The 115,343-nt window shown below is 38.8% G+C and carries 119 protein-coding genes, 1 tRNA gene and 1 pseudogene (2 of these 121 only partly in view); 76 read left to right on the forward strand and 45 right to left on the reverse strand.

The genetic code is table 11. From position 1 onward, the window contains the following. From CEY16_RS13725 to CEY16_RS13735, 3 genes are all read right to left on the reverse strand, one after another. A protein-coding gene (locus CEY16_RS13725) for a LysM peptidoglycan-binding domain-containing protein (protein ID WP_238378864.1) crosses the window boundary here: on the reverse strand, positions 1-728 show its 5' portion. The gene continues 154 nt to the left of window position 1, outside the view; only the first 728 of its 882 coding nucleotides appear in the window; it begins with the start codon at positions 726-728; its stop codon lies off the left edge, out of view. Then, complete coding sequence (locus CEY16_RS13730; protein WP_101332617.1) at positions 725-1,243, reverse strand: DinB family protein; 519 nt, start codon at positions 1,241-1,243, stop codon at positions 725-727. Before CEY16_RS13730 ends, CEY16_RS13725 begins: the two co-directional genes overlap by 4 nt. 163 nt (positions 1,244-1,406) lie before the next feature. Beyond that, positions 1,407-2,810: a sodium/glutamate symporter gene (locus tag CEY16_RS13735; RefSeq protein WP_101332618.1), complete on the reverse strand. Its 1,404-nt coding sequence runs from the start codon at positions 2,808-2,810 to the stop codon at positions 1,407-1,409. 256 nt (positions 2,811-3,066) lie between these two features. Between CEY16_RS13735 and CEY16_RS13740 the strand changes: the two genes are divergently transcribed. Then, positions 3,067-3,798, forward strand: a complete 732-nt coding sequence (locus CEY16_RS13740; RefSeq protein ID WP_101332619.1) for a MerR family transcriptional regulator — start codon at positions 3,067-3,069, stop codon at positions 3,796-3,798. A 51-nt stretch (positions 3,799-3,849) separates the two neighbouring features. On the opposite strand, the gene CEY16_RS13745 is transcribed toward CEY16_RS13740, so the two are convergent. From CEY16_RS13745 to CEY16_RS13755, 3 genes are all read right to left on the reverse strand, one after another. Next, positions 3,850-4,548 carry an L-2-amino-thiazoline-4-carboxylic acid hydrolase gene (locus CEY16_RS13745; RefSeq protein ID WP_101332620.1) on the reverse strand — a complete coding sequence of 233 codons (699 nt, stop codon included), beginning with the start codon at positions 4,546-4,548 and terminating at the stop codon, positions 3,850-3,852. Positions 4,549-4,570: 22 nt separating this feature from the next. Then, the gene (locus CEY16_RS13750; protein ID WP_101332621.1) at positions 4,571-4,972 is read right to left on the reverse strand and encodes a secondary thiamine-phosphate synthase enzyme YjbQ; all 402 of its coding nucleotides are present in this window, start codon (positions 4,970-4,972) and stop codon (positions 4,571-4,573) included. Between the two features lie 80 nt (positions 4,973-5,052). Next, positions 5,053-5,634, reverse strand: a complete 582-nt coding sequence (locus CEY16_RS13755; protein ID WP_101332622.1) for a GNAT family N-acetyltransferase — start codon at positions 5,632-5,634, stop codon at positions 5,053-5,055. 158 nt (positions 5,635-5,792) lie between these two features. Between CEY16_RS13755 and CEY16_RS13760 the strand changes: the two genes are divergently transcribed. Continuing rightward, positions 5,793-6,194: a hypothetical protein gene (locus CEY16_RS13760; RefSeq protein ID WP_101332623.1), complete on the forward strand. Its 402-nt coding sequence runs from the start codon at positions 5,793-5,795 to the stop codon at positions 6,192-6,194. A gap of 2 nt (positions 6,195-6,196) precedes the next feature. Here CEY16_RS13760 and CEY16_RS13765 read toward each other — a convergent pair whose 3' ends face one another. Beyond that, entirely contained in the window at positions 6,197-7,018 is an 822-nt protein-coding gene (locus CEY16_RS13765) for a hypothetical protein (protein WP_101332624.1), read from the reverse strand. Between the two features lie 170 nt (positions 7,019-7,188). Between CEY16_RS13765 and CEY16_RS13770 the strand changes: the two genes are divergently transcribed. Beyond that, the gene (locus CEY16_RS13770; RefSeq protein ID WP_101332625.1) at positions 7,189-8,655 is read left to right on the forward strand and encodes an amidase family protein; all 1,467 of its coding nucleotides are present in this window, start codon (positions 7,189-7,191) and stop codon (positions 8,653-8,655) included. Between the two features lie 37 nt (positions 8,656-8,692). Here the strand turns inward: CEY16_RS13770 and CEY16_RS13775 are convergent, their stop codons facing one another. Beyond that, complete coding sequence (locus CEY16_RS13775) at positions 8,693-9,082, reverse strand: SLAP domain-containing protein (protein WP_101332626.1); 390 nt, start codon at positions 9,080-9,082, stop codon at positions 8,693-8,695. Between the two features lie 94 nt (positions 9,083-9,176). Between CEY16_RS13775 and CEY16_RS13780 the strand changes: the two genes are divergently transcribed. Then, positions 9,177-10,295: an NAD(P)/FAD-dependent oxidoreductase gene (locus tag CEY16_RS13780; protein WP_101332627.1), complete on the forward strand. Its 1,119-nt coding sequence runs from the start codon at positions 9,177-9,179 to the stop codon at positions 10,293-10,295. 409 nt (positions 10,296-10,704) lie between these two features. Here CEY16_RS13780 and CEY16_RS15475 read toward each other — a convergent pair. The 3 genes and pseudogenes from CEY16_RS15475 to CEY16_RS13795 form a co-directional block, all read right to left on the reverse strand. After that, positions 10,705-11,070 (reverse strand): annotated as a pseudogene (locus CEY16_RS15475) (CAP domain-containing protein); the annotation flags it as partial. A 207-nt stretch (positions 11,071-11,277) separates the two neighbouring features. Next, positions 11,278-11,922, reverse strand: a complete 645-nt coding sequence (locus tag CEY16_RS13790) for a hypothetical protein (RefSeq protein WP_101332629.1) — start codon at positions 11,920-11,922, stop codon at positions 11,278-11,280. A gap of 138 nt (positions 11,923-12,060) precedes the next feature. Next, positions 12,061-14,103 (reverse strand): catalase, encoded by a 2,043-nt coding sequence (locus CEY16_RS13795; protein WP_101332630.1) that lies wholly within the window; start codon positions 14,101-14,103, stop codon positions 12,061-12,063. 207 nt (positions 14,104-14,310) lie between these two features. Here CEY16_RS13795 and desA point away from each other — a divergent pair, with 207 nt between their 5' ends. The 3 genes from desA (at position 14,311) to CEY16_RS13810 (ending at position 17,181) form a co-directional block, all read left to right on the forward strand. Continuing rightward, entirely contained in the window at positions 14,311-15,354 is a 1,044-nt protein-coding gene (desA, locus tag CEY16_RS13800) for a Delta(5) desaturase DesA (protein ID WP_101332631.1), read from the forward strand. Between the two features lie 82 nt (positions 15,355-15,436). Next, on the forward strand, positions 15,437-16,585 hold the full coding sequence (locus CEY16_RS13805; protein WP_338015934.1) for a sensor histidine kinase: 1,149 nt from the start codon (positions 15,437-15,439) through the stop codon (positions 16,583-16,585). Continuing rightward, the gene (locus CEY16_RS13810; RefSeq protein ID WP_101332632.1) at positions 16,582-17,181 is read left to right on the forward strand and encodes a response regulator transcription factor; all 600 of its coding nucleotides are present in this window, start codon (positions 16,582-16,584) and stop codon (positions 17,179-17,181) included. Before CEY16_RS13805 ends, CEY16_RS13810 begins: the two co-directional genes overlap by 4 nt. A 230-nt stretch (positions 17,182-17,411) precedes the next feature. Here the strand turns inward: CEY16_RS13810 and CEY16_RS13815 are convergent, their stop codons facing one another. Then, positions 17,412-17,735 (reverse strand): winged helix-turn-helix transcriptional regulator, encoded by a 324-nt coding sequence (locus CEY16_RS13815; protein WP_202908642.1) that lies wholly within the window; start codon positions 17,733-17,735, stop codon positions 17,412-17,414. 113 nt (positions 17,736-17,848) lie between these two features. Here CEY16_RS13815 and CEY16_RS13820 point away from each other — a divergent pair, with 113 nt between their 5' ends. After that, complete coding sequence (locus CEY16_RS13820; RefSeq protein ID WP_101332633.1) at positions 17,849-18,676, forward strand: STAS domain-containing protein; 828 nt, start codon at positions 17,849-17,851, stop codon at positions 18,674-18,676. Positions 18,677-18,835: 159 nt separating this feature from the next. Beyond that, positions 18,836-19,687 (forward strand): CAP domain-containing protein, encoded by an 852-nt coding sequence (locus CEY16_RS13825; protein ID WP_238378865.1) that lies wholly within the window; start codon positions 18,836-18,838, stop codon positions 19,685-19,687. 395 nt (positions 19,688-20,082) lie between these two features. Here the strand turns inward: CEY16_RS13825 and CEY16_RS13830 are convergent, their stop codons facing one another. Further along, a complete protein-coding gene (locus CEY16_RS13830; RefSeq protein WP_101332634.1) occupies positions 20,083-20,664 on the reverse strand; it encodes a histidine phosphatase family protein in 582 nt (193 codons plus the stop codon). Between the two features lie 242 nt (positions 20,665-20,906). Here CEY16_RS13830 and CEY16_RS15295 point away from each other — a divergent pair, with 242 nt between their 5' ends. Further along, on the forward strand, positions 20,907-21,452 hold the full coding sequence (locus CEY16_RS15295) for a transporter (protein ID WP_101332635.1): 546 nt from the start codon (positions 20,907-20,909) through the stop codon (positions 21,450-21,452). Between the two features lie 388 nt (positions 21,453-21,840). Here CEY16_RS15295 and CEY16_RS13840 read toward each other — a convergent pair whose 3' ends face one another. Together CEY16_RS13840 and CEY16_RS13845 are read right to left on the reverse strand one after the other, a co-directional pair. Beyond that, on the reverse strand, positions 21,841-22,188 hold the full coding sequence (locus CEY16_RS13840) for a YflT domain-containing protein (protein WP_101332636.1): 348 nt from the start codon (positions 22,186-22,188) through the stop codon (positions 21,841-21,843). A 98-nt stretch (positions 22,189-22,286) separates the two neighbouring features. Then, positions 22,287-23,858: an FAD-dependent oxidoreductase gene (locus CEY16_RS13845; RefSeq protein ID WP_101332637.1), complete on the reverse strand. Its 1,572-nt coding sequence runs from the start codon at positions 23,856-23,858 to the stop codon at positions 22,287-22,289. A gap of 247 nt (positions 23,859-24,105) precedes the next feature. On the opposite strand from CEY16_RS13845, the gene CEY16_RS13850 reads away from it, so the two are divergent. Together CEY16_RS13850 and CEY16_RS13855 are read left to right on the forward strand one after the other, a co-directional pair. Further along, positions 24,106-25,767, forward strand: coding sequence for a sensor domain-containing protein (locus CEY16_RS13850; protein WP_101332638.1), 1,662 nt, complete (start codon positions 24,106-24,108; stop codon positions 25,765-25,767). Between the two features lie 716 nt (positions 25,768-26,483). Continuing rightward, complete coding sequence (locus CEY16_RS13855) at positions 26,484-27,098, forward strand: YczE/YyaS/YitT family protein (protein ID WP_238378866.1); 615 nt, start codon at positions 26,484-26,486, stop codon at positions 27,096-27,098. Between the two features lie 37 nt (positions 27,099-27,135). Here CEY16_RS13855 and CEY16_RS13860 read toward each other — a convergent pair whose 3' ends face one another. Then, on the reverse strand, positions 27,136-28,674 hold the full coding sequence (locus tag CEY16_RS13860; protein WP_101332639.1) for a potassium/proton antiporter: 1,539 nt from the start codon (positions 28,672-28,674) through the stop codon (positions 27,136-27,138). A gap of 147 nt (positions 28,675-28,821) precedes the next feature. Here CEY16_RS13860 and CEY16_RS13865 point away from each other — a divergent pair, with 147 nt between their 5' ends. The 13 genes from CEY16_RS13865 (at position 28,822) to CEY16_RS13925 (ending at position 45,555) form a co-directional block, all read left to right on the forward strand. Then, positions 28,822-32,046, forward strand: coding sequence for an AfsR/SARP family transcriptional regulator (locus CEY16_RS13865; protein WP_101332640.1), 3,225 nt, complete (start codon positions 28,822-28,824; stop codon positions 32,044-32,046). A gap of 190 nt (positions 32,047-32,236) precedes the next feature. Next, positions 32,237-33,514, forward strand: a complete 1,278-nt coding sequence (locus CEY16_RS13870) for a substrate-binding domain-containing protein (RefSeq protein WP_101332641.1) — start codon at positions 32,237-32,239, stop codon at positions 33,512-33,514. Positions 33,515-33,589: 75 nt separating this feature from the next. Beyond that, positions 33,590-34,375 carry an ABC transporter ATP-binding protein gene (locus CEY16_RS13875; RefSeq protein ID WP_101332642.1) on the forward strand — a complete coding sequence of 262 codons (786 nt, stop codon included), beginning with the start codon at positions 33,590-33,592 and terminating at the stop codon, positions 34,373-34,375. Beyond that, entirely contained in the window at positions 34,341-35,051 is a 711-nt protein-coding gene (locus tag CEY16_RS13880; RefSeq protein WP_101332643.1) for an ABC transporter ATP-binding protein, read from the forward strand. The genes CEY16_RS13875 and CEY16_RS13880 overlap by 35 nt, the downstream gene beginning before the upstream one ends. Before the next feature lie 12 nt (positions 35,052-35,063). Beyond that, complete coding sequence (locus tag CEY16_RS13885) at positions 35,064-35,936, forward strand: branched-chain amino acid ABC transporter permease (RefSeq protein ID WP_101332644.1); 873 nt, start codon at positions 35,064-35,066, stop codon at positions 35,934-35,936. After that, complete coding sequence (locus CEY16_RS13890; protein WP_420795538.1) at positions 35,933-36,952, forward strand: branched-chain amino acid ABC transporter permease; 1,020 nt, start codon at positions 35,933-35,935, stop codon at positions 36,950-36,952. The genes CEY16_RS13885 and CEY16_RS13890 overlap by 4 nt, the downstream gene beginning before the upstream one ends. Before the next feature lie 11 nt (positions 36,953-36,963). Then, a complete protein-coding gene (locus CEY16_RS13895) occupies positions 36,964-37,974 on the forward strand; it encodes a 3-oxoacyl-ACP synthase (protein WP_101332645.1) in 1,011 nt (336 codons plus the stop codon). Between the two features lie 22 nt (positions 37,975-37,996). Continuing rightward, a complete protein-coding gene (phaZ, locus tag CEY16_RS13900; protein ID WP_101332646.1) occupies positions 37,997-38,893 on the forward strand; it encodes an intracellular short-chain-length polyhydroxyalkanoate depolymerase in 897 nt (298 codons plus the stop codon). A gap of 17 nt (positions 38,894-38,910) precedes the next feature. Further along, on the forward strand, positions 38,911-39,654 hold the full coding sequence (gene fabG, locus CEY16_RS13905; RefSeq protein ID WP_101332647.1) for a 3-oxoacyl-ACP reductase FabG: 744 nt from the start codon (positions 38,911-38,913) through the stop codon (positions 39,652-39,654). 138 nt (positions 39,655-39,792) lie between these two features. Next, positions 39,793-41,292 carry a class I adenylate-forming enzyme family protein gene (locus CEY16_RS13910; RefSeq protein ID WP_101332648.1) on the forward strand — a complete coding sequence of 500 codons (1,500 nt, stop codon included), beginning with the start codon at positions 39,793-39,795 and terminating at the stop codon, positions 41,290-41,292. 747 nt (positions 41,293-42,039) lie between these two features. Beyond that, positions 42,040-43,407, forward strand: a complete 1,368-nt coding sequence (locus CEY16_RS13915; RefSeq protein WP_162297949.1) for a reverse transcriptase/maturase family protein — start codon at positions 42,040-42,042, stop codon at positions 43,405-43,407. Positions 43,408-43,420: 13 nt separating this feature from the next. After that, positions 43,421-44,038, forward strand: coding sequence for an SLATT domain-containing protein (locus CEY16_RS13920; protein WP_101332650.1), 618 nt, complete (start codon positions 43,421-43,423; stop codon positions 44,036-44,038). Positions 44,039-44,688: 650 nt separating this feature from the next. Next, positions 44,689-45,555: a DUF4238 domain-containing protein gene (locus tag CEY16_RS13925; RefSeq protein WP_101332651.1), complete on the forward strand. Its 867-nt coding sequence runs from the start codon at positions 44,689-44,691 to the stop codon at positions 45,553-45,555. A 37-nt stretch (positions 45,556-45,592) separates the two neighbouring features. On the opposite strand, the gene CEY16_RS13930 is transcribed toward CEY16_RS13925, so the two are convergent. Then, a complete protein-coding gene (locus CEY16_RS13930) occupies positions 45,593-45,829 on the reverse strand; it encodes a hypothetical protein (protein ID WP_101332652.1) in 237 nt (78 codons plus the stop codon). A 194-nt stretch (positions 45,830-46,023) separates the two neighbouring features. On the opposite strand from CEY16_RS13930, the gene CEY16_RS13935 reads away from it, so the two are divergent. After that, a tRNA-Ala gene (locus CEY16_RS13935) sits at positions 46,024-46,096 on the forward strand. 226 nt (positions 46,097-46,322) lie between these two features. Here CEY16_RS13935 and CEY16_RS13940 read toward each other — a convergent pair. Then, the gene (locus CEY16_RS13940) at positions 46,323-46,763 is read right to left on the reverse strand and encodes a cell wall hydrolase (RefSeq protein ID WP_101332653.1); all 441 of its coding nucleotides are present in this window, start codon (positions 46,761-46,763) and stop codon (positions 46,323-46,325) included. 142 nt (positions 46,764-46,905) lie between these two features. Here CEY16_RS13940 and CEY16_RS13945 point away from each other — a divergent pair, with 142 nt between their 5' ends. Together CEY16_RS13945 and CEY16_RS13950 are read left to right on the forward strand one after the other, a co-directional pair. After that, complete coding sequence (locus CEY16_RS13945) at positions 46,906-47,232, forward strand: ArsR/SmtB family transcription factor (protein WP_101332654.1); 327 nt, start codon at positions 46,906-46,908, stop codon at positions 47,230-47,232. Positions 47,233-47,315: 83 nt separating this feature from the next. Beyond that, positions 47,316-47,837, forward strand: a complete 522-nt coding sequence (locus tag CEY16_RS13950; RefSeq protein WP_101332655.1) for an SRPBCC domain-containing protein — start codon at positions 47,316-47,318, stop codon at positions 47,835-47,837. 99 nt (positions 47,838-47,936) lie between these two features. On the opposite strand, the gene CEY16_RS13955 is transcribed toward CEY16_RS13950, so the two are convergent. Together CEY16_RS13955 and CEY16_RS13960 are read right to left on the reverse strand one after the other, a co-directional pair. Beyond that, complete coding sequence (locus tag CEY16_RS13955; protein WP_101332746.1) at positions 47,937-49,055, reverse strand: S8 family peptidase; 1,119 nt, start codon at positions 49,053-49,055, stop codon at positions 47,937-47,939. A gap of 442 nt (positions 49,056-49,497) precedes the next feature. Beyond that, positions 49,498-50,616, reverse strand: coding sequence for a S8 family peptidase (locus CEY16_RS13960; protein WP_101332656.1), 1,119 nt, complete (start codon positions 50,614-50,616; stop codon positions 49,498-49,500). Between the two features lie 328 nt (positions 50,617-50,944). Between CEY16_RS13960 and CEY16_RS13965 the strand changes: the two genes are divergently transcribed. Both CEY16_RS13965 and CEY16_RS15535 read left to right on the forward strand, forming a co-directional pair. Next, positions 50,945-51,832 carry a helix-turn-helix domain-containing protein gene (locus CEY16_RS13965; protein ID WP_101332657.1) on the forward strand — a complete coding sequence of 296 codons (888 nt, stop codon included), beginning with the start codon at positions 50,945-50,947 and terminating at the stop codon, positions 51,830-51,832. A 13-nt stretch (positions 51,833-51,845) separates the two neighbouring features. Beyond that, positions 51,846-51,977, forward strand: coding sequence for a hypothetical protein (locus tag CEY16_RS15535; RefSeq protein ID WP_274379945.1), 132 nt, complete (start codon positions 51,846-51,848; stop codon positions 51,975-51,977). Positions 51,978-52,109: 132 nt separating this feature from the next. On the opposite strand, the gene CEY16_RS13970 is transcribed toward CEY16_RS15535, so the two are convergent. Next, positions 52,110-52,361 carry a hypothetical protein gene (locus tag CEY16_RS13970; RefSeq protein ID WP_101332658.1) on the reverse strand — a complete coding sequence of 84 codons (252 nt, stop codon included), beginning with the start codon at positions 52,359-52,361 and terminating at the stop codon, positions 52,110-52,112. 388 nt (positions 52,362-52,749) lie between these two features. On the opposite strand from CEY16_RS13970, the gene CEY16_RS13975 reads away from it, so the two are divergent. From CEY16_RS13975 to CEY16_RS13990, 3 genes are all read left to right on the forward strand, one after another. Continuing rightward, positions 52,750-55,965: an alpha/beta fold hydrolase gene (locus CEY16_RS13975; protein ID WP_162297950.1), complete on the forward strand. Its 3,216-nt coding sequence runs from the start codon at positions 52,750-52,752 to the stop codon at positions 55,963-55,965. 558 nt (positions 55,966-56,523) lie between these two features. Next, complete coding sequence (locus CEY16_RS13985) at positions 56,524-58,062, forward strand: BCCT family transporter (protein ID WP_101332661.1); 1,539 nt, start codon at positions 56,524-56,526, stop codon at positions 58,060-58,062. Positions 58,063-58,247: 185 nt separating this feature from the next. Beyond that, the gene (locus CEY16_RS13990) at positions 58,248-58,871 is read left to right on the forward strand and encodes a hypothetical protein (protein ID WP_101332662.1); all 624 of its coding nucleotides are present in this window, start codon (positions 58,248-58,250) and stop codon (positions 58,869-58,871) included. Positions 58,872-58,948: 77 nt separating this feature from the next. On the opposite strand, the gene CEY16_RS13995 is transcribed toward CEY16_RS13990, so the two are convergent. Next, complete coding sequence (locus tag CEY16_RS13995; protein WP_101332663.1) at positions 58,949-59,587, reverse strand: hypothetical protein; 639 nt, start codon at positions 59,585-59,587, stop codon at positions 58,949-58,951. A gap of 192 nt (positions 59,588-59,779) precedes the next feature. Between CEY16_RS13995 and CEY16_RS14000 the strand changes: the two genes are divergently transcribed. After that, the gene (locus CEY16_RS14000; RefSeq protein WP_101332664.1) at positions 59,780-60,760 is read left to right on the forward strand and encodes an ABC transporter ATP-binding protein; all 981 of its coding nucleotides are present in this window, start codon (positions 59,780-59,782) and stop codon (positions 60,758-60,760) included. After that, positions 60,738-61,511: an ABC transporter permease gene (locus CEY16_RS14005; RefSeq protein ID WP_101332665.1), complete on the forward strand. Its 774-nt coding sequence runs from the start codon at positions 60,738-60,740 to the stop codon at positions 61,509-61,511. The genes CEY16_RS14000 and CEY16_RS14005 overlap by 23 nt, the downstream gene beginning before the upstream one ends. Before the next feature lie 77 nt (positions 61,512-61,588). On the opposite strand, the gene CEY16_RS14010 is transcribed toward CEY16_RS14005, so the two are convergent. Next, the gene (locus tag CEY16_RS14010) at positions 61,589-62,089 is read right to left on the reverse strand and encodes a hypothetical protein (protein ID WP_101332666.1); all 501 of its coding nucleotides are present in this window, start codon (positions 62,087-62,089) and stop codon (positions 61,589-61,591) included. 107 nt (positions 62,090-62,196) lie between these two features. Here CEY16_RS14010 and CEY16_RS14015 point away from each other — a divergent pair, with 107 nt between their 5' ends. Continuing rightward, a complete protein-coding gene (locus CEY16_RS14015) occupies positions 62,197-63,117 on the forward strand; it encodes a DMT family transporter (RefSeq protein ID WP_101332667.1) in 921 nt (306 codons plus the stop codon). Positions 63,118-63,330: 213 nt separating this feature from the next. On the opposite strand, the gene mreBH is transcribed toward CEY16_RS14015, so the two are convergent. Continuing rightward, positions 63,331-64,338, reverse strand: a complete 1,008-nt coding sequence (mreBH, locus tag CEY16_RS14020; protein WP_101332668.1) for a rod-share determining protein MreBH — start codon at positions 64,336-64,338, stop codon at positions 63,331-63,333. A 139-nt stretch (positions 64,339-64,477) separates the two neighbouring features. Continuing rightward, positions 64,478-64,609 (reverse strand): DUF2639 domain-containing protein, encoded by a 132-nt coding sequence (locus CEY16_RS14025; RefSeq protein WP_101332669.1) that lies wholly within the window; start codon positions 64,607-64,609, stop codon positions 64,478-64,480. Positions 64,610-64,764: 155 nt separating this feature from the next. Between CEY16_RS14025 and CEY16_RS14030 the strand changes: the two genes are divergently transcribed. Together CEY16_RS14030 and CEY16_RS14035 are read left to right on the forward strand one after the other, a co-directional pair. Continuing rightward, positions 64,765-65,502, forward strand: coding sequence for a YkgJ family cysteine cluster protein (locus tag CEY16_RS14030; protein ID WP_162297951.1), 738 nt, complete (start codon positions 64,765-64,767; stop codon positions 65,500-65,502). A gap of 245 nt (positions 65,503-65,747) precedes the next feature. Then, the gene (locus tag CEY16_RS14035) at positions 65,748-66,578 is read left to right on the forward strand and encodes a DUF368 domain-containing protein (protein ID WP_162297952.1); all 831 of its coding nucleotides are present in this window, start codon (positions 65,748-65,750) and stop codon (positions 66,576-66,578) included. A gap of 116 nt (positions 66,579-66,694) precedes the next feature. On the opposite strand, the gene CEY16_RS14040 is transcribed toward CEY16_RS14035, so the two are convergent. From CEY16_RS14040 to CEY16_RS14050, 3 genes are all read right to left on the reverse strand, one after another. Then, positions 66,695-67,693, reverse strand: coding sequence for a class I SAM-dependent methyltransferase (locus CEY16_RS14040; RefSeq protein ID WP_162297953.1), 999 nt, complete (start codon positions 67,691-67,693; stop codon positions 66,695-66,697). Beyond that, positions 67,680-69,008 (reverse strand): FAD-dependent oxidoreductase, encoded by a 1,329-nt coding sequence (locus CEY16_RS14045; RefSeq protein WP_101332673.1) that lies wholly within the window; start codon positions 69,006-69,008, stop codon positions 67,680-67,682. The genes CEY16_RS14040 and CEY16_RS14045 overlap by 14 nt, the downstream gene beginning before the upstream one ends. Positions 69,009-69,175: 167 nt before the next feature. Further along, positions 69,176-70,000, reverse strand: a complete 825-nt coding sequence (locus CEY16_RS14050) for an HAD family hydrolase (RefSeq protein ID WP_101332674.1) — start codon at positions 69,998-70,000, stop codon at positions 69,176-69,178. Positions 70,001-70,146: 146 nt separating this feature from the next. Between CEY16_RS14050 and CEY16_RS14055 the strand changes: the two genes are divergently transcribed. Further along, positions 70,147-70,875 (forward strand): lysophospholipid acyltransferase family protein, encoded by a 729-nt coding sequence (locus CEY16_RS14055; RefSeq protein ID WP_101332675.1) that lies wholly within the window; start codon positions 70,147-70,149, stop codon positions 70,873-70,875. Positions 70,876-70,880: 5 nt separating this feature from the next. Next, the gene (locus tag CEY16_RS14060) at positions 70,881-71,552 is read left to right on the forward strand and encodes an SOS response-associated peptidase (protein ID WP_101332676.1); all 672 of its coding nucleotides are present in this window, start codon (positions 70,881-70,883) and stop codon (positions 71,550-71,552) included. A gap of 218 nt (positions 71,553-71,770) precedes the next feature. Here the strand turns inward: CEY16_RS14060 and CEY16_RS14065 are convergent, their stop codons facing one another. Next, positions 71,771-73,138, reverse strand: coding sequence for an alanine/glycine:cation symporter family protein (locus CEY16_RS14065; protein ID WP_101332677.1), 1,368 nt, complete (start codon positions 73,136-73,138; stop codon positions 71,771-71,773). Positions 73,139-73,407: 269 nt separating this feature from the next. Here CEY16_RS14065 and CEY16_RS14070 point away from each other — a divergent pair, with 269 nt between their 5' ends. Genes CEY16_RS14070 through CEY16_RS14080 form a run of 3 tightly spaced genes read left to right on the forward strand, consistent with a single transcriptional unit; the run spans position 73,408 to position 75,073 of the window. Continuing rightward, positions 73,408-73,878 (forward strand): low molecular weight protein-tyrosine-phosphatase, encoded by a 471-nt coding sequence (locus CEY16_RS14070; protein ID WP_101332678.1) that lies wholly within the window; start codon positions 73,408-73,410, stop codon positions 73,876-73,878. Between the two features lie 15 nt (positions 73,879-73,893). Then, entirely contained in the window at positions 73,894-74,211 is a 318-nt protein-coding gene (locus CEY16_RS14075; protein ID WP_101332679.1) for a YtxH domain-containing protein, read from the forward strand. 28 nt (positions 74,212-74,239) lie between these two features. Further along, positions 74,240-75,073, forward strand: a complete 834-nt coding sequence (locus CEY16_RS14080; protein ID WP_101332680.1) for a YihY/virulence factor BrkB family protein — start codon at positions 74,240-74,242, stop codon at positions 75,071-75,073. Positions 75,074-75,100: 27 nt separating this feature from the next. On the opposite strand, the gene CEY16_RS14085 is transcribed toward CEY16_RS14080, so the two are convergent. Beyond that, positions 75,101-76,261, reverse strand: a complete 1,161-nt coding sequence (locus CEY16_RS14085; RefSeq protein WP_101332681.1) for an MFS transporter — start codon at positions 76,259-76,261, stop codon at positions 75,101-75,103. 120 nt (positions 76,262-76,381) lie between these two features. Between CEY16_RS14085 and CEY16_RS14090 the strand changes: the two genes are divergently transcribed. From CEY16_RS14090 to CEY16_RS14105, 5 genes are all read left to right on the forward strand, one after another. Next, the gene (locus CEY16_RS14090) at positions 76,382-76,768 is read left to right on the forward strand and encodes an OsmC family protein (protein ID WP_101332682.1); all 387 of its coding nucleotides are present in this window, start codon (positions 76,382-76,384) and stop codon (positions 76,766-76,768) included. An 8-nt stretch (positions 76,769-76,776) separates the two neighbouring features. Beyond that, complete coding sequence (locus tag CEY16_RS15355; protein ID WP_202908643.1) at positions 76,777-76,929, forward strand: SE1561 family protein; 153 nt, start codon at positions 76,777-76,779, stop codon at positions 76,927-76,929. Positions 76,930-77,039: 110 nt separating this feature from the next. Next, entirely contained in the window at positions 77,040-78,353 is a 1,314-nt protein-coding gene (locus CEY16_RS14095) for a Na+/H+ antiporter family protein (protein WP_101332683.1), read from the forward strand. Positions 78,354-78,569: 216 nt separating this feature from the next. Further along, positions 78,570-79,349, forward strand: coding sequence for a delta-lactam-biosynthetic de-N-acetylase (gene pdaA, locus CEY16_RS14100; RefSeq protein ID WP_101332684.1), 780 nt, complete (start codon positions 78,570-78,572; stop codon positions 79,347-79,349). A gap of 102 nt (positions 79,350-79,451) precedes the next feature. Beyond that, positions 79,452-80,321, forward strand: a complete 870-nt coding sequence (locus tag CEY16_RS14105) for a DNA-3-methyladenine glycosylase family protein (protein WP_101332685.1) — start codon at positions 79,452-79,454, stop codon at positions 80,319-80,321. A 150-nt stretch (positions 80,322-80,471) separates the two neighbouring features. Here CEY16_RS14105 and CEY16_RS14110 read toward each other — a convergent pair whose 3' ends face one another. Genes CEY16_RS14110 through CEY16_RS14125 form a run of 4 tightly spaced genes read right to left on the reverse strand, consistent with a single transcriptional unit; the run spans position 80,472 to position 82,929 of the window. Further along, the gene (locus CEY16_RS14110; protein WP_101332686.1) at positions 80,472-80,729 is read right to left on the reverse strand and encodes a hypothetical protein; all 258 of its coding nucleotides are present in this window, start codon (positions 80,727-80,729) and stop codon (positions 80,472-80,474) included. Positions 80,730-80,782: 53 nt separating this feature from the next. Beyond that, positions 80,783-82,009, reverse strand: coding sequence for a hypothetical protein (locus CEY16_RS14115; protein ID WP_101332687.1), 1,227 nt, complete (start codon positions 82,007-82,009; stop codon positions 80,783-80,785). Beyond that, the gene (locus tag CEY16_RS14120) at positions 81,999-82,505 is read right to left on the reverse strand and encodes a PulJ/GspJ family protein (protein ID WP_101332688.1); all 507 of its coding nucleotides are present in this window, start codon (positions 82,503-82,505) and stop codon (positions 81,999-82,001) included. Before CEY16_RS14120 ends, CEY16_RS14115 begins: the two co-directional genes overlap by 11 nt. Continuing rightward, a complete protein-coding gene (locus CEY16_RS14125) occupies positions 82,495-82,929 on the reverse strand; it encodes a type IV pilus modification PilV family protein (RefSeq protein WP_101332689.1) in 435 nt (144 codons plus the stop codon). The genes CEY16_RS14120 and CEY16_RS14125 overlap by 11 nt, the downstream gene beginning before the upstream one ends. A gap of 133 nt (positions 82,930-83,062) precedes the next feature. On the opposite strand from CEY16_RS14125, the gene CEY16_RS14130 reads away from it, so the two are divergent. The 7 genes from CEY16_RS14130 to pilO all read left to right on the forward strand — a co-directional run bounded on the left by CEY16_RS14130 (position 83,063) and on the right by pilO (position 89,266). Beyond that, positions 83,063-84,721, forward strand: a complete 1,659-nt coding sequence (locus tag CEY16_RS14130) for a GspE/PulE family protein (protein WP_101332690.1) — start codon at positions 83,063-83,065, stop codon at positions 84,719-84,721. A gap of 33 nt (positions 84,722-84,754) precedes the next feature. Further along, complete coding sequence (locus CEY16_RS14135; RefSeq protein ID WP_101332691.1) at positions 84,755-85,963, forward strand: type II secretion system F family protein; 1,209 nt, start codon at positions 84,755-84,757, stop codon at positions 85,961-85,963. Between the two features lie 12 nt (positions 85,964-85,975). Then, complete coding sequence (locus tag CEY16_RS14140; RefSeq protein WP_101332692.1) at positions 85,976-86,374, forward strand: prepilin-type N-terminal cleavage/methylation domain-containing protein; 399 nt, start codon at positions 85,976-85,978, stop codon at positions 86,372-86,374. A 67-nt stretch (positions 86,375-86,441) separates the two neighbouring features. Beyond that, a complete protein-coding gene (locus tag CEY16_RS14145) occupies positions 86,442-87,203 on the forward strand; it encodes a prepilin peptidase (protein ID WP_101332693.1) in 762 nt (253 codons plus the stop codon). Positions 87,204-87,221: 18 nt separating this feature from the next. Continuing rightward, on the forward strand, positions 87,222-88,184 hold the full coding sequence (gene pilM, locus CEY16_RS14150) for a type IV pilus biogenesis protein PilM (protein ID WP_101332694.1): 963 nt from the start codon (positions 87,222-87,224) through the stop codon (positions 88,182-88,184). Beyond that, on the forward strand, positions 88,185-88,727 hold the full coding sequence (locus CEY16_RS14155) for a PilN domain-containing protein (RefSeq protein ID WP_101332695.1): 543 nt from the start codon (positions 88,185-88,187) through the stop codon (positions 88,725-88,727). It begins immediately after the preceding gene. Beyond that, positions 88,724-89,266, forward strand: coding sequence for a type 4a pilus biogenesis protein PilO (gene pilO / locus CEY16_RS14160; RefSeq protein ID WP_101332696.1), 543 nt, complete (start codon positions 88,724-88,726; stop codon positions 89,264-89,266). The genes CEY16_RS14155 and pilO overlap by 4 nt, the downstream gene beginning before the upstream one ends. A gap of 51 nt (positions 89,267-89,317) precedes the next feature. On the opposite strand, the gene CEY16_RS14165 is transcribed toward pilO, so the two are convergent. Genes CEY16_RS14165 through CEY16_RS14175 form a run of 3 tightly spaced genes read right to left on the reverse strand, consistent with a single transcriptional unit; the run spans position 89,318 to position 91,190 of the window. Continuing rightward, complete coding sequence (locus CEY16_RS14165) at positions 89,318-90,091, reverse strand: ABC transporter permease (RefSeq protein ID WP_101332697.1); 774 nt, start codon at positions 90,089-90,091, stop codon at positions 89,318-89,320. Next, positions 90,091-90,999, reverse strand: a complete 909-nt coding sequence (locus tag CEY16_RS14170; RefSeq protein ID WP_101332698.1) for an ABC transporter ATP-binding protein — start codon at positions 90,997-90,999, stop codon at positions 90,091-90,093. Before CEY16_RS14170 ends, CEY16_RS14165 begins: the two co-directional genes overlap by 1 nt. A gap of 2 nt (positions 91,000-91,001) precedes the next feature. After that, the gene (locus CEY16_RS14175; protein WP_101332699.1) at positions 91,002-91,190 is read right to left on the reverse strand and encodes a PLDc N-terminal domain-containing protein; all 189 of its coding nucleotides are present in this window, start codon (positions 91,188-91,190) and stop codon (positions 91,002-91,004) included. A 317-nt stretch (positions 91,191-91,507) separates the two neighbouring features. Here CEY16_RS14175 and CEY16_RS14180 point away from each other — a divergent pair, with 317 nt between their 5' ends. Next, positions 91,508-91,885, forward strand: a complete 378-nt coding sequence (locus tag CEY16_RS14180; RefSeq protein ID WP_101332700.1) for a hypothetical protein — start codon at positions 91,508-91,510, stop codon at positions 91,883-91,885. A gap of 197 nt (positions 91,886-92,082) precedes the next feature. On the opposite strand, the gene CEY16_RS14185 is transcribed toward CEY16_RS14180, so the two are convergent. Both CEY16_RS14185 and CEY16_RS14190 read right to left on the reverse strand, forming a co-directional pair. Further along, the gene (locus CEY16_RS14185) at positions 92,083-92,634 is read right to left on the reverse strand and encodes a GNAT family N-acetyltransferase (protein ID WP_101332701.1); all 552 of its coding nucleotides are present in this window, start codon (positions 92,632-92,634) and stop codon (positions 92,083-92,085) included. A 219-nt stretch (positions 92,635-92,853) separates the two neighbouring features. Further along, entirely contained in the window at positions 92,854-93,765 is a 912-nt protein-coding gene (locus CEY16_RS14190; protein WP_101332702.1) for a TIGR01777 family oxidoreductase, read from the reverse strand. Positions 93,766-93,824: 59 nt separating this feature from the next. On the opposite strand from CEY16_RS14190, the gene recX reads away from it, so the two are divergent. The 3 genes from recX (at position 93,825) to CEY16_RS14205 (ending at position 95,468) form a co-directional block, all read left to right on the forward strand. Further along, positions 93,825-94,640, forward strand: a complete 816-nt coding sequence (recX, locus tag CEY16_RS14195) for a recombination regulator RecX (RefSeq protein WP_101332703.1) — start codon at positions 93,825-93,827, stop codon at positions 94,638-94,640. Positions 94,641-94,803: 163 nt separating this feature from the next. Beyond that, positions 94,804-95,073 carry a hypothetical protein gene (locus CEY16_RS14200; RefSeq protein ID WP_143484634.1) on the forward strand — a complete coding sequence of 90 codons (270 nt, stop codon included), beginning with the start codon at positions 94,804-94,806 and terminating at the stop codon, positions 95,071-95,073. A gap of 2 nt (positions 95,074-95,075) precedes the next feature. Next, on the forward strand, positions 95,076-95,468 hold the full coding sequence (locus CEY16_RS14205; RefSeq protein ID WP_101332705.1) for a hypothetical protein: 393 nt from the start codon (positions 95,076-95,078) through the stop codon (positions 95,466-95,468). A gap of 180 nt (positions 95,469-95,648) precedes the next feature. On the opposite strand, the gene CEY16_RS14210 is transcribed toward CEY16_RS14205, so the two are convergent. Beyond that, positions 95,649-96,059 (reverse strand): hypothetical protein, encoded by a 411-nt coding sequence (locus CEY16_RS14210; RefSeq protein ID WP_101332706.1) that lies wholly within the window; start codon positions 96,057-96,059, stop codon positions 95,649-95,651. Positions 96,060-96,083: 24 nt separating this feature from the next. Beyond that, complete coding sequence (locus tag CEY16_RS14215) at positions 96,084-96,734, reverse strand: SDR family NAD(P)-dependent oxidoreductase (protein WP_101332707.1); 651 nt, start codon at positions 96,732-96,734, stop codon at positions 96,084-96,086. A 94-nt stretch (positions 96,735-96,828) separates the two neighbouring features. On the opposite strand from CEY16_RS14215, the gene CEY16_RS14220 reads away from it, so the two are divergent. Next, positions 96,829-97,164, forward strand: a complete 336-nt coding sequence (locus tag CEY16_RS14220) for a YfhH family protein (protein WP_202908644.1) — start codon at positions 96,829-96,831, stop codon at positions 97,162-97,164. A gap of 27 nt (positions 97,165-97,191) precedes the next feature. Here the strand turns inward: CEY16_RS14220 and CEY16_RS14225 are convergent, their stop codons facing one another. Then, positions 97,192-98,178 (reverse strand): metal-dependent hydrolase, encoded by a 987-nt coding sequence (locus CEY16_RS14225; RefSeq protein WP_101332709.1) that lies wholly within the window; start codon positions 98,176-98,178, stop codon positions 97,192-97,194. A gap of 49 nt (positions 98,179-98,227) precedes the next feature. Between CEY16_RS14225 and mutY the strand changes: the two genes are divergently transcribed. The 9 genes from mutY to CEY16_RS14270 all read left to right on the forward strand — a co-directional run bounded on the left by mutY (position 98,228) and on the right by CEY16_RS14270 (position 107,457). Next, on the forward strand, positions 98,228-99,325 hold the full coding sequence (gene mutY, locus CEY16_RS14230) for an A/G-specific adenine glycosylase (RefSeq protein WP_101332710.1): 1,098 nt from the start codon (positions 98,228-98,230) through the stop codon (positions 99,323-99,325). A 76-nt stretch (positions 99,326-99,401) separates the two neighbouring features. Further along, positions 99,402-99,605: a gamma-type small acid-soluble spore protein gene (locus CEY16_RS14235; RefSeq protein ID WP_101332711.1), complete on the forward strand. Its 204-nt coding sequence runs from the start codon at positions 99,402-99,404 to the stop codon at positions 99,603-99,605. Between the two features lie 176 nt (positions 99,606-99,781). Beyond that, the gene (gene ntdP, locus CEY16_RS14240) at positions 99,782-100,321 is read left to right on the forward strand and encodes a nucleoside tri-diphosphate phosphatase (protein ID WP_101332712.1); all 540 of its coding nucleotides are present in this window, start codon (positions 99,782-99,784) and stop codon (positions 100,319-100,321) included. A gap of 156 nt (positions 100,322-100,477) precedes the next feature. Then, a complete protein-coding gene (locus tag CEY16_RS14245) occupies positions 100,478-102,259 on the forward strand; it encodes an ABC transporter ATP-binding protein (protein ID WP_101332713.1) in 1,782 nt (593 codons plus the stop codon). Between the two features lie 110 nt (positions 102,260-102,369). Then, positions 102,370-102,984: a YczE/YyaS/YitT family protein gene (locus CEY16_RS14250; protein WP_101332747.1), complete on the forward strand. Its 615-nt coding sequence runs from the start codon at positions 102,370-102,372 to the stop codon at positions 102,982-102,984. Between the two features lie 295 nt (positions 102,985-103,279). Then, positions 103,280-103,900 (forward strand): metal-dependent hydrolase, encoded by a 621-nt coding sequence (locus CEY16_RS14255; protein ID WP_101332714.1) that lies wholly within the window; start codon positions 103,280-103,282, stop codon positions 103,898-103,900. 194 nt (positions 103,901-104,094) lie between these two features. Further along, entirely contained in the window at positions 104,095-105,048 is a 954-nt protein-coding gene (locus CEY16_RS14260) for an AAA family ATPase (protein ID WP_202908645.1), read from the forward strand. Next, positions 105,045-106,244, forward strand: a complete 1,200-nt coding sequence (locus CEY16_RS14265) for a DUF58 domain-containing protein (RefSeq protein ID WP_101332715.1) — start codon at positions 105,045-105,047, stop codon at positions 106,242-106,244. The genes CEY16_RS14260 and CEY16_RS14265 overlap by 4 nt, the downstream gene beginning before the upstream one ends. Then, positions 106,237-107,457 (forward strand): hypothetical protein, encoded by a 1,221-nt coding sequence (locus CEY16_RS14270; RefSeq protein WP_101332716.1) that lies wholly within the window; start codon positions 106,237-106,239, stop codon positions 107,455-107,457. Before CEY16_RS14265 ends, CEY16_RS14270 begins: the two co-directional genes overlap by 8 nt. 175 nt (positions 107,458-107,632) lie before the next feature. On the opposite strand, the gene CEY16_RS14275 is transcribed toward CEY16_RS14270, so the two are convergent. Next, positions 107,633-108,673, reverse strand: a complete 1,041-nt coding sequence (locus CEY16_RS14275; protein ID WP_101332717.1) for an FUSC family protein — start codon at positions 108,671-108,673, stop codon at positions 107,633-107,635. Between the two features lie 336 nt (positions 108,674-109,009). Next, positions 109,010-110,305, reverse strand: a complete 1,296-nt coding sequence (locus CEY16_RS14280) for a glutamate-1-semialdehyde 2,1-aminomutase (RefSeq protein WP_101332718.1) — start codon at positions 110,303-110,305, stop codon at positions 109,010-109,012. A 102-nt stretch (positions 110,306-110,407) separates the two neighbouring features. Between CEY16_RS14280 and CEY16_RS14285 the strand changes: the two genes are divergently transcribed. The 5 genes from CEY16_RS14285 to perR all read left to right on the forward strand — a co-directional run bounded on the left by CEY16_RS14285 (position 110,408) and on the right by perR (position 113,481). Then, on the forward strand, positions 110,408-110,794 hold the full coding sequence (locus CEY16_RS14285; RefSeq protein WP_101332719.1) for a potassium channel family protein: 387 nt from the start codon (positions 110,408-110,410) through the stop codon (positions 110,792-110,794). Positions 110,795-110,861: 67 nt separating this feature from the next. Beyond that, the gene (gene bcp / locus CEY16_RS14290; protein ID WP_101332720.1) at positions 110,862-111,332 is read left to right on the forward strand and encodes a thioredoxin-dependent thiol peroxidase; all 471 of its coding nucleotides are present in this window, start codon (positions 110,862-110,864) and stop codon (positions 111,330-111,332) included. A gap of 61 nt (positions 111,333-111,393) precedes the next feature. Beyond that, positions 111,394-112,344, forward strand: a complete 951-nt coding sequence (locus CEY16_RS14295; protein ID WP_101332721.1) for a D-2-hydroxyacid dehydrogenase — start codon at positions 111,394-111,396, stop codon at positions 112,342-112,344. A 2-nt stretch (positions 112,345-112,346) separates the two neighbouring features. Next, positions 112,347-112,910, forward strand: coding sequence for a cob(I)yrinic acid a,c-diamide adenosyltransferase (locus CEY16_RS14300; RefSeq protein WP_101332722.1), 564 nt, complete (start codon positions 112,347-112,349; stop codon positions 112,908-112,910). A gap of 127 nt (positions 112,911-113,037) precedes the next feature. Then, positions 113,038-113,481 (forward strand): peroxide-responsive transcriptional repressor PerR, encoded by a 444-nt coding sequence (perR, locus tag CEY16_RS14305; protein ID WP_101332723.1) that lies wholly within the window; start codon positions 113,038-113,040, stop codon positions 113,479-113,481. Between the two features lie 198 nt (positions 113,482-113,679). Here perR and CEY16_RS14310 read toward each other — a convergent pair whose 3' ends face one another. Continuing rightward, complete coding sequence (locus CEY16_RS14310; protein ID WP_101332724.1) at positions 113,680-114,057, reverse strand: YgzB family protein; 378 nt, start codon at positions 114,055-114,057, stop codon at positions 113,680-113,682. A 124-nt stretch (positions 114,058-114,181) separates the two neighbouring features. Between CEY16_RS14310 and CEY16_RS14315 the strand changes: the two genes are divergently transcribed. Next, positions 114,182-115,051, forward strand: coding sequence for a nucleotidyltransferase-like protein (locus tag CEY16_RS14315; protein WP_101332725.1), 870 nt, complete (start codon positions 114,182-114,184; stop codon positions 115,049-115,051). A gap of 72 nt (positions 115,052-115,123) precedes the next feature. Beyond that, positions 115,124-115,343, forward strand: the beginning of a protein-coding gene (locus CEY16_RS14320; protein WP_101332726.1) for a serpin family protein. 998 nt of this gene lie beyond the right edge of the window; only the first 220 of its 1,218 coding nucleotides appear in the window; it begins with the start codon at positions 115,124-115,126; its stop codon lies beyond the right edge, outside the window.

Below are 115,343 nucleotides of genomic sequence, written 5' to 3' on the forward strand. Positions count from 1 at the left end.
TCTGCTGTTGTGAAAGTTTCTTCAATAATTTCATTCTGATTAAAATCAAGAAGGCGGTACAAAACATTTGCTTCAAATGCACGAGCATAACCCTCTAATATAGAACCATCGGAAACAGAACTTCCTGGGAGTGGCTGTGTCACAATAATATTTCGTGATGAGGGGAGAGGGATAATCATTTGTGTTCCAGGATAAATAAGATCTGGTGAAATGGCTGGACGATTGGCATTGGCTCGTAGGATTTCTTCAATAGAAGCCCCAGTTCTAGTTGAGATTCCACTTAATGTATCGCCTGACTCGATTTCATAAATATAGGCTGGTAGTAAGAGTTGTTGATTAGGGAATATATAGTTTGGATTCTGTATGGAGTAGTTTGTTCCAATTAGCAGGTCAGGATGCGCTGAAAAGCGGAAGGCAATCGATCCAACAGTGTCGCCATTTTGAACGACGTATAATGTGTTTGAAAGGTTAGAAATAATCTTAGGAACAATCAAAACCTGCCCAGGGAATATGAGATAGGGATCAGTGAAGGGTGGATAAATTCCATTCGCTTCAACTATAGCTTCAACATCACTTTCGTAGCGATTGGCTATCTGGTATAAGGTGTCACCACCCTGGACAGTGTGAAGAATATGGGTTCCAGGTGGAATCGGCATGATGAAATCACTCCTTTTTTGTACATCATTGATTAATATGACGAGTGCTGGAGTGATATGCATATTTGTCATCTTTCCCTTAATCTTCTTTTGAGTAATCTAATTTGGCCACGGTGGTTGATTTCATCTTCCATGACATGAAACCATAAATAATAGTTGTTATAAGCAATGCCGTTATGCCAAGTATTTTCTTTATACAACCATTCATCATCAAGTTTTTTAAAGGTTGAAAGTGTAGTTTTTCTTACGTTCTCTAGAGTTTTGATGTATTCTTCAACTTGTTGACTTTTAATTTTGTGTCTAGCTGTTTCTCCTAGTTCTAATGCAGTTTTCCAATCTTTTAGCTCCGCTTCTGTTAAATCTCTTCGTTCAAAAGAAATCACCTGATGAACAGCTTCTATAGCTGCAATATGTTTAAGAATAGCTCCGATTGTGTTTCCGTTGTCATGAATCAGTCTGTCGAGCTCTTCCAATCTAAGATCTTTGATCTCTGAGAGTGTTACTTCCCTTGTGTGAGTGAGCATGGAAATTAGTTCGCCTATCTTCTCACTATAGTTTTCCACGGGTTTTATTCTATAATTAATCATGAAATCCCTCCTGAGGCTAGACTATCAGCTATAAGAAATAATATAAGACTGATATTTTTCTGGGAAACTTGGTATAATGAAATTGAGCAACAAAATAAATTACATAAAAAAACGTTGGAGAGCCATTTCAAATGACTTTCCAACGTTTTTTATTTCTTCATTGTTATTCCTTCTTTTTCCCGAAGTAAAGTAAACCTACTAATAGTCCAATGATGAGCATGACTGTTGCAAACCCAAGGAATGGAAGTGGTCCATATTCGTATATGAGTGGTACGGATAATGCGGTCACTAGTCCACCACCCAGGAATGGCTCGAACACTAGCTGTTTGTAACCGAAACCTTCGAATGCTGGGGATTCTGTTTCAGGGTCCGCCACTCTCATCAATAATAGACCAGTAGCTGTAATACCCATTGATTGACCGAAATCACCGATTGCACGTTCTAACCAGTAAGTGGGGATCATCCTTGGTGCTAGAACGAAGAAACCAAGGACGTTCCAAGCAATACCTGCACCAGCTAATAATAAGAACGGCACGAGATAATCACCGATGACGTCTAATGAAACGGTTGCGATTGCAGCTAAGATTAATACATCGAGTGAAAAACCTTGGATACGGCTGATCATACGTCGATCTATCACTTCTGTGTTATCGATTTTCGTGAAGAACAGCTGTACCAATATACCACCGATCATTGCTAGTGGGAATAGAGGTACATAGGTCATCAAGTCTGAACCGATGATCGTTGCTTCTGCAAATATGAATAACTCTAGTAAAACATAACCGACAAGAATGGCGGCACTTATAATAGCAATGTGGAGCGACAGTGGCTCGATCGACTCTGGACGAACGGTCATTTTTGCAGCTGGTTCACGGTTTTCGAATTCAACAATACCAGCTCTCTTAATTTTAGACTGTTCTTTGACGTCCTTGATGATTTCTGTTTTATTTTTCTTAACGCCCCAGTTGATAAAGGCGATACCAATAAGTACACCGGAAAGTATACCAACTGTAGCTAGTCCAATGGCCAAGTCATAAGCTTCAGCAAAATCCATTTCTTCAAATGTACCTTGAAGACCTGCTGCTGTACCATGACCACCTTCAAAACCAACTTCAATCAGTGCACCAGCCATCGGCGGCATTCCGAAAAATGGCCCGAGTACAAATAAAGCTAACAATATACCAACAACGTATTGTCCCCAACCTAGACTCCAACCGAAAGCTAATTGAGGACCACCAATATGCCAAATCTTTTTGAGCCCAGGCAAAATGGTTCCTAAAAATAGTGTTGCAAAGACAACGTTAATCAATAGGCCGGGTAAAGCCGCCCAGACCTCTGTCATTTCTTGAGTCATCACACCGTTTGACCAAAATGAATCTTCACCGGTGATGGGCGTCATTATTTTTCCTAATACCTGCGGACCTAATAGTAGTGCTAAGAAACCCGCAATAACTGAGGAAGGTAAGAACAAAGCTTGTAACCATTTGACTCTTACTCTAATCCATTTACCAATTAATAAAAATAATCCTAAATATAATAGAGCGAAACCTATCTGATCGGGTGTCATGATACCCCTCCTGCACAAAATGATTTTATAACATTTTGTTCCACCAAATAACTGTAATTAAACTCGGTGAGGGGATAACGTGACAAAAGTCTTGATGGGATCTTATGGAAAAATATCTACCACCATGACTTTTTCAACGCCTTCATTTCCACTTATTACAAATTGGTCTATCATTATATGTAGAAAGAAAAAACGATTATTTTGTTGACTCTGACGTTACGTCATACCTTACTGTATAAATGGAAGGGGTGAGAATATGAAGGTGAATGAAGTTTCCAAAGTCAGTGGTGTCAGTGTGCGCACGCTGCATCATTATGATGAGATAGGCTTACTGAAGCCAGAAAAATCCGCGGGCTCTGGCTATCGAAACTATTCGGATCAAGATCTATCTACCCTTCAGCAAATTTTGTTTTTTCGAGAGCTTGATTTCCCATTGAAAAAAATCAAGGAGATTATCAATCGTCCGGACTATGATCAATTGGAAGCACTCGAAATGCATCGTGAACTATTGAGGAAGAAACGTGAGAAACTGGACGCGATGTTAGAAACGATCAATGAAACGATTGAAAAAGAAAAAGGAGGTGTAACGATGTCGAATGATGAGAAGTTCAAAGGATTCGATTTCAGTCATAACCCTTATGAACATGAGGCGAGAAAACGTTGGGGCGATGAAGCGGTTGATGAAGCGAGAAAGAACGCGATGAAAATGTCTAAAGAGCATCAAGAAGAAATGAATGAGATATACAGGAAGTTAGCGGCTATCCGGCATGAAAATCCTAAGTCAGAACAGGCACAAGCCGCTATAAGAAAATGGTACGATTATTTGAATGCCCATTTTACGACTTATTCACCTGACGCTTTTCAAGGTTTAGGTATGATGTATGTCCAGGATGAAAGGTTTACAAAGAATATCGATCAGTTTGGGGATGGGCTCGCAGTCTTCATGAGTGAAGCAATGTATGAATATGGGGAACAATTGAAAAAATAATCAAAGCCAGACTTTGTGAGAAATTCCATCTTCACAGGGTCTGGCTTTTAATTACTCATCTAATTTAAATCTGAAGTGGCAATTGCCTTCTCTCAATACATATTGATCATGCTCGACTTCAAAATCTGGATTGTATCCTTTAGCGACGGATGGGTCGATCATCTGACAATAAAGAATTCCGTATTCATGCATGTTATCATCGGCCCACTGCTGACCAAAAGGACAGACAGTGAAGTTCTGTTCGATCTCACTCGGGTGGAATTCAGTATCAAATGTGAAAAGTTCGCTACGTGGCATGTCGTAGTTACTTAGATAGTTTTCAATGGTATTCGGAAGATCATTTGTGCGTGCACGTTGAGCTATTCCTTTGCCTCGCTCTTCTCCAAAAGTACGTACACCTTCTCGAATGACATCGTTACTTTCTTCCCCGAAGTAGTCGACGACTGCTTTTGTTACTTGGGCAAATAGTTTTGCCATTAAAGCATAGATGGTTATATCTTTCTCGTATTTGCTTTCAGTATTGTGATTACGGGGGAGGTATTCAAAAAGAGTGTGATTTTCCCCATCTACCGTTGCTTGTTTTGCTATTTTTTCAGCATCATAGTAACCGAAATTTTCAACACCTTGTCTAACTTTTTCGCGACCTTTTTCTCCATAGTTTTGAACAATATTTCGTTCTACATGAGTAAAAAGTTTAGCGGTAATAGCGTTCATAGACATCGGTGGAATGTGAACTTTTGAATGGCTCATAATGCATTCTCCTCTCTGATTATTATGCTGAGATTATTTTGGCTGAGAATTTTCGTTGTCTAGGTCCATCAAATTCACAGAAATATAACCCCTGCCACGTACCAAGAACTAAACGGCCACTTTCGATAATAAGAGTTTGAGCATGTCCGACTGTACTCGTTTTCATATGAGCAGCTGTATTCCCTTCAGCGTGCTTGTCTTTTGGATCATCCCATGGATAAATTTCTCGGAATCTGCGGAGCATATCCGTTTTTACATCTGGGTCAGCGTTCTCGTTGACCGTTAAGCCGGCAGTGGTGTGCATAGAGGATATCACGATGATTGCATCGTTAACATTCTGTTCTTTAATCCAATTTTCCACGTCAGCTGTTACATCTATCATTTGATCATGATGGTCGGTTTTAACATTGAAAGTTTTGAACATTGGCATCACCTTTTTAAATGAAATTAGTATGATTTCATTTTACAAGATTTCAGTGAAGATATCGAAAATTACAGGTTATGCTACTTACTCAATTGTTCATTTTCATAAAAATCTTCTTTCAAAATAGCGTGCGTTTTCAAGTCCTGATGTTCACCCTTAACAAGCATTTCTTTGCGGTGGGTACCTTCATAGACCATGCCTGCCTTTATCATAACTCTTTCTGAAGCGATGTTATCTTTAAAAGATTTGGCCTGGATACGGACTAAATCCATATTCTCAAATCCGAATGTGATCAATCTTTTGACTGCCTCCGTCATAAATCCTTTTCCCCAGTATTCACGTGAGAGTACATATCCTATTTCTGCTGAGTTATGGTTCGGTTTCCACCAAACAAAATCGACAGTCCCGATCAATTTTCCGTTTTGTTTGTATTCAATAGCCCATGGAGCTATCTGATTTTTTTCATATTGATGTAGAGCGAAATCAATAAAAGCTTTCGAGTCGCTTAATGTCTTATGAGTTTCCCAAGTAACAAACTTTGTGACTTCTGGATCTGACCCGTATTTGAAAAGATCCTCTAAATCATTTGAGGTGATTTTTCTAAGGCGCAGTCGTTCTGTCTCGAGAGTAGGTAAATCTTTATAAATATCTTCAATTTGCATGATAGCCCTCCGTTCAGTACACATTTTTTACATTATATCTAAATATTACGGAAAGGCAATATAGTTATGGCTTTTACAATTAAAAAGAAAAATGGAAATATTATGGTATCATATAGTTAGAAGAGTTTTATTATGTAAAAAATTCTTAGGGGGATTAGATGAAGAAGTTAATGCTGTGTGGGTTGTTGTTTTTGTTGTCTATCATGCTTCTGGCGGGATGTGCTTTCAGTGAAGAACATGTCTTTGAAGGGGAAAGCGATAACTGGGAGGGTGACCTAACTGTATCTAAAAGTGGTGGTGTGACCACGGAAGATTTTGTGTTGACTTATAAAGGAGATTTAGAAGAGTTAGCTGATATAGGTCGACTTCAATACTCTTTTGAATACTTAGGTGCCAGTACAGGGTATACTTTAAATTTCGACGGTGAAGGTCCTAGTGAAAAAGAGTTTACTAATTCAGCTTCAGGTGCCGAGGAAATTTCTATTAGCGAAGAAGAAGTTGTCGAGGTTTCCGTGGAATGGGGCGAACATGAAGAGCAGATGGTACTTAGGAGCGAATAATCTTACTGATTATTCGCTTCTTCTTTTTTAAATTCACTACTATATTTTTTGAATAATAGATAGGTAACCTCTGCTAAAATGATGACTATGGTGGCTATCAGAAAGAAGGATAACCAATAATTACTCCAAGAGTTTACATACACGCTGCAACAGTCGAACCCTCGAAAGGTGTGGGGGAGTGGTGGATCGATGTTAGGGTATCGGAGTTCAGCGAAATGGAACGGAAAACCAGTCTCCATTGGGAAAGCACTACGAAGTTCCTCCTGAGTATGAATACTTTTTCCGAAAACTCCTGTAGCTAAAACGATCACCTTTGAAAAGATGATGCAGCTCGTAATCAGGATGAATTGGTGCTTATGAGTCGGTTTTACAACTTTTCTTGTTAATCCGAAGCCTATTAAAATCAAAATTGGCGGAAAGATCGAATTCATGAAAATCCCAAGCGGAGAGCCGATTTGTAGTGATAGAAAATCGTTTGTCATTTGGAAGATTCCAATCATCGATCCAACTCCAGGGGAATTGTATATCAGGTAGGTAACGCTGAAAAATAAGTTTTCTGTCAACTGGACAAGAAATTGCAGAGTGAATCCAATTAAAAAAATGACCCCCGTAGATAATAATATATCTTTAAACCGATATTTTTTTAGTAAAAGATAGCTTGCTAGTATGTAACCTGCTATGTTTACGACTAATAGGATGATAGATAACCATAACAGGCTTGAAGATGTATGGTTTCTGAGTGTAGATAATACTAACGGTGCTGAGATGATGACCATCAATATATGTACCGGAAAAGCCGAGAATAATCTTATAAATAAATTCATCTAAATCCACCTTTTTCTGTTTATGTAAATAATATCGAACTGTTTTTGTCGATTTTAAGGGTTTTCGTATGACGGATTGAATGTTGAAAAAGGCAATCCCATGATTTTCATGATATCATTTCTTTTAAATACTATGAATGTTAGAAATTATATTTGAAAAGGTGATATGGATGAATAAGAGGTTACGAGGATTGGCGGATGATTTTTTAGTTGAAGCATCGATTGATGGTTTACAGGAGATGATGGCGAGCGGTGAACTAACTTCTCGTGATCTGGTCATTATGTTCCTGGACCGAATAGCAAGATTCGATCAAGATGGTCCTAAAATCAATTCGATTTTAGAAGTTAATCCGGATGCATTACATATTGCAGAGGCGATGGATACCGAACGGGCAGAACTGGATGTGCGTGGTCCACTTCACGGGATTCCTATCGTGCTTAAAGATAATATCGACACGGGAGACAAGACTCACACGACTGCAGGTTCTTTAGCGTTGAAAGATCATGTTGCTGGTAATGATGCCTTTGTTGCTGAACAGTTGCGAGAGGCTGGCGCTGTCATTTTGGGTAAAGCGAATCTGACAGAATGGGCGAACTTTATGACTGAAGGCATGCCAAATGGTTACAGCTCACTCGGGGGCCAAGTGTTGAACCCATACGGGCCAGGTAATCTTGATACTGGAGGATCTAGTGCAGGCCCAGGGGCGGCTGTAGCAGCAAACTTTTCTGTGGTTTCAGTTGGAACTGAAACTTCAGGTTCAATTTTGAGCCCAGCAAGCCAACATTCACTGGTCGGAATAAAACCGACCGTTGGAACGATCAGTCGAAGTGGTATCATTCCAATCTCGCATACTCAAGATACTGCAGGACCTATGGCGAGAACAGTTCGCGATGCTGTCTATATGTATCAAGCGATGGTGGGCGTAGACGATCGCGATGAAGCTACACAAGTCCCAGGGAGCTACTTTGAAAAAGATTTTACTAGCAATTTGAAGCTGGAGGGCTTGAACGGTAAACGTATAGGGATTGCTCGTGAAGCTTACTTTGATGCGATAGAACCTGACAAACGGGAGATAATGGATGAAGCTGTTCACGTTTTGGAAGTTCATGGCGCGACTGTCATTGATGTAACGATTCCTACAACAGGTCGTGACTGGGGATTAGGAGTTATGATTCATGAATTCAAAAATAGTTTGAATGCTTACCTGAAGACAATCTCAAGAGACGTTCCTGTACGCACGTTTGATGATATTATTGATTTTCATAACAAGCATCCTGAAGAAACTTTGAAGTATGGCCAAAAGTGGTTTGAAGAAGCGGCTAAAACTTCAGGTCAGTTGACAGAACCAGCTTACTTGAAAGAGCTACTCGAAGACCAATTCTATTCGAAGGAAGAAGGAATAGATGCAACTTTGCAGGAGTACGACTTAGACGCGATTGTCTTTCCTAATAATATCGGGGCAGCTATTCCGGCAAAGGCAGGTTATCCATCGATTACTGTGCCAGCTGGGTATACTGAAAAAAATGAACCGGTGGGTATTACGTTCAGTGGAACGGCGTTATCTGAGCCGACGTTGATTGAATTGGCTTATGGATATGAACAGGCGACTGGAGTTCGACGTCCTCCAGAGTTATAATTTAGTTTTCAAACAAGAACCCAGCTCAATATTCTAATTATTGCGCTGGGATTTTTAGTTTGTAATCCTGTTCATTATCAAGTGTAGATGCCTTCCAATTGCCTTTTGGAAAAATGAAAGTCCATGGCATGCTGGTTTCAGGCGGAATCTCGAGTTGAGGTATTGTGAAGGTGTGTTCGGCAATGATTCCATCTGAATTATCAAGAGTGATAGGAGTATCTTTGAAAGTCAAAGTAGTATCTGACTGATTATGTACAAGCACAGTGAAGAGGAGTTCTTCACGATGATTCTCAGCATACCAAAAACTGGTCGTGTCTATCTTTTCTAATTCGGAAAAATCTATCTGTGGAAAGGCTAGTTCGAACTTATTTCGATCGGGTTGGGAAAGGTTTTGCTCCCAACTTTTTTCATACTTTAATTTTTGCATGTAAAACACCTCTTCTAATCATCGTAAGTGATTTTTGCTCATTCGGCAATTATGAGATAATAGACATTATATTAGACGAATTGGGTGGTGAAGATTGATGAAATATATCGTAATTGGAGGAGGCATTCTTGGAGCTTCCACGACTTACCATTTGGCTAAATTAGGCGCAGATGTCACTTTAATTGATCGTAAAGATCTTGGACAAGCAACAGATGCTGCGGCTGGGATTGTGTGTCCTTGGCTGTCTCAACGACGCAACAAGGCTTGGTATCAGTTAGTGAAGAATGGTGCAAGGTATTACCCGGAGTTGGTCAGAGAGCTTGAAGATAACGGTCAAACTGAAACAGGCTATAAGAAAGTAGGCGCTCTTAGTTTACATACTGATCAAGAGAAATTGGAGAAGATGGTCGAGAGGGCGAAGAAGAGAAGAGATGATGCTCCTGAAATTGGCGATATTGAACTGCTGTCCAATGAAGAAGCGAGAGAAAAGTTTCCCCCATTGGATGAGAAATACGGCGCTGTATATGTAAGTGGGGGCGCACGTGTTGATGGACGTGCAATCCGTGACGCGATGATTCGAGCCGCTGAAGAGAGTGGAGCCCGTGTTGTTCAAGGAAGTGCAGAAATCTTAGTTGAAAGAAATAAAGTGACCGGTGCCAAGGTGGAGAATGAAGTGTTCGAGACAGACAGTGTTATTGATACTTCCGGAGCTTGGGCAAAACAGTTACTCGACCCACTGGGAATACAGTTTGATGTTTCATTACAAAGAGCTCAAATTGTCCACTTAGAGATGCCCAACCAAGAGGTGAATGATTGGCCTGTAGTAATGCCACCGAACAATGGATACTTGTTATCCCTCAGTAATAACCGGATTGTAGCTGGAGCGACGAGGACCGATGAAGCTGGATTTGATTATCGTGTAACAGCATCAGGGATAAATGAAGCATTGAATAGAGCACTGGATGTTGCACCAGGATTGAATGAGAGTACTTTTGTAGAAACACGAATCGGCTTTCGTCCCTATACTCCAGGTTTTTTGCCGGTCATTGGTCCCGTGCCACATTTTGATGGGTTATTTGTTGCTAATGGATTAGGTGCCTCAGGATTGACCAGTGGTCCATACTTAGGATCTGTTATGGCGGATTTGGTAACAGGTCGGGAAGTGAAGCTTGATATAAGTGCATATGATGTATCGTTGGCGTTAAAGCGCTAATTTTTCAGAAAAAAGAAAGGAACGCTGAAGAGCGTTCCTTTTATCTTACATATAGTCCTTGTCCCACATGAAGTGAGCCCAAAGTTTCATCCTGAGGGTTCAATACTTGAAGTTCCCATATTTTCATACCGTGTTTTCTTGCGATATTCCAGGCAGTGTCACCGGGCTGGACCTCATATTGATTGCCACTTACACGAATTTTTTGACCGATTGTTAAATTGCCCAAGTTATTGATTTTTGGATTAAGAATTTTCATTTGTTCTAAACTAATCCAGTTATTAATCGCAATCTCCCAGGCTGTATCTCCACTTTTAACTGTGTAATATTGCCATCCGGACCTCTTCGGACTTGGGTCATAGCTATCATTTTTTGGAGCTGGATCTTTTGCGGTATAATCTGCTTTAGAATAAACAAACATTTGAACCCAGTGTCCCTCATAATAACCAACGCCAATTCGGTTGAAATTAGAATTTAAAATATTTCTCCTGTGACCTGTACTATTCATCCAATCTTGAACTACCGAAGAAGCTGTAGGCTGCCCTTTCGCTATGTTTTCACCTGCTCTACGATAACTTATTCCATACTGTTTCATCATATCAAAAGGTGAACCATAAGTAGGGGACGTATGGGAAAAATAATTATTATTGTTCATATCCCTAGCTTTTTCTTCAGCAACCTTCGACAGTTCTGAACTATAAGAAAGAGGTTGTAATCCACGCTCTTGCCTCTCAGCATTTGTTAGCTCTACCACTTTGTCCTCAGGTGATTGCGCCGACACTGCAAGATCAGGAAGGAGAGTGAACAATAAAACTGATGTTAGTAATAAAGATAATATTCTCATTTAGACACTCCTTTTACTGATATTATTATCATTATTTATACATCTAATCTGGCAATAATTGAGAAGGTATTTTAATGAAGAATAAAACCATAAAAAGAATTTAAGAATATAAAAAAGCTCACTCTTAAGAGTGAGCTTTCATTAATTGACCTCAAGGTTTTCGGTATCCAAAATTAGACTGTCCGAGTTTGCAAATGAAAGACTGAGCTCTGTTTCAGACACCCACTCCATATTTTCAAAACTCCCAGAGCTAAAGATATCATCCTCACCTCGATACAGTTGATCAAAGCTGATTAAATCAGCGTCATCACTAAATTTTAAAATTTGGATATCATATAAACTTTCTTCTGAGGAACGGACTTGGAAAGCTAAATTTTTGTTATCAGGAGACCAACTTAAATTGTCGACTATTTGTCCTCCAATAACGTTACCAATCAGTTGAACCTCTTCATCTTTCAAGTAGTACAACCCAGCTCGCTGATCTACCGGAGAAGGGCCAGTTGTGAAAAAGATAATTGCTTCTTCAGTTGGATATGGTTCTGCAACAGAGAATTTAACTGAATTTCGATCGATTTGTCCTCCAGGTAAGTCACTAAGAGATAGATAAGTTTTATTTTCACCATTATTATAAATAGAACTTCCACCATCAGCTATTTCAATTTCAGCTTCTTCAAGTTCTTTTTCGTAATTCTTACCACCAAAAATTCCTGTCAAGAATAATACAACGATAACAAATGAGGTTAGCCCCACTAATGTGATAAGAACTCTAGTCGTTCGTTTTTTCAAAGAACTTCATCCTTCCGCTTGTATGTACAATTTCGCACTGAATCTATCCTAACATTTAAAATCATTACTTTCATGAAAAAACTCAACACAATAACTCTCGGCCACATTTACATGTAAACCGAGAGCTTTGCGTTGGCTTTATATGATGATATCTCTTGTCCAATGTCTGTGTTGAGAAATTGCTTCGACAAATTCATTTGCGAAAGAGTCCGGATCACTTCCAGCAACCACTCCTGGACTCTGATCGAGATTGTTATCTTTCAACCAGTTCACTCCTTGGTGTGTCGCGCCGATTGGTTTGAAGTGTTGGAAGGCTTCTTGTACGAAGTATTTTGCGTCATGTTTAAATGATTTGCTGACGTCTTCGCCCCCAACCACATACAGAGCATCGAAGAGTACTGATTCGCTTGTTAAGAAGGTGTGGTCGACATTCAACTCAGACCCGTCATCACCCTTCAGCTTACCTTGTTTGTCACTGATGACTTCGACAATCGTTCCGGCATTACGAAGAGAATCAAGTACTTTTGCAACTTCGCTACCGTTGAAGTTGTCAGCGATAATTAAGCCAACCGTTCTTGTTTCAGCAGAAAAGACGGTATTTTCCTGACTTAAAGCTGGAGAAGATTTCGTTACACTTGATCCAGCATTTGCAGGTACCTCTGCACCTATAGCATCTGCAACGGTAGTTGCTAAATCCTCACTTACATTAGCGAACATATCGACGACTTGTTGTTTAACGGATTGACTGCCAACCTTACCAAGTTCAAAGCTGAACGCTGCTTTGATATGGTCTTTCTCGGGCTCACTCATGCTGTTCCAGAACAGTGTGGCTTGAGAGAAGTGGTCCTTGAAACTCTCACTTCTGGCACGGACTTTGTGGCCTTCTACTTTTTCTTGGTAGTGTTCATAGCCACCTTCTTCAACTGAAGCTGGTTCAGGAGTATTAGATGCCAATGAGTTTTTATGGTAACTCACTTGCCCTCTATTGATCGTCTGACGTCCATAGCCATCACGTTGGTTGTTATGGAAGGGGCAGACTGGACGGTTGATCGGAAGCTCGTGGAAGTTCGGCCCACCGAGACGGATCAACTGGGTATCAGTATATGAGAATAAACGTCCTTGCAACAATGGATCATTTGAAAAATCGATCCCTGGAACGACATGTCCTGGATGGAAAGCAACCTGTTCCGTTTCAGCGAATACATTGTCCACATTACGGTTCAAGGTCATTTTTCCGACTAATTTTACTGGAATGTCTTCTTCCGGCCATAATTTTGTCGGGTCAAGAATATCGAAATCAAATTTATGCTCGTCCTCTTCTGGAATGACTTGAATTCCTAATTCATACTCAGGATATTCACCATTTTCTATGGACTCCCAAAGGTCTCCACGGTGGAAATCTGCATCTTTACCGGACAATTTTTGTGCTTCATCCCATACGACTGAATGGGTTCCTAACTTAGGTTTCCAGTGGAATTTAACAAAGTGGGATTTCCCCTCTTTGTTCACCAATCTGAATGTGTGCACACCGAAACCTTCCATCATGCGAAAGCTGCGTGGGATCGCACGGTCCGACATCGCCCACATCACCATGTGAGCTGACTCTTGGTTATTCGCAACAAAATCCCAAAATGTATCATGTGCAGACGCTGCTTGTGGCATTTCATTATGTGGTTCTGGCTTTAAAGCATGTACTAAGTCAGGGAACTTGATGGCATCTTGGATGAAAAAGACGGGGATATTGTTACCGACTAAATCATAGTTACCTTCATCTGTATAAAATTTTGTTGCAAAACCTCGCGCATCACGGACTGTCTCAGAGGAGCCTTTTGAACCTGCGACAGTTGAGAAACGTACGAACACAGGTGTCTTTTTAGATGGATCAGTCAGGAAATCTGCTTTCGTATATTCTTCGAGGGATTCGTACACCTGAAATTCTCCATGAGCAGCGAACCCTCGCGCGTGAACTATTCTTTCGGGAATTCTTTCGTGATCAAAATGAGTCATTTTTTCTCGGAAATGAAAGTCTTCCAATAGAGTTGGACCACGATCACCGGCTTTTAAAGAAAATTCATCTTCAGAAACCTTCAGACCTTGATTGGTCGTTAACTTCTTGCCTTGATCATCAGCTCGAAATTGCTCAAGCTGTTCATCTTTCTTACCTTTGTTTTGATCACTCATATTGATCCTCCTTTTAATTTGAAGATTATAGTCAAATTACCCGATGCAACACATGGTTAAACTGGATTAGAAGCCATTTATTGTATGATTCAACAACATTCATGACATTTGTCATATTAAATCACTGACGTTCATGACTTCTTAAAATCATGAATTTTTTTTATGATTAGAAGACAAGATAAAAAGAGTACTAATTAGGAGGCTATTATGAGAAATAAAAAGCTAGCTGAACTAAAGAAAAGCGTCAAACCCTTTGAGGATCCTGACACAAGAGCAAGTGTTAAACAAATATTAAATACAATCCCACCATTTATATTATTGTGGGTACTCGCATATCAAAGTCTTAGTATTTCTGTTTGGCTTACAATGGCTTTCGCCGTTGTGGCAGCAGGTTTCGTCGTTCGCACATTCATCATTTTTCATGATTGCTGCCATGGATCATTTTTCAAAAACAGAAAATGGAACCATGCATTAGGCACGATAACTGGTATTTTAACGATGTTCCCTTATGAAAAATGGAAGCGTGAGCATTCGATTCATCACGCAACTAGTAGTAATTTGGACAAGCGTGGGACAGGCGATGTATGGATCATGACGGTTGATGAATATGTTAATGCGTCTTGGAAAGAGCGGTTACAGTATCGTTTCTATCGTAATCCAATTGTGATGTTCGGATTAGGACCGATTTTCTTATTTTTCATTACAAACCGACTAAATCGAAAAGATGCTAAGAAGAAAGAGCGCATTAATACACATGTGACTACTGTTTCAATCATAGCGTTATCAGCCGTACTGATATGGGCAATTGGAATAGAAGCATTCTTGTTAGTTCAATTACCGATTTTATTAGTATCAGGTTCATTAGGCATTTGGTTATTCTATGTCCAGCACCAATTCGAGGATTCTTATTTTGAAGATGAAGAGTATTGGGACTATGTAAAAGCAGCCATTGACGGAAGTTCTTATTACAAATTGCCACGTGTATTGCAGTGGATTACAGGTAATATTGGTTACCATCATGTGCACCATTTAAGCCCGAAGGTACCGAATTACAATTTGGAAAAAGTTCATGAAAATACTCCGCCGTTACAAAAAGCTACCACCATTACTGTGAAGTCTAGCTTGGAATCGATTAAGTTCAGATTATATGATGAGAGCAAGAAGAGATTTGTAAGCTTTCGACAAGTCAAACCTCTATTGAAAAAATCACGTGAAAAAATCGAGTTTGAGAATCGTAAGAAAGCCTATTAAAATGAATATAGCTGTCCATCTTATGATGGGCAGTTTTTCTTTTTAGAATGTTATAATAAATTTAATATATGGAGTTTAAGAAATGAGAGATACAATGCGTAATTGGTATAATATTTTTCCTAAAAATTTAAGTTTGAGTATATATGTTTGGATTATTTTTAGTTTACTACCTTTTTATTTTATTTTCCGTTCGACTTCCATGTGGGAAATGTTGATTGGAATTGTTCTGATTGTTATGTTTTTCACTTCCTATCGTTTATCTTTCCTTAAGATCGGCGGGGCGCTCTATGTTTGGGTAGGAATTATGATGGCCATCAGCATAGGTTTGACGATCTTTTATGGTTATATTTATTTTTCATTGTTTCTTGCATTCTTTATAGGTAACGTTCAACCTCGTGCTGGTTTTTTTACTTTGTATGTTGTTCATCTAGTGACGACTATTATTGCTGCTTATATCAGCTTTTTTACGCAACAAATGTTGTTTTTTAATCAGCTTCCGTTTTTTGTTATAACAGTACTAGGAGTCATTTTGTTGCCTTTCAATATGTACAATCGTATTAAGCAAGAAAAATTGGAGACTCAATTAGATGATGCCAATAAAAAGATTTCCCAATTAATAGTTTTTGAAGAACGCCAGCGGATTGCCCGAGATTTACATGATACTTTAGGCCAAAAGTTATCACTAATTGGGTTGAAGAGTGATCTTGCGGGTAGGTTAAGCGAGGTTGATGTAGCCGGTACTAAAAATGAACTAGCAGATATCAACCAAACAGCACGAACCGCATTAAAAGAAGTTCGAGATATGGTATCAAATATGCGCGGAGCTAAATTAGAGGATGAATTGAATCGTATTGAACAAATTTTAAAAGCCGCAGAAATCGATTTTCAGTTTATAGGTGATAGTCAACTTAGTCACTCACCGTTATTGGTGGAAGATGTGCTGTGTATGTGTTTGAAGGAATCGATCAATAATGTGGTTCGCCATAGTCAGGCTACCCAATGCTCCATAACTGTCGGGGAAACTACGGACAAGGTGCGAGCCAAAATCAAGGATGATGGTGTAGGTATGAGCAACGACGATGATTCGATTTCTGGTAATGGTCTTCGTGGGATGCGTGAGAGGTTAGAATTCGTGAATGGGAAGATTCAGATGAATGGAACTGATGGAACGTCCATTGAGATTGAAATTCCTAATGTCATTCAACAGCTGAAACAGGAGGAAAGAGTATGATTCGAATAGTATTGGCAGAGGATCAAGGGATGTTGTTAGGGGCTCTTGGTTCGTTACTTAATCTAGAAGAAGATTTAGAGGTTGTCGGTAAGGCTAGAAATGGGCAAGAGGCGGTGGATTTGGTCCATGAGCTTGACCCTGATATCTGTATTATGGATATAGAGATGCCAGTTATGACAGGCCTAGATGCTGCTGAAGAGTTGATTGATGCACGTTGTAAGGTAATCATCTTGACGACATTTGCTCGTTCAGGATATTTCGAGCGCGCGAGAAAAGCACAGGTGAGTGGATATCTGTTGAAGGATGGACCGAGTGAAGATCTTGCGAATTCCATTCGGACGATTATGGATGGAAGAAAAATATATGCTCCAGAACTTGTTGACCTGGCTTTTGAAGAAGAAAATCCGTTGACTGATCGGGAAAAAGAAGTCATTGAATTGATTGCTGATGGTAAGACAACTGATGAAATAGCTCAAGAGCTATATTTGACAAATGGGACAGTGAGAAACTATGTGTCAATTATTCTTGATAAATTAGATGTGAAGAATCGCATTGAAGCTATTTCTAAATTCAAAGAAAGAGGTTGGTTCAAGTGAAATTCTATTAAAAGCCAACCTTGGTCAATAGATTAACTAAAAGAGGGGTAGTACCTATACCTACTCCGAATAAAACCATGCCTGAGGACTTCCCTTTGGTTTCTTTGAATATAATCAATGCTACTAAAAAAGAAAAAACGAATCCAAGTATTAGTGCAGCTACGGGATTCGTCGGTGTAATTAGATTATACCAAGTAATAGATAATAAATCTCCTTTGTTAGGAAGTTTTTTATGAAAGTGTTTTTGATTTATTTGTGTGATTTTCGCCCCATTCAACCATTTGATTGAGTAATGGTTGTAATTCTTCGCCGTACTCTGTGAGAGAATATTCCACTTTTGGTGGAACCTCAGGGTACGCTTCCCGATATATTAATCCATCATTCTCTAATTCTTTTAGTTGTTTAATAAGCGTTTGATGCTTGATTAACGGGATACTTTTCTTGATCTCCCCGAAACGAAGTGTTCCAGCAGAAAGTTTAATTAATATTACAGCTTTCCATTTACCACATACAACGTTCAAGGTGGTTTTCATACATTCTAAGTCTCTATCCATAAACTGCACCCCTTCTTGAAGTATATCTAAATATACTACTTTAAATGATATGAATTTAAATTACAATTAAAAGCATAGAAAGATTATATCACATTTTATTGAGAAGGGGGTAGATGAAAATAAACTTAACTATAGTTGGTAAAACTATCACTAAAAATCGAAGTTCGATCACAGATAAAATTTTATACTCCTTAGATTCTCAACCTAAGAAATTATTTTATGAGGCATCAAATGACCGTAGTTTGATGGAAGGATTGATTCACACAATTGGTGGACGTCTCGAATATGGAGATCGCTATTATTCTTTCTCTCGAATTCAAGATATTGGGCGCGAGGCAGGAAGTGAAAGCTTACATAATGAAGAAATGCTTCATCTGACTTTCACAATCATTACCTATGTAAGTGAGCATATTTGGAATATGCTTGAAACAAGTGAGGTCAAAGAATTACTCACAAAGGAAGACATCATGTATGTTCATAAGGAAATTGAAACAACCATTCTCCAATTAATGATAGGTTATGTAAATAGCTTCATTAAGTTATACAAGAAGGCTTCCGAAGAGGCTGATAATGAAGTAAACGAATTATCCGTTCCAATCATTAAAATCGATGACCATATTGGAGTTTGTCCTGTAATAGGAAAGCTTAGTAGCAATCGAGCAGCAGTATTAATGGATCAAACGTTAAGGAAAGCTGCAATAGAAGAGTATGAGTATTTGATTCTTGATTTGTCTGGCTTAGTAGTCGTGGATAATTTAGTAGCTAAATATCTCTTCGACACTGTTTACTCTATGGAGTTAATTGGAATTAAAGTCATCTTTACGGGTGTACGTGCTCAATTAGCGATGGCTTCAGTAAATTTAGAGTTTGATTTAGCCAAGCAGAAAACATACTCAAATGTGAAACAAGCCTTAAAATCGTTAAATACCACCCAGAAATAGAATCATGGGAATAATTAACATAAAGCTGTATCCCTTGGCAAATAAGGGGTACAGCTTTTTGTATATGTTGGAAGAATTTGGACTAGTATAATCTATTGAACTACTTAATTGTCTTAATGATAATAAGAGTCGGGGTCAAAAAACTTAGGAGGGATCATCTTGAAGAAACTTCGTACAAGTATCATGGCCTTAGTCGCTGTCCTGTTATCTTTAACTCTTATTACAGGTCAAGTACATGCGGGCCAGCAATCTAATGGGGAAGATTACCAACAACGAGTTGTTGTAAAATATAATTTCCAGTGGAGCAATAGTGATTTACAAAACATTCAATTGAAAGGCTTTGAAGATTTAGAGAAAAAGCTACAGCAATTTGACTTTGGACAATTCAACTTGAATGACTTTGATTCAAACTTTAATTGGCAACAACTTGAGGAACGTAAGCAAGAAGAGCCTCAGGTAGACGAACCAGCACCTCAAGAACAAGAGCAGCAAGAACAACCTGCAGATCAAGAGCCTACTGAGGAACAGGCTCCTGAAGAACCTGTAGAACAAGAAGAAGCTAGTCAACCGGAAGAGTCAGCAGCTGAAGAAAACCAACAACAAGTGGAAGAACCTGCTGCTAGTGACGTGCATGCTTATGAACAACAAGTAGCTGAGTTAGTAAACCAAGAGAGACAAAAGCACGGTTTGCAACCTGTAGAGCTTTCAAGTGAATTAAGTAATGTTGCACGTGATAAATCACAAGACATGGCTACAAATAATTACTTTAGCCATCAGTCACCGACTTATGGTTCACCATTTGATATGATGCAAGCTTACGGTATTGATTACCGCACAGCCGGTGAAAATATCGCGAAGGGTCAACGCTCACCAGAGCAGGTCATGAATGGATGGATGAATAGTGAAGGGCACCGTGCAAATATATTAAATGAAAACTTCACACACATTGGTGTAGGGTATGTGGAATCAAATGGTTCAACGTATTGGACACAAATGTTCATTGGAAAATAAAGTAGGATGAAGCTATATATGGAACAACCCCAGCGCCTTTGCTGGGGTTGTTTTAATATTTATACTGTTGGCTCTGTTAAAGTTTGTTGTTGATTCTGACGAATCGCTTAGAGGCGGAAGCTTTCCTGGGGGCCCGGCTTCAACTTCCCAAAACTCCCTTCAGGGAGTTTTGCGTGATTTTCAGCTCGTGCTGGTCCCCTAGGAGTCACCGCCTCACACGAGTCGTCAAAATCAACTAAGATCTTTTCATTGAGCCAGTCCAAGATTCTCAACACTGAACTTTAACAGAGCCAAACTATTTATCTAAAGAAGCACTAATTATAAACAGGGTGGAACTGGTGAGTTTGAACTCTAATAAAAAACTGCGGTCACCATACTTTTCAGTAAGTGAAAGTTTATTGTTGGAAATCAGACAAATGGTCAATCTGATTGTAGTTTTGGATGGTCCATTCTGAGCGGTTATGTTGAATGTTACTTAAGCATGCATTGACTAATCTGGTTTTGCCTGTACCTATTTCCCCTTTAGAAACAATAGAGAGAATCATGTTTATAACTGCGCCGTGAGCAACTAATAATATCTTTTTGCTAGGGTACTTCTCACTCAGTTGATCAATACCTTGCATGATTCTAAACTGAAAATCTTCGGTCGGCTCCTTATTTTCGAATTCACGGTTTGGGTATTTTCCCTTGATATCTTCGAAAAACATCCCTTCTCCTATTCCAAATGATCTTTCTTTCAATTCATCCAACTCTAATAGAGGTAGTTGGAGGTCTTCGTTGATGATTTCAGCTGTTCTTTTTGCACGAGAAAGGGGGCTGGTAACAATTAAGTCCCAATCGGAATCCCTTAGTAATCGACGAACTTCATTAGCCTGTTGGATTCCTGTGTCGTTCAATGGTATATCTGTCGCACCTTGCAACCTTTTTTGCTTATTCCAATCTGTTTCACCATGTCTTATTAAGCAGATTGAAGTCATTTGGACCACCCTTTCCATTATAAGCTGTCTATTTCCCGGGAAATATGTCTTAGATTATAGCAGATTTAACGACCTGCTTCTATTAAATTATAAACGGAAGGCAAGTATTGTAATATTTTCTGTTTATAGAAAGGTTGATGTGAAATCCCCCCTGATTACTTTGGGGTAAATATGAACGCTGAATCGACCTGGGCATATAATGGTTGTGTAAACATCTAATTGAGATGAAGTGAGGGATATTTTTGCATAATGATGACCATTTAAATGACGAGTATATGTATTCCCAGTCATATGATCAGTACTCTCCAGAGCGTCAAAATGGCCAGGGGTTTCCGTTTAATTTATTGGGGAATTTGTTTGGCTACGGGCAAGGCTACGGGCAAAATTACGGGCAAGGTCGTCCACCTTTTGGCTCGCCTTTCGGACCTGGTCAACAAGGGCCTCCATTCGGCCAACCAGGATTTCCACCAGGGCAGGGAGGGCCTCCAGGAAGACCGCCATTTGGACCACCAGGGCAAGGGGGGCCACCTGGTCAAGGAGGTCCTCCGGGAGCACCGCCTTCCTTTACACCGCAACAACCTCAAGTCAGTGTTCAGGCTGTTGATCCAGGAGCGATCCGTCGCTGTATGTTCAGGTATACGTACATCTGGTTGAATAACCGTCGGAGTTTCTGGTTTTATCCTACATTTTTAGGGAGAAACTCGATCGCGGGATATCGCTGGACTGGGTTTAATTGGGTATATTTTGGAATAGATTTGAATAGAATTTCTTCATTCCAGTGTTTTTAGAAATAGACTAAACACCTACCTCAATTGGTAGGTGTTTGTTTTTTCCCAAACCGGGGGAGGTTCAGGGGAAAATTTATTCGAGATCAGTAATTGCCTTGATAATAAATTGTGGTTGATCGTCTATTATTTGATGATCAGATGTTGTAGGAGATTGTTTTGATTTAACCTCATTCCACATAAGTCTTATTCTTAGGATAGCTATAGTTGAAAACTACACCAACGGTTTGAGGTATGAAATGCTATAGGTCTGAAGACGTAAAAAGTCCCACGCCGCTTCTTGATGAGCTTCCGTGGGACTTTGATTTTTAAATTTATGTGTAACTGGGGGAGGTACACAAGTTTTGTATTAGATGGATGAGCGCTTTTGGGTCATCCATTATCTTATTTCTTACGCTAAATAACTTTCTATATTGTCATTGCCTGTAACAATCAATAATACTTTACCTTCGTCCATATCTTCTTCATAGTTTTCAGACTCAGCTTCTGAGAAACCAATCTCTTGAAGCTTAGATCTTAGTTCGTCACCTTTTTTCGCAAACATATTACCTACCGCATTTTTTAAGTCTTGTTCAGAGAATCCGATAGTGTTTGCACCTGCATTATTTGCGATTCTTTTCGTACGATCATCGTCATGTGATAAAACATAAACATCGTCGCGTCTTACACCGTTTTCACTTAATTTTTTAATGTCTTCCACTAACTTTTCGTCGTTTGTGTATTCACGGATAAATGGCATATAATTCACCTCTCCTTTGATTGTGTGATTACATTATGGTGTTTACCCCTTATTACTTTGGCTAAACGTATTGGTGAATTTGACATAGAATTGTAATGTTAATAGCCTGATTCATCCGAAGTTAAGTTGTCCAACGCTTTGTAGTCATGTGTTTTAAGCGGTTTTTCCGCAGGCCCTTCAAATACTTCACCCTTATAAGTGAATCTTGATCCATGACAAGGGCAATCCCACGTTCTTTCCGCTTCATTCCAATTTACTTCGCAACCTGCGTGTGTGCATGTGGTATCTACTATGAAGACTTCTCCATTGGTATCTTTGTACGCGCCTTTTCTTTGACCATCTATTTCTACATGGATTCCTTGATCAGGTTCCAAGCCGGAAATATGATCTCTCGGGTGATCCAATTTACCTTTTATGAACTCAGTAGCCATGGACCCTGCTTCCATAGCAAACTCTCTCACACGCGGATGATCCTTCCACCGAGCTGGAGTAAATAGTCCTTCGTATGGATTTACATCCCCAGTAATCGTATTCTTCATTACTTTTGCAGCCACCAGACTGTTGGTCATTCCCCATTTTCTGAAGCCTGTCGCTACTAAGACATCATTCGTATTAGATGTTAAAGGTCCGATATAAGGGAGCTTATCAACGGTCACTAGGTCTTGGGTAGACCACCTAAAGAGAATTTCTTCGATTCCGAACACTTCTTTCCCGAATTTTTCTAATAGTTTATAGCGTTTCATTGTTTCTGTTTCTTTGCCAGCCTTATGACTCTCGCCGCCGATCAACAAAATGTCTTCTCCGTTATATTTAGTTAACCTGACGGAACGTGTGGCCGAGTCGATACCAAGATGCATGCCATCAATTTTATTTAGTTTGGATTTTGCCGCAATAACATAAGAGCGTTCAGCATGCATTTTTGCCGAATATAAACCTATTCCTTCATAAAAAGGGAAGTGGGAGGCAATAATTACTTTTGCTGCAGTAATCCGTTGCTTGTTTCTAGTATGAACAATGGGGCGAGGGCTATCTGTATCAATCTTAACTGCAGTAGTATCTTCAAAAATTTTAACACCCTGATCGGAGATTTCTCGGATCAGATGGTTCAAATATTTCAAGGGATGGAACTGCGCCTGATTCTCCATAATGAGTGCGTTCTCTACAGATAAATTGAAAGGTAGCTCATTCACTAACTGTCCTTTGATATTCAATTTTTCATAAGCTTGAGATTCTTCTACGATCTTATCTGCATTTTCACCCGTATCCGAAAAAATATAAGCGTCTTTCTTTTCTAAATCGCAATCAATATTCATTTCCTTGATCAAACGTTCATAGGTACTCATCGCATCTGATTGAGCTTCATAATATAATCTAGCTTCTTTCTCACTAAAACTATTTATTAAGTCATTATAGATGAGGCCATGCTGGGCAGTGAGTTTAGCAGTTGTATGACCAGTTGTTCCACTGCAGAGCTTTCCAGAGTCGATCAATGCTATAGATAAATTCTCTTGAGAAAGCAAATAAGCAGTATTGATTCCTGTAATACCACCTCCGACTATTACAACATCAACATTCAAATCTTCTTCTAATGAAGAGAATGTTGGGGTACTTTCTTTTGCTAGCCAAAGGGATTTAGATTCATTGGGTAACAGAGATGATGTATTTTTCATAAAAAATCCTCCTCAAATCAACATTAATTATCATTTTTTACTTATTGAACTCGTTTTATTCGTGTCGAAGATTGTCTAAATATTTTAATGCATTAAAGTTATAGTATAAGGCTGATTATCAGAAAATTTTGTAGTATAATTATATATACTATGTTTATAATTTTTAGTCGTTTAGACCTATATTATTGAAAAGATCGAGCAGGAAGATATATAGAGAAGGAATCTTTTAAAAAAGGAGTCAATTGTTATGTGTGAAAAAGAATTATTGAAAAGTGTATTCATGCATGGAATTGAAGATATGGTTTTTGTAATGAGGGTAGAAGGAAGCGATACATTCGTCTATGACTTCTTGAATAATTCTGCTAAAGAGAAGACCCATTTTACCGACGATGTGATCGGTAAAGATATGAGGGATGTAATCCAAGGCTCATCCTTACCTTTTTTATTAGAAAAATATGCATTTGTCGTTGCAAATAAACATACGGTAACTTTTGAAGATTCCTTTCACTCTCCAAAGTCTAAAGATTATGTAAACGAGACTCGTTTAAACCCATTATTCAATGAAAATGGCGAATGTACTCATGTAGTCGCTGTTACGAGGGATATTACAGAATTAAAAGAGGCGGAGAAGGCAAGGAACGAATCTAAGAGAATATTAGAGCACAGTAAGCAGCGTTATAAATCTCTATTTGAAAATAATACTGATTCCATATTCTCGGTTGATAAGCAAGGAATCCTACAAGAAGTCAACCTTGCTTTTGAAAAGTTATCAGGATATACCAAAGAAGAACTGATTGGCAGGTCGACCTTTGATATTCTTCATGAATCATTGCAGCGTAAATCTTTAAGAAACTTCTTAAGAACACTAAAAGGTGAGCCCCAGTCTTTTGAAGCTTCGATTAGCAATAAAAAAGGTGCTCGCTTCGATCTAATGGTAATAACTACTCCGATTATTATAAAAGGGGAGATTGTCGGTATCTATGTTGTTGTCAAAAATATTAGCGAACAACGTCATGCGCAAAGGATTTTGAAAGAGAGCGAGGAGCGTTTCCGATTAATCGCAGAGAGTTCACATGACTTGATTACTTTATTGGATCATGATGGAAATATCATTTATGCTTCTCCTTCCTATAGACAAGTTGTAGGTTTTTCGCCTGAACAATACATAGGGCACTCACTGTTATACAATGTTCACTCTGAAGATCACAAGAATATTATGGATGGTTTTATCACGTCCATCAATGAAAGTTCATTGATTTCTCTGGAGTATCGAGCAAAGCATTCATCTAAAGGGTGGAATTGGTTTGAAATGAATGGACGCCCGATCTTCGATGAGGAAGGTGGATTTTTGCATATGGTGGTAGTGTCTCGTGACGTTACACATCGTAAGCAATATGAAGATAAGTTGAAGTTATTCGCATATCACGATCCATTGACGGATTTACCTAATCGCAGATTGTTTCAGACACATTTGACAGATGCCATGAATGATTATCATCAGAATGGTCATAAATTCGCTATTTTAATGCTGGACCTTGATAACTTCAAAGCCATCAATGATCATAAAGGGCATGACTTTGGAGATGATGTGATCCGTGAATTTTCTCACCGGATTAAAAAATGTCTCAGAGGAAATGACACTGTAGCAAGATTAGGTGGGGATGAATTTATCGCGATTGTCCATCATATCGAAAGTAAACAGGACGTAATTGAAATAGTGGAGCGAATGCGTGAACAACTCAACCATACTTGGGAAGTTCGTGGAGAAGAGGTTGAACTGACAACCAGCGTAGGAATCACTATGCCAAACACAGAGGACATCACTCCAGAGGCCTTGATGAAGCAAGTAGATGATGCCTTGTACCGGGCAAAAGGTGCTGGGAAGAATACGTATCAAGTGAGTAAATAACAATAGAGGCAAAGAGTTTGTAATAATTGAAATATACAATTAATTTTTCTGTAACTGTACTGTGGGGGAATTTATGATATATTCAAGATGAATCAAATCATTGGTTCACAACAAGCAAAGATTACACTCTTTAACTTAGCCCCCCCTACTATGTTGAAGAGGTCATATGAGTTGTAAACAAATGTAAGATGATTCACCACTCAGAGAGAGTGGTGAATCTTTTTTTTGATCGGCTCTGTTAAAGCTCATTGTTGTTGAAATGGATCAATTAAGATAGTTGCTAGTTGATTCTGACGAATTGCGTGAGGCGGTGACTCCTAGTCGGCTACAAACGGCCACGTCCTGTGGCCAGCGCCGACACTAGACCGTCCAGGTCTTCGGGGGATTTGATTGCACGAGCTGAAAATCACGCAAAACTCGCGTATGGGAGTATTGGGAAGTTGAAGCCGTGCCCCCAGGAAAGCTTCCGCCTCACGCAATTCGTCAGAATCAACAACAAACTTTAACAGCGCCTTTTGATTAGACGTAAACGCTTGTACAATTATGGAGAGCCTTAGATTTTCTTTTAATGTAATGATTGCGCTACTTTCTCACCGAAAATTAAAGAAAATGGCCTTAACACATCACATATTTACATATATTAGTGGTTATTGCGCCACTTCGTCGACTATTTCCTTTATAATATAATTAGCTTTAAGTAGAGAGAAGGATTATCTTTGAAAATATCTATACAGTTATTCATGTTCACCCTAGGTTTATTCATATTCAGTTATGGAATTGCTCTTGCTATTACTGTCCAGCATCTAGGCATCCACCCTTGGGATGTGTTGAGTATAGCATTGTTTGATTTATTTGGATTATCTATTGGTACTTGGGCGGTAATTGTAGGTCTTGTGCTTGTGTGTATATCCTTGATTATTGACCGTAAATACATAAATTATGGAACCTTTTTGAATGCACTACTAGTCGGACCATTTGTTGATATGTACTTATGGATCGGATGGTTTCCCACAAGTAATGAGACCTTTTTTGAGGTTATAATTCTATTAGTCGCGATTGTTACGATGGGATTCGGTGGAGGAATGTACGCCGCTGCTAGAATCGGGGTCGGCCCTCGAGATGGATTCATGCTTTCATTATCTGATCAGTTCGGCATGTCTATAAGTAGAGTAAGGATAGTAGTTGAAACCAGTGTGCTTGTGTTGGCGTTTTTACTTGGTGGCCCGGTCTTCATTTTTACTTTCATTTATACTTTTATTCAAAGTCCGGTCTTCCAATTCTCCTATCATTATCACTCTAAAAGATTGGATCAGTTGCTTGGTCGAATATAGAAAAATGCCATGTGCTCCTCAGCGCATGGCATTTTCATTATCTTTTCTTCTTTTTATCCTCTTTTTTTATCTTTTTACCCATATCCTCATAGCTATCAACGTTGTCCTTTTTAGCGTTCAATAATTTTTTCACTTCATCAGTGTGCTTTCTAGAAACGAGAATATAGATGAAATCTCCAGCTTTGATTTCGGTATCCCCATAAGGTGTGACTAAGTCATTATCACGGACGATTGCACTCACGGACGCTTTGTTAGGGAAATCGATTTCGTATAATTTTTTCCCGACAACTTCATTCTCACGGTTCGTTTGGAACTGGATCATTTCAGCGTTAGCTTTAGCGACTGAAATGAGCTCGATGGAATGGTGTGGTGTATCTGTTACCGGCCCCATTAACCCAAGTTTTGTTGCTACATTGGAAATGGTTGAGCCTTGTACAAGCGCTGAGGTCAATACTACGAAAAATATGATATTGAAAAACATCTCAGCATTATCCAGCCCAGCAACGATAGGGAATGTGGCTAATACGATTGGAACCGCCCCACGTAAACCGGCCCAAGATAGAAAGACCTTTTCTTTCACAGTATATTTCATTCCGAGGGTTGATAAAAACACAGCGACAGGCCGTGCAATGAAGATCAATACGAATGAAATGAACAACCCATTAAGAATTACAGACCACTGAAAGACTTCATCTGGAAAAGCTAGAAGTCCCAAAATTACGAACATGAGAATTTGCGACATCCAAGCAAACCCTTCATTAAATTGAAAGATAGAATAACGGTAAGTGAGTTCAGAATTACCGATTATTAGTGCTGCAACATAAACCGCTAAGAATCCACTTGCATCAATAGAAGCGGCCGCACTATAAGAAAACAACGCAAACGATACTGCAAATATCGGATATAGACCACTCGATTCTAAATTAATTCGATTGATACTAAATGAAGCAACCTTGCCTAAGATTAATCCGATTAAAAGACCAATCCCCATTTGCCAGAAAAAGGATGGTATGAGTATCCATATACTAGCTGAGTCATTTGTGATCAGCTCAATGAAAGTAAGCGTTAAGAAGACTGCCATCGGATCGTTGGTACCTGATTCGGCTTCCAAAGTAGCCCCCATTTTCGCTTTGATGTTTCTTTCTTTCAAAGCAGCGAATACGGCAGCGGCATCGGTCGAACCTACAATTGCACCGAATAGAAAGGCCTCGAGTAGTGTGACATTCAATATAAGGTAAACGGACAAACCGGTTATCAGAGAGGTTAAAAACACCCCGAAGGTTGCTAAAGAGAGAGATGGAAAGGCAACAGGACGCACAGTAGACCATTTCGTCTGCATACCACCTTCAAACAAGATGATGATCAAAGCAACAATCCCTATTAACTGAGCAGTTCCGGCATTGTCAAAATAAATGAATCCGAGGTTTTCACTGCCGATGATCAAACCTACTCCAATAAATAAGACAAGGGAAGGGAGGCCTAAACGACTGGAGAATTTAGCAGCAAGTACGCCACTAATAAGTAGAAATGCGATTAAAAAAATGATTCCGTCGTTCTCGACGACATCGAAAAACATGAGAGGCCCCCTTTTCTAAATTAATACTTACCCATAATTTTATCATAATAATCTTTTATTATGGTTTAATTTGCTAATAGTTAATATTAACTTTCATTTCCATATGATAAAATAATAGTGAAAATATTTTGAAAAAGGAGGGAGATTATGAGTCAGGATGTACCTATTTTAGATTCACAATTCTCCCCGCCGTCAGTGAAAGAGCAGTTTGTCCAGAGGGCACGATTACATAAAAAACTTCAGCAAATTAAATCTTACCCTGTGACACTTATCCATTCTGGTGCAGGTTATGGCAAGAGCACAGGACTGAGTTCTTACTTATCACAAGTGAAAGAGCAAGTTTGTTGGTTCTCTATAACTAAATACGATACAGATCTGGTTCCATTCTTGACGAAGTTGATCTTTTCCGTGAGAAAACATTCTCCTAGTTTCGGCGCTAGGGTATTACAAGAAATCGAAGAGATCGATCATAAAATTCAGGAACACGAGCAATGGTCACTAATGACGTTGATGATTAATGAGCTTTCAGAGTTTGGGGAGCCTGTGATCATTGTATTGGATGACGCACACCATCTTCTAAGCTCTCAAGTTGCTTCAAAGTGGATCCAGTTGTTGATAGAACATTTAGTTGAAAATGTGCACTTGGTACTGTCTTCAAGGAGTCGCCCTCAGTGGAAATCGCTCTCTCGTCTTAAAATAAAAGGTGAGTTGAATGAGGTCACTCAAGAAGATCTTATGTTGAGCCGTGATGAAGTGGCGCACTTGATTCAAGACATCCACGAAATTGATATCGAGGAGTACGCAATCGATGTGATACATGAAACGACTGAAGGATGGGCGATAGCGTGTGGTATGCTCGTTCAACAGATGGCTTCAGGAGAGGATATGAAGCGGCTTTTGCAACAAGATGCCGCATCTCTTGATGATTTGTTCCAATATATGGTGATGGAAGTGTTATCGAAACAACCTTTAATCATCCAAAAGTTCCTGGAACAAACGAGTATTTTAGAAGTTCTTTCAGTAGAGACCTGTGACCGGATTCTCGGTATTCACAGTTCTAAACAAATGCTTGAGGATCTCGCTGGACAGAACTTATTTATTCAAAAAGTTGATGAAAATCATTACCGATACCATGCACTTTTTAAAGTGTTCTTAGAAAACCAATTGTACCGAAATGACCAGATGGAATATCAACGTTTGAATCGTGAAGCGGCATATTATTTTGAAGAACATAGTGATTTTGAAAAAGCGGTGCAACATCATTTAATGATTCTACAAGAAGGCGATGCTGCTAGGTTACTTGCTTTGCATGGAAAAGAAATGCTGAGCCAAGGGAAGTTGGAACGACTTTCTGAACAGCTGGAGCAACTTTCCGATGAATCAAAGAATCGGTATCCTATGCTCTGGTATTATAGTGGAGAAATTTTGCGTTATCGTTCGAAATATGATCAAGCGGAAAGTGCTTATGACCGTTCAATAGATATTTCTAAAAAAGGTGAAGATCACTACGTATTAAGTATGGCCTATGAAGGGAAAGCGAGAATATTTTTAGATACGATTCGCCCCGATCAAGCCGAGAAAATTTTACAGCAGGCAATTGATTACCGCGAAAAGTCCGATGTACCTGATGAAGAGAAAGCACGTCTCTACCATATGCAAGGGGAGAACTTGTTGAATTCCGGTTCAGCTAAACGTGCAGAAGCTTGGTTAAGTCAGGCTAAGAACTTGAATTTACCTATTGATGATACGAATCTAGAAGCTAGGATCTATTTGCGTACTGGACGTTTAGATCAAGCGAAACAATTTCTTTTAGAGAAAAAAGAGAAGTTTCCTTCCTATGAGTTGGACCATCTCCCTCAGTCGCATAGAGAAACCGATATTTTGTTATCAATCATCGCTTCCTTCATGGGGCAGGCTGAGGAAGGGAAGATTTATGCGGAACAAGGGTTACAACAAGGGATTGATCATGAATCACCATTTGTTGAAGCATGCGGGTGGATGAGAATGGGTCATGCAGTTCAATTGATCAGCCGCTACGAAAAAGACTTGGCCCTCAAATGTTATGATCATGCACTTGATATTATGGAAAAGTTGAATGTATCTAGAGGGAAAGCCGAGCCTTACATGGGGTTATGTATGTTATACGGAATGAACGGCGAGTATGAAAAAGCCTTACACGCAGGTCAAAAAGGATTACGTGAAACAGAACAAGTGAAGGATATGTGGCTTTCTGCCGTCATCAGGCTTTGTTTAGCTATTGCCGCATTTAATTGTAAGAGGCACACGATTGCAAACCAGTTTCTCGAAGAAGCACGACAACATTTCAAAAGTTGTGAAGACGATTACGGTCTAATGGCTTCTTCCTTTTGGGCCGCTTGTTTAGGTTTTGAGACGGGTGATGATCGGGTGTTTGCAGAAGAAATTCAAGACTTTTTACTGCGAATGCAAACAGGTTCCTATGAATTTTTTATCAAACAAAGAAGTTATTTTGGTCCGGTTGATATGCAAAATATCGCTCCGTTATTATTCAAAGCACAATCCAATGAAATCCAAGAAAGCTATGTTACTCGGATGATCCAGGAGTTAGGTTTCGGAAATTTGGAACGCCACCCTGGGTATACATTGAGAATCGAGACACTGGGTGAATTTAACGTGTTGATTGGAAATGAAGTCGTAAGCGACTCGGATTGGTCTAGAGCAAAATCAAGAGAATTATTGGAATTATTGGTTACGAAGAGAGATACGGCAATGACAAAAGAAGAGATTTTCGAATGTCTATGGCCAGATCAAAGTGAGGACAAGGCTGCAAAGAACTTCAAAGTGACGTTGAACGGTCTTTTGAAAGTTCTAGAACCAAAACGTAAAGCACGCGAAGATTCATTTTATATCATAAGAAGCGGAAGCACGTACCGATTGAATCCTCAATCGGGTTTCGATTTGGATGTAGAGGATTTCAAAGCGTTCATTCTGGCAGGAATAGATGAGAAGGATGCTGAGAAGTCTCGTGATCTTTTGAAAAAAGGGTTGAATTTATATAAGGGTAACTACTTAACTAATCGGGAATCTTATGAGTGGCTCGTACATGAGCGAGAGCGGCTGCAACTATTATTTTTACGTGGTGCGGAGAAATTGGCACAAACCTCCATACGACTTGAAGACTATCATACCTCTATCCACTGGTGCCAAGAAATATTGACGTATGATCATACTTGGGAAGAGGCCTACCGGTTGATCATGTATTGCTACTACCAACAAAATAATAGGCCGCAAGCTATTAAATGGTATAAAAAATGTAAAGAAATATTGGACAAAGAACTCGGTATCGAACCGATGCAACCAACACGTGAAATGTATGAAATAATTACGAGATAGTAGAGCCTACTCCAGATGGGGTGGGCTTTTTTGTGTGCTGAAACGTGGATTTTTGCAATGGTTCTCTAGGTTTAAACGGCAACTATTTTTGATTATTTGATAAGTCTGTAACTAGCCTGTAACTCATATTATTTATGATAAGAACAAGTTGAACGACATATATGAAATTCATATCCAAGGGGGAAAAAGCATGACGAAGTTGAAATGGTTAGGAATGTTGCTGTTAGCTATTTTATTAGTAGGAGCTCTTGTTGCTTGTAGCGACACGTCAGATGGCGAAGATGCTGAAGAGGTTAGTGCTGAAGGAGAAGAAACTGATAGTGATAGTGGAGAGGATACAGAAGGTGAAGAAGCAAGTGGTGAGCCGATTAAAATTGGTGTACTTGCATCTTTATCCGGGGCACTCGAATCTTATGGTATGCAAACTCAACGTGGTTTCGAGTTAGGTCTTGAATATGCTACTGATGGAACGATGGAAGTGAATGGTCGTCCGATCGAAGTCATGTTCGAAGATACTGAGACTCAACCTGATGTTGCACGTCAGAAGGCTTTACAACTATTAGATGATGAAGGAGTAGACTTTTTAGTAGGTTCTTCAAGTTCTGGGGATACGTTAGCTGTAACTGGTCTAGCAGAAGAATATGAAAAAATCATGGTAGTTGAGCCGGCAGTAGCTGACAGTATCACAGGTAGTGAATTCAATAAATACATTTTCCGTACATCTCGTAACTCTTCACAAGATGCGGTAGCTGGTGCTGCGGCGATTGCTGAAGAAGGAACAAAGATTGCGACATTTGCACCTGACTATGCGTTTGGTCATGACGGAGTTGCTGCCTTTAAGGAAGCTGCAGAGGAATTAGGGGCAGAGATTGTTTTAGAAGAATTTGTTGATCAAAATGCAACTGACTTCACTCCAAACATTCAGAAAGTGATTGAAGCGGAGCCGGATTATTTATTTGTTATCTGGGCTGGAGCAAATAGTCCATGGAACCAAATTAATGATATGGATTTAGCAAGCAGAGGCATTACAGTTTCGACTGGTGCACCTGATATTGCTGCTTTGAAGACGATGAATGCATTAGTTGGTATGGAAGGGTTCACGGTTTATTACCATACACTTCCTGATAATGAAGTGAATGATTGGTTAGTGGAAGAACATAAAGCTCGTTACGACGGTGAAGTACCTGATCTATTCACACCAGGTGGGATGAGTGCTGCCATATCAATTGTTGAGGCACTGAAACAAACTGAAGGCGATACGGATGTTGATCTACTGATCGATACGATGGAAGGGATGAGTTTTGAAGCACCAAAAGGAACCATGACTTTCCGTGAGGAAGACCACCAAGCATTGCAAACGATGTACTCAATTACTCTTGAAGAAGATGATGAGTTAGATTATCCGGTACCTGTATTAGTAGAAGAATTATCCCCTGAAGACACGGCACCACCAATTATGAACGAGTAGATGGAATATAGGGCAAGCTTCGGTGAATTTTCACCGAAGTTTGCTATTTATACATAAAAAAGGGGTGGTGAAAGTATGAAGACAATCTTAGAAACTAAAGATTTAACGATTGCCTTTGGTGGGCATTACGCAGTAAATAATGTGAGTGTTGAAATTCCCAAAAATCAATTTACATCCGTAATAGGGCCAAACGGAGCGGGGAAGACAACTTTCTTTAATTTAATAAGTGGTCAGTTAGCACCGACGAAAGGGAGAGTATATTTTAAAGGTCAAAATATTACAAAGAAATCGTCAACCCAACGAACCAGATTAGGGATCGGTCGTTCTTTTCAAATCACGAATGTTTTTCCGAATGTGACTGTTTTGGAAAATGTACGACTGGCGATTCAATCCAAAGAGAAAGTACGATTTCAAATGTTCCGACACTTCAAGCATTATGAAAAGTTTGAAGCAGACTCTAAGAAGCTTCTCCGCTTAGTATTGCTTGAAGATAAAATGAATACGATTGCTGCAAACCTTTCTCATGGGGAAAAAAGAAAACTCGAAATCGCGATGTTGTTAGCCCTGGATACAGAAGTCCTTTTATTGGATGAACCGACAGCAGGCATGTCTTTGGAAGAGGTTCCTGCTATTTTAGAAGTGATAGAGAAGATCAAGAATCAAGGTAACAGAACGATCGTGTTGATCGAGCATAAGATGGACTTGGTCTTAGAGTTGTCCGATCAATTGATGGTGTTGTATAACGGCGAACTATTAGCAAAAGGTTCTCCAGAAGAGATTATGGCAAACGAAACGGTGCAATCGGCTTATATTGGGGGGAGTACAAATGAGCAAGACGCTGCTGAAGTTGGATCAAGTTAATACGTATATCGATCAATTTCATATATTACAGAACGTGAACTTCGAGGTGAAGACTGGTGAAGTGACCGTGTTATTGGGACGGAACGGTGCAGGTAAGACAACGACCCTTCGAACGATTATGGGGTTAAATAATGCCTCCAGTGGTACGGTGACGTTTAATGGAGAAAATATTACGAAGTTGCCTCCATATAAAATCGCTAAACGCGGAATCGGCTATGTACCTGAAGATCAGGGTATCTTTTACGATTTGAGTGTCGGAGAAAATATGCGAGTTGGTATGAGAACTGAAGACGACGCGACAAAAGAACGTTTGGAGTGGGCGCTGGATCTTTTTCCTGACTTGAAAAAGTTCTGGAAAAAGCCTGGTGGTCAATTGAGTGGTGGGCAAAAGCAGATGCTTTCCATTGCTCGTTCATATATCAATAGCAATGATCTATTATTAATTGATGAACCTAGCAAGGGGCTTGCGCCTGTTATTGTTGAAAAGGTTATTGAATCGATCGATAAAATGAAAGAACAAACGACCGTTCTGTTAGTGGAGCAGAATTTCTATATGGCTAGTAAACTAGGCGATCGTTTCTATATTTTGGACGATGGAGTTTCTGTCCATGAAGGTAGCATGACTGAATTAGAAGAGAATGAAGAGATCAAACGTAAATACTTAGGAATCGCATAGGGGGGAGTAAGGATGGACTTATTTTTGAATCTAGCAATCAATGGTATTTCTACCGGAATGCTTATTTTCCTGATTGCAGCTGGTTTGACACTTATTTTCGGACTCATGGATGTCTTGAACTTCGCTCACGGTGGACTGTTTGCATGGGGTGCGTACAGTGCTGTCTGGTTTTATGCGATATCTGATAGTTTCATCATTAGTATTCTTGGGGCGGTTTTAACCGGACTAGTTCTCGGGTTAATCACAGAATACTTAATTGTGAGGCCAGTATACGGTAATCACATTCAGCAAATCTTAATTACTTTGGGATTCATGCTTGTATTGACTGAGATGTTGAAGGTCGTATTCGGTCCAGACATCAAGGCTGCAACTACACCTGAATATTTGAGTGGTAGCTGGTTTATCGGTGACGTTACCATCATTAAATATAGAGCTTTCATCATTGCTGTAGGATTGCTTGTCTTCCTAGTTATGTGGGCAATCTTGAAGTTTACGAAAGTAGGATTGATTGTACGCGCAGGTGTGATGAATAAGGAAATGATACAAGCTCTTGGTATCAATATCAAACTAGTTTTCGTCGGTGTATTTATGGTAGGGTCAGCGATGGCAGCTTTAGGAGGGGCACTCTTTGCTCCAAGTTCTGGTGTTGTGTACGCAGAAATGGGACTGGAGTTTGGTATTTTCGCTTTCATTGTGGTGATTATCGGAGGAATGGGCAGTTTTCCGGGGTCTTTAATGGCAGCGCTACTTGTAGGACTATCAAATACATTCACTGCTTATTATTTTCCTGCCCTATCGATGGCAGTGACGATGATCTTGATGTTCTTAGTCTTGATGTTCCGTCCTCAAGGCCTGTTCAATGTTAGTGGGGTGGCAAACAAATGATGAAGCATGCTGAAAAGTCAACTTGGATTTATTTGGCTGTGGCTTTCCTACTGATTTTTATACCATTTATGAAAGATGATCGTTGGTTCTTGTTTTTGATGATTCAAATTTTTGTTTTTGGTATTTTTGCCATGAGTTATGATTTGTTGCTCGGCTATACTGGGATTGTTTCCTTCGGTCATGCAATGTTTTTCGGAATAGGTGCATATAGTGTCGCGGTTTTTCTGGATTTAATGGAAGCGTCATTTTTTGGACTATTAGTAGGAATTATAGCCGCAGTATTGATAGGAGGATTCATCGCTTTCTTAGCTGGTATCTTGACGTTGAGGTTGAAAAGTCACTACTATGCCATGCTGACATTAGCTTTAGCAAGCTTGTTCATGGTGGTCGCTGAAAAATGGCGTTCTGTGACAAGGGGTAGCGATGGGTTTACATTCCGAATTCCTGATTTTCCTGGAATTCTCGGTGAGTATCGAAATATCACAATGTATATGATCTGTCTTTTATTTCTTGTACTGTTTTTCTTCGGGTTGAGAAGGTTGACTCAATCTCCTATGGGGAAAGTTCTTGTAGCGATTCGGGAAAATGATCAGCGTGTTGAATCCTTAGGGTTCAAAATCATGCCTTATAAAGTGATCATCAGTGTCGTCTCTGGTGTCGTAGCTAGCTTCGCAGGTGTTTTATACGCAATTAGCATTAGGTTCGTGGATACGAGTGTCTTTGCGATTGACGTGACGTTAGATGCTTTGCTGATGACGATTATTGGTGGAGTCGGTACATTAGTTGGACCAATCATAGGTGCGGGGATTATTGAATTTGCTCACCATTATTTATCTGGATTGTCTGACGTTCACTGGATCTTCGAACGATGGATTATCTTGTTCGGTATCGTCTATATTTTAGCGGTTATCTTTTTCCCGTATGGAATTGTTGGAACGATTCAAAAGCATTGGGTTAAGCGAAAATATAAGAAACGCAATGAAAAAGCGCCTAAAACAGATAAGCTTGCGAGTTAAAGGAGTATGTCATGAGAGATAATGTAGGAATCGTAGCAACAGGTGTCTATATCCCCGAGAAAATGATGTCTTCAAAAGAGCTATCTGAACGCTCAGGGATCCCGCTTGAGGTCGTTGAAAATAAACTAGGGATTAAATCGAAGCCAGTTCCCGGTCCTGATGATCATACTGCTGAAATGGGAATACGAGCTGCTAAGAAGGCTTTTGAAAAGTGTGGTATCGATCCAGGTGAAGTCGACCTGGTGATCTATATAGGAGAAGAACACAAAGAATATCCACTATGGACGGCGGGAATCAAGACACAAGAAGCGTTAGGTTGTTATAATGCCTGGGCTTTTGACGTTGCCCTTCGATGTGGGACGACGATTATGGCAATGAAGGTTGCGAAGGATATGATGATTGCTGATGAACGTATCCGTACGGTGTTATTGGCTGGAGGTTACCGTAATGTCGACTTCATCGATTATCAAAACCCGCGAACACGTTTTATGTACAACTTGGGTGCAGGTGGTGCAGCGATGATTCTTCAGAGAGACTTTGATAAGAACTTGGTGCAGGAGAGTACATTGATTACAGATGGTTCTTTTTCAGAAGATGTAGCGGTTGTCGGAGGAGGAACAAAGCAACCGATGTCGAATGAAGTATTAGAGCAGAATTTATATCAACTGGATGTACTTGACCCTGAAGGCATGAAGAAGCGGCTCGAGCAGAAATCGATGGATAACTTCGTGAAAGTTGTCCGGGACGCAGTTAAAAGAAGTGGTCTTGAAGTGAAGGACGTTGATTACTTAGCGATGCTTCACATGAAACGATCAGCTCATCATTATATTTTAAAAGAATTAGATATGGACGAGGATCAATCCATTTACTTAGAAGATTACGGACACATCGGACAGATGGATCAAATCATTTCACTTGAACTCGCCTTAGAAGAAGGTAAAGTCAAAGATGGAGATGTCGTTGTCTTTGTCAGTGCAGGGATTGGCTATGCCTGGGGTGCATCCGTTATTCGTTGGGGTTAAAAAATTAGAGAGGATGATTATAATGTCAACGATTGAATTGAAAAAGGTCAAAGTACCAAATGGAGAAACAATTGCTTACCGAGAACGTTCAGGTGGGGATCAAACTGTTCTGTTGATTCATGGAAACATGATTTCCTCGAAACACTGGGACATTTTCATGGAGGCATTCGATTCTTCTTATCATTTGGTGGCAATCGATTTGCCTGGCTTCGGAGAATCAACATATTTATCTGAAATTAATTCAATTCAAGATTTGAGTAATCATGTTCGGTTATTTGTGGAAGCACTAGATTTAGATTTATATGCAATCGTGGGCTGGTCAACTGGTGGAGCAGTGGGGCTTCAATATTGTGCCAACTATGATCATCCAACTGAAAAGCTTGTTTTATTAGCTTCAGCTTCAACTAGAGGATATCCTTTTTATGCAACAGGAGAAGATGGACTGCCTGACCCGACACGTCGATTAGAGACTTTTGAAGAAGTAAAGCAGGACCCAGGTAAGACATTGGCAATTCAAGGTGCTTATGATCGAAAAGATCGAGACCTTCTAAAAGCTATCTGGAATCAATTGATTTATACTCATAATCAGCCAAGTCCTGATAAGTATGAAGAGTATGTCGATGACTTGTTGACCCAACGCAATCTAGCTGAAATCTATCATGCGTTGAATACTTTCAATATTTCAAATGAGTTTAATGGTTTGATAAAGGGAACTGGTGAAGTAGATAAAATTGACGTTCCTACACTTGTATTAAGAGGTGAGAGGGACTTCGTTATTACAGAGGATATGGCAAAAGAAATTGTTGAGGACCTGGGTGATTTGGCTACTTTCGTAGAGTTGAAGGATAGCGGACATTCACCTTTAGTAGATGATATGGGCCAACTAGTTCGCGAGATTGAAGAATTTTTAAAGAAATAAAAGAAAGTGGGTTTGAAATGGGACGTTTAGGCAACAAAGTAGCAATCATAACAGGAAGCGCAAATGGAATCGGACTTGAAGCTGCCACTCTCTTTGCTGAAGAAGGGGCAAGGGTAGTGTTGGCGGACTTTGATGCCGAAACCGGGAAAAATCGTGAAGAAGTACTTAAAAGTGAAGGTCATGACGTATTGTTCGTGCAAGTAAATGTAGCAGATCGTGCGAGCGTAGATGCCATGGTAAAAGAGGCGATAGATGCATTTGGAAAGATTGATATTTTAGTCAACAACGCAGGTATCACTCGAGATGCGATGCTTTCAAAAATGACTGTAGAACAGTTCGAACAAGTGATAGATGTTAACTTGAAGGGTGTCTTCCATTGTACACAAGCTGTTCTTCCCCATTTAATTGAAAGTGGTAAAGGTAAGGTCATTAATACATCGTCTGTTTCAGGTGCATACGGAAATGTTGGGCAATCAAACTATGCAGCTGCTAAGGCTGGCCTGATCGGACTTACGAAAACTTGGGCAAAAGAACTTGGCAGGAAAAACATTAATGTGAACGCTGTGGCACCAGGTTTTACAGAGACATCTATGGTCGAAAGTGTTCCTGATCATGTGATTGAGTCCTTGGTGAAACAAGTGCCGATGGGTCGACTCGGGAAACCGACTGATATTGCAAATGCTTACTTGTACTTAGCTTCAGAAGAATCGGATTATGTGAATGGCCATGTACTCCACGTCGATGGTGGCATTATGATGTAAATACTTATTTAAGCAAACCCTGCAGCGAGGCTGTAGGGTTATTATTTTGAGCAAATAGGTCGTATTTATTTTGTAACTTACCTGTAACCAACCTCGATAAGATAAAGTTACATATTAACGTAAGAGGGGTTGGTTCATGTGCACAAGGAATTTGATTGGATAAGTAGCCGTGCTATTCTTTATCCAAATGACATAGCAATCATCGATGCTACGACCGACGATCGGTGGACGTACTCTGAAGTGGATCGTCGTGCAGAAGTATTGGCAACTCACTTTGTCAATCAAGGAATCAAAAAAGGTGATCGTGTTGCACTGCTTGCCCCGAATCATATCAGTTACCTGGACTTTTTATTCGCTGCGATGAAATGTGGAGCAATATTTGTTCCGCTCAATTGGAGACTCTCTGAAGAAGAGCTTAGTTATGTACTGGGTGATGCTGAACCGACACTGGTTGGGGTGCACGAATCCTTTCATCGCACTCATGAGTGGTTGGGCGTTTTTGGCCAAGCATTGGAGATAGCAGGCAACTCATATATCGACCAATTGCCTACATACACTGAAAATATTTTTCAAAAACCAGAAATTGATGATAAAGATCCTCTAGCGATGGTCTACACAGGCGGTACAACAGGCAAGCCCAAAGGAGCGGTATTGAGTCATCAATCGATATTCTGGAATGCGATGAATACTATTGTTAGTTGGGATTTGAAGAGGGATGAGTGTACACTAACCTCGATTCCGATGTTCCATACAGGCGGATTGAATGCGTTAACGACACCAATATTATTAGCTGGTGGAACGGTAGTGCTGGAGTCCGATTTCGAACCTGAAAAAGCAGTGAAGAACTTGATTAAGTATCGGTGTACTATCGTGTTGTTTATCCCTACGATGTACCACATGATCGTTCAGACGGATGCATTTCAGGAAGCGACGTTTTATGATATGGAAGTATTTTTATCTGGTGGAGCACCTTGCCCACTTTCGGTTTATGAGGAATTCAATCGAAAAGGACTCAGTTTTAAGGAAGGGTACGGTTTGACTGAAGCTGGTCCGAATAATTTTTATATTGATCCAGAAATGTCGAAAGTGAAGCAGGGCTCGGTTGGTCAAGAAATGTTATTCAACGAAATTCGCATAGTACGTTCTGATGGTGAGGAAGTCGCTACAAATGAAGTCGGGGAATTATGGCTCAAGGGTAAGCATCTGTTTGAATACTATTGGAAAAATGATGAGGAGACAGCTGATTCATTCCAAGGTGAGTGGTTTGTAACAGGTGACTTGGCCCGTAAAGATGAAGATGGATACGTTTATATTTCTGGCAGGAAAAAAGAGATGATCATTACAGGTGGCGAGAACGTGTATCCACTTGAGATCGAACATTGGCTGCAATCAAATGAAAAAGTTGACGAAGTTGCAGTGGTTGGAATCCCGGATGATAAATGGGGAGAAAAGGTAGCGGCGTTTGTATCGGTGAAAAGTGAAGATGTAACTGAAGAAGAGTTGATCCGATTTTGTGAATTAAAGTTGAGTAAATATAAGATACCGAAAGAATTCGTATTAATGGCTGAACTGCCAAAGACACATGTGGGGAAGATCGATAAAAAAGCATTGTTGGATGACTACGCGATTACAGAGTGATCAAATAGAAAGCCGAGTGAAGGTAGATACCCCCGCCCTCACTCGGCTATTTATAGCTTTTCAGTAAAATTCTATTTGGAACGACATCGACTTCAATGATTGGCTAATCATTATACATAAAAGTATGAGTCGTAGAAGCGGTTCTGTGCCTCTTTCAGAGGCTCTGGGAAAAGAATTGGGAGTATACAAGAGTTAGGTAGATAATCACTTTAAGGAGTTTCCAGAAGCGGTTTTTATAAACAATAAAGCGGAACGATTAACAAAGAAGGGTGTTCAGCTTTTCATAAAGTAAATGGGTATTCGAGGAACATTCTCACCATTTGCAATGCGAAATGTATTTATCAAGAGGTTGCTAATGAATAAGGAATTTAAGGGTAATACAATTGTTCGCGAGACAATTGAAAATTGAGGGAACTAGACACTATATAGGCATTTTCAACATGAATTAAATCAGTGTTGAGCGACCATGACCCATTGAAAGAGCTTCTATAACTTTAATTTTATGTTGAATAGTGTAATTGTTTGTTAAATTATAGTATCAATGATAAAATTTATAATATATAGTGGGTCTTATTGAGTGTGAATTTTCACACTTGGGCGATTTCATCTAGTATTAAGGTGAAACTATCTAAGGAACAAGATTTAGTCTTTAAGCAGATTTCTGCTTGTCCTACTTACTGTGTGGAGGTAGGCATTGGTCGGACCTTCAAGACCCACTATATAATATTTATTTAGGGTATGATGGAAATGGTCTTAACTAGAGAGCTCTTAGAAGAATATTTTAAAATCGACAATATTATTGATTACTATCATGAGAATAAAAGAGGTAAAAATTCAGTTGGAATTGATAAGGTAAATTCAAGGTTATTTAACGAGAACTTAAATTGGTACGCAAAGACAATTAACAGGAAGATAATGAATGGCTCCTACAAATTCACTCCTTATAAGCAGAAGTTGATTTCCAAGGGTAAATCGAACACCCCTAGGCAAATATCAATTCCTACTATTAAAGACAAAATTACGCTAGGCTTGCTAAAAGAAATTCTACATAAGAAATTCCTTACTGACATTTACTATGAGACTGTTCACACAATAATAAGTGATTTAGAGTCAGAAATCCAAGACCCTCATAAAGATTACTTCTTCAAGATAGACATCTCTGATTTTTATGGGAACATCGATCATGAGAAGCTTTTTAAAAAGCTACGAAAAAGAATAAGAGACAAAAAGCTCCTCAAGATACTGAAGCGTTCAATTAAGACTCCTACTGTAAAGGAGGGTTCCCAAAAAGATAAAACAGTCAACACAAGGGGAGTGCCCCAGGGTCTTCCAGTATCTAATATTCTTTCTAGCATTTATATGAATGCATTGGATGATAAGTACATAAATAGAAGCGACCTTATTTATAAAAGGTTCGTTGATGATATTATTATTATTTGTAACAACAAAGATAGCGATGCGATTTATAATGAGATTGTACGTGATCTAACTAGCAAAACCACATTAGATTTAATAATAAATCCTGAAAAAAAAGATGAAGGCTTTGTTAGCAATGGTTTTTACTACTTGGGATATTTCCTTGATGGTACCTCTACTACTATAAGAAAAGAAGCTATTACAAATATGAAAAAATCTCTGGAAAGTATCTTTGTTACAATTGCTCATACGTATAAAAAATCGAACCCTAATATTAATTTCTTCTTGTGGCAATTAAACCTCAGAATAACTGGAAGCAAATATGGTGGGAGGAAATATGGTTGGTTGATTTTTTATTCACAAATTTCCGAAGACAATGAAGACATCTTTCACCATTTAGATTGGTTCGTGAGAAAAAAATTACTTCAAGATAGATTTAAACTACAAAATCTCGTTGATAAGAACCAAATTAAGCGGTTCACTAGAGCCTATAATGAAATAAGGAAAAACTTCACTAACACTAGATATCTTCCAAATTTCGATAATTATTCGCACGAAAATAAAGTAGATTTTATTGAAGGCGTACTAGGGAAGCCTACAGTTGACTTATCGAAAGAACGAGTTGACTATATATTTAATAACACCATTTATAAAGAAGTAAACCAATTAGAAAAAGATATACAGGGTGTATCATTCTAGGGGGGGAGTTAAAATGGAAGATATACAGGCGGACTTATTATTGAAGCGTATTAAATCATTAAATACAAGGATATACCTCACTAGAAAATCGCGTATTAATACTGAAGATAGATTGATTAAGAAAAATAATTTCTATCAATTTATTAATGTATATTACTCTATAGTTCTAGTATTTTCATCTATCCTAAACCTCCAAGCATCACCTAAAACGTCACTATTTCTGCTAAGCTCATCAATTGCCTTGTCCTTATTTTCTTTATTCGTTATATCAAAAAATCTTACAGAACGACAATTTAGCGTTAAATTCAATTACATCAGGCTACAAGAGCTACTTAATGAATTGGACAGGATTGAAGATGATTTGATAGCTGGCATAAGAAAAATGAGTGATATAGTTAACTCATATGAGGAAGTTAACGCTAAATATATAAGCGCTTTATCATCTGTAGAGAACCAAGAGGAGGTCGACTACCTTAACTTCATTAAGTCTACTGGGTTTCAAAACATAAAATTAGATTCGAGTCAGAAGATTGTTCTGTGTAAACATGCTTTCAAAGAAACTATGAAGCGGGCTACATTAATTATTGCTCCAATAATTGCATATCTTTTACTGTGGTTTTTTATTTCATAGCAGCAAGACCATTGTACAGAATGTGTAATGGCCTTATATAGGGGCGTTTTATAAAGCAGGCTATAACACTAAATTTTCTCTAGGCTAGTAACTATTGGATCGAATGGTTTTACATTTTGGGCGATTGAGTAATAAGAATAATTCTGTTATATAATTACAGAATTTAAAACTGTATCAAAGAGCTAACTACTTTTATTGCGAATTTCTTGACCGAAGTAATTGGCTCTTTTTTTATTATCAAATTTAGGAAGGAGTTCAATAAATGAGACATAGCAAATTAACTGAAGTGTAAAGGTATGAAAGAGAAGCAAGCTGTTTATGCCCAACGAAATATTTGAGAATTTCATGGAGGAAATTCAGGGGGAGTCTTAACACATTGGTTTTGCTTACTCCTCTTACTACTTAAGGTTATACCGTCATTGAAAATACATAGTGAATCATTAAGATCGTGAGTTTTTAAAACTAATACTTGGGTACAGGTAAAGATGGACGCTAAATTATTTAATCAAACATGGAGTTATATTGGATGAAATGAACTACACTCGTACTTCCTATAACAATCCTTTATAATGGAGGTTGAATGATTTTAATGACTTGAGTTTGAGCTTTTTTGATATGAAAGAATTTCACTGTTAAGAGGAGTAATTCAAATGAACTTACCCATCAAACAACATATTGTTCCACAAACACATTTAAAGCAATTCACCTCTGGAAACGAGAAAATATGGTTGTATCAAAAAGATACTAAACATTTCAGAGAGCAAAGTATCAAAAAAGTTCCAATAGTGAAGGACTTTTACACTGTCACAGACGAGGAAGAAGATGAAAAGCTTTATGATATGGAACATTTCCTGGCAAATCAAATTGAACCACTTTATCAACCATACATAGAGCAACTCCAGAATAGAGAAATGTTGACAGGTTTGATGAAAAAACAATTTGCTTATTATGTTTCTTCTCAAAAGTTAAGGACAGTTAGTATGAAAGAAAAGGTAATAAGCGAGATTGAAATAGCCTTCAGAAAAGGTAAAGCTGGGAAATGGTTTGATAAGACATCAATAGAGCAATTTACTCGTAATTTTTATGATGGAGATGAAGAAATTACATATGAAGAATTTATTGAAAGAGCAGACGGAAGGTTGGAAGAAGTAAATATGGATATTAGCAAGGATTGTTTTGTTCAATTCCTTCCAGAAAAGATGATGGAGTTTGCGGGAAAGCTTGCTGAAATGAATTGGAGCTATCTTATTGCATCAGAAAAAAGATCTTTTATTACATCAGACAATCCAGTAGTCTTAGAGAGTGACATTGAGGACCCAGCTTTCTCTATTGATGGCGGGGTATTTCCTTTAACTCCTCATTTAGCACTTAATATTGATTCTTCAGAAGAGAGGTTTAAGAAAGTTGGCGGTAAAGATGTGAGAAAAATAAACGAACAAATAGTTAAACATTCTGATAGATTTATCTTTTCTCATAATGAAGGGTTTTTAAATAGTAATATTCAGAAGTTTATATAAAATATAAAGAGACTCCATTTAAGAGGTCTCCTATTTCTCATTCAAAGAGTTCATCCATTTTATCAAAGTCTGAAGGTGATTGGTATTCAATTTTGGTTAATAAGTCATTAAGCTGTTTTCTTAGTTTTTGGACGTTCGTAGCAAGGTTTCCATCTTGTTTCCATCCTGTTATCTCATAAATACGCCCATCTTCTAAGTGTTGAAGCCTGTTTTTGATTCCTTGAATCTCATATTCATATCTTCCCTCAATGTCATTGATCTTTTGTTTACTCATATCTGCTCCTCCTTTTTATTTACTAATTCGCTAGTCTATTATTAGATTCCTCCTTTTTTTAAAGGTGTATATTCATGTTTGTGGTTGACATTTATAATAGAAACATTACAATAAATCGTGTGATAATTTCATGCGAGAGGGTCAACCTCACTGAAATATGGTTATATGTCCTATCATGACAATAAAAATAATACGGGGCATTAGCTCAGCTGGGAGAGCGCTTCGCTGGCAGCGAAGAGGTCATCGGTTCGAGCCCGATATGCTCCACTCCTTAGGAACCCTTGAATATCAAGGGTTCTTTTATTTGTTGCAACAAAATGTATAAATTGGGAATAAAACTCGCAATCAATCAGATCCATAGTACTTTTAGTGCTAACCAAAGAGGTGTGTTGATTGAAAAGGTTAACAAAAAAATCCCCACTTTGGTACTGCGCCCCAAAAGTTAGAGTAAAAATCTAATTTCTGGGGTTCACTACCTTTGTGAGGAAATTTATTAAAATCTATAAGCGCTTTCGCATGTATTAGCTATTGCTTCATAGTAACAATGTTGTTTATATCGTCCTGTAAATGGTTGACCATACCATGTAGGAGGACATTCAGCATATGGATTAAAATACCAAAGGGCAAACATCGCAGGTTGTTGTCTCCAATATTTTACAACATCGCGTGCCAATCTTCGGTCTGCTTCTCTTGCAGGTCTATAAAATAAATTTCCTTTTTGGACTGCTTCAAAAGAATAATTTCCTCCTTGGACTTGGAAAATCACATCTCGTATGGACCTTACATCTTCAAAATCTAAACAATCAGCTTTTGTTCGATTTATAATAACATTGCCGACCATAAGCATCCCTAGTCGTCCTTCACCCTCGGCTTCTGCTCTCATCATCCTTGCTATTAGATCGAGATCTTTTTCGGTATAAGCTACTCTTGCCAAAATTATCACCTCTAAATGAATTGTATGAAAAAGTCATTAAAAAATGTAGGTTTACTAATTTTTATATGACTGGGCAAGCATTACTTTGATAATTGTTTTATATTCCCTTGACGGAATATTCCTTATGAGTTATATTTAAAATATGGAAAAAATATTAAGTGCTCTTGCAGAACCAAATCGAGTAAGAATTGTTCAAATACTTAAGGAAGAACCGCTTGCAGTAGGAGAAATTGCTGATAAACTCCAACTACGTCAACCTCAGGTTTCTAAACATTTAAAAGTATTACATGATGTTGGTATCGTTGAGGTGATACCAAGAGCTAACAGAAGAATTTACAAACTAAAACCTGAGCCATTCAAAGAGTTAGATGCTTGGATCGATTCCTTTCGATCAATTTGGGAGGATCGTCTAGACCGGTTGGATGATTATCTACATGAGTTACAGACCGAAGAAGCGAATGAGGAATAAGAAGAACTTCATCTTTGTGAAACCAACTGTTCAATTGGAGTACTAAGTATTTTAGCTTCAAAAACTTTATTGGAGGAATGTAGATGAATGAAAACAAAGTAAGTTCACAGATGAAGCATTGGGTGGAAGGGAAAGACTTAGTGGTTGAACGGATGTTCAATGCACCAAGGGATCTTGTGTTCAAGGCGTTCACCGACCCAGATCATTTGGCAAATTGGTGGGGCCCAAAAGGTTGGGAAACAACCATTCATCGTTTTGAGTTGGAGCCGAAAGGTGTATGGCATTATTGTATGCATTGTGTAGATAAGGAGCAAGTTGATTTTTACGGACAAAAATCTTGTGGAAAATCAGTATTTCACGAAATTATATCTCCTGAGAAATTGACTTTCACTGATACATTTGCTGATGAAGAAGGTAATCCCACACCGGGAGCTCCGGAAATGTTTATCACATTAACTTTTGAAGAAAAGCAAGATAAGACCAAACTTATTTCACGTACACAGTTCTCTTCTGAGGAAGAACTACCAAAAGTTATGGATATGGGTATGGTTCAAGGTTTAGCTTCACATTATGAAGAACTTGAAAATTATTTAAAGCAATTATAATAAAAAAGGTCAGACAACAAAATTAGTTGTCTGACCTTTTATAATAATAAGTTGAATACTTTAACAAGGTAGGGGGGAGGTCCTACCCTGTCAATTATTTTATTGGCTTATCGCTTGATAGGATTGAACTAAACCATAACCGTAGTAATCAGAGTTACCCAAATATTCGGCAGTTTGTTGTAGAAGTGAACGCAGTTCAACGTTTGAAAGACCTGGTTTAGCCTCCCATACCTGTGCTGCAACACCTGCTACATGCGGTGAAGCCATTGAGGTACCATTTAATGAATCGTAGCTGTTTCCTGGAACAGTGCTAAGAACACTTACTCCGGGTGCAGATAGTTCAACATCCGGTCCATGACTAGAGAATGACGCACGGTTGTTGTTTTGATCTACTGCTGCTACAGCAATTACAGAGTCGTATTTTGCTGGATAACCAACCGTATCACCCCAGCCCCAAGAGTTACCGCTATTACCGGCAGCAGCTACCACTAATAGACCTTCATCATAGGCAAGGTTAGAATATTCTTCTAAAATAGATGAACTTGTAGATCCACCAAGGCTCATGTTAATAACATCCATTCCATTTTGGATAGACCACTCAATACCTTCAGCGATACCAGAGTAAGAACCGCTTCCTTCTCCGTCTAGAACTTTGACTGCATAAAGATTAGCTTGTGGAGCGACTCCAACGACTCCAAGGTTGTTATCTAATGCTCCAACAGTACCCGCAACATGGGTCCCGTGGCCGTTCTCATCATTATATGGAGAATCTCCGAAAACAGAATGCCCACCAGCAACATTTAAATCCTCATGAGAGCTGTCAATGCCACTATCTAGTACTGCTACATCGACTCCTGAACCAGTGTAGCCATTATTTTGAGCTTCTGTTCCTTCAACATGTGGAATTCCCCATGGAGTTTCTTGAGCAAAGGCTTCAGCCTCAGCATTCTCTTCGACAAACTTTATTTGGGGATGATTTTTCAATCCCTTTGCTTGTCCATTCGTTAGTTCTAGGTGGTAAACAGGGAGTAGACTAAATTCGTGCAGTATGTCATTATCCTCTACACCAAAAGCTTTAAGCAACCCTTTTTTTGCAGGGCCATCAAACTGAACTAAGTACTCTTTTTCCTCACCTGTTTCCGCCTCATCAGCAAATGCAGTTTGGAAAGGTACCAAAAGTAACGCCAGCACACTCAACAATACTAATAACTTCTTCACGACATCTTCCCCTTTCAAAATTTTTATCCACTAATGTCTAGCAATGATCCATTTGTTGTTTTGAAAGAAATTATTGAATCGAATATAGAGCAGCTAGATACAAAGAATAATAGAAATATAAAGTGTAAAATAGAGGGTATTAATATTAATATAATTCTAAGTATTAGAACATTAGCGAATATTGTCATAAATCTAACATATATAAATTTAGTATGAATTTGCTTTCTATAGTTATTTGAGGAAATTATCACATCATTTCTCCAAAATACTCTATATTTCTTAAATAATATAATCATTGGAATAGTATATTTAAACCAATTTTTTGGTATAAAAGTTTGGGAGGGTTTGTAACTGAAAGACTTCAATCTTTCTTATCTAATCTTTTGGAAGGAAGATCTAAAAAAAACAGGGTAGGGGGAGGTCCTACCCTGTTACCTAATATTTATTGACTTATTGCTTGGAACGACTGAACTAAACCATAACCGTAGTAGTTAGAGTTACCCAAATATTCCGCAGTTTGTTGTAAGAGTGAGCGTAGTTGAACATTTGAAAGACTTGGTTTTGCTTCCCATACTTGTGCAGCGACTCCTGCTACATGCGGTGAAGCCATTGAAGTACCATTAAATGAATCGTAGCTGTTTCCTGGCACGGTGCTAAGAACACTTACACCAGGTGCAGAAAGCTCAACGGCTGAACCATGGCTGGAGAATGAAGCACGGTTGTTGTTTTGATCTACTGCTGCTACAGCGATTACAGAGTCATATTTTGCTGGGTAGCCAACAGTATCACCCCAGCCCCATGAGTTACCGCTATTTCCGGCAGCAGCTACCACTAGTATACCTTCGTCATAGGCAAGATCAGAATACTGTTTTAAAATAGATGAGCTTGAGGATCCACCAAGGCTCATGTTAATGATATCCATTCCATTTTGAATGGACCACTCAATACCTTGAGCAATCCCAGAGTAGGAACCACTACCATTACTGTCTAGAACTTTGACAGCGTAGAGATCAGCTTCTGGAGCGACCCCAATAACTCCTAGGTTATTATCTAATGCTCCGACAGTTCCAGCTACATGTGTACCATGCCCGTTGCCGTCATTGTATGGAGAATCTCCGAATACAGAGTAGCCTCCAGCAACATTCAAGTCTTCATGCGAGCTGTCAATCCCTGTGTCGAGGATTGCCACATCTACGCCAGAACCAGTGTAGCCGTTATTTTGAGCTTCGATTCCTTCAACGTGAGGGATTCCCCACGGGGTTTGTTGAGCAAAAGCTTCGGCCTCAGCATTCTCCTCGACAAATTTTATTTGTGGGTGATCCTTCAAGCCTTTTGCTTGTCCCTCTGTTAATTCAAGTTGGAATACAGGGAGTAGACTAAATTCGTGTAGTACGTCACTATCCTTCACCCCAAAAGATTTAAGCAGCCCTTTTTTTGCAGGACCATCAAACTGTACTAAATACTCCTTTTCCTCTCCTGCTTTAGCCTCATCAGCGAAAACAGTTTGAAACGGAACGAAAAGTAAAACCAGCAAACTCAACAGAACTAATAACTTCTTCACGACATCTTCCCCTTTCAAAATTTTTTATCCACTAATGCTAAGCGACGATCATTGATCCTCTTAATGGGAAAGAATAATAGAAATATAATTAGTGTAAAAATAGATGGAAATAAGAGGATGTAAGTGGTAAGATAATTCATAATATTATGACATTAGCAGATATTGACTTAAATCTATCATATAAAAATTTAATATGTATTTGCTTTCTGCGGCTATTGAGGCAGTTTATAACACTATTTACTCCGGATTAATTTATATTTCTCAAACAATATAATAATAGGAATATTATATTGTAGAAAATTTATTGATATAAAAAGGTGGGGGACCAATGAATTTAGATAAATTCAATAGTGTGCTTAAACAGGCTAGACTTGACGCGGGAATGACACAAAAGGAGTTAGCAGAAGGGATATGTACGCAGGCTCAAATCAGTAAACTAGAAAATGGAGATGAATTTCCTTCTAGTATTACTCTTCACTTGATCTCAAAAAAATTGGGAGTAGATGCCGATTATTTCTTCAGACAAATTGAATCGGACCGAGTGGACTACATTGATGAAGTTAAAAATATAGCAAAAAGGTTCAAAAGAGAAAAAGACTATCAGAGTTTGAATGAACTAGTTACAAATCAATTGAAAACTCCATTAGTAAAAGAGAGTCCAGAGTTTTATCAATATTTATTATGGAATTTGGGAATATGCGAGTATTATTTGAATATAGATAAAGTGAAAGCGTTACATTTATTAATCAGATCATTGAATATGAGGTCAATCGTTATAAATAAAGAAAGAGAAGCAGAAATACTTAATAGCATTGCAGTCATTTTAAACGAAGAGGGAAACTATCAATTTTCTTTAAAAGTATACGAAAGAGCGTTAGAAAAATTCCGGAGAATTCCGTTAGTGAAAGATTATACGATAGAAATAAGGTTATTATATGGGGCTTCCAAATCTTCGCTTAGTATTGGGAAAGTTAAAAAATCATTGAAGTTTAGCGAGTTAGGTATAGAGGTGTGTAAAAAATACGAAACACTATACTTATTAGGTGAGCTTTACTATCAAAAAGCAAGGTGCCTCAAAAGGTATGGAAAAGAAGGTGCCGGGGATTACTTTAATAAATCCATATATACTTTCCTATTAGAAGAGAAAAATGAATATGCAAAAATCGTGGAACATGCTTTTGTTGAATATAAATATGAGCAAAAAAACAAAAAGTAAGGGGGGATTCGGAATGAAGAGATTATTAACGGGGATTATTATAGGAGTTGTTTTAACAACAGGTGTAAGCTTTACTAGTATGGCTGTGCAGATGGATACAGGGACATACCTTGCCAAAGATAAAGACCTTCCTAATCAACATTAATCTAAGTAAGAAGCTTCTCAGGTCAATATTATAACCTGCTCATTACTATTTAAATGGTTATTAATGTTTAATTTTTTTCAAGAATCCTCATTCGTTCGAGGATTCTTTTTTTGTTTAAAAAGTGCAATTAATTTAAGAAATTTGACTGGTGGCAGATCTTTTTTTGTTACTCATTTTTTTATTTAAATTTCTCTTTGCTAATAGTTTAAGTGCATGTATTCGATTCATTTCTTGAATTGAGATAGGTTTGTTGTGTTCTACTTTATGAAGTAAATATCCGATATGACCTCTTAAAGTTTTGTTAAGATCTTGCGTTACAGCGAATTGTTTAATTGCTTCGATTTCCTGTGTATTTAAAATCTTTCCTTGTTCAAAGAATGACATTTGTAAGCTCCTCATTGCATGACTAAAGTGTGTTTTTTTTCAGTGATGTTTTGTTATTGAGTTATTGCACCGTTTATTCTATACCCCGTGATAGTAGGTAGTACTCTCAAATTGGTCAAAATATAAATATTTGTAATTTTGAGATATCTCTAGTTTGCAGAAGTCGAAATCATTAAGTTTTCTTCTGTTGTTGTCGAATGTTGTGCTTTTGCGCTTTAGAGAGTGCTTTATACATAGGGACTATATAACGAATTTGAAATTTTTTCCTTGAAAATAGAGGTAATTATATCACCGTAGATAATATGTAAGTTAGGGAAAATTTTTTATGAGAGGAGTGTTAGAAAATTTTGCTGGTTTCCCTGCAAATATAGAAAATGGAGGAAGAAGCATGTTAAAGAATAATATTGAACTTAGTACAAAAATGGGTAAGTTCGTACTTTCGTTTTTAGTATTATTAGTAATGTTGTTTTCTTTAACATCCATGACAAGCGAAGCGACGCTAGGGGAAAAGAGAGAAGGCGCTGAGACAGAGGAAAGGTTTGATGATGCTGGCAATCCAATTTTGAATGCAGAGGATGGGGAAGATTCAACCGATGCTAGTGCACATGAACAAAGAGAAATCAATCCTTCACCACCTCCAAATGGCAACATTCTTTCTAATTATTATGAATGGATCTCACCAGGCTCACCGTCCACTGATAATAATTATGCCTTACGGATCTCGGATAACGGTGGAGTCGACATCAATTATGACTTCCGTACATCAGATGATCTCACAGTAGATTTTTATTGGCGTTATCACTCCGGCGATGAACTAGCTTATATGTTCAATGATGAAGACAGTGAAAGCTCTGGGTTACGGGCTTTCACCAATGGTGTTGCTGGAAAAGGGCTTTATTTTCGGAATGTTTTTGGTGGATGGGATGTCGATCTTTCTCATTTGAATGTCCAAGATGGAGAATGGTATAACATCCGAGTTGTTCTGGATTCCAGTGATAAAACTTATTCTGTCTATATTGATGGAGAATTGAAAGGCCAGAGTTACTACAATGGTGAGGGGTTTACGACTAGTCAACTTTTTCGAGTCATGGGGAGAGCTTCGGGTACCTCCACATTAATTGACTATGATCGTTTTGTGTGGACAAATGATGCCATTCATCCTGATGTATCAGATGAGATCAATTCGAATCTCTTACATTATGAGATCGAAGAGGGCACAGGCGATGTATTACACAATAATCAATCCTTGATCGTTTTCATTCCAGGAATAATGGGGACGGAAATTTGGAATGAAGATCGTTCTGAAAAACTGTGGAAACCAGCTAACAGTATTGTAAATGCACCGCGGCAAGTAAGGGAGCTTGCTGTTAATGAAGAGGGGCAATCTATCGCTAGAAATTTGATCATCGGAGATCCTATTGCTGATTATTATGGCGAGATGATCACCTCTCTCGAAGACATGGGTAACCCTGTGTTGGTGTATGGATATGATTGGAGAATGAATAACGAATTAAATGCAAGACGACTAGAAGAAAAGATTAATAATGAACTTGATGAATTGGGATTGAGTCGTGTTTCCATTGTGGCTCATAGTATGGGAGGCTTGATTGCATCAAAATACACCCGTGAGAATGATGAAAAAGTGGACAAGTTGATTACTTTAGGCACACCATTCCTAGGTTCACCTAAATCACTTTCAATTACAGAAACAGGGAAGTTATTTTATAAAGGTGGAGTTTCAGGCTGGCTAGGTAATGCTGTGATTAAAGATGCGATTAAAGAGGTTGCACCCAATATCTCGTCGATCTATCAACTGTTTCCTACTGAAAATTATTTTGGATATAATGATGGTCAATATTATGTTCAGGTACGGGAAGAAAGTTTTCAGGAAAGAAGGTTGGTCAATCTATTAACTTACGGTCAAACGACAGCATTTTTAAATCACCATCGCACGGGAACCGGCGAAGACAACTGGGTTAATTCAGCCCACTTCAACAGCGCGGAGAATTTTCATAATTCGTTGGATTTGTTAGACACATTGCAATCTGTAGATTCGTATTTCATCATTGGTGATCAGGTTACGACTCAAGGAACCTTTCAGTATACGTACCACGAAAACTTCCGCATTCTACGTTTTAGCGACCTGAAACCAATCAATGGTGATGGGACTGTTCCCGTGGCAAGCGCTAACGTTGGTGATAATCTGCCAAAAGAACGTGTTTATTACACGTCTACAGAGCATAGTGAGTTAACAACAAACGAATTAGTGATTGGACAAGTGATGAATATTTTGAAGGGTCAGGCAGATCGGCTACCAGGTATGCGCTCTGATCCTATTGAAACTAAGAAATTGAAAGTCAAAATAGCATCACCGGTCGATCTGCATGTCTATGATCAAGAGGGCAATCACATGGGGCCTGTTGAAGAAGGTGTCGTTCAAAATGAGATATATACAGGATCTTACGACATATTTGGAGGAACGAAAATCGCTTTATTGGAAGATGATGTGTACGATATTCAATTATTGGGCACTGATTATGGTAAAATGACAGTAACGTTTCAATGGTATGATGAACGGAACAAAGAATATTACACTATCAGATTTGATGATGTTCCTGTTACTCCTTCATCGACTTTCTCGTCCGTTACTGATTTGAACAATGAGGTGAATTTGTCGTTAGATTCGGATGGGGATGGAGAAGTGGATGAGGTGATCCAGCCTTCGGTTTCATTAAATGGAAAGGCGAGTCAGGATATGGACCCTCCTGAACTTCATAGTTTAATAGATGGTAAAGAAGGTAAGAATGAATGGTATACGTCGGATGTGCAATTACAACTAGTAGCTGAAGACGATGAATCAGGTTTGTATTTTATGGAGTATTGGCAAGAAGATAAGGAGCCTAATATCTACAGCGAACCTCTTACATTCCAGGATGAGGGAATTCATCAAACATTCGCTCGAGCACATGATAAGAACTTAAATTATAAAACGCTCGAAAATGAAATTAAAATTGATCAGACACCGCCTGAAATTGTTTTTGGTGATATTCCTGAGGAAATCAAGGTTGGAGAGCATTTCAACGTTGAAGTAGACGCTAAGGATGGTGTCTCAGGAATTGATGAAGTTAATATTTCCTTCAATGAGGAAGAGGTAAGTAATGGAGAAGAGATTAACATAAAGGAAGCAGGTAAACATGTAATAGACGTGGTTGCAACAGATAAAGCCGGAAATGAAATACGACAAATTATCGAATTTGAAGCTTATATTCCTGCTGAGGTTTCCTTCCATCCTAAAACATTGAACCTGAAAGGAAAAGGGAATAAAAATGCCACTATATATATAGCATTCCCTGAAGGATATAATGTTGATGACATTGAGCCTGAGAGCATTGTAATCAATGGATCTGTGCACCCTATATCTGATACAAAGTTCGGGTTTGTTAAAAACCCAATTTCCCAAGAAGGTAAATATATGATAAAAGTTGAACTGGATCAGTTATCGAAAACCTTGAATGAAGGACGAATTCAAGAGATAAAATTAGAAGGTAAATTAAGAAGAGGACAATTATTCAAAGGTCAAGATAAAGTAAAAATAGTGAAATAGAAGCAATAAGGGCTGTCTCAATCATTTAGAGGCAGCCCAAATAAAACGTAGGAAGGAGAATACCATGCTTCAATCATCCCCTTGGTGGAACGGGGTCATTCAAATAGTCATAGGAGCTCTTACTTCATTTATATGGATTATGATTTGGATATCAGTTGCGAATAGTTCTTTACTTATGGAAAGTGAATTGAGTAACATCAGCAAATCTCTAGGTGATATTTGGATCGTCTTGTTAACATTAGTTGTTTGCTTGGGTATTTTCATTTTACTTCCAAAGTTCAGGCTTTTTTCACTATCATTGTTTATAACTACATTGCTTCTGTTATTCCTCATATATCAAGGCCTATCCAATTTACGTTTTTAGACTTAACTACATATTTAATTGCTAGTCACTTTTCAATTGAGTGAACATCTCATTTGAAAAGTGATTTTTTATTGTGTAATTTTATGGAACAATTATTCCAAAAAACTTACTTTTTCACTTTTAAAATTTTTATAAGCGGGTACGTGTAGAGGACGTTAGTTATAACGACTGATATTTAAGGAGGATTGTATGAAATGAACGGAGAGAAACTAATTGATTATAAGATTTTCGTTCCCGCATTACTATTTATAATTGGAATTAGTATTCCTTTAGCACTTTTTGAGACTGAGTCCTTAGAATTACTTAATTCGGTCTTTGACTATATAGTCGAGGTGTTCAGTTGGGGTTACCTTTGGTATGGGGTAATTCTCGTCGCTGCAGGGTTGTATTTTTCTTTTTCAAAATATGGCCAAGTAGTACTAGGCGACCCAGGTGAAAAGCCTCGATTTTCATTGTTTGAATATGCATCGATTTTGGTTGCGATGGGTGTAGGTTCTACCATCATGCGTACAGGAATGTTGCAGTGGACTTCTGTTGCTAACGATCCACCAGCAGGTGTTGAAGCTGGATCTGCTGAAGCTCTACTATGGGGGAATTCCTATAGTATGTTTCTTTGGGGATTCCAAGTTTTTGCGATATTTGTGATGATCGCCCCGGCAATGGCGTATATTCTACACGTGAAAAAGCGACCATTAATGAGGATTTCTGAAGCTTGCCGGGTGCTATTTGGGGATAAGTTTACAGATGGCATAGGCGGAAAATTGCTGGACATCTTGTTCCTGATTAGTATCTTGGCAGGGGCTGCAGTTACATTAGGTCTTGGAGCACCGATTATCACACATAATTTATCTGCTTTATTAGGAATGGAAGTAACATTCACGATGACTATCATCGTTACAGTCATTTGGGTATTCCTTTTCTCACTTAGTGCTTATTTAGGAATCGAAAAAGGGATCAAACGACTGAGTACTTGGAATATGTTCATAGCTGGGTTTTTTGCGTTATTTATACTAGTAGCCGGTCCAGGCGTATTCATCTTGAACTATTTTTCAGATAGTGTATCTTTCCTTTTATCTAACTATCTGAATATGTCATTGAACACTGATTCCGTGCATCAAGGAGAAGCATCTCATGTGCAGAGTAATACCGTGTTCTGGTTTGCATACAGTGCAACATGGGCGATGCTACACAGTGTATTTGCTGCCAAAATTTCTAGAGGTAGAACGATTAAGGAGATGATTTTGACTTACTTCCTAGCTCCAACAGTTATTTCATGGATGGCGACTGGGGTCCTAGGTGGATTAGGTGTTCATCGCTATCTAACTGGCGATAAAGCTATTCTTGATTTAGTGGAAAATGAAGAGAGAATGGCGGCAATCCCAGAGATTCTTGGAACACTTCCTTTTGGAGAAATATCTATCGCTATATTTATGGTGGTCGCGCTTATTTTCTTAACGACTACCTTGGATTCGACGACTTATACAGTGGCTGCTTATACGAGTACTAGAGACATGAGTAAACATGAGCCATCTAAGATGCTACGAATCATTGTAGCTGGTGTCATCACGGCACTTGCTCTATTGTTGATGCGTATTGGAGGTTTACCACCGTTAGAGGTTATTTCAGGCTTGATGGGTCTACCGATCATCATCATCCAATTCATTCTGATATATGCAGCGAAGAAGATGATCGACCAGGACCAAGCATGGAAGCATAATATTAGGAAAGATTAATAAATTTGGATGAAAAATTACTAGGAAATAAAAAAGTAGTTCAGTTTTGGAGTGCAATTTGTACCCTTAAACTGGACTACTTTTTATATGCGATAGCAATTCCAAACAATGAATGAAAGTCGTTCATTTTATGGTAAAATAATACATAAAGTTTATTTATCTGAACAAGAAAATAGGTGAAATAAATGAAAAGTAAACTTTTATTCTGGTTTTTCTTCATTGTATTATTAGTGTGGAGTTACTATGGCTTCAAATATTTCTTTAGTGAAATTTTTCCATCGAATTGGAATAAGAATATATTTTTATCACTTGTTGCAATAATACTTTTCTGGTTAATTGCTCTTTCTTTATCAGGGTATTTATCGGAAAAATTAACGAAGTACTCCTTAAAGAAGGGTGTATTATTTACGGCTACAATGATCGCGATTCCTATATCCGTGTTCTCTCTTATGTATTTATATGAGTATAGAGAAAGGGAGTTAGATGTAGTAATTAGCCCTCATGCTGAGGGTTTTGAATCAATATCATTTTATGGAGATTATGAATGGAGAACAGATGAAAAAGATAATTTTGATGAATTAAATGAATTTCTAGGTCAATATCGCGTTGAAAAGATGAAAGATGATGAATGGAATAGTGATGTTTCTAACGAAAAAGGGATTCATTTTAATATCATCTCAAATACTCATTTATCGGCAAGTATTTATGAAGAACGGATTCACCTCTATCCAGAAGGATATTTCAAGGTATTAAACGGACCAATCGATATTGACTGGGTGAGGAACTACATTGAAGAATATCGACCATAAGAATGAAAGTACATAAGGGGCTCTCCTAGCATTTTTGATTGGGAGCGTCTTCTTTTCTTTGTATACAGTTCCTCAACCTACTTAAATTTCTTCAAAACTTTCCCCTTTAACGATTGAAACCAGTCAGAGCCTGCAATGATATCAAATGCAGTACTGATGATCATTCCGTGCAAGATAACTCCGAATACGGTCAGGATCACGATAATTACATAGCTCACAATGTGAGTCGGGTCAATAAAATTATAGCCAAAGAATAATAGGCTCATTGAACTTCCGATGAACGCCCGAAAATACGAATCTACTCCATCCTCGATCAAATAAAGTGGGATGACTGATAAGAACACCACGACAAAAGTAACCGCAACTACCAGAGATAAACTTTTATCTTTTAAGAAGCGGATGGCAGGCATCGTGTAGTATTTGGTAATCGATTTTAAACGGATCAAATGTAGAATACGTGCGACACGTGCGAATTGGAAAATTGCGTCTAACGGTATGGCCGCAATTACGAGAAATGGGTTTGCTTTGATGAAAGCCTTCTTGTTATCACTTCGCCACAGCCTGATTACCAAGTCCACAAAGAAAATCGCCCACGTTCCCCAAATAATAAAACTATTATAAGTACTTTCATACCAAATCGTAGCGATTGAGATCGCTGCAAGTATTACCATTAAGGATTCATAGGTTGTTTTTACTTGATCTTTTGTTTCATCCATAAGAGTTCTTCCTTTTCAAATTATCTTCTTTTATTCTAGCAGACTCTTGATTCGATGAATATCGCTAGTCCAGCGCATTCTTTAGTGATCCGTAAAAAACTTCCAACTTAAGACGGATATAAAAAGGAACTCCAGATGGTTTAGTCGAATTAGTAACTAGCATAATATGGATATAACTAAGGAGGGGATTGTGTGGAACGAGAGACGATCATTGAAGTGAAGGACATCGTGAAATCATATAAAAAGCGGAAATCAAAAGAGATTGTACATGCTGTCAAAGGTGTTAGTTTCAATGTTTACAAAGGTGAAATCCTAGGTTTACTTGGTCCGAATGGGGCAGGGAAGACAACGACGATCAAGACGATTTGTGGTTTGTTGAAACAAAACGAAGGTTCTGTTTACATAAACGGGCAAAATGTACAGGACAATCGATTGAAAGCTTTACGTCACATTAGTGCTGTATTGGAAGGAAACCGTAACCTCTATTGGAGACACACTGTGCAAGAAAACATGGAATATTTCGCAGGAAACCGCGGTCGAGGCAGAAAAGATGCACAAGAAGATATCGGGAAACTACTTACTCAATTCAGGTTGCTAGATAAAAAGAATGAGCTTGTCAGCAGTCTATCACGAGGTATGCAGCAGAAGTTAGCGATTGCTGTTGCCATGCTTGCAGATAGTGAAGTTATTTTACTCGATGAACCGACCCTTGGACTGGACGTCGAAACTGGTTACGAAGTGCGTGAATTATTAAAAGATATCGTCCGCGATCAGGAGAAGACGATCATCATAAGTACACATGATATGCCTGTCGTTCAGGACTTGTGTGAACGAACAGTCATTATCAACGAAGGAAAAGTAATTGCTGATGAAAAAGTCAGTCGTCTGATTGATTTATTTGAAACACGTGCTTACTCGATCAAGTTAGGCGAACCTCTCAGTGAACTACAACAACAAGCAGTCAAACACACTTTCCCTATCTATCAGATTCATGATGACCAGTTAGATGTAACCCTCGAACAAGAAGATGACATCTATGAACTGATGGACATTTTGAAAAAAGAGAAAACTCGAATCGAGAAGATCGACCGTACCACAGTCGATTTCGAGCAAGTATTTATGGAATTAGTGAGAGAGGAGGAACCACGACATGCAGCTAGTACATCTAATTAAAGCGAACACTCGAATGGAATTCATTGAATTGAAAAGGTACCTGCCTAATACGCTAAGTATGATCATTACTTTTTACTTTATCTTTTTGGCGATGTTTTTCGGAATTTCCATTATCGGGGACCCTGCACAGGCGGACCAAAACATTCAGTTCGTCATAGTAAACTATATTTTCTGGTTCCTCACAATAATGACTTTACAGAATATCGGGTTCACAATCATGAGCGAAGCAATGAGAGGGACTCTTGAGCAATTGTATATGTCACCTCTAGGCGTGTGGAGAATTCTTTTGGCACGATTTGTTGGATATTTCATGATTCATGGTGTCATCATCGTCTTTCTATTATTTATCACGATGTTCACTGCCGGACAGTGGTTACACCTTAGACCCGACATCACGATCCCATTATTAATGGTTACAATAGTAGGCATGATTGGAGTTGGATTCATGCTTGCAGGAGCATGCGTTATATTCAAACAAGTCCAGGCATTTCTTCAAATCCTACAATTCATCCTGATGGGACTTACTTTTGTACCACTATCGGTTGCCCCTTTTCTCGTATTCGCACCGTTTGTCAAAGGCGTCGATATGATTCGTTTCATCATGATCGAAGGCTATACATGGCCTGACTTCGCATGGTACGATTACTCAGCCCTAATCTTGAACTCAGCCGTTTACTTGGCTGTCGGCATCGCAGTATATTTAAAATGTGAAAAGATAGCGATGGAACGCGGTTTATTGAACCAATATTAAATGATGGTTCTCAGACAAAATATTAAAGACGCTCAGTCCAATTAAGGGCTGGGCGTCTTGTTTGGTGCGCCTAATATTTATTGGGAATCTTCGTGTTTTTTGAATTCGTCCCAGATGAAATTGTTGGTATCCGAATTTTCAGTGGTTAACTCCTCAAACCAAGTGACAGGATCCTCACCCAAATCCTCTATAACTGTATTTAATGTGGTAACTATGTAATTATGTTTCTTAATAATTTCTTCATGATTATTTTCACCTGATCTATACATTCGAACTAAAACTTTAATTTGTCTTGCTAACATTGAACCTTCCCAATTTGTCATCATTGTTGAAGTTAGTTGGTTCATCCTCCCAAATACAAATAGTACTGAATCATCTTCTCTGTGTTGTTGAATGTCTTCAGCATCTTCAGGTAATAAAGATTCAAGTTGAAAGTGGGCTGTCATAAATGCACTTCTGTATTCAGCACCTTGAGCGATCTCCAACTCTTTCTTCTCTTGATAAAAATGAAAAGCTAAAAAGAGTGTTATTACGATTGCTAATGACAGGGTGATACTTAAAATCTTATATTTGTTCATAACCATTCCCCCGTAAAATATTATACATTATTAGGAAAAATTAATAAAATGCACTATGATTGAAACATCTTGATTTCCTTGTAATATAGAGGCAGGGTGGTGATTTTTTGCTTAAATCGTATTTATTTTTAATTATTACAGTCATGATTTTTTCGGGAAATTTGCTCGTGGGGAAAGCAATTAATGAATTGCCGCCTGTAACGATTACTTTTTTCCGGTGTTTGATTGCGTTTCTAGTTGTCCTGCCTTTCGGGTTTGGTCAATTCAGGCGTCACACTGAAATTTGGACAACGAATTGGAAAGCGTTATTAGGTTACGCGCTTACTGGGATAACAGCATTTAATATTTTAGTATACTTAGCTTTGAACTATACGACTTCGACAAATGCGGGGATTGTGGAGTCAGCAACGCCAGTATTTGCAATTATACTTAGCTTTATTTTCTTAAAAGAACGATTGACGTTAATTCAGTTAGTTGGTGTAGCTATATCTTTTGTTGGCGCTGTTTGGGTCATTGCAGAAGGTTCACTGCAGTTATTGTTCTCGTTAAATATTAATGTTGGGGATTTGTTCATGCTCGCTGCGATCTTTGTCTGGTCCATCTATTCGATGATCGTGAGACAACATAATCATAAGTTCCCCGTTTACGGGGGAGTTGTCGTCATTCTAGGAATGGGAATCATGATTTTGATTCCTTTAGTAATTACGGAGTGGGCAATACTCGGCTTTCCGCAAGGACTCGATCAGTGGAACCTATGGCTTGGACTCATCTATCTAGGTGTATTCCCTTCATTTATCGCATTAATATTATGGAATAAAGGTGTTTCTGATATAGGGCCGTCCCTTGCGAGTGTTTTCCTGAATCTATTACCCTTCTTCACAACAATAGGGGCGGTACTATTTTTAAATGAAAAAGTAGTGGCAGCTCAGATTGTCGGCGGGATCCTTGTTGTAACAGGAGTCATCCTGGTTAATACGAACTTCAGGAAACTACGAAACTTGAGGAGACGGAAGAAAATAGAATCATAACAAAGAAGGCCTGCCAATGGGCAAGCCTTTTCATGTGTAACGGCAAAAAAGCTGGCAAATGAAACGCCAGCTTACTTTGTGATTTTATCAATTAACTGAACCTAACTACAGAATAACTGCATCTAAGTCATGATTAACCGAATCTAAGCTATAATTAACCGCATCTAATCAAGATTTAACTGAACCTATCTCTAATTTTCATATTTCACAAGCTTACTTCGCTGCTTTTTGTAGTTTGTGAATCATTTGTAGTGATTTACCTGTTCCGATTGCTACACATTCTAGTGGGTTTTCTGCCACATGTACTGGGACATCGATTTCACTTGATAACCATTCTTTCATGCCTTTTAATAGTGCACCGCCACCAGTTAGGGTAATTCCGTGATCGACGATATCTCCACTTAATTCTGGAGGGCAGCTTTCTAGTGTTGAGCGAACAGCTTCTAAAATGGATTCGAGTGGTTCTCTTAACGCATTTTGTACTTCAGTTGAGTTGAGCGCCACTGTTTTAGGCAGACCTGTCACTAGGTCGCGGCCACGAATTTCCATCTCTTCTTCATCGTGGTCCACTAGTGCATAGCCGATTTCCATCTTAATATTTTCTGCAGTTCGTTCACCGATCAGCACGTTGTATTGTTTACGTACATGTTGAATGATGGCCAGGTCCATATGGTCACCACCCGTACGGATGGAGCGCGCGGATACTACTCCCCCGAAGGAGATGATAGCTACTTCACTCGTACCGCCACCAATATCAACAACCACGTTTGAAACAGGCTCGTCTACTGGAAGTCCTGCACCAATAGCTGCTGCTACCGGTTCTTCGATGATATGGACTTGTTTAGCTCCATATTCTTTAACGGCATTGTCGATTGCGCGGCGTTCTACAGATGTAGAACCAGTTGGAGCACAGATGATGACGTTTGGCTTACGCATGGACATGCCAAGTTTTTTGCTTACTTTTTTCAACATTTCATTAAGCATTTGAGATGTTACTTCATAGTCCGCAATAACACCGTCTTTTAACGGGCGGATCGATATAATATTAGATGGAGTCTTACCAATCATTTCTTTAGCTTCATTACCTACTGCTAATACTTTTCTAGTGTTTTTATCAATTGCTACTACTGACGGTTCGTTGAAAACAACGCCCTTATTTTTGCTATATATTAATAAATTAGCTGTACCTAAGTCAATTCCAATTTCTGCATTCGTAAACATATGATGCCTCCGTCTCTAATTCTAGTATGTACTCTGATGTCTATACACTTCGTAAGTGTAACACGATTTTATGTCGAATGAGTTTAAGAAAATTTGACAAAAAAATTACAGGGGAGCGGGTCCCCTGTAATATTAATGGCTATTTTTTCTTATCAGCTAAAGTATTGGCAAGTGTTGTAGTTTTATACTTCTCAACCTTGCGTCCTTCGATGCGGTTAACACCGATTTTCTTCAATTCACTCACGTACCATCCTTTTGAACCTACGTACATGAAAAACACCTCTTTCTCTAGTAGTCTTAAATTCACACGTGGGGCTCATTGTAACATGGCGGTTCTACAGATGAAAGTGATTTGTTGAAAATTATGCTTATGAAACTGAATTCGCTATAATGAAGAGAGATCTAACGGGAAGGTTGGTGATTCGTATGCGTGATCGAAGTCTCCAAGAGGTGAAAGACCGATTAGCAACATTGGTATCTTATGAATTGAACGAGGATGATTTTTACGATGTGGCTGATAAGCATTTGAATGAAAGAGGAACAGTTGAGAATCGACTGTCAGAAGTCTATCAAAATACTTTAGCTGAAGTTTCGCAAAAAATGAATGAGATGGATAATCATATGGGGATGACGCCGAATTGCCAGCTTGGTTGTGCCTTCTGTTGTTATTTTCCAATCATCGTTAATCGACTGGAAGCGAAAATGCTTGTTCATTCGATTGAGCAGATGGAAGAGAGCCGTCGTGAAGATTTGAAAAATCATTTAACAAATTATTTTAAAAAATATAGTTCAACTATCGAAACTTGTACATCAATCGATTATGAAAATGATCCAGATGCAAAATTGAAATATAAACGGGAAAATTTACCTTGTCCATTGTTGGATGAAGAAAAGCAAGCTTGTAAGGCTTATGAAGCGAGGCCATTACCATGTCGTACGTATGTGAATTATATGGACCCGAAAATATGTGCTGAGAATCACGTGCCAGAAGAAGCCGTCAGCTTTGAATTCTTATATGACGGTTATATGGGTGCACTAAATGAAGCGGCACAGGCTGTTTATGAGGAAGAAGATCCTGATTTTCTCGATTATCCGAGCGATGTTTATCAATACGATTATTTACCTGCATTCTTGAAAGAGTGGATGCAAGAAGGTCGATTATAAATTAGTGAAATTCATAGTTAGTTGATAAAACAAGTAGTTCTTTAAAGGTTGTTCTCCTTTAATGGACTACTTTTTATATTTTCGAAAAAAGAGGATAAATAGATTTTATGTAGTAATAAATAACATATAAAGAAATATTTATAAAGAAAATCATAGATTAAGGAAGCTATGGATTATTGTTATCCTTATTTCCTATTCTGAGTAAATACTAATTTGAAAATTAACTTTTAGAGGTTGATATGGACATGATTGGAATAATGTTTAGAGGTATGGCAATGGGAATTACAGAAGTTGTGCCTGGAGTTAGCGGAAGTACGGTTGCTATGATTCTGGGAATATATGATAGATTAGTATACTCATTGAGTATTTTAACAACTAATAAAAGAAAAGAAGCGATCCCCTTTCTTTCTATTTTTGGTCTCGGTATGGCTATTGGTTTTGTATCTGCTCTTTTTGTCATCGATTTTTTATTGACTAATTATCGCACCCCAACACTTATGTTTTTTGTTGGTATTATAATAGGGTTTCTGCCTTATCTCTGGAAAGAAGCACTTTATCAATCTAAAGGTTATTTCGAGCTAAAACATTACTCAATTATCGGTATATCTTTCTGCGTTGTTATTATTGGCCAATTTATAGGGGACATTAACAATTTTGATGTGAATAACTTGTCTATTATTGATTACATGTTCTTGGTTAGTGCAGGATTCATAGCAAGTATTGCTCTAGTTCTTCCGGGAATCAGTGGGGCTTTGATTCTCACGATATTAGGTATCTATGAAATAGCGTCTGACTCCTTAATGACATTGCGGTTCCCAATTATCTTTGCAATCTTCTTAGGTATTTTTTTAGGAGTGTTGCTTACAAGTAGGCTAATCCGTTATTTTCTTAAAAACCATTTCCTTGAAACATATTCTGTAATGATAGGTTTGGTTGGCGGCTCGATTTTTGCAATATTAAATAATTTAAACGGTGTAGTAAATAGCCAAATTATAATAATCTCAACGATATCACTCATAGCAGGAATAACGCTTGTATTGATTTTAAAACAGAATCAAAGTAATAGTATTGGGTAGAGAAAAGATATGTTAATGAAAAGGCATCAAACTATTAAAGGGTTCGATGCCTTTTGGTATAAGATTTTAATGATGCTGTAAAAATTTGTTGGTGGTTATCATTGCTAGGGTCGGTCCTATTTTTTTTCTAATTCAATCATATACCAAGCACCCTCACGTATGAGTGGCGTGGTCTCGACTAATTGTAAACCTGATTGTTCAGCATAGCGTTGAATGTTTTTCAGAGTTGGTAAGCCGTATAAATTCGAATGTGAAGTAAAGAAAGTGTTGAAGGCCGAAGCGAATGCTTTCCCGTGCGGACCGTCATATAGCGGAGTCATAATCGAAATTTTTCCTCCGACTTTCAACCATGAAGCGATTTTACCTATTAGCTCTACACGCTTATCTGGCGAAATATAATGCAGTAGATTGTGTACTAGAATAAGTGAAGCAGGATCTTGCTGATAATCCATATTTAAAATATCTTCCGTTTCGAATGATACATTCTCATATCCTTTAGATTTTTCCTTTGCCTCAAGGATAACGTCAGGGTTTAAGTCATACCCAGTAATTCTTGAATTTGGGGAGCGGTCAGCAAGTGCTCGCACGTAACCTCCTGAACCACAACCAATATCTAATACGATTGATTCTTCTGAGTCGTTTACCATATTATGAATTCTCTTGATGGAAAATCGCTCTAGAATCGCAGATGTTTCCGCAACGGTCAATCCGAATTTACTATGATCGAATTCTACACGGTCCTCTGAGTTCAATAATGCTGGAAACTTCAATATTGTCGGCACGTGTAACTCCATCATCTCTTTCAATAGAGCCCCAACAGAGTGATTGGTGTCAGGGTCAAGGAATTCACCACAGTTGGATTTAGAGGTACGATAACGGTCATTTGGGCGTTTACGTAAGTGTTTGAGTGCCACCCCAACGTCGACCCAGTTTCTTAAAAGATCTTCAGGATAATTTTTTTCTTCTGCAACTTCCTCAACTGTCTTCGTATTTTCAAAAGCTAGAAACAAACCAGTTTCATGTCCGACGTAGGCATGCCATACATCTAGGAAAGGCTCGTTCTTCCTCATCCATTTTCTTGCGTTATAAGCGATTTTCCATTTAGTTTTGTTCATTTGAATACTCCTTCCAGGGGTAATCGTCTTTTTTGGTAAATAGATACGACTCTTTTTCATGATCAGGTAATGTGTTTCTATTGATAGGCAGTACCCCAAGTTGTTTCAGTCGATCTACCAAGTTGAACTTAAAAATACCTAGACCTGATACGTTAAGTGCTTGTTTAAAGTGAATAATTTGGTCAAGATCCATCCTTCTCACTGCTTTTGCGCGTTGTTTCTGTATGAAAGAGGATGGATAAGAGTAAGCGATTGCTGACAAATGACTGAGATGCAATAAGAAGCTAGCGCGTTTTTGACGAATATCTTCATACCATCGAAGCTTTGATTGGTCATCAAATTGTCCGCTCGTTCTCATCCACTTGAACAAGTTCCCTAAAATATCAGCGTCTTGAATCGCCATATTCATACCCTCACCAGCCATGGGGTGAACTGTGTGTGCTGCATCACCAATCAGTGCTACATTACCTTTTACATAGTTTTTAACATGGTATTGGTAAGGGATCATCAGCTGGACTTTTTTATAGCTATCAAGTTGTTTGACGTAGTCTTCCAAATCGGGTGCAAGCTTGCTGAACTGTTGATGAAAATATTCGATTCCTCTTTCTTTGAAGTCTTTATAAGTTTCTGCTTTGATTTTATAAACCGTTCGAATTTCATTGTCTGGTAAAGGAAATAACCCCAGGAATTCCGTTGGCGTCGTTACGATTCTTCCATCGACTAATTCGTCTGGACGTGGGATTGTTACTGTTAAAAAATGATGATTGTAATAATGTGGCTTGATTTCCTCATCAATGCCTTCTCGTGTAGGTGATTTCCGACCTTCAGCTCCTACATAGTACTTTGCCCGCATCTTGTGCTCATCTTTGTCGATTGAAACGACAGCATCGTCACCTTCAAAACGTACAAAGCGTGCTGGCTTTATATATGAGAAATAATCTGGATAGCATAGAGATTTCTGAAGCAAAATCTCTTTCAACGTGTCATGTGGAATCATTAATGCGTAATTATATTTCGATGGAATGACCCCATAATCAAGATGGGCTTCCTCATTCTTTTCGATCGGGAGATAATCCTTTGTTTTTTCAAAAAAAGTAAGATGAGGAATCGGTTGCCCTGCTTCGAGGACTTCTTCGATCACTCCTAAATCATCCAGTATTTGAAGGGTTTTGGGCTGCAATAGTTCCCCTTTGTAAATAGGAGAGTCTGATGGCATTTGCTCGACGACAGTTACATCGATATTCTCACGTGCAAGCAATGCTGCTAGTGTGAGGCCGCCGACTCCACCACCATGTATTAATACATCTGCATCCACGCTAATCCCCCTTTCTGTATAAGAAAATATAATGTCTTTATTCCTTTAATTGAGTAATAACAAACATAATAAAACCCGTTCATAGACGATTGGTCTATAAACGGGTTTTAAATTCGTATTTGTCTAGCGAGAACGCCCAAAAATGAGGCGATTTTCACTTTTCTAAGCTATTGAGCTAGTGTTTTTGTTAATATCAGTTGGTCTTCATCAACAGGTTTAGTTGCAGCTTCAGTTAACCAAACGGCTGAAAGCCCCAATTGTAAGGCAGGAGCGATTTCATTCATGAAATTGTCGCCCACAGAAACGACTCTGTCAGCTGGCAAGTTGTATTTCTCCAACACATAGTTGAAATGTTTCTTCGTATGAACTGGTTTTCTTGCAGAGGGAATCAGCTCTTCGAAGTAATCTTCCAACTCCAAGAATTGAAGGAGTCTTTTAGCATCTTCTAAATCACTGTTCGTACATACAATTAAACGTGTATCTTTTTGTAATTCGGAAAGATAGTCTTTCAATCCTTCCGTTTGTTGTAGATATCCATCTAGTTCAGCCATTTGCTCTTTCGTCTGATTATATGATTCTTGGATCTCAGCCGGGTCCAAACCAAAATGACGTCCGAGAGCGTATGGTGGCCACCAGCCGTCACCAATTGGAACCCAATTGAAAAAGTCGAACTCATTTGTAGCGATATGGGTAGGTGCATCTTTGATTGTTACACGCTCATTGTCCCAGTTGAAAGCTTCAACCAATTCTTCTGTAAAGGGATCCCACTTCCAAATGAGGTCTCTCGCACCATCATAAATCGTGCCAATCTGAAGAGCGTGGTTTCCTTCATTGATGGCTTTATATAACTTCGTGTATTCATCTTGGTATTCTGGATTCAATCTGGACTTGATATTTTCCGTATGTAGTTTAAAATGCTCTCTTCCTTCATATAATGTACCGTCTAAGTCAAAAATGACGAGATCTGCTTGGTTGATGAGGCTCTTGTACATAAATCGAACTCCTTTTGGTTTAAGTTAATATCATTCTACCATTTTTTTGATAGGTAGAGAATTGATACTACCTGACTTCAAACTACTAATTTCGACAAAATTTCTGGTAGAATATAAGTATATATTACTAGAAAGAGGCGTTGTTCATGCGTTCACTGATGACTATATTTAGAGGGATTCCATATCTGTTTTATACGGTATTAACGTTGAATAAAGTAAAAAAACTTGATCCTGAAAAAGTTGGAAGAGCTCGATATAACGAGGAAGTGCACCAAATACCAAAACATTTTGCGCGAAAAATTTTCAGGTGGTCTGGCTCGAAAATAAACGTTCATGGAGAAGACAAAATACCTGATCAACCTTTTTTGATTGTTGCTAATCACCAAGCGAACTACGATATTTTTACATTGCTCGGTTATTTCCCAAGGCCTTTCGGATTCATTTCGAAAATCGAGGTAAAGAAACTTCCGATTGTTAGAACATGGATGGAAACGATGGATTGTTTATTTTTGGACCGGAAAAATCGAAGGCAGTCGCTCCAAACTTTCAAACAAGGTATTGAGCTGTTGAAAGGTGGGCATAATTTAATGATTTTCCAAGAAGGGACCCGTTCCTTAGATGGTAAAATGTTGCCTTTTAAAAGTGGAAGTTTTACGCTGGCGAAAAAGGCTGGAGTCCCAGTGGTTCCTGTGATGATCGATGGAACCTATAAGATTATGGAGATGAATGGGAATCGTATAAAACCTGCAAAAGTTAATATGACAGTGTGTGACCCGATTTTTCCTGAAGATTACCAAGAGTTGACTCTTGATGAAATGGCTAGTATAACAAGGGAAAGGATTCAAAAAGCCATGGATGAGGTGAAGGAGGACTAAACGCTATGTGCGGTAGGTTCACATTTTTAGCTGATGAAATAGACGTGTTGAACGCTTTTCAATTGGACGAGATGGTTGAGTGGCATAACAATTACAACATAGCTCCGACTCAAGATGTGCTTACAATCATTAATGATGGAGAAAAAAATCGAGCCGGAAATATGAAGTGGGGGCTCGTCCCCTTTTGGTCGAAGGACCCTTCGATTGGAAGCAAGATGATTAATGCCCGACTTGAAACTGCGGATGAGAAACCTAGCTTCAAGAAATTGATGGAGCGGAAGCGTTGCCTGATCGTTGCGGACAGTTTTTATGAATGGCAGAAAACCGAGGACGGTAAACAACCGATGCGTATTTTCCTTAAAGATCGACCAGTATTTGCATTTGCTGGACTTTGGGATCGCTGGAAAACAGATGAGGAAGAACGAGTGACTTGTACGATATTAACGAAAGAAGCTAATGATTTCATGAAACCAATGCATCACAGAATGCCAGTGATCTTACCGAAAGACGCTGAGCAAGAATGGATTGAATTCGAAGCTAAAGACCCTTCTGACATGAAACAATGGATCTTAGGACTTGGAGATGATTCAATGGATGCTTATCCAGTAAGTACTTATGTGAACAGTCCTCGGAATAATGATGAGGATTGTATCAAGAGAGTAGATGAAGCGAACTAAAAACTAAGTTTAGTTGAGTTCGGTTAGTTAACAGAACCTAAAGTCGGATTAACCACACCTATTTGCAACTTAACTGAACTTACTCGGAGTTTAACTGAACCTAAGCATAAAATAATTGAACCTATCACGAATTTAATAGAACCTAATTGTGAAATAACTGAACCTATCCGGAATTTAATAAAACCTCCTGACAATTGTTGTCAGGAGGTTTGTTGTATTTAAGCTTTAGACGTTTTGCCTCGTTCTTCATTTGCGACTTTCAGGAATCGTTTCGTTTCAGCGACAACGACACCAGAGAGTCCGAGGAGTCCGATTAAGTTCGGGAAGGCCATCAAGCCGTTCATTACGTCCGCGAATGCCCAAACCACATCGAGTTTGACAACTGCGCCGAATAGAACGAATGCTACGAATAGAACTCGATAGAAAATCATTCCACGATCTTTAGTCAAGTAACCGAAACATTTTTCTCCGTAGTAAGACCAACCAAGAATGGTCGAGAAGGCGAAGAAAATAAGCCCGATTGTTACGATATAGCTACCTGTTGATCCTAAGAAATATGCAAAGGATTCAGAAGTCAATGAAGCACCGTCAGCACCACCTGTGTGCATGCCAGCCATAACGATCGTGATACCTGTGATCGAACACACAACAATCGTATCGATGAAAACTTGTGTCATGGAAACGAGTGCTTGACGTCCTGGGTAATCTGTTCTAGCAGCTGCAGCCGCGATTGGAGCAGAACCTAGACCAGCTTCGTTTGAGAATACACCACGAGCAACACCCCATCGAATGACTGTACCAATTGCACCACCTGCGACACCTTCAGCCGTGAATGCATATGTGAAGATTTGTGCTACAGCTTCCGGAACAAGCTGGAAGTTTAAAATTAAGATGATTAATCCACCAAACACATAGAATACCGCCATGACAGGTACGAATAACGCCGTCACTTTACCAATACTCTTGATCCCGCCAATTATAACTAATAGAGCTAATACAGCTAGAATAATTCCAGTAACCCATACATTGACATTGAATGTTGAGCTCATAACGTCAGATACTGAGTTTGATTGAACCATGTTCCCGATCCCGAATGCTGCAACAGCACCAAAAATCGCGAATAGGACCCCTAACCATTTGGCGTTCAGTCCTTTTTCTAAGTAATACATCGGCCCACCAGACATATTGCCGTTTTTATCTTCTACACGATATTTGACGGCAAGAATAGCTTCGGCATACTTGGTCGCCATACCGAATACTGCGGTAACCCACATCCAAAATACAGCACCTGGACCACCAAGCACGACTGCTGTCGCTACCCCGGCAATGTTACCGGTACCAATGGTTGCGGCAAGCGCGGTTGTTAATGCCTGGTAGTGGGAAATGTCCCCTTTTTGATTTTTGTCCTTTGGAGATTTAGTGAATGAGAGCTTTAATGCGTAAGGTAATGTCTTAATCTGGAGAAATCCAAGGCGGAAAGTGAGATAAACCCCGGTTCCGACCAAGAGAATCAATAATACAGGACCCCACACAAAATCACTTGCAGCACCAAAAAAGTCCAGTAAGGTTTGGTTAAGCTTTTCCATCGTATTCCTCCTTTTTTGATATTATATGCTTGACTTACACTATAAATATTCAGAAAAATTTAAAAATTTGTCAAGTACTTTTGGATTTTTTTTGAAAAAAACGACCTAAAGTAGCAGAAGGGTACAGTTGAGGAAACTTTTATTTTAAGAAAAATATTTTTTAAAATGGGTAATCGGTAAATTTATTTACAAAACATCCAGATACTCGTTTATGATTTATATAGAAGGGAATATTTAATAAGAAATCGATAGTTGCAGGTGATGTAAAAATGGTAAAAGTATTATTTGTTTGCTTGGGGAATATTTGTCGATCGCCTATGGCCGAGGCCATATTCCACGATTTGGTGACGAAGAAAGGATTAGAAGAAAAATTCGTGATCGATTCGGCAGGAACAGGAGATTATCATATCGGTGAACCCCCGCATGAAGGGACTGTGGAGAAGTTAAGCGAGTATGACATTTCTACGAACGGTATGGTTGGTCGCCAAGTTTCAGAGGAAGATTTTCTACATTTTGATTATTTAATTGCTATGGATGACGATAACTTGAGTGAGCTAAAAAAGCTTGCTTCAGGTGAATCAGAACCAGCTATTAAAAAGTTGCTCGATTATATGCCAGAGCACCCTACTCGAAATGTTCCAGACCCATATTTTACTGGAGATTTCGACGAAACATATGAGTTACTTTCAGAGGCTTGTAAGTTATTGCTTGATGAAATCAGAAGAATAGAAGAAGTATAAAGGAGAGGAAATAACATGCAATTTCAAACATGGAAAAAAGGTCTAGTATTTGGAGCACTCGTAGGATTTCTCCTAACATTATTCAAACGTGAGGAAAGAGAAGAAGTAAGAAATGGTTCTAGAAAAGTGAAAGACCAAGTAAAGTATGTGTATACACACCCTTCAGAAACGATTCATCGATTAAGAATGAAGTTGAATCAAATGAACGAAGGAACAGATAAAGTAATTGAACAATTGAACCAAATTGAACAGTTCTTCGAAAAGAGAATCGACCAAAGTGAGCAAAAGCAGATTGAGGACAATCATCAACCGGAAATCGAAGGAAACAAGTAAATTACAACTGAAACTGTAGGTGGTACCTTTGATCTTTGAAATGAAATTTTGGAAGGAATTATTCAACCGGTTTAATGAGGATGATGTTCCTGGGATGGCTGCACAGCTGTCCTATTTTTTCTTACTGTCATTATTACCGTTCATGATCTTCCTTCTTACATTATTAGCTTTTTTACCGGTATCTCAGGACCAAGTCTTCGATATACTTAGCCGGTACTTGCCACCTGATGCATACTCATTGATTAATGAGAATCTGTCAGGAGTCATGGAAAATCAAAATAGCGGATTATTATCTGTTGGTATTATCGGTACCATTTGGTCTGCTTCAAACGGTATTAAAGCACTGATGAAAGCTTTTAATAGAGCTTACCACATCGAGGAAGATCGACCTTTTTTAAAGCAACGACTTGTCTCAATCGCATTGACGATTGCTATGATTTTAATGGTGGCAATCGCGTTAGCTTTACCCGTCTTTGGCAGGTTGATTGGAGAATTCCTATTTTCTTATTTAGGATTATCTGAAGGATTCTTGACACTATGGGAGTCCATGCGTTGGGCCATATCAATTATATTGATGATGACAATACTGACGATTTTATTTATTCTTGCACCAAATAAAAAAATACCAATAGCTTATTCTTTGCCGGGTGCAATCATAGCTACAATTGGTTGGGCATTGACCTCACTAGGCTTCTCATACTACGTAACGAACTTTGCCAACTATTCAGCTACCTATGGAAGCTTAGGTGCGGTAATCGTACTGATGATCTGGTTTTTCTTAACAGGGGTCATGATTATTCTAGGTGGAGAAGTTAATGCCATATTGGATCGCCATGATCGAACACTATTATCAAAAAAATAAGAAAGTGACCTAATCGCTTATCGGCGGTTAGGTCACTTTTTTTGTAGTATTTTTAAAATAAACGATCAGCATCATCACTGACAAGAATAGCACGATGACATAAAAGAAAGATATTCCTGGTAAATATTCGATGAATATACCAGCTAACAATGGCCCGGTTATACTGCCTACTCCAAACATGACTCCGCACAAAATGTTTCCTGCAGGGAGAAGTTCTTTAGGAAGTAAATCGGTCATATATGAAATACCTAGGGAATATAAGGAACCTACAAGCATCCCGCCTAATGCAAAGGTGACGAATAACCAAGCGACGGATTCTTCAAAAATCGAAGCGAAGACAAATGAAATTGTTCCTCCTGCAAGGACGAATAAGATAACTCTCTTTCTACCGATATAATCGCTTAATATACCTAAAGGAATTTGTGAGAGTATGCTACCCGCTGCGAAACATGGGATGATTAATGAGATCATGCCAACCTCATGACCAATCCTCAGTGCATATACGGGAAAATTGCTGTGTAACGTCGTTTCTAAAAATCCATAAGTGAATGGGGCTAATAGCGCAACCCATGAATATTTAAACGCACCAATGAAACGCCCTATGGAACGAGTAGAAGTGAATTGAACCCCTTCTTGGACGGGGAATTCATTGCGTACAAAGAACATCAATGACCATACTAGTAAACACATCGCACCACTAACTATAAACGGTAACGTCGGGTTGATTTCAATCAGACGCGTCATCAAAGGTCCAATGGCAAAACCGAGTCCAAAAGCTAGACCATAGATTGCGATGTAGCGACCACGTTTATCCTCTGAAGTAGTCGTGGTGATCCAAGTCTGTGTCCCAAAGTGAAGGATGGTATCACCGACTCCCACCATCATGCGAAGGATGAACCAGAACCATAAAGCTTCCCATAATGTGAAAAAGAATAGGGAAGAAAATACAAGCGCTCCACCGACCAGTATAATCGGTTTATAGCCATATTTTCTTAAAGGGGCCTCTAAGAAAGGCGAAATAATTAAGATTCCTATGTAAAGAGCAGTTGCGTGAAAACCATTTACAGAAGAAGAAATCCCACTTTGCTCTAACAAGATAGCAATTACCGGTAATAGCATTCCTTGCGAAAAGCCTGAAATACCAACAATCATTACAAGAATTGCGAATCTCTTATTTGCATTTACCATTCAGGCCCTCCTCGTCTGAATCTTGATTTTTCAACCGAAACAAACTCGGTGACATTGTACCCTATTTTCATGTAACATTAAACCGAAAGCGATTTTACAGTACAAAAGGAGAGTCAAACAATGAAATTTAACGTTACAGACCAACATATTACGAGTGAATTGGATTATGGAGAATTGATGATTTCCGGGGATGAAACAAAAGGTTTTCGTCCATTTCAATTAATGGTATCTTCTTTAGCAGGTTGTAGTGCACTTGTCTATAAACGTATCTTAGAAAAACAAAAGATCGAATATGATGAAATGACGATTGAAGCTGAAGTTGAACGAAGTGAAGATTCCGTCCATAAAATTGAAAAAGTGATGTTGAACTTCAAAGTTAAAGGTGAAGGTTTGAACCAGGAGAAAATGCAAAAGAGCTTGCATACCGCATCAAAAAACTGTTCTATGGTCCAATCTGTAGTTCCGACTATAGAAGTTATAGAAACTGTTGAAATAGTTGAAGGGTAGGGTCTCAAATGACAGAATCAAATGAAACAGTGGAAGAATTGAAGCGAAGGCTAGTAGACCTACTTCAACAATTCGACGACATTGACCCGGAAAAATTAACGGTGGAAGATATCGATTACTATTTACGATTACTTGATGAAATGGAACAAAAATTGAAGTAGTGTTTTCGCCCCTACAAAAATTTGAATGTAGGGGTTGATTTTTATATTCAATGATTTTATCATGATAAAGTATTAATGAATTACTTAGGTAAAAAGAGAGGGAGAGAAAGATGGCATCAGTTGCTATAATAGCTGTATTATTGATGGTTACATTGAGCTTACTACGGGTCAATGTGTTATTAGCGATCATCATTTCTGCAATGAGCGCCGGCTTGATGTCGGGCTTGTCATTTGTAGATACAGTTGAATTATTCATAGAGAATGTTGGTGGGGCAGGAGAGACGGCCTTCAGTTATATATTACTTGGTGGTTTTGCAGTAGCCATTGGTATGACAGGTATTACAAAGGGCATCGTACAGTTTCTAAGAAAAGCAGTAAAAGGCCGCCGAGTATGGATGTTAGTGATCATCGCTTTGATCGCTTCACTATCTCAGAATGCGATACCTGTACATATTGCATTCATTCCAATATTAATTCCGCCGTTAATTGCTGTATTCGATAAAATGCAATTGGATCGACGTGGGGTTGCAACTGCGTTGACATTCGGACTGAAAGCTCCATATGTCATGCTTCCGTTAGGATTTGGTTTGATTTTCCAAGGAATTATTCAAGAAGAGATGGCTAATAACGGCTTGGAAATCCCCTTGTCTGAAGTGACATTGGCAATGCTGATTCCTGGTTCAGGGATGATCGTAGGACTGATTATTGCAATTACAATCACTTATCGTAAAAAACGCGATTACAGTAAGGAAGAGCCGAAAGGTCAACCTTCTAACATTGAAGAAGTCGATGATGAACCGTTTGTGTTCGAACGTCATCATTTCATGACACTCATCGCGATCGTCGCGGCATTAGTAGTGCAGATCATTACTGAACAAATGGTGCTAGGAGCTTTAACCGGACTTGTTCTGATGTTCGTGCTAGTCGCTGTACCTCTAAAAAGAGGGGAAGAAGTCATGTCCAACGGTATAACAATGATGGGGATGATTGCATTCATCATGCTAGCTGCTTCAGGCTTCGGTGCCGTCCTTCAAGAAACAGGCTCAGTTGATGCACTAGTCGATGCATCTTCGGGGATGCTTGAAGGTCAGAAAGTATTGATCTCGTTAATTTTATTGTTAGTCGGTTTAGTGATTACGATGGGTATCGGGACCTCGTTCGGTACAATTCCGATTTTGGCAGTACTTTACGTTCCAATTGCAACAGCAGCAGGATTCTCTCCGATTGCCATTGCAGTATTGATTGGAACTGCTGGAGCGTTAGGTGACGCAGGCTCACCTGCTTCAGATAGTACACTTGGTCCAACAGCAGGGCTGAATGTGGATGGAAAGCACAATCATATTTGGGATACTTGTGTTCCAACTTTCTTACACTTTAATATTCCATTATTCTTATTCGGTTGGATCGCATCAATCATTTTATAAAATAATGAACGCAGCTTCGCTAACGTTAGCGAGGCTGTTTTTTATTATACTTTAAGGCTGTTTAACTTTGTTAAGGATTAAAGTATGTGAAAATCTAAGGCTTTCGTCATTAGGACTTGGCGAGAAGCCAAGTTTTTCTCATGGAAGACGTTTCCATTGACAGTTTGAATGAAATCCTCCTTTTAACAAAATATAAAAGAAGGAGGATGATCTTTTATGAAAAAAAATATAGTATTAACATTGATATTTGTACTGTTATGTTCTTATAGTGCATCAGCTGTCTCCAATGATTCACTTGGTTATGGCTATAAGAAAAAATTTAACGAATCACCACCAGACTTAGGTTTTTATGCACCACTGATAGAAAAATACAATGGAATTTACATGGGTGATCCTAATGAGAAAAAGATTTATATCACATTTGATAATGGATATGAACAAGGTTATACGAGTACGATCCTTGATGTTCTAAAGGAGAAAAAGGTACCAGCAACATTTTTTCTAACGGGCCACTATGTAGATGCTGAAGTGGATTTGGTCAAGCGGATGGTTGACGAAGGTCATCTGATCGGAAATCACTCAGATGGTCACCTGGATTACACTAGATCTTCAGATGAAAAAGTGAAAGAAGATTTGCGATCGCTAGATGAGAAGGTTAAGAAGACGACGGGTCAAGATATGAGCATGTTCTTCAGACCTGCTAAAGGCGTATTCAGCGAACGCACATTGAAACTCACGGATGAGCTAGGTTACGTAAATGTATTTTGGACGGTTGCATTAGTCGATTGGTATAAGGATCAACAAAAAGGCGCAGAACATGCGCAAAATGAGGTCCTTCGTCAGGTGCATCCTGGCGCAATTGTGCTCTTACACGCTGTATCAGAGGACAACTCTTCAGCTCTATCAAACCTGATCGATGAGCTTCGAAAACGCGGATATGAATTTGGTTCATTAGAAGAATTAATGTGGGAAAGACTTTTACCTGAGGGAATATAAGTTTCAGCGTGAATTGATAGCCATAGCCAAACCCTTTTTGCTAAACTGAAAAGAGTGAACATAAACTGAGTAGAGAAGCGGCTTCAAAAGGGAGAGGAAACTATGTGGAAAGAATATTATCATGCACAAGGGATGTATGATTTTGACTATACTTTGTATCGAATGGATATGGATCCATTAATTCGAGTAAATGAAAAAGAACGTTGGGTCGACGTACCTGTACGTTTAGGAGAAGATGCAAAATGTGTCGTACGAGTAAAGGCGGAAGGCACGACTGAAAAACCAGTTTTCTCCGTCATGTCTGATTACGATGATCAGCAAGATATCATTTTTGAGCATATTCGCAACCTATTTCAATGGGATCGTGACCTAGAAGAAGTGGATAAATTTTTCCAAGGAACAGATTTGGCACTATTATTTTTCACTTATCCCGGAACTCCAATCGTAAGGGACTTTCATTTGTATGATTCGTTAATGAAAGTGATCATTCATCAGCAGTTGAACATGAAGTTCGCATTTACACTGTCAACTCGATTTGCCCAAACTTTCGGTGAAGAGGTAGATGGGTCATGGTTTTATCCCACACCTGAACAGACTGCGAAGCTTGATTATGAAGACTTGAGAGAGCTACAGTTCAGCCAGCGGAAAGCAGAATATGTCATTGATACTTCAAGAAAAATCGTCGATGGTGAGCTCGATCTTTACGAGTTATCCAAAAAAACCGACAGTGAAATCATGAAAGAGTTGACGAAATTCAGAGGAATAGGTCCATGGACCGTGCAAAATTGGATGCTGTTCGCTTTAGGAAGGGAAGATCTCATGCCTGGGGCTGATATCGGAATCCAAAATGCACTCAAGAAATTGTGGAAATTAGATAAAAAAGCGACTAAAGCAGAAGTTGAAGCAGCAGCTGAACTCTGGACCCCATTCAATAGCTACGCAGCACTCACGCTGTGGAGGAGTATAGAGTAAGAAAAAGGAACAGGTACTTGCCTAACGGGCAAAACATTAAGTGGCAATTAACTAGAAATCATACCAAAAAAGGACTTAGAATATTTTTCTAAGTCCTTTTAGTATGTAAATTGCTTATTAGACTAACACTAGTCGTTTGTTTAAAAGAACTTATTTTCTATGTTCTAATCCAAACAATTTAGATCTGATATCAGTCATTTCTGTATCAATGTACCTCACAAACAACGTAAAAATACTACCTAAAACAACAAATGAAAAACCGGAACTTCCCAGAGTCCATGCTAAAACTGTACGTTGTATAAACGCTCTTTCCCCAGAAGAAGGTATTTGATAAATAATTATTCCAATCACAATTAAAATAACTCCAAAAGACAATATTATATTACAGCCTTTCTTAATTTTCTCCACAGAAATCAATCCCTTATATTTTTCCTCAACAAATCTGCCAGTTACTTTAAATATTAATATTGTCCATCCACTAGGTCAGCACTAGGATCAGATCCCCCACCAGAGGAAGGGATTTCTACACCTTCACAAGCGGGAAATTCAGGATATTGTGCTTCAGTGATATAAGTAACGTTGCTGTGGTTAGGATTTATTGTTGTATTGTCGTTATGTTCAATTAATGTTAAATCTCCACCTACATAAAGATTCACACCGTTCAAGAAATCATCAACACTTTCAGAAATATGAATAGTCAAATCGCCACCTGTCCTCACGTAAGTGTTTTTAAGTTCTAATCCTTGTTTAAAAACAGCGTCTTCTCCGATTAAGGCAGGGTTACTTTCAAATCTTGCGAAACCATCTGAAATCATGTACATCTTTACAGAAAATTCACCTCGGTAGTCAATGCCTCCTTTGAATCTCGAACTACCACAAGATAGATATTGACTATTCGGATTGTTTTGGCTCGTTAACTTTGCATTAATGAATGCATTTCCGTTGATTTGAAGGTTAGTTTTATTATTGATGCCTACCCCTTGGAATACTCCTGTGCCATTGATGGTTAGTGAAGACTTATCATTACCTTCAATTACAAGGTCACCGTTCGAATAGAAATCACCGGTTGTCATGTCACATTTATCAACTGTACCACCTTGATCTAAATAGTAAGATCCATTCTCGTCAGTCGGACAATCTTTTTTACTCCAATCTTGTTGTTCATCAAAGGTATGGTCAGGATTCTCTGGTGGGTCAGGAAATGTTTCACTCACTTCGTCCCATTCGTCTGATGAACCTACGCTCCCATCGCCAAGGTCGAGCGAAAGAGTAATATTCAATTCTTCAGTGAAATCTCCATCATGACCAGCCACCGTATATAAAATACGAATGGAATCCCCGTTATCTTCTGAGGAGATGTCTCCAATCAGCTCAAAGGTGCGATCTTCATGATTTTCATCTACAGTTACTGATGAGATTTTATTTTCGACAAACTGCTGCATATTAGATAAATCCTGAGGATGGTCATAATCATTTTCCTTCACATATATTAAAATGTTGTGATGGATGTATCGAGCACCCATCTCCGCCAAATGAGTCGAGCGATAATTAGACTCGATGATTTGATTTTGTTTTGCGGAAGAAAGGATACTATTCATCATGACTGTTGTAAAAATCATAATAAGTGCAATAGTCATTAAAACGACAACTAATGCTGCTCCTTGTTGGTTGTGTACTCTATTCCTCATCGTTTTCACTACTTCCTGCAGGTGTCAACCTTGATATACTCGTCCTGAATTCATCATCAGGAAAACGACTTTCAGTAGGGTGGTCATACTCCAATTCAACGTCAATTCTTCTGTTATCAGGTTCGGTTAAGTCTATGGAAAAAGTATCACCGACATTTAAATTCACTGAATCGATCGTTAAATTGTATACGAATGGTTTACCGTCAAATGTATATTGGCCAGTAGTCCCGTCATTTTTTGTCACTTCAAAAATATAGTTTGAATCATTTATCCGCGTAACTTGATATTGATTCGAAGTTTGATGGATATTAGTCAATCGGACAATGAGTTGGTTAGTTTGTTGTTGGGAAGTGGTTCTAAGCTCAGATTGTTTATAATTTTCGATAGCTGTCGTCGTCACAGAAAAGACGAGTGAACCAACTATGAACATGATGACAAGTGTGGCGAGAACTTCGACGAGGGTGATACCATTTTGACGAAGGAATTTATTCATCATTATTCGCCACCCCCACGTAATCATAAGTTTTCGAGACCATTTTGTTATCTGAATCGTAAACTTTTACAGTCGATAATATTAAATCTGTTTCAGGTTCATTTTCGAAAGTGATTTCAAGGGAATATTCAGGGTCTTTTTGAAAATACCCTTGTGAATTGACTGAGGGTATAGTTGGAACACCATTTTGATTGAAATTATTATATGTACCAGGGTTTAGGCTAAATTCCTCGATATCCCTAACATCTTCTAAAGCTAATCTAGCTAGGTTTGTCGCTCGAGAGGCATCTTTATTTGTATTATGCATTCCCGCAGATTGGACGAACACAGAAAAGAAGCCAATGAGAACAATTGACAAGATGACAATCGCTCCTAGCACTTCAATTAACGTAATACCTTTTTCTGTTCTTTTTAAGAATCGCGACATTTTAAGACAACCCTCGATTTTTTTGTAGGTTATTAGTATAATGAAAAAAGACTTAATATTTCGGAAATCTATAAATCTATCTTATCATGAAATCGACAGGAACTGCCATTCATTCACCGAAAGGAAGTATTCAATGGCTAAACAGACAAAGTTGCGGTTAGGTGAACTTCTTGTCCAAGAAGAGCTGATCACAAACGAACAGCTAGAAGACGCTCTAGAAAATAAGAGTCCTAAGCAAAAACTTGGTGACCGATTGATTCAATCGGGGTACATAACAGAGCTCCAGCTTGTCGAAGTCTTGCAACAACAGTTGGATATACCTCAAGTACGCTTGTACAATTACCCTTTTGATCATTCCATTCTTAACTTGGTTCCTAAGAACTACGCCCGCGAGAACCTAGTCATTCCACTAAAAAGAGAGAAAAATAAATTGCACATTGCTCTAGCTGATCCGTTAGATTATTTTGTCATAAACGACTTGCGTTTATCGACAGGGTTTGCTATAGAACCGGTCATCGCGACGAAGGATGAAATTAAGCAGAGCATTCTGAAGTTATATGAACGTGAAGATTTTACTGAGGAATTCGAGGATCAATACCAAGAAGACCATGTACAAGATTTGACGATTGAGGAAGAAGCCTCTCCTGTCGTCAAATTGATGAACCAGATGATCCATCAGGCAGTTGTGGAAAAGGCAAGTGATATCCACGTAGATCCGCAAGAGGACCGTGTTGTTATCAGATTCAGAGTCGATGGAACTTTGAAGACGGATCAATCACTAGCTAAATCCGTTCAATCTTCTTTGACAACCCGAATTAAAATCATGGCTGGTCTAGATATTACTGAACAACGTGTACCACAAGACGGACGTATCAAACGCAAGGTTGAAGGTCGTGACATTGACCTGCGTGTGAGTACACTCCCAACGATTTTTGGTGAAAAAATCGTCATCCGTGTGCTTGATATCATGTCGGTTTCTAACCATTTAGAAGAGTTAGGGTTCGAAGAGAAAAATCTAAATTCTTTTATAAAAATGATTGAGCAACCATACGGGATTGTGCTGCTGACCGGTCCGACTGGTTCTGGTAAGACATCAACCATGTATGCTGCCCTCACTCGTTTAAATAAAGAAGAAACAAATATTATTACGGTTGAAGATCCTGTGGAGTATCAGTTAGATGGTGTAAACCAGATCCAGGTCAATTCTAAAGTGGGCTTAACTTTTGCTTCAGGACTGAGATCGATTCTGCGTCAAGATCCAGACATCATCATGGTCGGTGAGATTCGTGACAATGATACGGCCAATATGGCGGTCCGAGCTTCAATTACGGGTCACCTTGTATTGAGTACACTTCATACCAATGATTCAATTGGTGCCATAAGCCGTCTATTGAACATGGATGTCGAAATGTTTCTCGTAGGTTCATCGTTAAACGGAATTGTGGCACAGCGCCTAGTTAGACGAATTTGTCGAGACTGCGCAATAGAAATGGAACCTACCGTCAGGGAGCAAGAAATTTTCAATAAATATCATATGGATACACCTAAAATTATGAGGGGTCGCGGTTGTCCGACATGTAATATGACAGGTTACCGTGGTAGAACGGCTATTCATGAAGTTCTATATATTGACGATAATATAAGAGAAGCGGTTTTAAACAATAAATCTTCAGTAGAAATTGAAAAAATAGCTGTCGAAAAAGGGTTCACCTATCTCTTTGAAGACGGCCTGCGAAAAGTTCAACAAGGAATTACAACAACTGAGGAAATTTTCAGAGTTGCTGCTGAATAGGTTTGATTTAAAGGGAGAGGGGGTAAATAAGTAATGGCTTCCTTCAAATATGTGGCAGCAAATTACTCCGGTAGTACTATAAAAGGGAAAATGGAAGCTTTCAATGAAGATCAAGCACGAAAAATGCTGAAAGACGATGGTTTGAAAGTTGAAACCTTGCATCGAGTAGAAGAGTCTATTTGGAATAAGGATCTACATATTGGCAACCCGGTGAAGAACCAAGACCTCGTCGCCTTCCTGCAGCAATTCGGAGCCTTACTTCGTGCGGGCCTGACTGTGGTTGAATCGTTGAGTATATTGAGAGAACAAACTAGTAATAAAGAACTGACTAAAGCTCTTTATTATATTGAAATCGATATGCGACAAGGTACATCCTTGGCTAAAGCTATGGGAAAACATTCGAGGATTTTCCCTACGATTCTAATCAATATGGTTCACAGCGGAGAAGCGAGTGGAACGCTTGATGAAACCCTGGTCAGCCTCGGAACGTATTATAATAAACAGCACAAGACGAAACAAAAAGTGAAATCTGCATTAGCATATCCGATTACTGTAGTGATCGTTGCGATATTTGTCGTCATCTTTTTGATGCTTTATGTGGTGCCACAATTCGTGGATATGTTCGCTCAATTTGATGCTGAACTTCCTATGATTACAAAGTTTGTTCTAGCAGTAAGTAACATTATTACGAATTATTGGTTACTATTGCTATTGATTACCCTTGGAATTATATTGGGCGTCGTTATGATTTACCAAAAGGAACAAGCAAGAGTTAAATTTGATGAGTGGGCTTTGAAAGTTCCGATCTTTGGTAAATTGGTTCAAAAATCGAACCTAGCAAAAATGACACGATCACTGAGTTCATTACTCTATAACTCTGTGCCTATCATTCAGGCAATTCAACTAACAGAGGAAACGATTAAAAATCGTGTCATCAAACATAAATTGATAGAATCAAGACAAGCTCTTAGAAAAGGGAATTCCATGGTTTCACCGATGAAAGGTCACTGGGCTTTCCCATATCTGGTTACCCAGATGATTTCTGTCGGAGAACGAACGGGTTCACTCGAAGAAATGCTTGATCAAGTCGCAAGCTTTTACGAAGACGATGTAGAAACGACGACTGATCAATTAAAATCATTAATAGAACCATTACTCATTATCACTTTATCTATCATCGTCGGAACAATCGTATTAGCAATAATCGTTCCGATGTTTGAAATATTTAATCAAGTAAATTAGGGGGAGAAATTTATGTTGGGACAAGTACGAAGACTTTTTAAAAATCAGAAAGGTGTCACGTTGGTTGAGTTGTTGGCAGTTATTATCATTTTAGGAATTATCGCGTTGATTGCTGTACCGGCGATTGCGAGTGTTATTGACGATTCACGTGTGGATAGTATTAATGCTAGTGCCATCAACTACATCAATGCTGCCGAATTGTATAAGGTGACTAACGACGGAAGTTTACCTAGCAGTGAAACAGATTTGGCGGATTACATCAATGAAAAAGATGGAATTTCATTTTCAGGTGTTACTTTCGATGAAAATACTGATGGAGAAATAACAATCTCAGGTACAGGAACATACAGTGGCGGCGGGCCAAGTGTAACCTATAGTAACGAAACTGTTAGTGACATCAGTGACAGGTAGTAGAGTAGTATTTTTAAAAGCGCGGCCATGCCGCGCTTTCTTTTCAATTCTAAATTAACTCCAAGGAATGATGGTTTTGGTTTTTATTTATGCTTATATTGCAGTCCTTGGACTGATTATGGGTTCTTTTTATAATGTGGTAGGATTGAGGGTTCCAAATGGTGAATCCATTGTCAGGCCTCCATCACATTGCCCGAATTGTAATAGACGTTTAGGAATCAGAGAGTTGATTCCCGTTTTATCTTATATCTTCCAACGGGGAAAGTGTCGAAGTTGCTATACAAAGATATCACCCATCTATCCATTTTTCGAAGCCCTCACAGCAGCTTTGTTTGTTTTCACATTTCATTACATAGGTTTCGATTTTGAGGTATTAGTTGCATGGGCGTTGTGTAGCTTACTAGTTATCATAACGATATCTGATTTGCATTATCAGATTATCCCAGATAAAGTCTTGTTATTTTTCGGTGGATTAATGATTGCTCTTAGGTTTTGGTTGCCTACAGAGCCCTGGTATGATGCTTTTTTTGGTGCAGCAATGGGGTTCGGGTTGCTTCTACTCATAGCGGTTGTCAGTCGTGGGGGCATGGGTGGAGGAGACATCAAGTTATTTGCGGTGTTGGGCTTGGCTCTAGGAATATCTAATACATTATTGACTCTTTTTCTAGCTGCTGTCCTTGGAACTATCGTTGGCTTGATGTTAGTTCCATTCCATAAGGTGAAGAGGGGTGTTCCTTTTGCTTTCGGGCCTTTTATCGCAGTTGGCGCACTCATCAGTTATTTTTATGGAGAAACAATTCTTGATTGGTACGTGACTACTTTTTTCTAACAATAGGGGAAATTAATTATGAAAAAAAATAGCGTCGTAAATCTAGAGATCAGAGATTACGTCATCCGTTTTTCAGAAATCAAAAAGAATAATCCGAAGAAAGTTGAACGTCTTGGGGAACATTTTCTTCCTGCAGGTATTGTAGTGAGTGGTTTGATTGAGAAGCGGGATGAGTTCCAGAAGATTCTTCGTGCTTGTGTGAAAAAATGGCGCTTGAAACGTAAGAAAGTGCAACTGACGATGCCAGATTCACTGGTTATTGTCCGGAAGCAGAAAATACCTGCGGAAGTTCCTACTAATGAGATTCAACAGTATATTAAGTTTTCTCTAGGGGAGTCAATCCATTTGCCTTTTGATCAGCCAATTGTAGAAACTATTCTTCTTAAGGATGATGATGAGGGTAAAGAGATAAGTTTGATCTCTACGGACAAGGAAGTTGTCTTTGATTATGAGTCTATTTTGGCTGAAGAAAAATTGAAACTGGTAGCAGTAGATATTTCTTCACTGAATTATTACCGTGTAATCAACGACTTGAATCTGGTGAGTGAGGAAGATCATGTTTTCATGATTCAATATAACGTTAATAACGTAATATTTAGTGCATTTGAAAAGCACGAGCCATTATTCCTACAAGAATTTCCGCTAGAAGGTTCTGATGAATCGATCAGTTATGGTCCTTCACTTACCAAGGATGATTTATCACGCAGTCTAGTATTTGAAGAATTAGACGAAATCCGGACAGAAATTGAAAGAGTAGAACGATTCTATCAGTATTCCATGAACGAGGGAAAACAGAAATTCACAAAAATTGTCGTTGTGGGGGACCATCCGTACTTGGATGAAATCATCGAAAAACTGCGCGAAGACTATGAAACTACACTTATTGATTTTGAAGATAAACACGTACAGGGGCCGAAGGGTATGCAAGTCGAGGAAAAATATTTTAATGTGCTTGGACTAGCGATGAGGGAAGGTTATTAAATGGCTACGAATATCAATCTACTTCCCAAACGTGAAAAGAAGAACCGTGCCCCCTTTATAACTTTTTCGGCTTTATTCATTGTAACGTTATTACTAATCGGTCTATTTATTTTTTGGTATTGGAATTTACAACATGAGGCAGAATTATTGGACAACCGTCTCCAACAAGAGCAACGCACGAATGCGGTGCTTGAAAGTGAAATGGAGGGCGATTCGGAATACCAAGATTCTGTTCGGTTGGAAGAGATAACGGCTGGTCTACAGCAGTCCATCCAACCAGTGACTCCACTAATGGATGAACTTTTCCTTACTTTACCGAACTCCGGAACAATCAATTCGGTGCAATATGATCTGAACCAGATGACATTCACTGCAACTACTAATACTAGTGAACAGGCGGTCGTCTTTTATCAGGAACTTGCTGAATCTGACCTGTTTGCGGATGTGATGATTCACACAATAACTTTTGACGAGGAAAATGATGAGTATACAACGAATTATACGATTCTATTAACTTCTGAGTCCGGGGAGGTGGGATCGTGACTTTGAATAAAAAACATAAAATCATTTTAACGTTATGGCTGTTTATCCTAGCAATAGCAAGCGCAGTAGTTTACTATTTCATCATCTTAGATCAAGAAAAAGTAATTGCTCAGAAAGAAGAGAGTATTACTTTCGAAGAGCGGAAAAGCGACGCTCTAAAAGATCGTTTAGAGAATGAAGAGTTCGAAGCAATCCCTGTGGATGGACTCAGAGCTCAACTTCCTGAATCGCTCAAGGAAGATGAACTGGTTAGGATGCTGGATCAAACAGCTTCAAGTACGAGCACAATTATTCAGAACTATACTTTTGAAGAGGAAATCGAACAGCAACAATCTTCCGAAGATGAACCAGATGAATTTGCCGAACTTGAACAATTTTCATTGCAAATTAGTGGTGTAACTAATAGCATGCGTGGTTTTGAACGGTTCTTGAATGAGATTGAAGGATTCGACAGAATTGTCTCAGTCGAGAATATGCAGTTTCAAAATGGGGAAGAGGAAGTGACGTATCAAATCACATTAAAAGTCTTCTCTGAATAAAAGAAGGTCCATTCGTAGTAGCTACGAGTGGACCCTTTTTTTTCTGAATAATTATTCCATTGCTTTATTTTTCAATGTACCGATTGCTGCGATCAACAGCACGACAGCGAGACCAATCGCAATCAAAGTGCTCCACCAAATCTCTGTCTCCATTTGTCCCGAAAACAAATACGCTCCGATATAGTCGGAAATCAGCATTGGACTCCACGTGGCCATATGCTTATATATATTCGTTACGACATTCAGGACGATAATCACGAAGATCGATACAAAAGCAACTAAACCTTGTGACTTGAAGATTGTGTTGAAGAACATGACGATAGCTAGGAGCAGTAAAATATAGGCTAAGTAAAACAATACACTAACCAATGTTTCTACTAAACCAAGATCACCGAACAGTACATTGACATAGTACCAGGCTGCTACAACTCCCAAAACAATCGAAATACTCACTAGAAGAAACATCGATGCGAATTTAGCCGTTATGTAGTTCGAATAGTGAACAGGTTTCGATAAGATCAATTCATAAACTCCACTTTTAATTTCAGATGAGATAAGCCCCATGGAAATGACTACGATGATTAAAACACCAATTAATCCAATTTCCCCATAACTCATCATTAGTGCTTCCGGTGGCGATGGCATCGGAATATCAATAACCGCACCATCTGGCATTCCGCCTACTGACTCCATAATTCTAGGAAGATAATAGGTGGTAATAGGGTCCATGATAGCAAAAATGATAAACACAATCGGTACCCAGACCCATTTGAAATTTCTCCAGTTTTCTAATAGTTCTTTTTTAAATATAACCATCCATTGCATTATTCCTGCACCGCCTTCATAAAGACATCCTCAAGCGTCGAACGAGCAACCTCGAATTTATTAAGTTTCCAGTTTTCTTTATGAACCATCTCGATAATTTGTTTTCTTGCAAGATCTAGATCATGTACGGAAAGTTCAAAGTGATGGTCTTCACGTGTCACTTGGAAAATTGTTTCAACTTCCTTCAATCGTTCCTCGATGAATTTAGGTTCGTCAGAGAAACTCAACAAAATTGTTACCGTGTCTTGCACGGCATCAATGTCTTCGATTGCACCATGCTTGACGATTTTTCCATGATTGAGCATCAAGATTTCTTCACTGACTTCTTCAGCGTCGTTCAATATGTGAGTAGAAAATAGAATCGTCGCATCTTTTTTCAGTTCACGCATCAAGTTCAGGACTTCGCGACGGCCGATAGGATCCAAAGAGGAGACTGGTTCGTCCAGCATGATCAGCTTTGGCGAATGAATCAAGGCTTGTGCAATCCCTAGACGTTGTTTCATCCCTCCAGAATATTTGCCGATCCGTTGATCTTTCGCATCTGATAAATGGACGAGCGTTAAAAGTTCATCTGCTCTTTTTTGTGCATCGCCTTTACTTAGATGGGAAAGCTCCCCGACATAAACTAGAAACTCTTTGCCTGTCATCCAGTTATGGAATACGGGAAATTGCGGTAGGTAGCCGACATATTTTCTAAAATCGCTTGGAAGTGAATCTTCGTTAAACGTGATCGATCCATCCGTCGGTTTGATGAATCCAGCAAGCATTCGTAGTGTCGTAGTTTTACCTGCTCCATTAGGTCCCAGCAATGCGACACATTTACCTTGATTAAGAGAGAAGCTGATGTCATCAACTGCTTTCTTGTCTTTATAAGCTTTTATCAAATGATTGACTGATACTAAAGACATAGTTAATTTCTCCTTCCGAAAATGAAGTAAATGATGGGTCCAATCACATTTATTAATAGAATGATAAGTGCCCATACCCACTTTGGCCCGTTGACTGAATCGCTTTTTATTAGGTTGACTAAGGCTACAATTGCTAAAACCAATTGCAAAATGACGACCGGAATCAATAGTTGCAACATCGTACTATCCATCTTTGTTTCCCCCTCATACTAGTATCTCTACTTATTATAACGTATTAATCGTGCAAATGGTTTCTATGTAAATATATTGTAATTATACAGTTCTTTTAGTATAGTTAAAAAGACACATTTCATTTACATAATTAAAAGTGACGACAAATTACAATTCTCTTCCTTCACTGAATAGCTAGTAGAATTATTCACATAAATTTACATATTAAAACCGATCAATGTTCACAGCACTCTAATATCAGAAATAGTGTTTGAAGATGACCTTACAATCAACATAAATAAAAATGTGCAATGTTAGAACAAAAGGGGATGCTTCAATGTTTTCAACTATATTGTTACTACATCATAATGAAATCGAAAATCGAATCATTATTGATTTATTAAGTGGGATTTTTGATTACCCTCACAGTTTTATAAAAGGTGGAGACCAAAGTCCTAGCGAAGTGCGTTATTACGACCTTTCTTTTGGTTTTGTAGCTATGCTGTATCCAGATGAGCTGAGAAGGAAAGTCGATGAAACGATGGATAAGCTTGAAATAGCAAAAATTCCAGCGGTCATCGTTGAAGCGAAATCTGAGGAGGATCTACTGGACAAGGTCATGGTAAAAATGAAGCAATTAAAGAGGATATCTGTCTCTGAAGAAATCACTCTACGTGAGCAGTTAAGGCAACAGATGTTTACACAGAGTTATTAACAATACTCAAATTGATATGCCTTTATTAACAGCACTTATACACATTATCCACAACGGACATGCATCATTCATGTGTACAAGTACAGCTTGAAATAAGGCGACAGGTCAATCCCACGAAATCTTATTAACAATATTGTGGATAACACTAAGTTATAAAAAAGCGAGTGCAAAATCTCTATTGCACTCGTTGTTCTCATTTATGCTTCTAATTCATCCATAGCTGCAAACTGCTTTTCGTGCATGTAGAAAATGAATGCATCTTTGTATATAGCGAACAAATGATATCTTTTTTCTCCTAGGTTGATTTTCTCGTGAACATGAGGAAAAATGTCATTTGCTTCGGTTGCATAGGATAGTTTACTCATAGCTTTCATCGAACGGATGTTATCCAAGTTAACTTTCAAGAAAACAACCTCGATCGATTGCTCTTCGAATAGTTCCCATAAAAATTGTTCTTTAGCGTATTGGTTATAACCTTTGCCAAAGTAAGGTCTGCCTAACCAAGTAGCAAGGAACCCTTTCTGTTCTTCTACATCATAAAGTGTGATTGCACCGATGGGTTGCTCCCAGTCATCTGTAATCGTGCGAGAGATCAGTTCACCTTTTTCTTCTTGTTGCATCATTTTGCTTAAGAAAAAGTAGTATTCTTCCATCGTATCCGCTTTCTCACGCACATAGGGTTTGACTGCTTCATCATCTAACAATGGGAATAACGTTGGTACATCATGCAAATCTCTTTTTTTCAACATAAAAAACACCCTCCTGTGGCGAGGGTGTCGCTTACGTGGTATGTAGGCGGCTGGGATACGACGATCACCCTCGAATTTTTATCAATTGCTCACAAAAATCCGGGGTGGGAATCGAACCCACTAGAACCGCTTCTATACAAGCGGTGGCGCACCATTTGCCTTCCCAATCTTTCTAGCTAAGAGAATCATACAACATTTTATTTCGTTTGAATATAGTTTTTAATCACTTTTTTTATAAATATTTTGTAAAGCTGAACGTAGCGATGGATATTGGAAACCATAGCCATGATCTTCGAGTTTTTTCGGGTAGACATATTGCCCTTTTAGAAGTAAATCACTCATCTCCCCGAGCACTCCTTTAATCGCTAAAGAAGGCGCTGGAATCCAGTGTGGTCGATTCAGCACATCGCTCAATGTGTCTCCAAAATCTTTGTTACGTTTTGGATTGGGTGCTGTGATATTGACCGGGCCTTCGATGTCTTCATTTCGAATGGCATAATCAATCATATGCACGACATCATCAATGTGGACCCATGACATCCATTGTTCGCCATTTCCAAGAGGACCGCCAGCCATCATTTTATAAGGGAGAGCGATTTTCGGTAAAGCTCCGTAATTTCCGTCTAAAATAAGGCCGAACCGCGTTTTAACCGTTCGAATTCCTAATTCCCTCGCTTCATCCGCTTCTTTTTCCCATAGTGAACAGACTTCAGCAAGAAAGTCATTGCCAGGAATGATCGTCTTTTCAGTAAAAGAGATTTCTTGAGAATTTCCGTAGTAGCCAACTGCGGAAGCATTGATGAACACACTAGGCTTCTTTTCAAGTGATCCCATAATACGCACAAACTCACGAGTCGCGTTGATTCTACTATCGAGAATGCGCTTTTTTCTTTCTTCCGTCCATCTTCCGTTCAAGGACTCTCCAGCAAGATTGATGCCGACATCCACATGATCCACAACCATCTCCGGATGACTTTGAGGGGTCAGCCATTCGACATACTTTACTTGTTCAGTATTTTCGTGCTTGTTGGGATTGCGAGTAAGAATGTAAATCTCATCTCCTTGTTGCTTGAAATGTTTGACGAGCTTTCCACCAACGAAACCTGTACCGCCACTAATTGCTATTTTCAATGGAATTTCCCCCTTTTTATGTACTATACTTATCCTAACAATAGTAAGGAGCCCTTCATATGATAATCAGTCGAATTACCAAACAGAAAAAGAACCAAAACCGATACAATATTTTTGTGAAAAAGAATAATGAAGAAGCATTTGCAAGTGGTGTTCATGAGGATATTTTAATCAGGTTCGCTCTTAGAAAAGGTATGGAGTTGAATGATGAAGAACTTCAATCGATCCAACAACAGGATGCAATCTATAAGTACTATACCCTAACTTTGAATTTTTTAAGCTACCGAATGCGTGCGAAATCTGAAATTATAACTTATTTGCAAGATAAAGAGGCAGAGGAAGAAGAAATCGCCCACGTATTGAAAAAGTTAGAGGACGAGAAGCTCATTGATGACGAAGCATTTGCGGAAGCTTACACCCGTACTAAAATGAACACTTCCTCTAAAGGACCGAATGTCATACGTCGGGAGTTGATGGAGAAGAAGATTCCTCAAAACTATATCGACGAGGCATTAGCGGGATATAGCAAAGAAATCGAAGTGGAGAAGCTGACTTCTTTATTGGAAAAAAAGATGAGCTCGAATAATAGGAAATCTTTTAATCAACAGCTGAATCAAGCCAAACAGTCGATGCTACAGAAAGGATTCAATATGGATTCAATCCAACTGGCGATTGAAGAAATTTCGATTGAAAAAGACGAAGATGAAGAGATGGAAGCAGTGCGTTTCCAAGGGGAGAAAGCTTGGAGAAAACATGAAAGAAAGCATGAAGGCTTTCAACTCAAACAACACGTGAAAGCATCACTTTTTCAAAAAGGATTCCCAGGGGACCTGATCCAACAGTTTATAGAAGAGAAAGAAGAAGAAGAGGTATAAAAACTAGTAGTTCAGTTTTGGGTGTATGCCCTTAATTGAACTGCTTTTTTATGATAGAAAACAAGTCAATTAGTATTTTATGGTAAAATTATATACGGATCACTTATAGTTAAAGGTGAATGTATGACGTTACTTAAAAGGTCAATCAGTATTATCACATAGAATGGAGGGGATTAAAATTTTAGCGTATGTGTATTTATTTATCATCATTGTAGTTATTGTATTTATTCTTTTTCGTATGTTGAGTAAGAAGAAAATATCCTCTAATGAAGATACATCTTATGACAACGAAATAATCAACTATACACCGTATGACAGTATTACAATGGGAACCAAAGCTGATGTTCATAGAAATACCCCAATAGAAGACACCAAGCATCATACAGAATACGAGGAAAATACAGAATCATATAAAGAGGGTGAACATAATTAAGCTTGTCAGTTGGAGCTGATTTTTTTTTGACTACTGGCAAAAGTTTAAATGGGGGGGAAGCTAAAGTGGTAGAGATAATTATAACTATTTTGTTTACCATTTTATTGATATTAGGACTTCGCTATTGTATAGCTAATTCATTTAAAGCTGGTATAATTTTTTTCACGCTATTATTATTTAATAAGATAATTTATATTTTTGTCTTGCCGATTTTTATGAGTCAATATATTGATGGTTTGGAAGAGGGAAATAAATCATTATTCCCTGATCTCACAATAGGGGAACAAGTACATTTATTATATCGAATACCTGATCTGATTGAATTAGTTGCATTTTTATTCTTGATCATAGGTTTTTATCAGTTATGGAATTCGAAAAAGCTATCGCCAAAATAGAATTCTTATTAGGATTTTAGCTGAAGAAGAAATAAATTTAACGCACTTTCAAAAAGGAAAGAGCATCAGTTATCGAAACTGATGCTCATTTTTAAATACTATTAAAAACTTGGATTGAGTTAATTTAATTGCGTCATTAATTTGTGTTTTAGTCTGAAATCTTTACATTCGCAGTCATTATTACCCTTCAATCAAGGCGGAATAGATTAATTCTTCACCTTCGAGTTCCACAATCAAAATAGAAGGGGTTTCGCTCGTTTCGCCGTCTTCGAAAAAGACCGGCGTTCCTTCAGAAAGCTTTGTCGCATAAAGATCCCAGAACCACCAGCTGGTTGTAGTCTGCTTTTTGATTTCCCCGACTTTTTCGCCTTTTTCAATATCTTCGATCGATCTCCCATAAAGTTCATCTCGCTGCGAGTAGATCAGGTCATCAAAGCGGATGATGTCTGCATCGGGATTGCCACCCAATATATCACTTGCACTAGGGTTACCTATGGATCCAATGCTTGTGAAGCCTCCGCTTATTGCAATAAAAGCAAGTATAATCAATATAGATGACGCGATTACGAAAAATAGCATTCGATTCTTCAAAAAACAGCCCCCTATGATTACAGACTAGATATGAATTTCTTTTCTCCCATCGTCTTGTTGATGAATTTCTTTTGCTACATCTTCAGGAAGCTTTAAGCCTGATGGATCAGTTACATGATCGCTTTCATCCCAGAATGGCGTGTTCATGCCACCCATGTAAACACCAGAAACTGTAAGTTTTCCTTCGTATTCAGCCTGTAAACTTTCAGTGAATCCGCGTTGAGCAAATTTACTTGCACAATAGACTGTTTCGCTCACCTTGCCGCGAAGTCCTGCAGTAGAAATGACATTCAGTATTTTTCCTTGAGATGCCAACAGTTTTTTAATAAATGATTGGGTCACATCGATAGTAGCAGTGACATTCAGGCGGATCATATCGTCGATTTGGTCTTTGGATAGGTCTTCAAATGAGCCGAAATGTCCGATGCCTGCATTATTGATGAGTAGTTCGATAAAGCCGACTGATTGTGTAAGTTGTTCAATCTCCTGGCGATTCGTTATGTCGCAAACAACAACTTCAGCTTTTCCACCTTGTTCGTCGATTAACTGTTTCGTCTCTTCTAACGGTTGTTTTCTTCGACCGACTAAATACGTGAGATCGTAATCCTTAGTGTACTCTAAAGCAAGTGCACGACCTAAACCAGTTCCCGCACCTGTTATTAATGCTTGTTTCATGGTGTATTCCTCCAATGGCTAAACTTTGTTCTTCGTTTATATTGTCTAAGAAATTTGGTACGATGTAAAATGGATGTACGAAAGGGGACAGACAATGGAACGAAGATATAGTAATTATACAGTTGAAGAATTACGGGAGGAAATCGCTGAATTGACTGAGAAAGCCCGTAAGGCCGAGCAGATGGGGATGGTTAATGAATACGCTGTTTATCAGCGGAAAATGATCATGGCTAAATCGTATATGCTGGACCCCTCACAATTTTCAGGTGGGGAAGTCTACGAAATCGAAGGTGCCCCTGGGGAGTTATTCGCCGTCGACTATTTGCGAGGTGTCTTCGTATGGGGACGTCGTGAAAATTATGAAGGCAAGGTATTAAGTGAAGATCTAGAGGCAGTTCCAATCGGTGTTTTAGCAAAAAAAGTCCAATAAATAAAATCAATGCCTGATCGTCAAAGATCAGGCATTTTCTTCTGAGGATTCTAATTTTTTCTGTAGTTTACCTTCTGAATATACCCAGCCGGTGTAAGAAGTAATGATATTATAAAACTTATCTAACGTTACGACTGCCACGAATGGGTAGTGGCCTTGTGATCTATACCTCAAGTCGATGAAACGGACTTCCGTGTAATCATCATATCGATCGATTTCGTATCGGTAAACAGGGGAAAAGTTCAAGAATGCTTGCACATTTTTATCTTGTAATGCTGCGTTCATCTCGGTCGTATCTGGTAATTCTCTTCTTAAAAATGTGTCCTTGATGTCAATGTGGCCATGATCATATACAGCTACATAAAATTCTTTTTTTGTCACGATCGCAATTCGCCAAATGTTATGGCGGATCGTCGGTTGTGTGACGACCTTTTCAACATCGTCGAAGTATTCATTAAGAATCTTCACCATTTCTCGCTTGTCCAAATATCTTTTTATATAATATAGGAACAGGATGAAGAAAATAGTTAAAAATGTGTATGCTGGTGCTGCGCCAAGTAACCAAGCCAAAATACCGACTACAAGTAGAAAGAAAATGTATGGATCGAATGTACTTATAAAGCCAATGGCGATCCATTTATGCGTGAAAGGCTTTAAAGCTTGAGTCCCATATGCGTTGAAAATATCGACAAACACATGCAGACATACTGCAAGCAACACCCAAAGCCACAAATGAAGATAACTAACATCGCTGAAAAATGCGAAAATAGGCAGGGAAACGATAAAACTCCATATCAAAACAGCCAATGGAGAATGTGAGCTACCTCTATGGTGCCTTATATAAGTTGCGTTATCTTTCAATTTGAAAAATGTATCGAAATCAGGAGCGTGTGAGCCAACGATAGCACCAATAAATACTGCCTGAAACAACGCTGGGTCTTGTTGAACAGCAGGATCTAATGTAGATAACCCACTAATTGCGACTCCCATGGTAATATGGGTAGCAGTATCCAATAGTTGCTCCTCCTTTATATATTGTAAGTAGAAAAGTTAGGTGATAATCATGGAAAAAAAGTCTTCATATTCTATACCCGTTTTATTTGATAGCCAAGCATTCCAAAGAGATTTAATTGAGTGGTATCAGCAAATCAAACGTGAGTTACCTTGGCGTGAAAATCAAGATCCTTATCGTGTCTGGGTTTCAGAAATTATGCTTCAACAAACACGAGTAGACACGGTTATTCCCTATTTTAACCAATTTATGGCTCGTTATCCGACCGTTCAAGATTTATCAGAAGCCGCCGAACAGGACGTATTGAAGTCTTGGGAAGGCTTAGGTTATTATTCAAGAGCTCGTAATTTACATACAGCGGTCAAGGAAGTAGTCGCAAATTATGACGGTAAAATTCCTAGTGAAAAGAAAGAACTGAAGAAACTAAAAGGTGTCGGTCCATATACGCAAGGTGCGATTCTGAGTATTGCTTTTGATCAACCAGAACCAGCTGTCGACGGAAATGTTATGCGCGTGATGTCTCGAGTGTTACATATTGACGCTGATATAGCAAAGGCAAAGACAAAATCTTTATTCGAAGATGTTGTTTCAGAAGTTATTTCAACAGAAGATCCTTCATCATTCAATCAAGGGTTGATGGAACTTGGTGCGCTCATTTGTAACCCAACAAACCCTAAATGTGAAGAATGTCCTGTGCAGAAACATTGCATGGCTTATGAGCTAGGTATCCAGACAGAACTTCCTGTAAAAACGAAAAACAAGAAGCAGAAGAAAGCGAATTATACTGCTATAGTTGTAAAAAATGAAGCGGATGAATTTTTTATTCAGCAAAGAGCCAGTCAAGGGCTGCTTGCAGGCATGTGGGAATTTCCTTTAGCCGATCTTTCTGAAGTTAGTGAAGATGGAATGCTTCGATGGTTTGAAAAGGAATATGGCATTGAAATTGATGCCATACGCCATGGCGAAAAAGTGAAGCATATCTTTTCCCATTTGATTTGGGAAGTTGATGTGATGTTTTGTATGGTTAAAGATCAGGCGGATTTAAATCGGATGCAAAAAGGGAAATTTGTTAGTCGTGAAGAATTAGCTGATTATCCTTTGCCTAATGTCCAGTTGAAAATTCTCAAGCAAATCGATGCTCAAGTTTAGGATTTATTTGGTAATGGCTTTTCGGGATAGCCTTCGCTTTTTTTGGACAAATTAATCATTGCGGAGGTGATATCAGATGGCTAAAAACAAAAACCAACGTCAGCCAAATGAAACTGCTGCTGGAACAAATGTACAAAAAGTGAAACAGCAAAACCAACAAGGCCAGCAACCACAAGAGTATGGTCAAGAATTTGCACAAGAAACAAATGCTCAGGAAGTAAAGCGTCGTAACCAACAAGCTGAGCAGAAAAAGAACCAACAACAAAAACCTCAACAGTAGTTGAGCTATTTAGTCAAAGCACTCCATGTTAATGTGGAGTGCTTTTTCTAAATAAATTTTGACTTAAAAATTTTGCATTACTCATAAGTACAATTTCAGTCACTTCAATCGATACATAAGAAACAGTGTGATACAATGATTTTACGCAATTAAGCGCGAAGAAAGTAGGTTAATACATGTTGATTCCAGCAGCTGGTGACTCTATCCAAATTCAAAGCTATAAACATAATGGACAAATCCACCGAGTTTGGGATGAGACACTGGTATTGAAAAGTAAATCGAATTTGATGATCGGAGCGAATGATCGGGTCCTAGTTAGCGAAAGTGACGGCCGGACATGGCGAACCAGAGAACCTGCGATCACATATTTTACAACGAATCATTGGTTCAATGTCATCTGTATGGTACGTAATGATGGTGTACATTATTATTGTAATATCAGCTCACCTTTCATTATTGATGAAGATGCATTGAAATATATAGATTATGACTTGGATATTAAAGTTTTTCCTGATATGTCATACAAAATTTTAGACGAAGATGAATTCGATCTTCATCGACAGCAGATGAATTACCCAGATGTTTTACAGAAAATCTTGCGTAAACAATTAGGTACTTTAGAGAGATGGGTCCAACAGAGAAAGGGACCATTCGCCGCAGACTTCGTAGACAAATGGTACGAGCATTACTTATCGTTCCCACAATGGAGTAAGTAAGTAATTGATTCCTGTTGACTAAGCTCAACAGGTTTTTGCATGTTTAATGTGAATTAGCAGAAAACAGAAGAAAAACCTAATTCAATACGTGAATTGGGTCATTTATTAGTGAGTTGCATCAGAGTATGAGGGCTCAAACAGAGAGTTGGTGAATATTTGTACAGTATTAAACGTTATTTAGAGTTTGTTAAACCTTATAAATGGAAAATAGCATTGACGATTTTAATAGGTATATTAAAATTCGGTATTCCGTTGTTGATGCCCTTGATTGTCAAATATGTCATAGATGACATCATTGAACCGACGGATATGACGCAAGCGGAGAAATTAACAGAGTTAGCATGGCTGATGGGTGGGGCTTTCTTTCTTTTCTTAATTGCCCGGCCTCCAGTTGAATATTACAGACAATATCTCGCTCAGAAAGTGAGTAGTCAAATCTTATATGATCTCCGAGATAAGATGTTTGATCATATTCAGAAGCTGAGCTTGAAATTTTATTCAAAATCGAAAACAGGTGAAATCATTTCACGTGTTATTCATGACGTAGAACAGACGAAAACGTTCGTCGTTACTGGGTTGATGAATATTTGGTTAGACATGTTTACCATTGTTATCGCTATTGTGATCATGTTGAATATGGATCCTTTACTGACGTTGGCAGCCATTATATTATTCCCTGTTTTTGGATTTTCAGTGAAGTTTTTTTACTCCAGATTAAGAAGTTTGACACAAAAACGTTCACAATCTCTTGCTGAAGTTCAAGGACATTTGCACGAAAGGGTACAAGGGATGCCTGTTGTTCGTGGCTTCGCACTTGAAGATCACGCCCAGGATGAATTCAACGATAGGAATGGAAATTATCTTAATCGTGCCATTGATTTTGCTACTTGGAATGCTAAGTCATACGCAGTCACTCATACGATCACAGATGTCGCTCCTCTAATAGTCATAGCCCTGGGTGGTTATCTAGCGGTAAGTGGTTCCATTACTGTCGGTACGCTTGCTGCATTCACTGGCTATATGAGTCTTGTCTATAACCCGCTTCGTCGTCTTGTGAACGCCTCGACTCAGCTAACTCAGTCACATGCATCTATGGACAGAGTTTTTGAGTTTATGGACGAAAAATATGATATCGTGGATAAACCAAATGCGAAGAAGATGGAGAAAGTGCATGGAGATGTATCTTTTGAAAATGTATCCTTTAATTATGACGAAGATGAAGAAATGGTGCTCAAGAATATCAATTTATCAATTCCAAAAGGCGAAACAGTGGCCTTAGTAGGTATGAGTGGTGGAGGTAAATCAACACTTGTCAGTTTAATTCCTCGCTTCTATGATGTGGTCGAGGGAAGGATAAAAATTGATGGAAAAGATATACGTGACGTCCAAGCTCGTTCCCTTCGCGATAAAGTCGGAATGGTACTACAGGATAATATTTTGTTCAGTGATTCCGTTGCCATGAACATCCGAATGGGGAAACCAGATGCGACGGATGAAGAAGTGATTGAAGCGGCGAAAGCGGCTAATGCTCATGATTTCATCACTGAATTTCCGAATGGATACGACACATTAGTAGGTGAAAGAGGGGTCAAGCTTTCTGGTGGTCAAAAGCAGCGTGTCGCAATAGCACGAGTCTTTTTGAAAAATCCACCGCTGTTGATTTTAGATGAGGCGACTTCTGCACTTGATCTTGAGAGTGAGCATTTAATCCAAGAAGCGATGGACAAATTAGCTCATAACCGAACCACATTTGTAGTGGCTCACCGCCTCTCTACGATTACACACGCCGACCGGATCGTATTGATGACCAAAGGCCAGATCGAGGAAGAAGGAACACATGAAGAGTTGATGAGGAAGAAAGGTTCCTATCACCGATTGTTCCAGGTACAAGCTTTGGATTCGGATGAACCAGAAAAATCAAAGCCAATTATGAATTAACTATTGAAATGTCACGGGTCGTGAACAGCCTGTGACATTTTTATTTTTATATATCGGATCGAATTAATATGTGGTACGATATTTTAGTTGACTTGAAAGAAGGTGTAGCAATGAGCAAGGAATTAATATTTTCTATCATATTTTACATATTAGGAATGGTCGTTTTGGCATTTGGCGTAACAATGCTTATTTTATCAGGCTTAGGAACTGGGGCATGGGATGCTCTATTCGTAGGTTTGTTTGAATTGTTTGGTCTAACAGTAGGAGCTTGGATCTTTATCGTAGGGATCATTTTGATTTTCTTAAATAGTTTTCTGTTAAAAAATAAACTGGATTATTCAGCGGTGCTGACTATCTTTTTAATAGGTGTATTCATTGATTTCTGGTTATTAATCGTATTTAGCGGCGTCGAAGTGACTGCAATGACTTCTAGAATTTCGCTGCTTGGGCTTGGTGTCGTTTGCATGAGTGCCGGGATTGGTATGTATTTGCAACTTAACTTCGCTCGAAATCCGATTGATAATCTGATGATGGCTGTTCATTATCGAACGAATTGGAGCTTGGCTGTTTCGAAATCATCAATTGAGGTTGCCATTTTGATTCTCGCATTTTTCATTGGTGGTCCAATTGGTATTGGAACGGTTATTGTGGCTTTTGCGATCGGACCTTTAGTTCAGCTATTCTTTAAGCGTTTTGAACGCTTGAAGTTTCGATTTGCACAATAAATTTTAAAAAGATATCCAGTTCTCCGTTGAGGGGGACTGGATTTTTTAGTTAGGAACTTAATTTTGTTTTGATTCTGACGATTCTCTTTTAGACGGACGCTTGCCTAGGGCACTACCTCAACTTTTCTAAACGATCGGAGTCGTTTAGGATGATTTTCGGCACGTGCTATTTCCCTAGGGCGTCGCCGTCTTTGGAGCTTCGTAAATCTATTTTGACATTAATTTAATACTTAATGTATTTCATGTAAAACACACAAACTTCTTCACCACAAACGACTAAAAGGACGTGACGAACATGATGGCAAGTGGACATCAAGCGATGGGATTGACTTGGGGGATTGCGGCAATCACTTTTTCCCACCTACTCCCTTTATCAATAGATGGCTGGACGGAGTGGATTTTCTTCTTAGGAATTGTTCTGTTAGGAGCACTATTACCCGACATGGATTCTCCGACAAGTAAAATCGGGCGTTGGCTATATAGTAGTATTGGAATTCTCTTTTTGGCTTTTGTAATTATTTATTGGCAGAAGCCCGATTGGATTTGGAATTTTGTTGAAGCAGAGCTTACTTTTGTGTTGCTCCTCGCTGTACCTATTTTCTTGGTGGCGAGCACACATCGTACATGGACGCATTCGCTAGCCTTCATTGGAATCTTAATTATATATCTGGGGCTGATGGAAGCTTGGGTTACCGTCCCATTTTATCTGCAAGTTGGACTTATATTAGGGGTGGCTTCTCATATTTTCGGTGATTTCATTACGAAGCGCGGGGTCCCACTTTTTTATCCGATCTTGCGTAAATCCTTTCGTTTCTTGGTGACTTTCCGTACAGGTTCCCCTACCGAGAAAAGAATTGTACTTCTTCTGATGCTCTTGAATATCTGGCTTATTGCAAGCACCTTTAACTTAGGGTAGTAAGTTGAATTAGAATTTTAAATTAATCGAGTAATCATTTTTTCCATATAATTTCCTCTTAATTTGAAACTTTTTACCAATTATGTTCGTATTTCGACATAAGAATGAAATTTTTTGGTACAATCGGAGGAGATTGTATCATGTGAATTTTCAGAATAGAGATTATTTTCTGAGGGAGCAGGGGGATTTTTCAAATGACAATTGAACAACAAGTACAGAAAATGAAAGATCAAATCGGTCAAGTAATTATGGGGAAAGGGGAAGCGGTCGAATTACTGATGAACGCTTTGATGAATCAAGGGCATGTGCTTTTAGAAAGTGTTCCAGGAACGGGTAAGACGATGCTCGCTAAATCGATCGCACGCTCCATAGAAGGAAAGTTTCAGCGAATCCAATTCACACCGGATGTGCTGCCATCAGACGTAACAGGTGTGCAATTTTTTAATCCGAAAGAGCAACAGTTCGAGCTTCGTGTGGGGCCAGTTGTTACGAATGTCTTGTTGGCTGATGAAATCAACCGCGCGACACCAAGGACACAGTCATCGTTACTTGAGGTGATGGAGGAGCAACAGATCACTATCGATGGGGAAACTGTCGAAATCCCTCAACCATTCATCGTAATCGCTACTCAAAACCCGATTGAATCTCAGCAAGGGACGTTCGATCTTCCTGAAGCTCAGATGGATCGTTTTTTCATGAAGTTGGATTTGGGTTATCCGTCATTTGATGATGAGCAGAGGATGATGAGGTCCTATAAGACGGAACGACCGTTGGAAAAATTGACATCTATTTTCACGAAAGACGAGTTGAAAAGTTTACAAGAAGAAGTGAAACAAATTGAAATATCAGAAGTGGTTCAAACTTACTTGTTACATATCGTTCATGCCACTCGTAACCACCAATACGTAGATGTTGGAATCAGCCCACGTGGTACGTTAGCATTCATGCGTGCAGCGCAGGGGAATGCGGCGATAGAAGGACGAAATTTCGTAACACCAGAGGATTTGAAGAAGGTGGCTCCATATGTACTTTCTCATCGTTTAGTGTTGAGTCTTGACGGTTCAACAATTATGAATCAGACAGAAGTACTTGAAGAAATATTGGAAGAGGTTGAGGTTCCTGCTGAGTATGGGGTTGCGAAAAAATGATGTTTCGAAAATCCGTGCAAGAAAATAACACGCTTCAAATTTTCGTTGTCATCGGAACGGTTATCCTATTCGTAAGCTTTTTCGTAGCGCTTCAATATGTTTATATTTTAGTTTTTCTTGCATTATTAGTCTCCATTGTTTATGTGTTGAACGTCTTTTACGAGAAACATATTGATGACTATCTAACCTTCTCGTTTAAACGTCCAGTCATCAGAACACATCAAGGTGATGATGGATATGTAGAGGTGACGATTGAACAGAAGGGGATCTTGCCTATACTTAATGGACTATTGGTATTGGAAATGGATGATGTCGTTTTATTAAAAGATGGACAGCACCAGAAGCGGAGATTCGCGTCATTTGTTGATCGACCTTTCAACTTGATGTTCTGGGAAAAAAGGACATTCCGTTTCCCTTTTGAAGCTAGTAAACGTGGGGTTGCACGAATTAGGACACTTGAGCTTAGGATACCGAAAATTTTCGGTTTTGGAGATGTATACTTGACTTCGAAAGTCAATTTCGCCCAGGAAGTAGTCGTTTATCCAAAAAAATCAACCGTTCCTAATATCGAACTGTTGTCGCCTAAGCGTATGGGACATCATCGAGCGCGCCATTCACTGTTCGATAATCAGTCGTTGCCAGTAGGGACGAGAGAATACCAACCTGGAGATGGTTTCAATAAGATCCACTGGAAAGCTTCTGCAAAAGAAGGCGAGCTTCAGACCAAAGTATTCGAAAAATCGAGCCAGATTTCTTGGCGATTCATTATCAATGTTCGGTCAAGCAGCCATTATCTTGCGCCTGATAATATCGAAGAACTTCTTGAAAATGTCGCCTATATGGCTAGATTCGCGTCAAAACATAACATCCCTTATAGTGTGTTCGTGAATATACCTGCGATCAATCAAATTCCTTTCGTTCATCAACAAGAAGGGCAAGGAGAAAAGCATTACAAACGGACACTCGAGTTGATGGCAAGGATGAACCTTTTCACGTTCTCAACTCCTTATGAAAAGTTGTTACATTTTATATGGAAACATGAAGCACCATCAGCTTACACGATTCATGTTGGTCCGATAGATGATCGCCAACAGAAATACTTATCTCAAGTGGCTAATAAAGGATCAGAAGTATATTATTTAACCCCTGGCAAATTATCGAAAGGCCAGGAAGTGGAGGTGAAGATACATGGTTGATTATTCCCTTCACTATCTAAGGTGGTTCCAGTATGCTTTGGAGCTGTTTCCACTGTGGTTGATCGTTTCTTTTTCCTTTGTGGGCACCGGACAGTGGCCTCCGTTAGTAGAGTTTTTAATAATTGCAGCAGTTGCGTCTTTACTCGCGATTATCTTAAATAAATTTGGGGTGCCAACACTCATTTACGGGGCTGCACCGATCATCTTTTTCTTAGCGATCTTTCTCGGATTCTATTGGGTTTATGCTTTAATCATGGCAATATTCTTGACGATCCGCATGGAGAACCGCATGGTGAAAGCAGATCTTGAGAATGAAGAGATGGTGCTTACCCTTACCTTTTTCGGATCAATTGTCGCCTACTTCTTCGCGATGAGTCCCTCAGAAGGGTTCGCTATCTATTTCGTGATCGTGTTCTTAGCTCAATTAGTCTTTTTCATCTTAGGGAGAATGGTCTATTTCTACCTAAGAGACGCGCAAACCTTGAACCAATCAATAGGCAAAAAAATAAGTATTGTCGGTCTAAGCGGTGTCGCAATCTTAGCTTCTACGTATCTGTTATATATCCTTTTTCCTTATGTGAAGTGGGGCGTCCAGTATGTGCTGTTTGGCACTGCTAGATTAATTGTTTGGGCCCTTTCACCTGTCTTTGCTTTTCTTGAATCATATGAGCCAGAAGCCCCTGAGCTTGAAGATGAAGGGGAAGGCCTTGAAGGAGAACAAGGTACAATGGAGTTTGATAAAAATTCTGGCAATCAAACAGGTGAAATGATTACAGAAGTTGTGTTTTGGGTTGTAGTGGCCATCGTTGTTACTATTGCATATTTAGCGTATAGAAAATATCGCCAGCGAATTGGTCTAACTAGAAATCAAGTACGCGGCCAATATGAAGATGATATGTCTAAGGAAAAAACAAAAGGTTCTCTATTTTGGAAGAAAAAAGACCGAGCAAAACCACCTAAGAATAAAGTTCGAAAAGCTTATTATGATGTGGAGAAATGGGCAGCGAAACATGAGCTAGGTCGATACCAGTATGAGACGATCGAGGAGTGGCATCGTCGCCTTGACATCGAGGACCAAGTTGAACCAGATGCATTGAACGTTTATAAAAATATTCGTTACAGTGACGCTGAACATTTGAACTATAATCATGAGTATTACATGGGAAAGATTGATGATTTGAAGGAAACCATCCGTAAAAAACATGATGTATAGAGTGAATTAGAAAAAATCCGAACTAAGCTTCGCAATTCTATTAATAGAATTGGAGTTAGTTCGGATTTTCTGGTTATTCGTAGTCACAAGCGGTGAGCTACTAGTTGCAATAATAGAATTTCCTCATGTCTAGTTCTTGCGACTAAGTTCCTGTAGATGACAAGCTTTTAACTTCTTATGTTCTACTATTCAAATAGCTGACGAGTAATTTTTTTAGATGGATCAGTTCGTTATGATAATCCATTAAGGTTGATGCGAGCGGCAATAATACGAACCTGTCTTTTTCCCCTTCATCGTATATATCCATCAACTGATTTACTAACGATGGAATATCGGGTTCAGATATATTCCCTAAAGGGTCAACTGTCTTTTTACGGATCCTTCCTAAATACATCAAGATGAGTTTTTCGTGCGTGTGAAGCGTCTTATCAACTTCTTCAACGATTTTTTCATTCAAATCACCTTTGATATGACCGATCTCATAATCCATTCGATGCAATGTCTGTAGCACTTGGAAAGACTTCCGAGATGTGTTGACTAATTGACGGAAAAGAACTAGTTTTCTTGCGCGTCGATATCCTTTTTTTCTAGAATAAGAACGTTCTTCTGAATAAAGTAAATAGGTTTGCTCTAAATGTGCAAGATCACGTTCAAGACGATTGATCTCTTTTTTTAGTGCTGGTTGATCAGATAAATGTCTTGTCGTTACACGGATCCACTGCATTATATCGCTTGTTGTATGATTGATCATTTCGAATAGTCTAGTTTCATATTTTGGTGGTAAGAACACGAGATTCACAAGAAATGCAGATGCAATCCCGATCAGTATGGATGTGAAACGGATCGCTGCGAAGTCCATAAAGGCCATAGAGGTTGATTCCATAATGGCTATGACAGCGATGATCGCGATGAATGTCGTATCTTCCTTCATTTTAAAAATCATACAAGTTCCTATAGATAAAATGATTCCTACACCTAATAAGAAAGGGTCGTTTCCGACTGTAAGTACGAGTAAGACTGCGATACCAGCACCGATAAAATTGGCCTGCAACTGCTCGATGATCATCTGATATGAACGATAGATGGATGGCTGGATGGACGAAACAGCTGCAATCGCTGCTGCGAATAAACCTGCATCGAATCCGAAATAACTTGCTACATATAAGGCGATCGCTGTGGATACACCTGTTTTTAAGGCTCTAGCTCCGACTTTCATATAGTTGACCTACCTTTTCTATATTTCTCTAGTAAGTATACGTTACATAATACCCAACATGAGAGGTTGTACAAACTTTTTCTTCCAATTTAAAAGGTTTTCGGGAGGATCTTCGCTCTATTTTTGTTATTTCCAATCGTAAGTGAATCATTTTTTTGCGGTGTATATAAAAAAATAAGCTTTTGCCAAAGAGGCAAAAGCTTCGTCTGGAAGTTCCAGAAAGGAAGGGAGTTTCATAACATCATGTTCCTTCGATAAGGGGTAATCCAAAATATTCTGAATTATTTATATTTTAGCATAAATGAATTAAATGACAAGATGATTTCAGAAAAAAATTTAAGCTTTTTTCATTTTACTGAAAGCTACATCGACAGCGTTCAGGGTTTTACGGATATCCTCATCTGTATGAGCTGTCGTCAAGAACCAAGCTTCGAATTTAGAAGGTGCTAGATTAATCCCTTGGTCGAGCATCAGGTGAAAAAAATCAGCGAATTGATCGCCATTCGTTCGGTCAGCCTGATCGTAATTTTTTATTTTCTCATCAGTGAAATAGACAGTGAATGCACCCTTCAGTCGATTAATCGTGATTTGAACTCCATGAGTTTCTGCACGTTCGAGGATTCCTTCTTCAAGCATTTTTCCTAATCGGTCCATTTCATCGTAAACTCCATCTTCCTGCAAGACTTCTAAACAAGCGATGCCTGAAGCCATTGAAGCTGGGTTTCCTGCCATTGTGCCTGCTTGATAAGCAGGGCCTAGCGGTGCGACTTGTTCCATAATATCTACGCGGCCTCCGTAAGCACCAATCGGTAAGCCACCACCAATGATTTTTCCTAGTGCAGTCATATCAGCTTGAACCCCAGTTATCTCCTGTGCACTTCCGTAGTGGAAGCGGAATGCTGTGATGACTTCATCGAAAATCAAGAGACTTCCATTGTCGTGAGTCAGCTCTTTTACCTGTTCGAGGAATCCTGGCTCTGGTTCGACGATACCGAAATTACCTACTATCGGCTCGACTAAAACCCCTGCTACCTCATCACCGAATTTTTCCAATGCTTCTTTAAAAGGTTCAATTTCATTGAAAGGAACGGTGATCACTTCTTGAGCGATACTAGGCGGAACACCTGCTGAATCGGGAGTGCCGAGTGTGGACGGCCCTGAACCTGCTGCAACTAGTACCAGGTCTGAGTGTCCGTGATAGCACCCTGCAAACTTGATGATTTTTGACCTTTTCGTATAGGCACGCGCTACTCGGATGGTTGTCATAACAGCTTCAGTTCCTGAGTTGACAAAGCGGACTTTTTCTAATGATGGTATAGCATTCTTCAGCATCTCCGCGAAACGGTTCTCGTACTTGGTTGGAGTTCCATAAAGCACGCCATCATATGCTGCCTGGCTGATGGCTTTAGCGATATGTGGATGAGCATGCCCCGTGATAATTGGGCCATAAGCTCCGAGGTAATCGATGTATTCATTGCCGTCAACATCCCAAAAGTGGGACCCTTTAGCTTTTTCCATAAAGACAGGTGTACCGCCTCCAACACCTTTATATGCACGCGATGGAGAGTTGACTCCTCCTAAAATATGCTCTTTAGCTTCTTCATATAATTGTTCCGATTGTTTTCTGTTCATTCGAATGCCTCCAAAATTTTTTCTTATCCCCTTCTATTTTTACATGTACGAGACGTCTTGTACATATGATGAAGCGAAGGGCTCTAAGGAGAGAGTGGTTGGATGAATGAGTTTTTCCTTGTGTTAGTGATTGTCATACTGATTCATAGCTTTCATATATTCTTGAAAAACTTTCATGACGTGCGAGGTTCTTTTTCAAAAGAATTATTCAGCGCGTTTTTCGCCATGTATTTTATATTAATGCTCGGTTTCGCGTTGGTATATTTTTTATTAGCCGAAATGGGGGTCGTACTTCTTGATGATGCGCCCTTGCAAGCAGGAGATTCGTTTGAGAAATTTTTTCACGCTATTTATTTTAGTGGAGTGACCTTGATGACGGTAGGGTATGGGGACATCACTCCAGTGGGAATAGGGCGTGTCATAGCTCTAATGGAGGCATTCATCGGATACTTGCTTCCTGCAGCATTTTTATATAAGCTTTTTAGATAATATGATTTGTCAGCAGGTCGATAGTTCGATAATCTATGGATATGACCTATAAAAGGAGGAATTCTTGATGGCTATCGAAGTAGGAAAGCAAGCTCCTGACTTTACGTTACCAGCAAGTAATGGGAAAGATGTAAGTCTTTCTGATTTTGAAGGTAAACATGTTGTATTGTATTTTTACCCGAAAGATATGACACCTGGGTGCACGACGGAAGCATGTGATTTCCGTGATAATCATAAAAAATTCGAGGATTTGAACGCAGTTATTTTGGGTGTAAGTACAGACCCAATAGCACGCCACGAAAAATTCATTGATAAACACGATCTACCATTTCTATTATTAGCAGACGAAGACCATCACGTAGCTGAGAAATATGATGTATGGAAACTGAAAAAGAATTTTGGTAAAGAATATGATGGAATCGAGCGCTCGACTTTCATCATCGATAAAGATGGAAACTTAGTGAAAGAGTGGCGTAAAGTTCGCGTGAAGGATCACGTGAATGAAGCTCTTGAGTTCATTGAAGAAAATCTAGATTAAAAAACAATCTGGCCAATCGACTAGGGTTGGTCAGTTTGTATGTATAGAGGAGTGTCAAAAAGTGTTAGTAGTGACAAGTTGTAAAGTTAAAACGAAAATCAAAGAAGACATGGAGAAGAAGTTTCCGAATGTTTCTTTTCAATGGAAAGAATCCATTCAAGAGGCTGAGCCAGTTTTGAAAGAGGCAGATGTCTTGATTACATACGGAGAAGATTTGCTTGCTGAGCATTTGGAACCTGCCGACAATTTGAAGTGGATCATGGTCATTTCAGCAGGTCTTGATGAAATGCCTTTTGAAAAAATAGACGAAAAGGGCATCCAGGTAACGAATGCCCGAGGGATTCATGCTATTCCGATGTCGGAGTATGCGATTTCAATGATCCTACAAGAGAGCCGTAAAGCGAAGGATTTGCACGAGCTTGAGAAAGCACATAGTTGGGATAAACGTGTGAAAATGGAAGAAATCACAGGGAAGACGATGCTAGTGGTCGGCACTGGAGCAATCGGGCAAGAAGTAGCTCGTTTAGCAAAAGCGTTTCGCATGAAAACGATCGGCGTTTCTCATAGTGGCCGTTCGAAAGATCACTTTGATGAATGTGCAAAGAATGATCGTTTGCATGACTACTTGAAGGAAGCGGATTTTGTGGTCGCTGTTCTTCCTCACACAAATGATACAGATGAATTTTTTGGAAAAGAAGAATTCAGTGCAATGAAAAAAGATGCGATTTTCTTGAATATGGGTAGAGGAAAGACAGTTGATCAAGGAACGATGATTCAAGCTTTGAAGGATCAACAGCTAGGCCATGCTGTGTTAGATGTGGTTGAAGAAGAACCCCTTGACTCTGCTAGCCCGCTTTGGGATTTAGAGAATTGTACGATTACGCCACATCTCTCTGGAATTTCGAGACTGTACCAGGAACGTGCGTTTGAAATTTTTGAAGAAAACTTAAAAGATTTTGAAGCGGATAAACCATTGTCAGTCAATGTAATCGATCCTAAGAGGGGGTACTAATAATGAGAATTTATACACGCTCAGGCGATAAAGGTACGACCTCGTTGATCTATGGACAGCGAGTGAAGAAGCACGATTTACGTGTGGAGGCATATGGTACATGTGATGAAGCGAACTCCATGGTCGGAATGGGAAGAAGCCATTTAGCTGATGTCTCTTTCGAAGGAAAAGATCAAGTCGTGGAATCCTTGCATCGTGTTCAGACGATTCTTTTTCACGTAGGGGCTGAACTGGCTACTCCTGCAGACAAAGAAGTGATGTGGAAGTTGAAAAAGGAACATATTGAAGAGCTTGAGAAACAGATCGATGCATGGGATGAAGAGTTAGCTGAATTGAAGAATTTTATCTTGCCATCCGGTCACCCAAGCGCAGCAGCATTACACGTAGCAAGGACAATCGTTCGACGCGCAGAACGTACAGCTGTAGCACTTCGCGAAACAGAAGAAGTGGAGATCGATTTGGTCGTCTCTTACTTGAACCGTTTATCGGATTATCTATTCGTTGCAGCACGATACGTGAATCAAAAAGCTGGTGGCGAAGAGTTGCCGCTTAATACAGATGTATAGTTTATTGTGCGATCATTGGTATAAATGGTTGTAAATGACCATATAAATTGACAAAAACCAGTTTGAGGATATAAACTAATTATAAGAATTCTAATTTAAGAATATTATTATTTTGAAAGAGAGGTGCATGACGGTGTCTGAGCAACGATTACAAGAAGCATTAACAACTTTAAAGAGTTCAGGAGTAAGAATAACACCTCAACGTCATGCCGTGCTTGAGTATCTTATGGAAACGATGAACCATCCAACTGCAGATGATATTTACAAGGCACTTGAAGGGAAGTTCCCTAACATGAGTGTCGCGACTGTTTATAATAATCTGCGTGTCTTTTTGGATATCGGCCTCGTACGAGAGCTGACATATGGAGATGCTTCGAGCCGATTTGATTGCAACACAGCGGAACATTACCATATTATTTGTGATTCATGTGGCAAAATCGTCGACTTTCACTATCCATCGTTGGATGAAGTGGAACAACTAGCCGAGCAGGTGACTGGTTTCAATGTAAGTCGCCACCGCATGGAAGTGTATGGTACTTGTGAAGACTGCCAAAAAGAAACCCAACACTAATTGAATGTAACCTTTTAATCGCCTACATTGTGTTAGGCGATTTTTTAATGGACATTAGGAGCTTTTATGTTTCTTGAGATAGATGCAGTTTCAACATCTTATGTCTTTATTGTTTTTTGGGTCAGTGGTATTGGTGCCCTGGTCGTTAAGTATAGATAAAAAAATCCCAGCCTTTATCGTAGGCTGGGATTCATACGTCTATTCGCTTTTCTTCTCTTGTTCCTTCCAGTACTTACTGGAGTTATATTTTTCATCAAATTCTTCGCCTTCTAAGTTGCGATCTAATGTCAATGGCTGTTTACAATGCATACACGCATCTACTCGGCCGAGCATCTTAGTCGGTTTCTCACATTCTGGGCATACAATAGGTACAGCTTTGGTCGATAATAAGCCGATCCAAAAGTAAATAGCCGTACTCAAACCGATGGCGATAATTCCAAGAATCATCAGTGTCACCATCAACCACTCAATATTTTTGAAAATAAGTCCAATATACATAATAATCATACCGACAAAGACAAGTGAAAGCGCGACGGTACGAATTTTGTTGATTTTATTCGAATATTTTAGAGCCATTCTATAAACCTCCTTGAACTATCAATGGAAGTATAGCATATTTTATTAATGATGTATGTGAATAAAAAAGGAATTTTCGCAGTGGTGTCGAATTATCTTATAGGAGTCATAGGAGGTTATCGCGATGGAAAATTTATTACGTCCAATATATCAAGAAAAAGCTAGCCAAAAAAATACATTAGGTGTTCTATTAGTAGAAAAAATTCATGAAAACAGTCCCGTTACAGATAACTTTGATGTCATCTTATTAATCATTGCCCGTGAGGCAAAAGATGAATGGTACGTGAAGCATTACGAATTTGAAGGTCGAACAGCTGCGATGCACATCGTAGATGAAAGATTATTGAACGAGTGGATCGATACGAGTGGTTACCGGAAGGTGATTGATTGGCTTACGAATGGATCAGTCATCTTTGATAGAAACGAATACGTTGCCAACCTTAAAGATCAACTACGTATATTTCCGGAAAGTACACGCCAACTAAGGAAAGTGATCGAGTTCGCCAAATTGGTACGAGCCTACCGTGAATGTCGTGAGCTATATGAAGCTAAACATTATCTAGATGCAAATAGCCTTATGGTGCGATCGTTGCATTATTTAGCACGTGTAGCAGTGTTAGAGCGTGGATTCCACCCGGAAATAACTCTGTGGAATCAAGTGAGAAAAATAGACCCGGAAGTGTACAAGTTGTATGAAGAATTAATGGAGAGCGATGAAGAACCTGACAAACGTATCCAATTGATGTTGTTAGCCAGCGATTTCGCTATTCACTCACGAGCAGAACAAGGTGCAGAACATTTACTTTCTATTATGAGAGAAAAAGATGAGCCATGGACATTCGGGGAGTTGAAGATTCACCCTGAGATCCATCATTATAATTTAGACTTATCTATATTACTCGAGTACTTAGTCGAACGTGAAATAGTAGATACAGTGTTAGTAGAGACTAAAGGGGAAAAGATTTATCACCGTAAATATCAAGTTGCAGAATAATGAAATGATTATTTATCTTCATTTGTAACTTCTTACTATTAGACTCGACTAATTGGTAAGGGGGAGTAATTGATGAAGGTAAAGTGGATTGCTCTGGCGCTATTCTGTTCTTTATTGACAGCGTGCGGTGACGAAGGTAACTCTATATTTAATTCAGGTGAATCGTTCGATCATAAGAAAATAGATGATTCGTTGATCGAAGGGAATACGGATTTTTCTTGGGAAATTTTTCGAGAATTATCGGCAGAAGATCAGAGTCAGAGCACGTTCATATCACCATTCAGTATTTCAA

The sequence above is a fragment of the Halalkalibacillus sediminis genome (genome assembly GCF_002844535.1).
GTDB lineage: Bacteria > Bacillota > Bacilli > Bacillales > Alkalibacillaceae > Halalkalibacillus_A > Halalkalibacillus_A sediminis.

Bases quoted from the DNA above. Each gene is read 5' to 3' on its own strand.
- mreBH (WP_101332668.1), bottom strand. From the start codon at position 64,338: ATGTTTACGAATGCAGAAATTGGAATTGACTTAGGTACAGCTAATTTA.
- CEY16_RS14120 (WP_101332688.1), bottom strand. From the start codon at position 82,505: ATGATGAATAAATTCCTTCGTCAAAATGGTATCACCCTCGTCGAAGTT.
- CEY16_RS13805 (WP_338015934.1), top strand. From the start codon at position 15,437: ATGAGAGATACAATGCGTAATTGGTATAATATTTTTCCTAAAAATTTA.
- CEY16_RS13845 (WP_101332637.1), bottom strand. From the start codon at position 23,858: ATGAAAAATACATCATCTCTGTTACCCAATGAATCTAAATCCCTTTGG.
- CEY16_RS14135 (WP_101332691.1), top strand. From the start codon at position 84,755: ATGGCTTCCTTCAAATATGTGGCAGCAAATTACTCCGGTAGTACTATA.
- CEY16_RS13925 (WP_101332651.1), top strand. From the start codon at position 44,689: ATGAACTTACCCATCAAACAACATATTGTTCCACAAACACATTTAAAG.
- CEY16_RS14285 (WP_101332719.1), top strand. From the start codon at position 110,408: ATGAATGAGTTTTTCCTTGTGTTAGTGATTGTCATACTGATTCATAGC.
- CEY16_RS14125 (WP_101332689.1), bottom strand. From the start codon at position 82,929: ATGTCGCGATTCTTAAAAAGAACAGAAAAAGGTATTACGTTAATTGAA.
- CEY16_RS14275 (WP_101332717.1), bottom strand. From the start codon at position 108,673: ATGAAAGTCGGAGCTAGAGCCTTAAAAACAGGTGTATCCACAGCGATC.
- CEY16_RS14005 (WP_101332665.1), top strand. From the start codon at position 60,738: ATGCAGCTAGTACATCTAATTAAAGCGAACACTCGAATGGAATTCATT.
- CEY16_RS14250 (WP_101332747.1), top strand. From the start codon at position 102,370: ATGAGCAAGGAATTAATATTTTCTATCATATTTTACATATTAGGAATG.
- CEY16_RS14215 (WP_101332707.1), bottom strand. From the start codon at position 96,734: ATGAAACAAGCATTAATAACAGGTGCGGGAACTGGTTTAGGTCGTGCA.
- CEY16_RS13750 (WP_101332621.1), bottom strand. From the start codon at position 4,972: ATGTTCAAAACTTTCAATGTTAAAACCGACCATCATGATCAAATGATA.
- fabG (WP_101332647.1), top strand. From the start codon at position 38,911: ATGGGACGTTTAGGCAACAAAGTAGCAATCATAACAGGAAGCGCAAAT.
- pdaA (WP_101332684.1), top strand. From the start codon at position 78,570: ATGAAAAAAAATATAGTATTAACATTGATATTTGTACTGTTATGTTCT.
- CEY16_RS13915 (WP_162297949.1), top strand. From the start codon at position 42,040: ATGGTCTTAACTAGAGAGCTCTTAGAAGAATATTTTAAAATCGACAAT.
- CEY16_RS13840 (WP_101332636.1), bottom strand. From the start codon at position 22,188: ATGCCATTTATCCGTGAATACACAAACGACGAAAAGTTAGTGGAAGAC.
- CEY16_RS14200 (WP_143484634.1), top strand. From the start codon at position 94,804: ATGGAGGGGATTAAAATTTTAGCGTATGTGTATTTATTTATCATCATT.
- CEY16_RS13870 (WP_101332641.1), top strand. From the start codon at position 32,237: ATGACGAAGTTGAAATGGTTAGGAATGTTGCTGTTAGCTATTTTATTA.
- CEY16_RS15355 (WP_202908643.1), top strand. From the start codon at position 76,777: ATGACAGAATCAAATGAAACAGTGGAAGAATTGAAGCGAAGGCTAGTA.
- ntdP (WP_101332712.1), top strand. From the start codon at position 99,782: ATGTTGATTCCAGCAGCTGGTGACTCTATCCAAATTCAAAGCTATAAA.
- CEY16_RS14030 (WP_162297951.1), top strand. From the start codon at position 64,765: ATGCGTGATCGAAGTCTCCAAGAGGTGAAAGACCGATTAGCAACATTG.
- CEY16_RS13985 (WP_101332661.1), top strand. From the start codon at position 56,524: ATGAACGGAGAGAAACTAATTGATTATAAGATTTTCGTTCCCGCATTA.
- pilM (WP_101332694.1), top strand. From the start codon at position 87,222: ATGAAAAAAAATAGCGTCGTAAATCTAGAGATCAGAGATTACGTCATC.
- CEY16_RS13745 (WP_101332620.1), bottom strand. From the start codon at position 4,548: ATGAGCCATTCAAAAGTTCACATTCCACCGATGTCTATGAACGCTATT.
- CEY16_RS14145 (WP_101332693.1), top strand. From the start codon at position 86,442: ATGATGGTTTTGGTTTTTATTTATGCTTATATTGCAGTCCTTGGACTG.
- CEY16_RS13880 (WP_101332643.1), top strand. From the start codon at position 34,341: ATGAGCAAGACGCTGCTGAAGTTGGATCAAGTTAATACGTATATCGAT.
- CEY16_RS13950 (WP_101332655.1), top strand. From the start codon at position 47,316: ATGAATGAAAACAAAGTAAGTTCACAGATGAAGCATTGGGTGGAAGGG.
- CEY16_RS14070 (WP_101332678.1), top strand. From the start codon at position 73,408: ATGGTAAAAGTATTATTTGTTTGCTTGGGGAATATTTGTCGATCGCCT.
- CEY16_RS14175 (WP_101332699.1), bottom strand. From the start codon at position 91,190: ATGGATAGTACGATGTTGCAACTATTGATTCCGGTCGTCATTTTGCAA.
- CEY16_RS13885 (WP_101332644.1), top strand. From the start codon at position 35,064: ATGGACTTATTTTTGAATCTAGCAATCAATGGTATTTCTACCGGAATG.
- CEY16_RS13965 (WP_101332657.1), top strand. From the start codon at position 50,945: ATGAATTTAGATAAATTCAATAGTGTGCTTAAACAGGCTAGACTTGAC.
- CEY16_RS13990 (WP_101332662.1), top strand. From the start codon at position 58,248: ATGAAAAGTAAACTTTTATTCTGGTTTTTCTTCATTGTATTATTAGTG.
- CEY16_RS14095 (WP_101332683.1), top strand. From the start codon at position 77,040: ATGGCATCAGTTGCTATAATAGCTGTATTATTGATGGTTACATTGAGC.
- phaZ (WP_101332646.1), top strand. From the start codon at position 37,997: ATGTCAACGATTGAATTGAAAAAGGTCAAAGTACCAAATGGAGAAACA.
- CEY16_RS14085 (WP_101332681.1), bottom strand. From the start codon at position 76,261: ATGGTAAATGCAAATAAGAGATTCGCAATTCTTGTAATGATTGTTGGT.
- CEY16_RS14140 (WP_101332692.1), top strand. From the start codon at position 85,976: ATGTTGGGACAAGTACGAAGACTTTTTAAAAATCAGAAAGGTGTCACG.
- CEY16_RS13735 (WP_101332618.1), bottom strand. From the start codon at position 2,810: ATGACACCCGATCAGATAGGTTTCGCTCTATTATATTTAGGATTATTT.
- CEY16_RS14055 (WP_101332675.1), top strand. From the start codon at position 70,147: ATGCGTTCACTGATGACTATATTTAGAGGGATTCCATATCTGTTTTAT.
- CEY16_RS13775 (WP_101332626.1), bottom strand. From the start codon at position 9,082: ATGCAAAAATTAAAGTATGAAAAAAGTTGGGAGCAAAACCTTTCCCAA.
- CEY16_RS14040 (WP_162297953.1), bottom strand. From the start codon at position 67,693: ATGAACAAAACTAAATGGAAAATCGCTTATAACGCAAGAAAATGGATG.
- CEY16_RS14315 (WP_101332725.1), top strand. From the start codon at position 114,182: ATGGAAAATTTATTACGTCCAATATATCAAGAAAAAGCTAGCCAAAAA.
- desA (WP_101332631.1), top strand. From the start codon at position 14,311: ATGAGAAATAAAAAGCTAGCTGAACTAAAGAAAAGCGTCAAACCCTTT.
- CEY16_RS13815 (WP_202908642.1), bottom strand. From the start codon at position 17,735: ATGGATAGAGACTTAGAATGTATGAAAACCACCTTGAACGTTGTATGT.
- CEY16_RS14270 (WP_101332716.1), top strand. From the start codon at position 106,237: ATGGTTGATTATTCCCTTCACTATCTAAGGTGGTTCCAGTATGCTTTG.
- CEY16_RS14115 (WP_101332687.1), bottom strand. From the start codon at position 82,009: ATGAGGAATAGAGTACACAACCAACAAGGAGCAGCATTAGTTGTCGTT.
- CEY16_RS14300 (WP_101332722.1), top strand. From the start codon at position 112,347: ATGAGAATTTATACACGCTCAGGCGATAAAGGTACGACCTCGTTGATC.
- CEY16_RS13920 (WP_101332650.1), top strand. From the start codon at position 43,421: ATGGAAGATATACAGGCGGACTTATTATTGAAGCGTATTAAATCATTA.
- CEY16_RS13770 (WP_101332625.1), top strand. From the start codon at position 7,189: ATGAATAAGAGGTTACGAGGATTGGCGGATGATTTTTTAGTTGAAGCA.
- CEY16_RS14130 (WP_101332690.1), top strand. From the start codon at position 83,063: ATGGCTAAACAGACAAAGTTGCGGTTAGGTGAACTTCTTGTCCAAGAA.
- CEY16_RS14155 (WP_101332695.1), top strand. From the start codon at position 88,185: ATGGCTACGAATATCAATCTACTTCCCAAACGTGAAAAGAAGAACCGT.
- CEY16_RS13875 (WP_101332642.1), top strand. From the start codon at position 33,590: ATGAAGACAATCTTAGAAACTAAAGATTTAACGATTGCCTTTGGTGGG.
- CEY16_RS14065 (WP_101332677.1), bottom strand. From the start codon at position 73,138: ATGGAAAAGCTTAACCAAACCTTACTGGACTTTTTTGGTGCTGCAAGT.
- CEY16_RS13810 (WP_101332632.1), top strand. From the start codon at position 16,582: ATGATTCGAATAGTATTGGCAGAGGATCAAGGGATGTTGTTAGGGGCT.
- CEY16_RS13970 (WP_101332658.1), bottom strand. From the start codon at position 52,361: ATGTCATTCTTTGAACAAGGAAAGATTTTAAATACACAGGAAATCGAA.
- CEY16_RS14235 (WP_101332711.1), top strand. From the start codon at position 99,402: ATGGCTAAAAACAAAAACCAACGTCAGCCAAATGAAACTGCTGCTGGA.
- CEY16_RS13895 (WP_101332645.1), top strand. From the start codon at position 36,964: ATGAGAGATAATGTAGGAATCGTAGCAACAGGTGTCTATATCCCCGAG.
- CEY16_RS13820 (WP_101332633.1), top strand. From the start codon at position 17,849: ATGAAAATAAACTTAACTATAGTTGGTAAAACTATCACTAAAAATCGA.
- CEY16_RS14025 (WP_101332669.1), bottom strand. From the start codon at position 64,609: ATGTACGTAGGTTCAAAAGGATGGTACGTGAGTGAATTGAAGAAAATC.
- CEY16_RS13755 (WP_101332622.1), bottom strand. From the start codon at position 5,634: ATGCAAATTGAAGATATTTATAAAGATTTACCTACTCTCGAGACAGAA.
- CEY16_RS14105 (WP_101332685.1), top strand. From the start codon at position 79,452: ATGTGGAAAGAATATTATCATGCACAAGGGATGTATGATTTTGACTAT.
- CEY16_RS14010 (WP_101332666.1), bottom strand. From the start codon at position 62,089: ATGAACAAATATAAGATTTTAAGTATCACCCTGTCATTAGCAATCGTA.
- mutY (WP_101332710.1), top strand. From the start codon at position 98,228: ATGGAAAAAAAGTCTTCATATTCTATACCCGTTTTATTTGATAGCCAA.
- CEY16_RS13740 (WP_101332619.1), top strand. From the start codon at position 3,067: ATGAAGGTGAATGAAGTTTCCAAAGTCAGTGGTGTCAGTGTGCGCACG.
- CEY16_RS14265 (WP_101332715.1), top strand. From the start codon at position 105,045: ATGATGTTTCGAAAATCCGTGCAAGAAAATAACACGCTTCAAATTTTC.
- CEY16_RS13995 (WP_101332663.1), bottom strand. From the start codon at position 59,587: ATGGATGAAACAAAAGATCAAGTAAAAACAACCTATGAATCCTTAATG.
- CEY16_RS14165 (WP_101332697.1), bottom strand. From the start codon at position 90,091: ATGCAATGGATGGTTATATTTAAAAAAGAACTATTAGAAAACTGGAGA.
- CEY16_RS14060 (WP_101332676.1), top strand. From the start codon at position 70,881: ATGTGCGGTAGGTTCACATTTTTAGCTGATGAAATAGACGTGTTGAAC.
- CEY16_RS14075 (WP_101332679.1), top strand. From the start codon at position 73,894: ATGCAATTTCAAACATGGAAAAAAGGTCTAGTATTTGGAGCACTCGTA.
- CEY16_RS14180 (WP_101332700.1), top strand. From the start codon at position 91,508: ATGTTTTCAACTATATTGTTACTACATCATAATGAAATCGAAAATCGA.
- CEY16_RS14170 (WP_101332698.1), bottom strand. From the start codon at position 90,999: ATGTCTTTAGTATCAGTCAATCATTTGATAAAAGCTTATAAAGACAAG.
- CEY16_RS14280 (WP_101332718.1), bottom strand. From the start codon at position 110,305: ATGAACAGAAAACAATCGGAACAATTATATGAAGAAGCTAAAGAGCAT.
- perR (WP_101332723.1), top strand. From the start codon at position 113,038: ATGACGGTGTCTGAGCAACGATTACAAGAAGCATTAACAACTTTAAAG.
- CEY16_RS13930 (WP_101332652.1), bottom strand. From the start codon at position 45,829: ATGAGTAAACAAAAGATCAATGACATTGAGGGAAGATATGAATATGAG.
- CEY16_RS13795 (WP_101332630.1), bottom strand. From the start codon at position 14,103: ATGAGTGATCAAAACAAAGGTAAGAAAGATGAACAGCTTGAGCAATTT.
- CEY16_RS13860 (WP_101332639.1), bottom strand. From the start codon at position 28,674: ATGTTTTTCGATGTCGTCGAGAACGACGGAATCATTTTTTTAATCGCA.
- CEY16_RS13890 (WP_420795538.1), top strand. From the start codon at position 35,933: ATGATGAAGCATGCTGAAAAGTCAACTTGGATTTATTTGGCTGTGGCT.
- CEY16_RS14050 (WP_101332674.1), bottom strand. From the start codon at position 70,000: ATGTACAAGAGCCTCATCAACCAAGCAGATCTCGTCATTTTTGACTTA.
- bcp (WP_101332720.1), top strand. From the start codon at position 110,862: ATGGCTATCGAAGTAGGAAAGCAAGCTCCTGACTTTACGTTACCAGCA.
- CEY16_RS14090 (WP_101332682.1), top strand. From the start codon at position 76,382: ATGAAATTTAACGTTACAGACCAACATATTACGAGTGAATTGGATTAT.
- CEY16_RS13850 (WP_101332638.1), top strand. From the start codon at position 24,106: ATGTGTGAAAAAGAATTATTGAAAAGTGTATTCATGCATGGAATTGAA.
- CEY16_RS15535 (WP_274379945.1), top strand. From the start codon at position 51,846: ATGAAGAGATTATTAACGGGGATTATTATAGGAGTTGTTTTAACAACA.
- CEY16_RS13760 (WP_101332623.1), top strand. From the start codon at position 5,793: ATGAAGAAGTTAATGCTGTGTGGGTTGTTGTTTTTGTTGTCTATCATG.
- CEY16_RS14035 (WP_162297952.1), top strand. From the start codon at position 65,748: ATGATTGGAATAATGTTTAGAGGTATGGCAATGGGAATTACAGAAGTT.
- CEY16_RS14310 (WP_101332724.1), bottom strand. From the start codon at position 114,057: ATGGCTCTAAAATATTCGAATAAAATCAACAAAATTCGTACCGTCGCG.
- CEY16_RS14220 (WP_202908644.1), top strand. From the start codon at position 96,829: ATGGAACGAAGATATAGTAATTATACAGTTGAAGAATTACGGGAGGAA.
- CEY16_RS13730 (WP_101332617.1), bottom strand. From the start codon at position 1,243: ATGATTAATTATAGAATAAAACCCGTGGAAAACTATAGTGAGAAGATA.
- CEY16_RS13865 (WP_101332640.1), top strand. From the start codon at position 28,822: ATGAGTCAGGATGTACCTATTTTAGATTCACAATTCTCCCCGCCGTCA.
- CEY16_RS13975 (WP_162297950.1), top strand. From the start codon at position 52,750: ATGTTAAAGAATAATATTGAACTTAGTACAAAAATGGGTAAGTTCGTA.
- CEY16_RS14255 (WP_101332714.1), top strand. From the start codon at position 103,280: ATGATGGCAAGTGGACATCAAGCGATGGGATTGACTTGGGGGATTGCG.
- CEY16_RS13765 (WP_101332624.1), bottom strand. From the start codon at position 7,018: ATGAATTTATTTATAAGATTATTCTCGGCTTTTCCGGTACATATATTG.
- CEY16_RS13945 (WP_101332654.1), top strand. From the start codon at position 46,906: ATGGAAAAAATATTAAGTGCTCTTGCAGAACCAAATCGAGTAAGAATT.
- CEY16_RS14260 (WP_202908645.1), top strand. From the start codon at position 104,095: ATGACAATTGAACAACAAGTACAGAAAATGAAAGATCAAATCGGTCAA.
- CEY16_RS14185 (WP_101332701.1), bottom strand. From the start codon at position 92,634: ATGTTGAAAAAAAGAGATTTGCATGATGTACCAACGTTATTCCCATTG.
- recX (WP_101332703.1), top strand. From the start codon at position 93,825: ATGATAATCAGTCGAATTACCAAACAGAAAAAGAACCAAAACCGATAC.
- CEY16_RS13830 (WP_101332634.1), bottom strand. From the start codon at position 20,664: ATGACTTCAATCTGCTTAATAAGACATGGTGAAACAGATTGGAATAAG.